The organism is Rahnella sp. ATs2 (assembly GCF_051851855.1).
In the GTDB taxonomy this organism is placed as follows: domain Bacteria; phylum Pseudomonadota; class Gammaproteobacteria; order Enterobacterales; family Enterobacteriaceae; genus Rahnella; species Rahnella variigena.
The window spans coordinates 1-115,343 of the sequence record NZ_JBLYPL010000018.1 but is presented as its reverse complement, the minus strand read 5'-3'; the positions used below and the strand labels follow the sequence as shown (position 1 = coordinate 115,343).

Here is a 115,343-nt window from a genome sequence, read left to right as displayed (position 1 = left end):
AACCGAGAATGTCGGCAAAGACATCATTAGGCAGCGAACCGCCCAGATTTGGCAGCAGTGCCGGTTTTTTGCCGGTTGTCAGCTGCATGATATCCAGCGCCCAGCCGACCAGCGGATCGGTTGGATCAAAACGGGTGGCCGGTGAGCCGCGTACAAATTCCACATCGACCTGAGGGAAACCGTGAGCATCCAGATATGCGCGTACGTGCTGGGCCAGATTCTGCCAGTCGGTGCCGACCACAAACCGCAGCTGACAAACTGCTGTAGCGTTGCCCGGAATCGCGTTCATCGGGCGCTGCGGATTGCCGGTCAGGAACGACAGCACTTCCAGCGTATTCCACGCGTACAAACGCTCGGTTGGCGTCAGACCCGCCTCGCCCCAGTTCGGGTCGATTTGCGGATCGCTGGCACCACCACCCACATCGACATCACTGAGGATCTCACGGATAGCCTCGCTGACCGCCGGTGGTTTCAGAGCCGCAACCTGCAACTGACCGTGCTGATTCACCAGCGACGCCAGCGCATTCGCCAGTTGTGTACCCGGATTAGTCAGTAAACCGCCCCAGTTGCCGGAGTGATAGGCATTGTCGCGTGCGTTAATCGTCAGACGGAAGTTCACCGCGCCCCGTGAGCCGAGGAATAATGTCGGGCGTTCTGCGCTCAGACGCGGACCGTCCGAGGCCAGAAAAATATCGGCGCTCAGTTCTTCACGATAATCACGGCAAAGTTCAGCCAGCCCCGGAGAGCTGATTTCTTCGCCCATTTCAAACAGCAGTTTGCAGTTGAATCCCAGGCGGCCGCTGCGGGCTTTGAAAATCTGCTCCAGCGCGGCAATGTTGACGCTGTGCTGGCCTTTATTGTCGGCGCTGCCGCGTCCGTACCAGCGGTCACCTTCTTCTTTAAGCTCCCAGGGCGATAAATCCTGCCGCCAGTTTTCATCGTCGCCAAACACCACATCACCATGGCCGTAACTCAGTACGGTTGGCAGTTTGCTGTCTTCAATGCGCGTGGCAATCAAAAAAGGACGGTGTGCGGCATGAGGATTTTCCACGCTGAGCAGGCTGAAACCCATCGCGGAAAGTGCCGGTTTAATCTCTTCATCGAGATAGCGCGCCAGTTCTGCGTCGCGCTGATTACTCTGGCTTTCAGTCGCAATAGCGACCCTGCGTGCCAGAGTTCGTTTATATTCACCCTGATCGAACCAGGCCAGCGCCTGTTCAACGATATTTTCCGCTGTCATATGAAACCTGCTTGTAATTGTTTTGAGGATTTATTGTTGGTTTTTTTAGCAGTTTCACTCTAAGCGCTGCGCAAGCGTTGCCACAATAATAATAATTGCAACTTAGCGTTGCTTTTAATGTAATGCTCATCTGCACAGTTATGAGGCAATAAAGTCATGCAAAGTTCGGAGATCCGCTATTTTCTGGCGGTAGCAAATACGGGGTCACTGAGCGGGGCGAGTAAGCAATTATTTGTCGCCGTATCTGCCATCAGCCGCCAGATCCAGCGGCTGGAAGAGCGCATCGGTGCGCCGCTTTTTGAACGTCATGCCCGCGGGATGGTGCTTAATGATGCCGGGCAGATCCTCGAAAACCACGTGCGTAAAAGCATGATGGATATGGAACATGCGATAGCGGAAATTCAGGGGTTGAATGCGGTACGCCGCACGGTGATCCGCATGGCCTGTACCGACGGGCTGGCGTTTGATCTGCTGCCGCAGTTGTTTTCACAGTTCAGACACGATCATCCTGGCGTGATGTTTTACCTCAATGTCGGTACGGCGGTGGAAGTGTCGGAAATGATCCATAAGGGGGAAGTGGACTTCGCCTTGCAGTTCAGTCTGGTGGCCGAGCGCGGCGTGGATATTATGGCCTCTTTTCCCGCACCGGTGAGGATGGTAATGCGACCGGATCATCCGCTGGCTGCAAAGGATGTGCAATTGACGGACTTACATCCGTATCCGCTGACGATGAACGAGCAGGGCAGCACCATCCGTCAGCTGTTTGATTTGTCATGCCGGATGAGCGGCGTTTTTCTCGAACCGGCGGTGAGCTGTAACCGTTTCTCTGTGTTATACGATTTTATGGTGCATACGCCCGGCGCAATTGCGGCATGCAGTCATTTTTCCATTATGTATAAAGCGCGCCGCGACAATCTGCGCGTCAAACCGGTTAACATTGAACAGCTGAATCAGCGGACGTTGCAGTTGCAGTCACCGGCTGGAAAACGGCGTTCCGCTGCGCTGACGCAATTCATCGAGTTTGTCCGCGATGAGATAGCGCGGGAAAGCGAAGCGTTTATCCGTGATTTTGGTCTGTAGGTAAAACATCTTGCTTCAGCAGGCGGTCTGTTGCAGATGTGGATAGCGCGACCAGTGCTGAGAATGCCAGCCCTTTTCGGCCGCGATATTTTGCAGCGCCTCGCCGGGATTAATCACCGTCGACACGTCGGCAAATTCCAGCAAAGGCTGATCGTATAACGTGTGGCTGTAGGCAAATATTTGCTGATAAGCATCGGACTTGCAGGTTTCCAGCCAGAGTTTCAGCCGGTCGAGGCGACCCTGATGAAACATCAGATGGCCTTCCACCACACCGCTGAACCGCTGATTGCTGACGCCCGCCTTTAACCCGATACCCGCCTGTGCGCCAAGACGTCTCGCCACCGGTTTCACCAGATGTTCGCCGGAGGCCGAGACAATCAGGATTTCATCCCCGCGCGCCCGGTGCCACTCCAGCTTTTCACGTGCCTGCGGATACACACGCGGCATGATATCGCGGTGAATAAACCGCTGAACCCAGTTTGCTACGGTCGGGCAACTCAGACCGCTCATCGGGACAAAGGCACGGGCAAGATAATCACTGTAATGGGCGGCAGATTGCGGGGAAAACTGTCCACCGGCGACTGAATTTTGTGCAGGCAGGGCATGCAGACGGTAATGACTGAGTTCATCCGAAGAGGCATAACCCTGAGAAATCAGCCAGTGCAGCCACAGGTTGTGGCTGTCATCACAAATCAGGGTATGGTCGAGCTCAAAAATGGCGAGATCCATGGTGCGGATTCCCTCAGCTGACAGTCTTCATTCAGCGTAGCGCAATTTTGGCGTTTGAGTGTTTTGTGAACGATATTGCCACGTAATCTTAATAAACCGATTTACCCGGCGTGAAAACGAGTCCAAAGGCTGATCAGTGCCCAGGCGGCCAGCGACCAGCAGGCGACGGCGGCAATCAGAGCGTAAGGTAATTTCATCGAACCGATGAAAAAATATAAGGAAAGCAGATACACCATGTACGGGATGACGGCCCACAGGCCGAAAATGATGGTGGTGCGCAGTGCCTCGATATTGCGTTCAGTGCCGACTATATAATGGGCGATCAGAGCGAAAGTCGGGAACAACGGCACCAGCCCGGCAATGTAATAGTTACGTGTTTTAGAGAGTATTCCGATCAGGATCACGACCAGTGCGCCGATCAGCGCTTTAAAGACCAAACCTGCCATTTCTGCCCCTGCCGTCAGTTCATCAACGTTGGCGTCATGTTGTGAATAAGCCGTTTATTGTTATAGATATTTTGTATGTGTTTGTATGCCAAATTGCCGCACATGTTTGAAATGGTCAAGCACTGACTGCTGTTTTTATCGCCAGTTGAATCTGCGCAAGCAGCGGAAAACTCTACTATTCTTAAGATCTTTACACTATTTAGGTTTATTCCCGACCCGGAAAGCAGTAGGTTTTACACCTGACAGAGTTGCACAATCTGATTGAAAGATAAGATAAATTTCAGTTACCCGGACAAAAGCGCTGATACCTATGACAATTTCTTCCCCATTCAAACGGACTTTCATTTACGCGCTGGGCAGTGGAATACTCCTGCTGGCGCTTCCCGCCGCTCAGGCGGATACCGGCCCCGTCGCCCCTCAGATTAATGCCAAATCCTGGGTGTTAATGGATTACAACAGCGGGAAAATCATCACCGAATCTAACCCTGATGCCCGTCTTGACCCGGCCAGCCTGAGTAAAATCATGGTCAGCTATGTGGTCGGACAGGCAATCAAATCTGGCAAAATCAAATCCGATGATCTGGTTTCTGTCGGCAACGATGCCTGGGCAACCGGAAATCCGGTATTACGCGGCTCCTCGCTGATGTTCCTAAAACCTGGCGACCGCGTGCCGGTGTCCGAACTCAATAAAGGCATCGTCATTCAGTCGGGTAACGATGCCAGTATCGCGCTGGCCGATTACGTCGCGGGTAGTCAGGATTCATTCGTCAATCTGATGAACCGTTACGCAGAACAATTGAAACTGCAAAATACGCATTTCAAAACAGTTCACGGGCTTGATGCGGATGGTCAGTACACCTCCGCCACCGATATGGCGCTGCTTTCACAGGCCTTGATCCGCGATACGCCGGATGAATATGCGCTGCACAAAGAGAAAGAATTCACCTTCAACCACATCAAACAGATCAACCGTAACCGCCTGTTGTGGAGCTCAAACCTGAACGTTGACGGGATTAAAACCGGCTACACGTCAGGCGCGGGTTATAACTTAGTCTCCTCGGCCAGCGATTCAACCGGCATGCGCCTGATTGCCGTGGTGATGGGCGCGCCAAGCGACCGTATCCGTTTCAGTGAAAGCGAAAGCCTGCTGACCTGGGGTTTCCGCTTTTACGAAACCCTGACGCCGATAAAAGCCGGTGATGCATTTACCAGTCAGCGCGTCTGGTTTGGAGACGAAAAAATGGTACCGCTGGGTGTCGCTGAAAATGCGTCGCTGACGATGCCGAAAGGGCAGCTGAAGAATCTCAAAGCCAGCTTTAATCTGACCAATAAGCAACTTGAAGCGCCGCTGGCGAAAAATCAGGTGGTGGGTACGGTCGATTTCAGTCTGGACGGCAAAGTGATTGAACAGCGTCCGTTGGTCGCATTGCAGGAAGTGAAGGAAACCGGCTTTATTGGTCGTATCTGGGACTTCGTGATGATGAAAATCAGCGGTCTGTGGGCAAGTATTTTTGGGAAATAAAACCCCGTCATCCTTCAGGCTGCCTCTGCGGTAGCTGCGTTTGTTCACCCCGGTCACTTACTGATGTAAGCTCCGGGGTTTCACACACTTGCCGCCCTGATGCAACTCGAATGATTAAGGGGGGTGTTTCAGTTGTTAGTTCTGTACCCAGCCTTTCTTAATCGGGATGGCAAATCCGAAACGGTAAACCTTGCACATCATCGCGTTAATCTGCTCACCGAACAGGTTCCACACCAGTTGTGCGAACAGGCAGCCGAGCATCCCCACCAGTAAACCGCCGACCATATCCAGCGGCCAGTGAACCCCCAGATAGACGCGTGACCAGGCGATACCCACGGCGGTCACCATCAGTATTGCGCCGGACCACAGGCGGTGCCAGAACAGGAACGACAGGGCGAAGGTGAAGATGGCGGTGCCATGATCGCTAGGGAATGAACTGTCAGGGGCGTGCTGGAGGAAGGTATGTCCGAAACCCTCCACAAAAGGGCGTGCATGAGGGAATAACAGCGATAACGACTTAGCAGTCGCCATCGCAAAAAGAAGGGCAATGGCTGTTTTGCTGACCAGAACGCGTTGCTGGCCAATGTTCTCGCGCTGTCCCCAAAGCCATAGACCAACAATCAGCAGGGGGACAATGATGATCAGGTCATTGGCCAGAAATGAGGCAAACTTGATCAGCATTTCCGGCGAGGCCGGCGTCGCATTAATCCAGAGAAAAACCAGATGGTTCAGCTGTTCCATTAAACTACCCTCGAATAAACAGGCCAAAATAGCCTTCAAAAAATTGCGATCAATCAGTCGCAAAACCTTCATAAACGCCGGATACGTTAATTGGCGTGGTCACAGAGGTAAAGGGGCATCGTCTGAATATCCCCGGTCATTGAGCATCGGTATAGTTTCGCGATGAAATGAAGTGTAAACAGAAGAACTTAAGGAAGCCTTAAGCAGGCGGGAGGACGAGCCTCCCGGCGGTGATGCCTGACTGGATAAATGAAAGAAAAGATTTCAGAAAGAGGGGGGGATCAGGGGGAACGATTAACGCGGTTTTTGCACTGACATCAGGAACAGCATTGGTCGTTCGGCTTCCTCAGCAAGATCCGGATAAGCGGCAATCTGCTCAGCAGAAGGGCCCCATTCATCCAGATGACAGATAACGAATCCTGCTTCAATCAACAAATTGATATAAGTGCCGAGCTTCCGGTGCTGCTTAATAACGCCTTCTGCAAACCAGTCAGTGACGCGCTGGCCTTCACGCTGATAACCTTCCACCGGCCAGGTTTTATGACCTTGCCCGTTGAGCTTCCAGCCCGGCTCTGAAGGCGCGGTATATACCGGATGCTCGGCGGAGAAGACGAAATGGCCCCCTGCCTTCAGCGCCTGAAAAACAGTACGGAACATCGCGGGCAGTGCGTCGATGTAATGCAGAGTCAGGGAACTGTAGGCAAGGTTGAAAGAGGCTTCGGGTAAGGTTAGCGTCTCCAGGTCGCGTCTTTCATAGCGGATAACCGTATCCGGGGTCATGGAACGGGCCTTATCCAGCATTTTTTCTGAGACATCCAGGCCGAGAACGTCACCTGCGCCCATTTCACGTGCAGCCCGGCAAAACCAGCCGTAGCCACAACCCAGATCGACCACGCGCGCGTTTTTCATGTCTGGCAGCAATGCTTTCAGGGAAGGCCATTCCGGTGCGCCGTCCAGCCCGAACTGCGAGCGTCCGAGTTGGGCATAACCATCGAAAAAGGCCTGATCATCGTAAATATTTTGCGTCATGAGAATGACTCCTATAAAAATAGTCTTCACTGCCAATTCATTTTGGCCTGAATAGTGTAGTGAAAAATTTTATAAGAGAGCAATGAAATGGAGATTCGTGAGGCCGTTTTTGCTGATTTAAGTGTATTACAGCGTCTCGGGCGGGAGACCTGACGCCATTATTTTGGTAGTTTGTGGCAAAATAGTGACGGGCTGGATGCATCGGAAGGCTGAGACTGCCTGTGTGACGGCCACACAGACGACTAAACTGTGGAATGAAAAAAGGATATCAATGATTAAAATACGCCTGGGCGGCCTGTTTATTACACTGGAAGCGGGAGAAGATATTCCTTACGCGCCGGAATATTGTGAACATTACACTTACCTTTTTCATCCGGTTGAAGGCGGCTATGAAATTTTGCGTTACGACGCATATTCTGGCTGGCATAAACGTCCGGACCAGTTATTTGAAGACGGACATCAGGCATTTGTATTTGCTTATCAGGCGTACCAAAATGAATGGAATCAGACCGACGGGCGGTTAGGCGGTAAAGATCAACATCTCGAACGTATTATGTAATAAACATGTGTACAAATAGATCCATCAGCCTCCCATCCCGGAGGCTTTTTTGTGGATGAAATTGCAACCCTGCCACCGAAGATATACAAAACATTACATTAGGCTTTTCAATATCCAGATTATGTTTCCATGCCATAGTTCCGCAGTGAAATGATTATTATCATCAGGCATCACTGCAAAGATAATAGTAATTACTGGGTGGGGTAATCGTAGTCAAGATTATGTTTTATATGGTTTTATTATTATGAGTTGATGATTTTTTAAACTTAAACCAATGCCAAACGAAAACAACTTCAAATTTTTTTCGGTTGCAACGGAACTTATCCTCGATTATTTTGACGGCCATCAGTTCCAGACCCTAAAGAAGAAATATAACTTCACGGTGGGCTGAGAATTAACTTGCCGGATGGCAATGTAGATAGCTTCCAAATAATCAAGGATATTGATGATGAAATTACGCGCACTTTCTCTGGTAATTCCTGCTCTGATGATGGCCGGCACCGCTGGCGCTGCCGAAATTTATAATAAAGACGGCAACAAACTTGATCTGTTCGGTAAAGTCGACGGCTTACATTATTTTTCCAGCGATGACAGCACTGACGGCGACCAGTCATATATGCGTTTGGGTTTCCGCGGTGAAACCCAAATTAATAGCGAACTGACCGGTTACGGTGAGTGGGAATATCAGGCAGCTCTGAATTCTCCGGAAAACGCTGATAACAACAACTTTACCCGTGTTGGTTTTGCAGGTCTGAAATTCGGCCAGTGGGGTTCACTGGATTACGGCCGTAACTATGGCGTGATGTACGACGTCGCGGCATGGACCGACGTATTGCCTGAATTCGGCGGCGATACTTACGGCGCAGACAACTTCATGTTCCAGCGTGCTAACGGCGTGCTGACCTACCGTAACAAAGATTTCTTCGGTGTTGTTGATGGCCTGGACGTTGCTGTTCAGTATCAGGGCAAAAACGGCAGCGCGACCGAATCTAACAACGGCCGTGAGGTTCTGGCTCAAAACGGCGACGGCTACGGCATGTCCCTGTCTTATGACCTGGGCGAAGGCTTCAGCGCTGCAGCAGCCATGATGGCTTCAGACCGTACCGCCGAGCAAAATGGCCGTAACAATCCGGCAATCATCGGTAACGGCGACAAAGCGACTGCGTACAGCGGTGGTCTGAAATACGATGCGAACAACATCTATCTGGCTGCGATGTACACCCAGAGCTACAACGCAAACCGCTTCGGTAAAGCAGGCAGCACTGCTTACGGCTACGCGGACAAAGCGCAGAACTTTGAAGCGGTCGCGCAATACCAGTTCGACTTCGGTCTGCGCCCGTCTATCGCGTATGTTCACTCCCACGCACGTAATATCCCGGGTTACAGCAACCAGAACCTGACCAAATATGTTGATGTTGGCGCGTCTTACTTCTTCAACAAAAACATGCTCACTTACGTTGATTACAAAATCAACCTGATGGACAACACCCGTCTGACCCGCGACGCCGGCATCAATACCGATGACGTTGTGGCTGTGGGTCTGGTTTATCAGTTCTGATAAACCGACGCTGCCCTTATTGGTGAGGGCACCTGCGTCTCATGTGTCTGGAGATCCCCTGCCGAAAGGTGGGGGATTTTCGTTTACATTCAACCTTTCTTCACATTGATGGCTCAGGCATGATGGCGTGAACGTTTAACGACATCTTCCGACGACAGAGAGCCGCTATGACCGATTTCGCTACACCTAATCTCCCTTCCCGAAATTTCAGCGCGACACAAGATTTCTATGGCAGTTTTGGCTTCACCACGACCTATGTCGATGACGGCTGGCTGATCATGACCCGCGGAACCCTCACGCTGGAATTCTTCCTGCACACAGATCTTGATCCGCTCACAAGCTGGTTCAGTTGCTGTTTACGCGTCGATGACGCCGATGCCATGTTTGCTGCCTTTAAAGCCGCAGGTATCGGCGAGGAGCCTCATTCACGTCCCTGCGTTCATCTGCCTCAAATCCAGTCAGGGATGAAAATGGGCGTCATGATTGATATCGATGGAACATTGGTGCGGGTGATCGAGAATGACTCACAGCAGAACGGGAGATAGTTAAAGGAGCAAAAGAAATAATTTGTGGCAGGCTGAGATATCACCAGGGAAGAAATGGAAATTTATTGATATCATTACGCACAAATTATTTCTATTTCCTTACAGTTTACCAACAGGATGTTGGCACATGATTTACGATTGCTTTTTGTTTTATGACGAGGATATGTTGTTAGATATCCGTCTGAACACACTCTATCCGCATGTTGACTGGTTTGTCATCGTTGAGTCGCGGTACACATTTACGGGCAAGAAGCGGGAGAAACTCCATTTCGATATCAGCAAATATGAGAAATTCAAAGACAAGATTATTTATGTAATCAATGAAGCTGTCCCCGTCATTCATGATAAATCCTTTAAGTCTAATTGCTCAGTCGTTGAAGCTGGACAATCTGATCCCTGGGAAAATGAGACTGTGGCACGCAATTCCATCATGTTGGGACTTAAAAATGCGCAGGATGATGACATCATCATCGTTTCTGACGTTGATGAAATAATAAACCCGGAAAGTATTTCACAGTTCAGCCATTTCCATCTTTGCACCATCCTGCATCAGAATTTCTACAACTATAAATTTAATATTCAGGTACTGAACAACGACGGATCGGCGCGCAAATGTAAATTGCCGAAGATGGTTAAGTTCAAAGTGCTGAAGAAATTCTTTTTATCCCAACCTGATTTGCTAAGAAATGTGAAGCGAAGGGGATCTGTCATCAGGGAGAGCTGGCTGCGCTGGAACTGGCTGAAGTACAGAACCAAAACGGTGAATAACGGGGGATGGCATTTCTCGTGGGTTATGACCGATGAGCGGATCTCAGAGAAAATGTCTACCATCTCTCACACAGAACATAACACCCCGGAATTCAACAACCCTGATCATATCCGCCGCTGCGTTGAAAATAATCAGGATTTATGGAACCGGCAAAGAGTCATGAAAGTGATCCCGGTGACCAAAGAGTTCTTCCCAGATTATCTGGTAAACAAAAAAGATGAACTGGCAGCGTTTATCCGTCAGGAAGAATCGATCACAGATAATTGATTTGATTTTATAGGGATTCTGAAGCAGAAAAGAAAAAACCCGGCAATCTTGAACCTAACGAGGCGGGATTGACGGGCTCTCCAAATTTGGGGACTTCAAAGAAAAGCAGTGGCACTAATTAAGACTACAGGTAACTTTAAAAGTTCGTTCCATGTGGCAAAAATTTAAAAAAATTATTGATTTTTTTTTGCCACATTACGGTTCAATGAGTTACGTCATGCCCCGGGCCAGATGATGACAATCAATGTCCCGGCGAGTGTCAGCAATACGTTAGCAATCGCGTAGGTTCCTGCATAACCGAGTGCCGGAATGTTACTGCGCGCGGTATCACTGATGATTTCCATCGCAGGGGCGCAGGTACGCGCACCCATGATGGCGCCGAACAACAGCGCGCGGTTCATGCGCAAGACATATGCCCCGAAGATAAAGCAGATCACCACCGGTACCAGGCTGACGATCAGGCCGGAAAGCAACATCTGGCCGCCAACCGCACCAAGCCCGTTATTGATTCCTGCACCGGCACTCAGGCCGACGCCCGCCATAAACACCATCAGGCCAAACTCTTTCACCATATTCAGCGCACCCTGCGGGATATAACCGAAAGTAGGGTGGTTTGCCCGCAGGAAGCCCAGCATGATCCCGGCGAACAGCAGGCCTGCTGCATTGCCGATACCAAAGCTGAAGTTTTTAAACTGGAAGGTGATAAGACCAATCATCAGGCCGACGATAAAGAAGGCGCAGAAGGCCAGCAAATCGGTAAGCTGGCTGTGTACGGAGATAAACCCGATACGCTCTGCCACGCTTTTCACACGTTTCGCATCGCCGCTGACCTGCAAGACATCACCTTTATTCAGTACGATGCTGTCGTCGATCGGCATTTCAATCTGGCTGCGGATCACGCGGTTCAGGAAACACCCCTGATCGGTCAGGTTGAGCTGGCTCAGACGTTTACCGACGGCATGGTTATTTTTGACCACCACTTCCTCGGTCACAATGTGCATGTCGAGCAGGTCGCGGTCGAAGACTTCCTTACCGTTTCGGAAACTCGGATCAAGACGCGAATGCGCATCCGGATAACCCACCAGCGAGATTTCATCGCCGACCTGCAATACCGCATCACCGTCTGGCGTCGCCAGAATGCCATTACGGCGGATACGTTCGATATAGCATCCGGTCTGACGATAAATGCCCAGTTCGCGCAGGTTTTTGCCATCCGCCCAGGCCACCAGTTCCTGTCCGACGCGATAGGCGCGGATCACCGGAAGATAGACTTTGCGTTTGCTGTCGGTATCAAGACCCCGTTCGCGCGCTATTTGCTGGGCGCTGGTCGGTAAATCCTGATGTTGTAGCTTCGGCAGATAACGCGCGCCGAAAATCAGGCTGACCAGTCCGATCAGATAGGTCAGGGCGTAACCTAAACTCAGATTATCCAGCTCAGAACCGAGAAGATTATTGCCGCCCATGGTGTTGCGCAGTGTATCCCCTGCGCCGACCAGAACCGGCGTCGAGGTCATGGAACCGGCGAGCATACCGGCGGTAAGGCCGATATCCCAGCCGAACAATCGCCCGAGCCCGAGAGCCAGCAACATGGCGCTGCCGACCATCACCAGTGCAAGCATGAAATAATTTTTGCCGTCGCGGAAGAAAATCGAAAAAAAGTTCGGTCCGGCTTCGACGCCAACACAGAAAATAAACAGCATAAAGCCGAGGTTCAGGGCTTCGGTATTAATGCTGAAATGCTGCTGACCTAAAAGCAGCGAAACCACTAATACGCCAATAGAATTTCCGAGCTGGACAGAACCCAGACGAATTTTTCCGAGACACAAACCGAGTGCCAGAACCACAAATAATAACAGGATGTAATTCCCGTTTAACAAACTAGCGACGTTTATATTCACAAGGATAACTTATTGTTTACCAACAAATTCTTGATATAGGAGAATGTAAAGGATAAATTCAGAAACGGAAAATTCCTACTCAGCGGGCACTGTCTTAACAGCCCTGTGAAGTGGAAATCGGGTTTCGGGCGTCATTTTAGTCACAGAACGCCAGTTCAGCCAGAGAAATGCCCGTATAAATGTTCCGAAAGCTTTTTTTGTGTTTCGCGGGATTGCGTGACACTTCAGGGAAATGAGCCAGAAGGCTCTGACAGGTAACAACGTACACATTTATGCTGCAGATAACCTGTGAAATCTCGCCAACTTTAAGGAGGAAGTAAAATGGCAATTTGGCGAAAAGTGGTAGCGCCTTTAATTTGTTGCATAATGTTCTTAATTATATTTCTTTTATTAAAGAATGGTTGGATTATTGTTAGAAGCGTTACGCCAGGACCAGAATATGGTCTGCTGTTATTTATCATTCCGGGTGTGATTACGTCCCTGATATCGCGGGATTCGGCGATATCTTCTTCCTTTATCGGTGGTTTCGCTGCTATTCCGGTTTGTTATTTATTGCGTATGGCATTTTATCCGCGCGTCCGGCCGTTAGTTCAGGAACTCGCGTATGCCACCAGCGCAATATTCTGGTGTGTTCTGGGCGCCATGTTGGTTCATTTACTGGTGATTGCGTACCGGCAGTTCCGGCGGGGTTAAACCCAATGCTTGCGGATAAAGTTCTATCCAATAAAAAAGGCGCTCATTGAGCGCCTTTTTGCTGTGTGTATGTCTTTATTTTTTTTTGCGGATCAGTTGCTGAACAGCGCCAGATGCTCTTTGGCATAGGCTTCAAAATCAGTGCAACCGCCGATGTGTTTCTGATCGAGGAAAATCTGTGGAACCGTTTCAACCGGTTTGCCCACGGTTTTTTCCAGGTCGGCTTTAGTGATGCCTTCCGCGTGGATGTCGATGTAACGGAAGTTGAAATCATCACGTTCTTCAGTCAGTTTTTCAGCCAACTCTTTAGCGCGCACGCAATAAGGACAGCCAGGACGCCCGAAAATTACTGCAAACATGGAGACTCCTTTGTTAATACCAGCAAGATAAAATGAAAGGGGAGTGACTATTTTTGTTATCCACATCACCTTTTTGATGTCGCTACTATGCCTGTTGCAAACCATAAAAAAAAGCAGGAATTACCTGTCAGTCCGATACCTTTGACCTATCCAAATGAACCTGCTGCTGTTTTTAGCTGCCACACATTGTTGCACCAATTGATGCCGCAAACCTTGCAAACGGTGCTCACAGCATGAATGATTGATACAGATTTCTCCTTACTTACACCATTCAGGAATTTTTAATGACGCCGACTATCGACCTTTTGCGCTCTCACCGTTCAATTCGCGCCTTCACCGACCAGCCGGTATCCGATGAACAACGCGAAGCCATTATTAGCGCTGCGCAATCAGCATCGACTTCCAGTTTCCTGCAATGTTCTTCTATTATTCGCGTTACCGATCCCGCGTTACGCGAAACGCTTGTGCAGTACACCGGCGGCCAGAAATATGTCGCCAGTGCGGCAGAATTTTGGGTTTTCTGCGCCGATTTCAACCGTAATTTGCAGATCAATCCCGAAGCAGAACTTGGCCTTGCCGAACAGTTGCTGCTGGGTTGCGTGGATACCGCGCTGATGGCGCAAAATGCCATGACGGCGGCAGAATCGCTCGGTCTGGGCGGGGTATTTATCGGCGGGATCCGTAATCAGGTCGAAGATGTTGTCACGCTGCTGAAATTGCCAAAATTTGTCATGCCGTTGTTTGGTTTTTGCATCGGTACGCCAGCACAGGATCATCAGGTGAAACCGCGTATGCCACAGTCCATGCTGGTTCACGAAAACAGCTATCAGCCATTGGATAAAGCGGTACTGGCAGAGTACGACGAACAATTAAGCGAGTATTATCTGCAACGGGACAGCAATGCGCGTCGCGATACCTGGAGCGACCTGATTATGCGCACGCTGAAAAAGGAACAGCGTCCGTTTATGCTGGACGCTTTGCACAAGCAAGGTTGGGCAACACGCTAAAACGGCGACGGAGTGTCGGATGAAAATTGCAATTCTCTCCCGTGACGGGTCCCTGTATTCGTGTAAGCGGCTGAAGGAAGCAGCAGAATCCCGCGGGCATGAGATTGACATTATTGACCCGCTTTCCTGCTATATGAATATCAATCCGGCCGCGCCCAGTGTGCATTACCGCGGACGTCAGCTCGATATTTATCAGGCGGTGATCCCGCGTATCGGTTCTGCCATCACTTTTTATGGCACCGCGGTTTTACGCCAGTTTGAAATGCTGGGCAGTTTTCCGCTCAATGAATCGGTGGCCATTACCCGCGCGCGCGATAAATTGCGCTCTATGCAGATTCTGGCTCGCGAGTGCATCGATTTGCCGATCACCGGTTTTGCCAATGCTCCGGATGATACGTCGGATTTGATTGCACTGGTGGGCGGTGCGCCACTGGTGGTGAAACTGGTGGAAGGCACGCAGGGCATCGGCGTGGTGCTGGCGGAAACCCGTCAGGCGGCGGAAAGCGTGATTGACGCATTTCGTGGCCTGAACGCGCATATTCTGGTGCAGGAATATATTCGTGAAGCGCAGGGGCGTGATATCCGCTGTCTGGTCGTGGGTAAGAAAGTGGTGGCGGCCATTGAGCGTCAGGCCAAACCGGGTGATTTTCGATCCAATCTTCATCGCGGCGGCACGGCGTCTAAGGTCAACATTACGTCACAAGAGAAAGAGATTGCAGTGAAAGCCGCGATGACGTTGGGGCTGGACGTCGCCGGTGTGGATATTCTGCGGGCAAACCGTGGCCCGCTGGTGATGGAAGTCAACGCGTCTCCAGGGCTGGAGGGTATCGAAACGACGACCGGGCTGGATATCGCCGGTATGATGATCGACTACATTGAGCAACGGGCTCGCCCCGGATTTCGTCTGAAATCCGGGGGCTAATTCTTATTTAGCCGCGCTAATGTCCATCAATCCGGTATTGATCGTAGCGCTTACCGGCATAATTCCGTAAGCTATGACCCCTTCGTAATGCCGATAGCGTTACGAAGGGTTTGTTTTTTCCGTTGTGTTGAACTCGTGAGGCATTCTATGGATTCGCTCATCGTCCCTGATTTAGCGCTGCTTCGGCGCTGGCTGGATCAGCTGGGCATCTCTTTTTTCGAGTGTGATTCCTGTCAGGCTCTCCATTTGCCGCATATGCAGAATTTTGATGGCATTTTTGATGCCAAACTCGATATCGTAGATAACGTTATTTTGTTCTCTGCGCTGGCCGAAGTAAAACCGACGGCGCTCATCCCGCTGGTCGCTGACCTGAGCTCAATTAATGCCAGCTCGCTGACCATCAAAGCGTTTGTCGATATTCAGGATGATAATCTGCCGAAACTGATTGTCTGCCAGTCGCTGACTATCGCGGTAGGCGTGACTGAAGAGCAGTTTGCTTTCTTCCTGCAACAGGCAGAGGAGCAGATGTCGATGATTATTCTCGAAGCGCACGCCAATGACTTGCTGTTTTTGGGTGATGAAGAAGAAGGTACGCCGGTCACATCCGTGAATTTACCTTTGCTGCACTGATTTTTGTGTCATCTGCCATTTCCCTGATGGCGGTTATTTCTGTAAAGACCTTTTCCCCTTTGAAGATCCTTTTCTGCGAGCCGTGTTTATTGCGGCTCCGCTGCCTTTATTCGCTTTCGCCATAAGTTATGCTGGTATTGTGCCGTTGTTGCCAGATATTTCACTTTGTTAAAAGGCAAAATGCCAGACGGTATAGACTAAATCTGCATAATTAATCGATAAACGCCGGTTTTGCCTCGGGAGGCTGGTGTGCGGGGGTTGCAGGCGCTATGCTTCTGACTCTGCATCACGCGTGATTACGTCGTAAAACCAAACGGTTAATTCGCAGGCAGCGTATGCGTCAACGTTGAATGCCTATGCACATTCGTGGACGGCAGTTGGCCTTAGTGTGAAAGGTTTTGTATCTGTTCCAGTGATACAAATTCAATTTTATATTCCCCTGTCTTGGAGGTAGTAACGGATGTTCACCCTGCGTAAAAAGTGGTTATCGGGTGTTGTCGCCGGCCTGGTTATGGCTGCGTCCGTCACAGCGTCTGCGGAAGAAAAAACGCTGCATATCTATAACTGGTCTGATTATATCGCGCCAAATACCGTGCCTGATTTCCAGAAGGAAACCGGCATTAAAGTGGTTTACGACGTGTTTGATTCCAACGAAGTACTGGAAGGCAAACTCATGGCAGGCAGCACCGGTTTCGATCTGGTGGTGCCATCGGCCAGTTTCCTTGAGCGTCAGCTGGCGGCAGGCGTCTTCCAGCCACTCGACAAGAGCAAACTGCCTAATTACAAAAATATGGATCCTGATCTGCTGAAGATGGTGGCGCAGCACGATCCGGGGAACAAATACGCAATCCCTTATCTGTGGGCGACCACCGGCATTGGTTACAACGTCGATAAAGTGAAAGCGGTTCTGGGTAAAGATGCGCCGGTCGACAGCTGGGATTTAGTACTCAAGCCTGAAAACCTCGAGAAACTGAAAAGCTGCGGCGTTTCCTTCCTCGACGCGCCTGCGGAAATTTACGCTACCGTGCTTAATTACCTGCATCTGGATCCGAACAGCACCAAAGCCTCTGATTACACCGGTGCGGCCAACGATCTGCTGCTGAAACTGCGTCCGAACATCCGTTATTTCCACTCTTCCCAGTACATCAACGACCTGGCGAATGGTGATATCTGCGTCGCTATCGGCTGGGCAGGGGATGTGATGCAGGCGTCTAACCGCGCGAAAGAAGCGAAAAATGGCGTGAACGTGGCGTACAGCATTCCGAAAGAAGGGGCGCTGGCCTTCTTCGACGTGTTTGCTATTCCTGCAGATGCCAAAAATCTCGATGAAGCCTATCAGTTCCTGAATTACCTGATGGAACCGAAAGTTATCGCGCAAATCAGTAACACGGTTTACTACGCCAGCGGCAACAAAGCCGCGACGCCACTGGTGAACGAAGATGTGCGTAACAACCCGGGCATTTATCCACCGGCAGACGTTCAGGCGAAGTTGTTCACCCTGAAAGTTCAGGATCCGAAAATCGACCGGGTTATCACCCGTTCGTGGACCAAGGTCAAAACCGGCAAGTAATACTCTTCATCCTTCGGGCTGCCTCTGTGTTGGCTGCGTGAACGCGCCCCGGTCACTGACTTGTGTCAGCTCCCGGGGACTTGCTCACTTGCCGGCTTGATGCAACCAGAATGATTTTGAGTATCGTTAACGCGGCTCCGCTTATTGATGGCGGGGCCGCTGACGTTTTGCTTCCGGCTGTATTTTGGGCATACGGATCAGGCACTTTTCCCCCTGACTGTTATGCTTATTTGAATTGCTTCATTTTGATACCGGAGATTTCTCTGAGTGAACGACGCTATCCCCCGCCCGCAGCCTAAGTCCCAGAAGGGTTTCACGCCTTTAATGGAAATCCGCAATCTGACCAAATCTTTTGATGGCCAGGCCGCCGTTGATGACGTGAGCCTGACCATTTATAAAGGCGAGATTTTCGCACTGCTCGGCGCGTCCGGCTGTGGGAAATCGACCCTGTTGCGTATGCTGGCCGGTTTCGAGCAGCCTACGCAGGGCCAAATCGTCCTGGATGGCGTAGATCTTTCGCAGGTGCCGCCGTATCAGCGTCCGATCAACATGATGTTTCAGTCTTACGCCTTGTTCCCGCACATGACGGTCGAACAAAATATCGCGTTCGGCCTTAAGCAGGACAAACTGCCGTCGGCAGAAATCAAAAGCCGCGTAGCGGAAATGCTGACGCTGGTTCACATGCAGGAATTTGCTAAACGTAAGCCGCATCAGCTCTCCGGCGGTCAGCGTCAGCGTGTGGCGTTAGCCCGCAGTCTGGCGAAACGGCCAAAGTTATTGCTGCTCGACGAACCGATGGGCGCACTGGATAAAAAGCTGCGTGACCGCATGCAGCTTGAAGTGGTGGATATTCTTGAGCGCGTCGGCGCGACCTGCGTTATGGTCACGCACGATCAGGAAGAAGCGATGACCATGGCCGGGCGTATCGCCATCATGAACCGCGGTAAGTTCGTGCAAATCGGTGAGCCTGAAGAAATTTACGAGCACCCGACCAGCCGCTTCAGCGCCGAATTTATCGGCTCTGTGAATGTGTTCGAGGGCGTGCTGAAAGAGCGTCTGGATGATGCGCTGGTACTGACGTCGCCGGGGCTTAAACACCCGCTGAAAGTGGATCCGGATGTCTCCGTGGTCGACGGTGTACCGGTGTTTGTCGCACTGCGTCCGGAAAAAATCATGTTGTGCGAGGAAGTGCCGGAAGATGGTTGCAACTTTGCGATCGGTGAAGTGGTAAACATTGCCTATCTCGGCGACCTGTCGATTTACCATGTCCGGCTGCACAGCGGACAGATGATCACCGCGCAATTGCAGAACGGTCATCGTTTCCGCAAAGGCATGCCAACCTGGGGCGACGAAGTGCGCCTGTGCTGGGAAGCCGACAGCTGTGTCGTGCTGACTGTTTAGGGGGGATGAAAATGTCTGTAATCTCCGAAGCGCCGGCCAGTAAACCTCCGGGCGGATTTAAAGCTTTCACGGGTCGTTTGCAACAACGCCATGGCCGCAAACTGGTTATCCTGCTGCCGCTGGTGTGGTTCCTGCTGCTGTTTTTACTGCCTTTCCTGATTGTCTTCAAAATCAGTTTTGCAGAAATGGCGCGGGCTATTCCGCCGTATACCGATCTGGTCTCCTGGTCAGACGGTATGCTGGATATCGCGCTTAACATCGCCAACTACATCGGCCTGACGCAGGATCCGCTGTATATCGATGCCTATCTGCAATCACTGCAAGTGGCGGCCATATCGACGCTGCTTTGTCTGCTGATTGGATATCCGCTGGCGTGGGCGGTGGCGCACAGCCGTACCTCGACCCGCAATATCCTGCTGTTGCTGGTGATTTTACCGTCGTGGACCTCGTTCCTGATCCGCGTCTATGCCTGGATTGGCATTCTCAAAGACAACGGTGTGCTGAATAACTTGCTGCTGTGGCTGCATGTTATCGATCAGCCGCTGGTGATTTTGCATACCAATCTGGCGGTTTACATCGGCATTGTGTATTCGTATCTGCCGTTTATGGTGTTGCCGATTTACACCGCGCTGACCCGCATGGATTACTCGCTGGTGGAAGCGGCGCAGGATCTGGGCGCACGTCCGATGAAAACCTTCTTCAAAGTGATTATGCCGCTGACCAAAGGCGGGATTATTGCCGGTTCGATGCTGGTCTTCATTCCGGCGGTAGGGGAATACGTGATCCCGGAACTGCTCGGCGGGCCGGACAGCAATATGATTGGTCGTGTTCTGTGGCAGGAATTCTTCAACAACCGCGACTGGCCGGTGGCTTCCGCTGTCGCAGTGGTCATGCTGTTGCTGTTGATCATGCCCATCTTGTGGTTCCAGAAATACCAAAACAAAGAGCTGGGAGACAAAGAATGAATCAGTTACCGGTTGTCCGTTCGCCGTGGCGAATTCTTATTCTGGTGCTCGGCTTTACGTTTTTGTATGCCCCGATGCTGATGCTGGTTATTTATTCGTTTAACAGCTCCAAGCTGGTAACGGTCTGGGCGGGCTGGTCTACCCGCTGGTATACTCAGCTTTTCCACGATTCCGCGATGATAAGTGCAGTCGGGACCAGTCTGACCATTGCCACCGCTGCCGCCACAATGGCGGTGATTGTTGGGACGCTGGCCGCGGTGGTGATGGTGCGTTTTCAGCGGTTTCGTGGTTCAACCGGTTTTGCCTTTATGCTGACCGCGCCGCTGGTCATGCCGGATGTCATTACCGGCCTGGCGTTGTTGTTGCTGTTTGTCGCGATGGGCCACGCGTTTGGCTGGCCTGCGGAGCGCGGCATGTTTACCATCTGGCTGGCGCACGTGACGTTTTGTAGCGCGTACGTAGCCGTGGTGGTCTCTGCGCGTTTACGTGAACTGGACCGTTCGATTGAAGAAGCGGCAATGGATTTAGGTGCAGCGCCGCTGAAAGTGTTCTTTATTATCACGCTGCCGATGATTTTACCGGCACTGATTTCCGGCTGGTTGCTGGCGTTTACGTTGTCGCTCGACGATCTGGTTATTGCCAGTTTTGTCGCCGGACCGGGTTCGACCACGTTACCGATGCTGGTCTTTGCCAGCGTGCGTATGGGCGTCAACCCTGAAATAAACGCGCTGGCGACGTTGATCCTGCTGGTGGTTGGGATCATCGGCATGGTTGCCTGGTGGTTTATGGCGCGTGCCGAGAAACAACGGCGTAAAGAAATACAGCGCGCTCAACGAGCTTAAATTTTAAGATAATTTTCAGGGCGGATGTATTCCGCCCTGAACGTAAATGGAGAGCCCAAACGGATTTATGAAACTGGCATTTATCCCTGTTCCCGTGATGATAGGTGCGTCGGCAATTGTCGCGACGCGCTTACTCGAATTCATTTTACTGTTCGATGCCATGGGCTTTTCAGGGCTGATGAGTTTTATCGAAGTCAGTGCAGAGTCCTGGCTGAACTGTTTCATCATGCTGGCCAGCTTGCTGATTGTTCTGGTCGAATGCCGTGCTGCCTATGCCATGATGCGCGGCCGTCGCTGGGGGCGCCGGGCATTTATCGGTTGTCAGGTGATTGTGGTCGGATACATGCTGCTGGCCTCATTTGACTGGTTCGGGCCACGCATCTTTCGCTTTAACGTCGAAACTCAGGGCGAATTTCTCTATGCGCTGCTGATGCAAAAAATCCCCGATATGGTGGTGCTTTTCTTGTTGTATGCGCCTGCCAGCAGCCGCAGATACTTCTCGCGTAAAAAGTCGAACGAAAAAAGCAGCCCGTCACAAATAGCCAAAGCGTAAGTGAGCCTTTCCCGTCGCGCAGTGGTAAACTGCGCGCCAGTTTTTTCCGCATTCTCTGACCGGACTTTTTCATGCATTGCGCACTTTACACCGCAGGAACCTGCCGTTCCTGCCAGTGGCTCGACAAACCTTATTCACAACAGTTAGCCGACAAGCAGCAGGATCTCAGTGATTTGCTGTCAGATTTGCCGGTGGGTGAATGGTGTGAACCGGTCACCGGCGCGGAAAGTGCCTTTCGCAATAAAGCCAAAATGGTGGTCAGCGGCAGCGTGGAGCGTCCTTTACTTGGGATGTTGCACCGCGACGGCACGCCGGTCGATTTGTGTGAATGTCCTCTTTATCCGGCCAGTTTCCCCGCAGTATTTTCAGTCCTGAAAACCTTTATCGCCCGCGCCGGACTGACGCCTTATAACGTGGCGCGAAAACGCGGTGAGCTGAAATTCCTGTTACTGACTGAAAGCCAGAAAGACGGCGGCATGATGCTGCGTTTCGTCTTGCGTTCGGAAACAAAACTGGCGCAACTGCGCGCCGCGCTGCCGTGGTTGCAACAGCAGTTACCGCAGCTCAGGGTGATTTCCGCCAATATACAGCCGGTACATATGGCGATCCTCGAAGGCGATACCGAAATCCCGCTGACGGACGTGCAGCGTCTGGAAGAAGACTTTAACCATGTGCCGCTGTTTATCCGTCCGCAGAGTTTCTTCCAGACCAACCCGGTGGTGGCTGAAAAACTCTACGCTACGGCGCGTGACTGGGTGAGGGCGCGTGGTGATATTCAAAGCATGTGGGATTTGTTCTGCGGCGTCGGCGGTTTTGGTCTGCACTGTGCAACGCCGCAGATGAAACTGACCGGTATCGAAATCAGCGCGGAAGCTATTTCCTGCGCAAAAGAATCGGCGGCGCGTCTGGGGTTGCAAAACGTCGAGTTTCAGGCGCTGGATTCGACCGGTTTCGCGACCGGCAAAGGCGAGGTGCCGGATCTGGTGCTGGTGAATCCGCCACGTCGCGGCATCGGCACAGCGTTGTGTGAGTACCTGGGCCACATGGCGCCCGACACCATTCTCTATTCAAGCTGTAACGCTAAAACCATGGCGCAAGATCTGGCGCTACTGCCGGATTATCACATTCTGCGTGTCCAGCTTTTCGACATGTTCCCGCATACCGCGCATTACGAAGTGATGGCGCTGCTGACACGGCGTTAAGTTACTTAATCCATCGCCAGCTGATTCATGATCAGCACGATCTTATCCAGGATCTCGCTGAACAGATGCTCGCTGAACGGGGCGAGCATCGGCATCATCAGGCCTATCGCCAGAATACCGATGCTGAGCGTCAGCGGGAAACCGATAACGAAAACGGAAAGCTGTGGCGTAACACGGTTTAACAGGCCGAGCGCCATGTTCAGCGTCAGCAGCAATGTCACAATCGGTAATGCCAGCATCATTCCGCCGCTGAACACGATACTGCCCGCTTTGGCGACCGCCATAAACCCTTCGGCATTGACCGGATTATGGCTGATAGGCAGGGTGTGGAAGCTGTCAGCCAGCAGGGAAATCAGCCACAGATGCGCGTTAAACGTCAGGAACAACAGCACCGCCAGCAGGTTTAAAAACTGCGCCAGCAGCGGAGTGTTCAGGCGATTGCTCGGGTCATAAAACGTGGCAAAAGAAATCCCCATCTGCAAACCCATAATCTCACCCGCCATACGAATAGCCGCAAATGCCAGTTGCATGGTGATGCCTAACGCAGTGCCAATCATGATTTGCTGCATCGCCAGCCACAGCGCGGGGGTGGAGAAAATCGGCGTGTCCACCGGTGGCAGAGAGGGGGCAATCAGGAAGGTAATCATCATCCCCAGACCGAGTTTCACCCGGTTAGGGACTGACTTTTCACTGGTGATCGGCGCAGTGCTGATCAGCGCCAGAATTCGCAGCAGAGGCCAGAAATACATGCTCAGCCATCCGGCGAGCTGGGTGCTGTCGAAGGAAACCATAGATTACCCGATGATGTACGGCAGGTTGGAAAACAACGTGCGCATGTAATCAAGCAGCAGATTTAGCATCCACGGACCGGCGATAACGATAGTCGCTACCACGGCCAGGATCTTAGGGATGAATGACAGCGTTTGTTCGTTGATCTGTGTCGCCGCCTGCAACAGGCTGACGATAAGCCCGGTGACCAGCGCGGCCAGCAACAAAGGCGCAGCAACGGCTAATGCCACTTTCATCGCCTCATTGCCTAATGCCATTACCGATTCAGGAGTCATTACTCAATTCTCACAAAAGAAGACGGGCGACTCCCTCCCCTGCGAAGGGGAGGGTTGGGGTGGGGTATGAATAGCAGCTCAGAATTTGAAGTTGCCTGTAAAACCCCCTCCCGGCCTCCCCCTTCGCAGGGGGAGGAGCAAAAAACGCCCATTAAGTTTGGCGTTTTGAATTAACTGTAAAAACTCTGCGCCAGTGATCCCAGTAACAGTTGCCAGCCATCAACCAGGACGAACAGCATCAGCTTGAACGGCAGCGAGATGGTGGCAGGTGGCACCATCATCATCCCGAGGGCCATCAGTACGCTGGCGACCACCAGGTCGATAATCATGAACGGAATGAATACGGTGAAGCCAATCTGGAACGCCGTTTTCAGTTCGCTGGTCACGTAGGCCGGCAGCAAAATACGCATCGGCACCGCTTCCGGGCCCGCCAGCGGAGGGATGTTCGCCAGTCGCGCATACAGCGCAAGGTCGCTTTCACGGGTCTGGCGCAGCATAAACTGGCGCAAAGGCTGAGCGCCTTTGTCCATCGCTTCCTGCATGGTGATTTTGTTTTCTGTAAATGGCTGATAAGCATCGCTGTAAATTTTGTCGAATACCGGCGCCATGACGAAAAAGGTCAGAAACAAACCCAGCCCCAGCAATACCTGGTTTGGCGGCGCAGATGGCGTACCCAGCGCATTTCGCAGCAGGCCGAGCACGATAATGATGCGGGTGAAACTGGTGCACATCAGCAGCATTGCCGGTAACAGCGTCAGCGTGGTGATAAACACCAGCGTCTGGATCGGCAGTGACCAGTTTTGTGCGCCGTTGGACATCTGCTGGCTGATGATCCCCGGCAGTTGCGCGAACGCCGACGGGCTGATTAACAGCAGCAGCGGCAGGCAAAAGGTAAGGGGGGATTTCATTATTTTCTTCACGACGGACAGAGTCATGCCTGCTTTCCCGGACGTTTCAACATTTTCTGCATCAGCTGACGGAAATCAGCGGGCGCGTTATTGGGATGGCCTGAATCCGGCATCTGTTCAACCGGCGGCGCGCTCAGGGTATGCAGCGGGGTGATGTTTTGCGCGGTCACGCCCAGCACCAGCCAGGTGTTATCGACTTCAACAATCACCACTTTCTCACTGCGTCCGACCTGTACGCTGGCAGTCACTTTCAGCAGCTTGTTATTTTTAGACTGCGGAGCGAAACCGGCGCGCTTCACCACCCAGCCGATAAACAAGATCAGCAACAGAATGCCGCCAAGCACGGAACTGACCTGCGTCAGCACCGAACCGGCGGGCATTGCCTGAGGCGTTGCCTGCGTGGTGGCATGGTTTACCGGGCCGGAAATGTACGGAGAATCCGTCGCGGTATTCTGGCTCATCAGCGGCTCAGACGACGCATACGTTCGGATGGCGTGATGATGTCGGTGATGCGTACCCCGTATTTATCGGCGACGACAACCACTTCACCCTGGGCAATCAGATAGCCGTTGATCAGGATATCCAGCGGCTCCCCGGCCAGACCGTCGAGTGCCACCACCGAACCCTGCGAAAGTCGCAGCAGTTCTTTGATGGTCATTTTGGTGCGACCTAATTCCACGGTCAGTTTCACCGGAATATCGAGGATCATGTCGATATCTTGCAAACTGCCGGTTCCGTCCTGGGCACCCAGCGCGGCGAAAACACCGTCAGTTGACGCTTTCGCGCCGCCCGCAGACTGTTGTTCGTTAAACGCATCAGCCCATAAATCGTCAACGTTATCCGATCCGGCGTCAGACGGTTTATTGGTGTCACTCATGGGGCTGTTCCTCATCTAGAGAATTTAAAATTGGGTTGATCAAATGTTCAACGCGCAGGGCGTATTGTTCGTTTAAAGTGCCATATTGGCTGGTCAGCACGGGCACACCATCGACATGGGCAATCAGACGATCCGGTTTTTCAATCGGCAGAACATCGCCCGGTTGAAGCTTGAGGATCTGCGACAGGCGCAGCGGAATTTCGACGAAATTCGCCACCAGTTCCAGCTCGGACTGCTGAACCTGAGTGACCAGATTTTCGCGCCACTGACTTTCTTCATTACGTGAGTTTTCGACCGGCGGATTGGTCAGTAACTCACGCAAAGGTTCGATCATGCTGAACGGAATACAGATGTTGAAATCACCGCTCAGCGCACCGATCTCCACGTGGAACGGCGTGGTCACCACGATATCGTTCGGGGAAGAGGTGATGTTGGTGAATTTGATCTGCAATTCCGCACGGACATATTCCACGCTCAGCTTGTAAACGCCGCTCCAGGCATCTTCGTAGGCATCGAGTGCCAGCGTGAGCATGCGTTTGATGACCCGCTGTTCGGTGTGCGTGAACTCGCGCCCTTCGACTTTGGTCGGAAAACGGCCATCGCCACCGAACAGGTTATCCACCGCGATAAATACCAGGCTTGGCGCAAACACAAACAGAGCGGTGCCACGCAAGGGTTTGAGGTGGATCAGGTTGAGGTTAGTCGGTACCGGCAGGTTGCGTGCAAACTCGTGGTAAGGCTGGATTTTGATCGGCCCTACGGTGATGTCCGGGCTACGGCGTAAAAGGTTAAACAGCCCCATACGGAAATGACGGGCAAATCGCTCGTTAATGATTTCCAGCGCCTGCAACCGCTCACGAACAACGCGGCGTTGCGTCGTGGGGTCAAAAGGTTTTACACCGTCATCAGACGCGGCGGCCTGTGCGGTTGCCGTATTATCGGGTGCGCTGTCACTGTCACCATTGAGCAGCGCGTCGATCTCGGCCTGTGAAAGAATGCTGTCGCCCATAATTTGATTATCGCAGTATGAAAGCAGTGAAAAGCACGTCGTTGATCACCTGAGGGGGCTGACCTTTGACCAGTGGCGCATCCAGAACCTGTTTGATGTCCTGAACCAGCTGTTGTTTACCGGCTTCGCTGACTAAATCAGAGGTTTTCTGACGTGACAGAAGCAACAACAGGCGGCTGCGGACTTCAGGCAGATATTCATTAAGCGTAGCGCGGTTCTTTTCATCCGGCAGACGCAGGGTCAGGCCGATATACAGCACGCGATCCGGGTCGTTATCCGGCGTTTGCAGGTTAACGGTGAAGGTGTCGAGCGCCAGGAAAATAGGGGCCGCAGGCGGTTCATTCTTCTTCGCTTCCGCAGCCTGCGCTGCAGTTACGGGCTGTTTATGCAACATCCACCAGGCGTAACCGGCTGCACCACAGGCTCCGATGGCAATCAGTAACAGCAGAATCATCATTAACGGGCGCTTTTTCTTACGCGACGCCGAGAGAGCAGAGTCAGACATGGATGAGGCGATTTCCTGTAAGTATGAGCAGAGTTGCGAGGGAACCGCGAAGCTGCTGAGTCAATTCTGACAATGATTATCCCGCTTATCCTGTTGTTCAATAGTCAGAATAGGCGGGAAAAATAAGGTCAGCTCTGCCGTTTGAATTAAGGTCACACAGGCAGGGCTGAAACATCAGGTAACGATTATGCGAAGATATCCACGCTATTGTTGCCGCCGATCCGCTGGGCGATAGACGCCGGAACCGGCAGGGCATCGCTGGCAGATGTCGTGCTGCCGCCATTAAATGCTGCCCAGCTGGCCGCATTCCCCTGTTGTGAACCGGACTGACCGCTTTGCTGCTGCGCCTGTTGCCACTGCGAACTGTCGCTGCCGACGCTGCTCTGACCGAGGCTGATGCCGTTGTCGGCCAGTGCTGTTTTCAGATCCGGTAACGCGGCTTCTATGGCAGAGCGCACGCCGCTGTGGCCGGAGACAAAGTGCAGCTGCGCCTGATTGTTTTCAATCTTCATGCTGATTTGTATCGAACCCAAATCTTCAGGATGCAGACGAAGTTCTGCGGTTTGTTGTCCCTGACGGTTAAACATCATCACCTGCTGACCGAGCTGCTGCTGCCATTCAGGCGTACCGAGCTGTGCGTTGAGCAGCGGGGTAGACGGGGCGGTAACCGCGGTGGTGGTGGTCGGCGTGGTGGAAACCGGCGCAGAAGAAACGGCAACCGCCGCGGTGTTCAGCTGATTCAGTGACTGCATGCTGTTATCCAGCGCGCTGCTGTCGTTCTGCTGTAACGCTGCGGCATTGCCGCTGGCGGCGCTCATTGAAGCGAGCGCACTGCTGAAATCAGGTGTATTAGCGGTCGTGGCTTTGCTGGCGGCATGTTGTGATGACGCGGTCGTCGTATTCGCCGCAGTGGCAGCTTTCGGATCGGTATCGGTGACGGCTGTTTTACCGTCGCCGGTCAGTAAAGAAGACGCGGTCAGACCGGAAAGCAGCGAGCTTTTTTTGTCTGCACTGGTGGCGTCATCGCTGGGGGTCTGCGTTACCACCGCACTGGCGGTTTGCACCTGTTGTGCCGGTTGCTGCTGCGCGGCTAACTGCGCGAACAGCGCCTGCAACGGCAAGGTATTGGCATCGTCAGTTTTGCTGTCTTTGTCTTTATCGCTCAGCCCGGCGTTTTTTACCGCCGATGCGTCGCTGCCTTTCAGGCTGCCATTCGGCAATACCTGAATGGCGGCGATCATTTTGCTTAAATCACTTTCATCAAGCATCAGACTGCCGTCGTTTTCGCCGGTGGTCACCGCCTGAGTCAGTGTGGCTTTATCGACGGTTTCGCCTTTGGCTGAAATCTGCTGACCGAGTTTGGCTAACGTGCTGGTCAGTTTAGGGTCGAGTTTCGAGCCGAGCTGGGCTTCCAGCTGGCTGGCGAAATCGGCCGGTGAAGTCGCCGTGCTATCGCTGATCGCTGATGCGTCAGCCGCAGAAGCGGTTGCTGATGATGAACTGCCGGACGCCGCGCTCGCGGTGGTCTTTGCCGTGGTCACGGCAGCAGGCAAAATATTCAGATTCATGATTGTTTCTTCCTGTGTGCGCTGCGCTGGGCGAACTCATCGTTTTGCTTTTGATCGAGCTTGTTTTCCAGAGAACGCTGTTGCTCACTGGCGCGGGATTGCAACGTCTGGTAAGCATTGAGCCGTTGCTGCTTGTCCTGCCACTGGTTTACGGCGGCGTTAAGCCGCTGATCCCACTGTTGTAATTGTTTGCGGTGCTGATCAATCGCCACTTCCAGCGTGCCGATAAACTGCTGGTAGTTCTGCCAGGTATTCGCCGCAATCCCGCCGGTCATGGTGGTATTGAGCTTTTCCCGGTACTCACGCTGATAGTTGAGCAGCATGGTGAGCTGTTCTTCAGCCTGATGATGTGACTGCCTGATTTGCCCCAGATGACTGGTGGCCTGATCCAGCGCTTTTTGCGCCAGAGAACAAAGGGTGATCAATGGTGATGCGTTTTCCATCTGATTTACCTTTATCGGTTAAAATTTAGCCCGGGAACAACATATTCAGTTCCAGACAGGCGTCTTCGTAGGTACTGCGTTCCATGATGTCCTGCTGGAGGAAGTTCTCCATTTGCGGATACAGTTTTATCGCGCGGTCAAGCATCGGATCGCTGCCTGCGGCGTAAGCGCCGACGCTGACCAAATCGCGGTTGCGCTGATAGCTGGACAACAGTTGTTTGAAATTACGCACACGGCCGTACTGGGCGTCATCAATCAGCGATGTCATGGCACGGCTGATAGACGCTTCGATATCAATCGCCGGGTAATGACCCGATTCCGCCAGACGGCGTGATAACACGATGTGCCCGTCAAGAATGGCGCGGGCAGAGTCAGCAATCGGATCCTGCTGGTCGTCGCCCTCGGTCAGTACGGTATAAAATGCGGTGATCGAACCACCGCCGCTGATGCCGTTACCGGCGCGTTCAACCAGCGCAGGCAGTTTGGCAAACACGGAAGGCGGATAGCCTTTGGTGGCCGGAGGTTCACCGATAGCCAGCGCGATTTCACGTTGCGCCATCGCATAACGGGTCAGGGAATCCATGATCAGCAACACGTGCTGACCGCGGTCACGGAAATCTTCGGCGATACGTGTGGCATACGCCGCACCCTGCATACGCAGAAGAGGGGAAACGTCAGCCGGTGCGGCGATAACCACCGAACGGGCGCGACCTTCGTCACCTAAAATGTTTTCGATAAAATCTTTGACTTCACGGCCACGTTCGCCAATCAGCCCGACCACGATCACGTCGGCTTTGGTGTAGCGCGCCATCATGCCGAGCAGCACGGATTTACCGACGCCGGAACCGGCGAACAGACCCATGCGCTGACCGCGACCGACGGTGAGCAGGGCGTTAATGGCGCGGACGCCGACGTCCAGCACATCGGTGATCGGTGTACGTTGCAGCGGGTTAAACGGTGGCGTAATCAGTGCGGCGCGATAACCGGTATCCGGCGGCGGCAAACTATCGAGCGGTTTGGCGCTGCCATCCAGCACGCGGCCCAGCAACTGCGGCCCCAGCGGCAGTTGTTTGCCTGCGCTCTGACCATCCGCGGCGATACGGGCATAAACCCGCGCACCTGGCAAAATCCCTTCGACTTCTTCCAGGGGCATCAGGAACAGACTTTGTCCGTTAAAGCCGACCACTTCACTTTCGACTTCCTGCACCGCTGGCCCGTCGTGGCGCTCAATCAGGCACGTCGCACCCAAAGGTAACTGCAGGCCGGTAGCTTCAAGGACCAGACCCGTTGCCCGCGTCAGACGGCCATAACGGCGAACCGACGGCGTGCGGGCCATGCGTTTTTCCGCGTCATCAAGCGTTTTCAGCAGGCGGCTCAGGCGGGCGGTCATCAGAGATCTCCCGGTGCCGCAAGACGGCACAGTTCATGCCAGCGGGTAGCCAGTGACGCGTCCATGTCGCCATCTTCCGCGCTGACTTTGCAGCCACCGCTGTGGATCTGGCTGTCGGCCAGCAAACGCCAGCCGTTCATGCTCAGGCTGGCACCAAGCTGTTGTTCGACGCGCTCGAAATCGGCCGGATTTACACGCAGCTGCGGTTTGCCTTTAAACATCGGCTCCTGCTGGATCAGCTGTTGAATCTGATTAAGCAGGGCAGAACCGTCACAAATGGGTGCCTGACCAATAATCTGTTTGGCAGCGGTCAGCGCCATCTGCATCAGACGCGAGGCGATCACGCTGTCCAGTGCATCCAGCGTTTGCTGGAAATCCGACACCATATGCTGCCAGTGCTCAGTCAGCACGGCCTGCTGTTGCTGACCTTCCTGCAATCCCTGTTGCTGTCCGGCTTCCTGACCTTGCTGGAAACCGGCGGCATAACCCTGTTTCTGACCGGCTTCCAGACCCTGCTGGAAACCCTGCTGTTCAGCGCGACGTTGCAAATTCAGTAATTCGTTCTGATCGACCTGAAGTTTGGGTTGTCCGTCGTCCGGCTCCTCTTCACTATCAGCCAGCAAAGGTTCATCGGGTTTGGTGAAAACAGGGACTGCGAGGTCGCCCGGTCTCCACGGCTGCCACGGCAAGGCATTAATACGTTCGGCGTTGCGCTCTTCAGCGGTTTTCTTTTCCGGCGCAGGTTTGTCGGACATCGGGTTATCAGACATAGGAGTCCTCGCCGCCGCCAACCATCATTTCGCCGGATTCTGCCAGACGACGCACCGTCTGCAGGATAGCTTTCTGTTCGTTCTCGACCAGAGACATACGCATCGGACCGCGGTTCGCCAGGTCGTCGCGCAGGATATCGGCCGCACGCTGGGACATGTTGCGCAGGAACTTGTCGCGCAGCGGCTGTTCCGCCCCTTTCAGTGCCACCAGTAACGATTCGCCTTCGACTTCCTGCAACAGGCGCTGGATACTGCGGTCGTCCACGTCCACCAGATTTTCGAACAGGAACATCTCGTCGATAATTTTCTGTGCCAGCTCGCCGTCGTAACCACGAACGGCTTCGATAACCGCTTCTTCCTGCTGCGTTTTCATCAGGTTGATGATTTCTGCCGCAGTACGAATACCCCCCATCTTCGAACGTTTGAGGTTCTGGCCGTCGAGCAGGTTGTTCAGCACTTCGGTCAGTTCCGCCAGCGCCGCTGGCTGGACACCGCCGAAAGTGGCGATACGCAGCATGACGTCGTTACGCAGACGCTCGTCGAACAGCGCCAGAATATCTGCCGCCTGACCCCGTTTGAGGTGGACAAGGATGGTGGCGATAATCTGCGGATGCTCGTCGCGGATAAGATCGGCAGCCATCAGCGGTTCCATGAAGTTCAGTGTCTCCATGCCGCTGGTGGTTTCGCGCGATTCCAGAATGTCTTCCAGCAGGCTCGACGCACGTTCCTCGCCGAGCGCTTTGGTCAGAACCGCACGCAGGTATTCGCTGGTGTTCACGCTCAGCGCCGCGTACTGCTCGGACTCGTCTTCAAACTCGTTAAGGACTTCCGCCAGTTGCTTGTTAGAAATCTGATGGATGTTGGCCATCGCGCCACTGATTTGCTGGACTTCGCGAGGGGAGAGGTGCTTGAACACCTCCACCGCGCGGTCTTCGCCCAGGGTTATCATCAAAATGGCGCTTTTTTCGGTTCCGGTCATAGTCATGGTTGTTCGGTACTCATCCATTGGCGGATAACCAGGGCGACGATACGAGGATCCTTATCGGCCAGCTCCTGAACACGTTGAGTCTGCACTTCGACGCTGACGCGTTGCTGTGAACGCTTACGTTTCTCCAGCTCGTCGTTGCTGAGTTTGACCGGTTTGCTGCCTTCAGGCTGCGGCAGGGACGCGGCAAGAGCGGCTGCCGCTGCGGCATCTTTCTCTGCCTGCTGTTTGCGCAGCATCGGACGAACCATCTTGCGCCACAGCAGCCAGGCTACAATCAGCACCAGTAACCAGCGACCGGCATTGAGCAGTTGATCGAAGAACGCCTGTTGTTTCCAGAATGGCAATTCGCCGGTGTCGTCGGCCGCTTCGTTGAACGGTGTGTTCACCACGTTCAGCGTATCGCCGCGCTCCTGAGAGAAGCCCATCGCTTCACGCACCAGATCATCAATTTTCTTCAGCTGATCGTCAGTCAGCGGTTTGGCTTTGCCGTCCGTACCAACCTGATAGTTAACGACGACTGCCGCAGACAGGCGCTGAACGGCACCGGCGCTGTGCTGGGTATGAGTGATGGTGCGATCCACTTCATAGTTGGTGGTTTCATCACGACGACGGTTAGACGGACCGGAAGAACTGGTATTGCTGGCAGTGTTCTGCGCGTTATTACCGGCCTGATTCTGTGCGCCGTTAGCATTGTTAGCCGCTGGCGGATTGGTCACCGGCGCGGTTGCAGCCGGTGCTGGCTGATTGCTCAGCGCGCCCGGCACGCCACCAACAGCAGTTGCGCCAGTCTGATCACTGGTACTTAACTGACGTGAACGCACTGCTGCTTTATCCGGCGAGCCGTTCGGCTGGTAATTTTCATCCGTCTGTTCGCGGCTGGCGTAATCAATCTGAGCGGTGATTTGTGCGTGAACGTTACCGTTACCGACCACCGGTTGCAGGATGGATTCGATACGACGTTGCAGGCGGCCTTCCACTTCGTTGGCGTATTTCAGCTGGGAAGCATTAAGGTCGCGGCCATTGTTATCGGATTGCGTCAGAAGGTGACCGCTCTGGTCTACCACGGTGACGTTAGCCGGAGGCAATCCTGAAACGCTGCTCGACACCATATAAACGATGGCATTGATCTGACCGTCATCCAGCGCGCGACCCGGTTGCAGGTTCAGCGTTACGGAAGCGGAAGGATTTTTTTGTTCGCGGACAAACAGGGAAGGCTTAGGAATAGCTAAATGCACACGGGCGCTGGACACCGGACCGAGAGTTTCGATGGTGCGGGAGAGTTCACCTTCCAGCGCGCGTTGATAATTAATCTGCTCGCTGAACTGACTGATACCAAACTTTTCCTGATCCATCAGTTCAAAACCAACAGCGCCACCTTTCGGCAAACCGGCAGCCGCCAGTTTCAGACGCGTTTCATACACTTTATCAGCAGGAATAAGCAGTGCGCCGCCATTATCAGAAAACTGATAAGGGATATTCATCTGAGTCAGCTGAGTGACGATGGCACCGCCATCCTGGTCACCGAGGTTGCTAAACAACACCTTATAAGTAGGCTGTTTGGCCCACAGCATCATAACAACAACAATAGCCACGGCGGCCGCAGCAGCGATGGCGATAGGAATTTTTGGGTTGGCGCGCAGGCGATTAAGCAACGCAGTAAAACCGCTTCGAGGGGTTTCTGCGCCGGCTATTGCGGAACTCATACAAGATCCCTATTTAGCTGTTGGATGGTGGTGTTCATGTTGTCTCTTAACAAAACAGACTCCCAGGTGGCGCAATCGTTGAAGCGTGACATTTTTCAGTCCTCCGTAAAGGCAGGCCTATTTTCTAGGTGAGCCATTATTTGCCCCTCAAGGCAAAGTTAATGGCCCGATAAGCCATGGTTTTTAGGTTCAATTACCGCGTTTAGGAAAAAACTGATGTGATAGGGTGTGATTCCATGAAATAGGCCATTTGTACCGTGACACCCCGACAGACGGAGAAAACATGTCAATTCAAGGCATTGAGAGCGTTTTACAGCAGATGCAGGCCACTGCCATCCAGGCAGGCGCGGCACCGCAGACCGATACGGCATCAGAAGCGGGTTTCGCCAGCGAATTAAAAGCGGCATTAGGCAAGATCAGCGAAACGCAGAACAACGCGAAACTGGAATCTGAAAAGCTCGAGATGGGCGTTCCCGGCGTAAGCCTGAACGATGTGATGGTCGATCTGCAAAAATCGTCAATTTCACTGCAACTGGGGGTTCAGGTCAGAAACAAACTGGTGGCGGCGTATCAGGATGTGATGAACATGTCGGTGTAAATAAACAGGTTTTCAAATTTCACAATGAAATCAATTAAATTGTACCTGTAATCCGAAGGGGTTAGCGGGGGCAGTTTATTTGTGTTTGGGAATGAAAAGGATTTATTTCCACACAATTTGGTGTTTTTGATTTTAAAAACAAATGTCTGAAAACCGGTATTAGAAATACAAGGCGGTAAAACGATTAATAATCGTCCTCAGCGTCTTTAGCCGCTGATTTCATTACTCTCCATGCCACCAGCGCTGCCAGCAGAATAAAGATAACCAGAGAAATAAGTAAAATTGTCAAAGCCCTTATCCTTCAATGTATTTGGAAGGTTGCCGTGGACTGTCGCCATATACTGAAGCGGATGTTCAAACTATAGCGGCTGTTGAAGCACTGCGGCGAAAATGAACATCATTCAGTGAATACAAGAATTGCGGCTCAATACTATTATCGGCACGAAGTAACCACAACCTGAGGGGCAGAGGAGAATTGTTGCAAATTGTTTAGTTACGTTATTATTGCAATGTAATGGGTTGTAAGCGGATTCAAGAAAAAATGTTACCAATGTCACAAAATTGTCCTTTGCATGTGCAGGTTTATTTGCAAGAATCGCAAAAAAAAATCGCTTCACCTGCATAAAGCACCTGCTCAAAATGATAATCCGTCCTCCCCGTCACTGGTTCTTGCGTTTGTTCGCCTGGCATGGCTCCGTCCTGCCCAGTATTTTGTTCCGTCTGAGTCTCAATCTGCTGATGTCACTGGCTGCCATCCTCAGTCTGCCCTGGTACGAGACGCTGGGGGTTAAGCTCACACTGGCGCCTTTCAGCCTGCTCGGGGTGTCCATCGCAATCTTCCTCGGCTTTCGAAACAGCGTGGCCTATTCACGCTATACAGAAGCCCGGCAACTGTGGGGCGGATTGCTGATTGCATGCCGTACGTTGCAAAGTCAGGTGATGGCGGTGTGTCCGGGTGAGGCGCAGCGTGTGACAGCACTGTTGCTGGCATTTTGTTACAGTCTTAAACATCAGTTGCGGCACAGCGATCCGCGTCCTGATTTGGAGCGTTTGCTGGGTGAGGATGCGGAAGATATTCTGTCGCGCCGCGCACAAACCAACATGGTGCAGCTGCGGCTGTCGCAATGGCTGGCCGAACGTCGCCGGACCGGCGAGCTGTCAGATGTGGTGTATGCACACATGGATACCACGCTTTTACAGCTTTCTCAGGTGGTCGGCGGGTGCGAGCGCATCGTCAGCATGCCGATTCCGTTTGCTTACGGTCTGTTGCTGCACCGCACGGTCTATTTATTCTGTAGTCTTTTGCCATTCGCACTGGTCGTTGATCTGCATTACATGACGTTGCTGGTGTCGGGCTTTATTTCCTACACCTTCCTGTCGCTGGACACGCTGGCGGAAGAGCTGGAAATGCCATTTGCTTATGCCAATAACCACCTGCCGATGGATGCCATGTGTACCAATATCGAGATTAACTTGCGTGAGATGAACAACCAGACGCAGCTGCCGGACACGCCAGTGCCGGACAAACATTTTCGTCTCAGCTAGATGTGACGGATTGCACGGAATGAACATTATTTGTTCGATGAATGGACAAAATTCTTAAGATTCACAAGACTGTCATAATTGCGAAACAAAAGTGAAATAACCTGTTGGAGCAAACACAAATCCAATCTGTTCTCACGAGGTATTTATGTCAGTCATTCAGGCCAAATCATTGCACGAAGCCGAAGACCTGCTTAATTCCGGTATAGTGAAAAAAGTCGAACTGGCTTTTAATATTAACAGTGATGAGTTTTTTAAACTCGCGCTGGAATGCGGTGACCGGGGTGCGAAAATCACTAAGGGAAAAGAACACTTTGTTATCACCTTCAAAAAGTGGGTTATTCCTTCCAATGATCTCACGGCAACGAAAAGCAACGTTTTGATGTAATGGCTTTTCGCGTCTCCATAACACTGTCAGAAGGCAGCGTTATGGAGATATTTGTTTTCCTGCCTGTAACGCTTTATGCCACCGCTTTCATCATATAAACACTGAGCGGATCCGGTGCCTGCTGATAATCCCCAAACGCCTGCGTCCGTGAATAACCCAGTTTCTCGTACAGGGTAATGGCCTTTTCCTGAAACACGCCCGTTTCCAGAAACAGCTCCCGGTGTCCCAGCGCTTTCAGTTTCTTTTCCATTGCGGCGATCAGCAGCGATGCGATACCTTGCCCGCGAAACAAAGGATTTACATAAACCCGTTTCATCTCAGCCAGCCCCTGTCGGGTAATGTACAGGCAGGCGCAACCGGCCCAGTCGTCATCTACCTTCGCCATGAAACAGGTAATTTCACCTTCATCAAGCTCAGTGATGTTAATCCCCTGAAAAGATTCAGGCGGATAAAGCGGGTATTGATACGCGTCCAGCTCTGCAATAAGCCGGGTTAAATGCGGGTGGGTGGCATCGGTTTCAAAAATCTGGGCACTCACAGCGTGGGCTCTCATTGCAACAAAATGGACAAGTATTCTTAACCGGAATTACACCAAAAACAAGGGAGCAAATAAGGGAACTGTGGGCTGAAAGCCGTGCAGATGCAGGAAGAGTGTAAAATTTAATGATGATCTGGAAACGTCTGTCAGAGTTGTCTGATTTTCAACCACTGCGTTCTTTTTATAGGTTATACCTAATTCATTTCAGTAACATTTATCCGACGTGATTAATGTATACAATGAAATAACTCTGTGTGATTAATAGAAGGCGCATGATCACTCAGGGTGCAAAGAAGTAAAATATAAGAAATTGATTCTAAGGATAAAAATATGGCTGTCTATCCTGTTGGCGTTTTTGTCACGCTTACTTTTACACCAGGTTTGTTTGAAGTTGTCGCTGTGCTGGATGAGCTTACGCCAGTGCAATACCAGGTCATGAATGTGGAGACCGGAAATGTGATCCGGGTGAATGAAAACTTCATCCGGGGGATTATAAAACCCTAAACTTCAACGCATTAAGCTTAAGAGATCAGAGGCCGGACAGGCAAACTGTCCGGCCTTTCTTATTCATCAGGAAACACGTTTATCAGGAAATACGTCTATCTTGAAACGAGTTACCAGGAAACACGGACCCGCGATCAGGTTAATCAGGCATCAGGTTGTTAAAATCTTCTTCATACAGGCCACGGCACTCTTGCATAAATTCCGGGTAGCCCAGTTCAGACGTCTGAACTTCGCGGCCCAGACGTTTTTCCAAATCCTCGTGAAACCACTCAAATTCGCCATGCAGAATGCCGGTAAAACCGGTCAGGATGATGCATTGCTCTGGCGTTAATTTTTTCACGGCCAATCCTTATGATGTTTTGAGCACAATAAATGCTGAAAGAGAGAAGTGCTTCACGCCGGTATCCGGTAGGACGCGGTGACATATTCTATCCTTTAATTAATCTCACTGGAAAACAAGGAGTCACATATGGATCAGGATCTGTTTGAACAGGCACCGTTGCCGTTGCTTACACGTTTTCAGGTAGGCGACCGGGTAAAATTACTCACGTTTCCGGTGGGTGTTCATCCGGCCAGTTATCAGCTTGATGTCGTGATCACCAGCATTCAGGACGGCGAATTTGAGGGGGAAATCCTGCGCATCGCCCCCCTCGGGCGGCTGGGACACCATGAAGCGCACTTTACGCTGGGCGGTCACGTCGCTTTCTTTGCCAGGAACATTCAGGGGATGGCGGCGTAAACCATAATGGCCTTTTGCAAAAAATACGTCTGGCGGCCATAAAAGTTCTGGCGGCCATAAAAGCAAAAACCCCGCGAAACGGGCGGGGTTCAATGACTTCATCATAATGTAGTGCGGATTACATCAGGGGCTTAACGTGCTTGGTCAGCGCCTGGTTACTTAATTCATCAGCCTTGATTTTCGAACAATTTCCGCAATAGCCAACGAGATACCAGTTCCCGTCTGCCCCTTTTTCCGGATTCACTTTGTAGCGCTCATTTTGTTTACCGTAAAATTCGCGCTCTGCGTGCTTTGATGCATCTTCCCAGAAGCACAACGAAAACTGATGGCATTTATCGACATGCCGTTGTCCGTTGCGACTTCCTCCAACCAGTAAATAATGATACTCAGACATGCATGCTCCTTTTCCCAATGTGGGCAATTATCCTGACAACAAGTTTCGAACTCGTTTCACCTGGAAAAACCATCTTAAAGACTGCACAAGAAGCACTGCTAAAAGGGGGCGCTCAGGGCTACCCATGACACTTTTTTAAATTCCTTAAAATTATAGAGCACGATGGGGGACTGGCTGGTGAAAGCTAAAAATATGTGATGAAAGTCACTTTTTATTTTTCTCTGAGTGTGACATTCCTCTTACAACAAATTGAGTTGTTGTGCTTCATCGCCGTTATCGGGCTTTTTCTGCTTAGGTTTTCGCGGCTTAGCGACGGGAACAGGGCGCTGCATTTCAGTATTCAGCCAGTGCATGATTATCGTAACGGTATAATCTTGCTGGATTTTTGACATTTCGGTGTGCGCAGGAATGCTATGCCATTTTTCCAGACATCCGCGGCAGCAGGTGGCGGTCGCGTGTTGCGCGATAAATACCGGATGGCCGCGCATAGGTGTCTGTTTCCCATCATTTTGTGGTTCGGATGGCGCAAGACGGCTGGCAATAAAATCTGCAGCGTGGCGGCTGATACCTGCCGCGCCTTTATCCTGACAATAAGAATACTCTTTCGGGCCAAGATGGAAGCGCTGGCGGAAGGGAGAAGCCGCCAGGCGCTGAAAAACAGCTTCAGTGGAAAACATTGTCATTTGTCCGTTTAAAATCTACACGCTGAAATAGCGGGTCAAACCCTATCAGCTCAGCCTTTCGCATTGATGCCCACGTGCTAGGCTGGCCTGACTGATTCACTAAACCCGGCAGGCTCCCGCGATGGCAGAAAAACATGTTATAGATTTGGTCATGACGGTCAACAAACACGCCGAAGAAACTGCCATGCAACAAATGATGTTGCGCAATTTTATCATCGTGATGTGCCGCAGCATGACCGAAGAGCAAAAAAATCAGGTGAGATGGCAGATGCGTCAGATTCATCAGGTCACAGATGCGGAGTACCGTGACGGGGATGTGCAGTTACTGGAAAAAGCCCGCCGTGACGTAGAAATCATGCTCGAACTGATCAATTAGGTTTCATCTGATGTCCGGGGCACATGGCGATGGTCTATCATTAAGTTAATGATAACCAAAGGGAGATAAGTATGGGATTTTGGAGAGTGTTAATCACTATTCTGGTGCCGCCGCTGGGCGTGCTGATAGGTAATGGTTTTGGCGGTGCGTTTCTGCTGAACATCATTCTGACACTGTGTGGTTATCTGCCGGGCTTGATCCACGGCTTCTGGGTTCAGACACGTAAGTAATCGTCAGAACCCTAAAGATACAGCGTTTTGAACATAACCCGGTTTTGACCCTCTCAGGTCAGGCCGGGTTTTCTTTTGGCCAATATCTACAGGCACTATGCATCAGGCACTATGCATCAGAACAGAGAGAACAACATCACCACGGGCAGGCTCATAGGCCAGGTGAAACCGATAATGCCGGAGGTTAACAATCTTATTTTAATCGTGTCACGGCTCACCAGAAGGGTAAACAATACCGCAATACCCAGTCCGCCCCAGTAAATCGTCTTAATAACTTCCCACCAAACGTGCACAACTGACCCCTGAATATGGATAAAAATGACGGCGGGTATGATATTCCGTTAACATCTGGTAATCAATTGTTGTGTGATGTTACTCAAGTTTTTGTTGTGTGGTGCTTTGGTGTGAATTGTTATATTTCTTCGGTTGTGCCTTGCGTCTGCGCCGAAAGAGGGCGCAAATGTCCGCGAATGGCGGTCGGGGCGAAGCCAAAACGTTTACGAAAACGCTCCGCAAAACGTGAAGCACTTTCATAGCCGACCTGATGGGCAATATGCGAAATCGCCAGATCTGTACATTGCAAAAGCCGCAGGGCATGGGTCATGCGTACATCAATCATCAGATTTCTCAGGACACAATCTTCTGCCGCCAGACGTCTTCGCAGCATCACCTCGTTCATCATCAGATTTTCGGCCACTTCTGCCGCCGTAAATGATTTATGCAGATTATTGATCAGCAGTTCGCGCACCTGTTCTGTGACGGTTTCAGGGTGTTGCAGCGAATAACGCACGCCGAGCTGTGATAACCATAAGAGTTGTTCGATCATGCGGTGGCGGGTAATGGCTGCGGGCAGGCCGTGGTGCCAGAGAATGGCGCTGTGCGTGTCGGTAAAACTTTGTTTAAAGGCGGTGGGAATATGCGGAATAACCTGTAAGTTTTCGACAGAGATAAGCGGCGGACTAAAGCCGGTGGCATGCAGCCCGGCATCGGTGAGTAACTGATGATCCCACGCCATAATGGCGCTGCTGAACGGGCCGTTATCGGAAAGATGGTGTGTCAGGCTCAGGGTTTGTCCGCTGTTAAGAACCAGCATTTCGCCGGATTGCAGCGTAACCTGTTGTTCCTGATAGTTTATTGAAAGACTGCCATTCTGAACAAGGATCAACTGTGGCTTATTAATATAAACATCATGAATAAAAAGTTCACTGTGCTGAATAAGCAGTGAAATAGTTCCTATCCCTGGTGTCACTTTTATTTTACGAACCATGTTGATGATGCCCGAAAAAAGACGACCGCAATTTGTTGCTTGCTGCCTGATATAAAGTCCCGCTCATGCTGATACAACAAACAGGCTGCCGGATGGTACGGGTTTCACAAGAGAAGACCAGAGAGTGCCAGCCCTGGCAGCCAGGCGCTCTCTGCCTCTGAAAACTTTTTGTACAAGAAATATTGAAAAGTAAAACCAACTTAACTTTAAATTTTTCAGGGATCAATAATTACTGGCGATCGCCAAATGCGATCGAACGGAGATCAATCTTTCCGTAAGTCATATTTACTTGTTGTTGTTTTGACGACTGCCCGATCAGCTCGGTGAGTTTTTTCATCCGCGCTTGTAATAACGTTTTAACCGTATTTTCATTATCCAGAATGATACGCAAATAACGGCGGATATCATTCTGAACCATGATCGATGTCTGTTCTGACATCGGTAACTTCGTCGTTGCTTCTACTGCTTTCACGTAACCGACTTCGAGCTCGACCAGCTCATCCCATTTCTCTTCATTCGCCAGCCGCAACATCTGCTCGCTTAAAGACAGGATCAGTTGATATTCATTAACCAGATACTGATGTTGATCCATTATATTGGTCCTGCGACGGGTGGTAGTTTGGGCCGATTTGCCGCCAGGCATCGGCGATGTTTTCAAGCAAGGCCAGCACTTCCGTAATGGCCTCTTGATCGTTGTGTAAATTGGCATGTAATAAACGACGGACCATATAGGAATAAAGCGCTTCCAGGTTATCCACTAATTCAGGATCTCCTTTCTCACGACTTAATCCGGCTTTCAGTCCGCTGTCGATAATATTAATAGCCATAGACAGCGATTTGCCTTTTTCGGCAATGCTGCCTTGCTGGATAAAAATACGAGCACGGATCAGGGCGCTGCGCGCCCCGTCAAATAACATGGTGACCAGCTGATATGGCGTGGCGCTCATGACGCCACTTTCGAGGCCTACCTGTGCGTAGGCCTGAGTTCCTTTAGCGTTATACATAATCTGTTTCCTTACTAGCTTGAACTTGATGAGGACATGGCTTCGAACTGCTGCGTCAGATAAGTCGCGGTGCTGTTGAGCTTCTGAATCGAGACATCAAGTGCCGTGAATTGCGTTTTGTAACGGGCGATGGTGTCGTTAATGCTGGTGTTCACCTTGTTGTACTGCTCGGTGAGGCTTTTCAGCGTGGTGTTCACGGCTGTCTGAGCGTTAGCAATCGTACCGGTGCTGGTGTTCAGGAACCCGCTGTTCAGGTTGCTGATGTTGGTCATCACACCAGTCGTCTTACCATCACCGATCATCATGGTCTGCACGGCGTTCGGGTTGTCGGTCAGCGCGGTGCTCAGTTTAGTGCTGTCAATTTCCAGTTTACCGGTGTCCGGATCAGTGGTGATCCCGATACTTTGCAATGAGCTGACCGTGCCAGAACCTGAAACGCCGGTGATGGCTGTTTTCAGACGTGTCTGGATAGTGCGCAGCGCGCTGTCACCGAGTAATGCACCGTTGGTGCTGTCAGCGGTATCAGCATTCGTCGCGGTTGCCGTAAACTTGGTCAGGCTGGTGAACGTATCCTGTAATGAGTTATAGGCATCAACGAATGTCTTAATTGCTGATGTTGCAGTGCTGGTGTTTTTAACAACCGTTAAGGTTGCAGCAGTTGATGTCGTGTCGGTGAGATTTAAAGTAATCCCGTCCTGCGCATCACTAATAGTGTTGCTCTGGCGTTCCAGATCGATGCCATTAAAGGTCAGTTTGGCATTGGCGGCAGTCGCGTTTTGAGTCATCGCACCGGTGCCGGTAGATGAGTCATAACCAATAATATTATTCAGCTGGTCATCACCGGTGACGCTCACGGTCATTTCTGAATCAGTACCGGTATTGTTGGCGCTCAGCACCAGCTTATAGCTGCTGTCGTCCACTTTCACGATACTGGCCGTGACACCGCCACCGGCTTTATTGATCGCATCACGAACGCCGGTCAGTGATGTTTGATCATCAGTTAACTTGATACTTAATGGTTTACTGCCGTCACCCTGGCTGATAGTGAGGGTACGGGTGTTATCAGTGGTCGTCGCACCCAGCGCGGTTTTATTACTTGATTGCGTCGCTGAAACTAAAGATTGCGCAGAGGCCAGCTGTGTGATGGAAACGGAATATTTGCCCGCCGCAGCGCCGGTGCTGGTGGTCACACTAAATGCTGACGTGTTGCTCGACGTGGCACTGGTCGCACCGTAAGTATCGGTGGACGACAATGCGGACGCTGCGTCGGAAAAGGTCTGCAATGCACTTTGCAGCGTGCCGTAGGCCGTCAGTTTTGCGCTATAGCTGGTCTGTGCCGTGGTGATTGGCGTCAGACGCGCCTTTTCTGCGGTGGTCAGGTTATCCAGCAGGGTAGTGAGGTCTAAACCTGAACCGATACCTAATGAAGAGATAGTGGCCATATGTATCCTTGTACGGGTTGTATAAGAGTCTTTAAGCCCTATCGGCACGACGGAGAAAAAGTTTAATGGAATGCAACAAAAAGTAATGGCGTGAATAGGCGGTATAAGGAAGGGTAATTCTCAAAGTAAGAAATCGATCTTTTTTGAGAAATAGTTCTAAAGGTTACGTGTGTAGCGCCGATACAAGTTTGGACGGTGATGAACGCCGTGGGCAATAAGCCCGAACCCTTAACCAGATTTGAAGGAATACACTCATGGCTCAAGTTATCAATACCAATACGCTGTCTCTGATGACTCAGAACAACCTGAACAAATCCCAGTCCGCACTGGGCACCGCTATCGAGCGTCTGTCCTCCGGTCTGCGTATCAACAGCGCAAAAGACGATGCTGCTGGTCAGGCGATTGCTAACCGCTTCACTTCTAACATCAACGGTCTGACTCAGGCTTCACGTAACGCCAACGACGGTATCTCCGTTGCGCAGACCACTGAAGGTTCACTGAGCGAAATCAACAACAACTTACAGCGTATCCGTGAGCTGTCAGTTCAGGCTGCCAATGGCACCAACTCATCTTCTGACCTGACCTCAATCCAGGACGAAATCACTTCCCGTCTGTCTGAAATCGACCGCGTATCGGGTCAGACTCAGTTCAACGGCGTGAACGTGCTGGCTTCTAACCAAACGATGAAAATTCAGGTTGGCGCTAACGATGGCCAGACTATCTCTATCGACCTGCAGAAGATTGACTCTTCTACTCTGGGTCTGTCAGGTTTCTCCGTATCTGGCAACGCACTGAAAACCAGCGATGCCATCACTCAGGTTGGCGATACTTCTGCAACGCCTTCTGCTGTTAACCTGTCTGCAGCTGCGAGTTCACTGACAACGTCCACTGGTTCAACTGTTGCTGCTTCCAGCCTGTCTTTGGTTAACATTCAGGACAGCACCGGTGCTGCAACTAATACCTACGCTGTTAAATACGGCAGTGACTACTACGCAGCATCTGTTAACAAAGCTACCGGTGATGTGACCTTGAACACCTCTAACGTTGCTTACAGTGATTCTGCAAACGGTGTGACCGCTGCAAGCAAAACTGGCGCATTGGTAAAGGTTGGGACTGATGCAACAGGTGATGCTGCTGGCTTCGTGACTATTCAGGGTAAAAACTTCCAGGCTGGCACCAACGGTACTGATGTTCTGAAAAACAGCGCTGGCGCAACTGCAACAACTGTTGCCACCGCTACCTTTGATATCGCGACTGCTACTCAGTTCACTGGCGCATCAAGCAACGATCCGCTGGCTGCAATCGACGCCGCTATCGCGAAAGTCGACACCTTCCGATCTTCACTGGGTGCGGTTCAGAACCGTTTCGATTCTGCGATCACTAACCTGAGCAACACCACTACCAACTTGTCTTCTGCACAGAGCCGTATTCAGGATGCTGACTACGCAACTGAGGTTTCTGCCATGTCTCGTGCGCAGATCCTGCAACAGGCGGGTACTTCAGTACTGTCTAAAGCTAACCAGGTTCCACAGTCTGTGCTGTCCCTGCTGCAATAATTACTGCTCAGCTTTTATCCTCACAAAAGGCGGCCATTTGGCCGCCTTTTTGCTCAATGGGGTTATAGACTTTTTATTTAAACTGGGTATTACCTTTCTAATTTTTCGGAATCGAACATGAAAGAAATTCTGGTCAGTGAACCTTCCTATGTGACCCATTTCAATTGCATAGGTGCTGCATGCCGCGATCATTGCTGTAAACGCTGGAATATCACTGTCGATAAAGCAACGTATAAAAAATACTTAAAGAGTGAAATTCCCAACATACGTAAGGTTGCCCAGGAAGAAATGTTACTGACAAAGAAAAACGTTGACCAGTGGGCACTGATTAAATTCAATGAGGAAGGGAACTGTTCGTTCTTCACAGAAGATAGCCTCTGCTATATACATAAAGTCGCAGGGCCGAAATCACTCAGTCATACTTGTTCCTCCTATCCGCGAACGCAGACTACCTATAAGAATTAAGAATTAAAAAGTCTGAATCTGTCTTGCCCGGAATCAGTCAGGCACATTTTGTTCAACGAACAAGCCATGAATCTTGAAACCACGTCAATGCTGAAAAGTAACTTCAATCAGTCTTCTCCTGTCGATATGGAGGGGCGTCTGATCAATCTTTTTTGTGCGAACTTGATGATGCAGCCGCAAAATCGTGTTGAAGAGAACCTTTATGCGATTATCTACTTCATTATTTTTTATCAGAAAATCACAGGCAGTCTCGATGAAAAAATTGGCCAAATGGAAAATGCATACGAAAGCATTGTCACCCAGATGGCATCCGGAGCTCTCACAGAAGCGATGGGTAATGTAAAAGAGTTGCAAACCCTAGAGCTGCAATTGTTACTTGGGTTGCAGAAGCATATGTTAGAAACGGAAGGATTACGTGGGCAAGATAGGTTACTTGACTACATGATCCGTCTGAATAATTTTTTCGGCTCTGATAAGACGGAAGAGCAACTTAGCTCAGGCTTATCACAATTGAAAAAGGGCTGGGATTGCATTGCACTCCATTGGTTAAACCAACGCCCCTACATTATGCGTAATTATTTCCAGTATCGTTTGTATCATGACCAGTTTGGTATGACACGGCAGCAACCTCTGCTGAAAGAAATTTATCTGATCGTGGTTGATTATTTTTTCATTAAATCACTTCTTTCTGCTGCCGCACTGGAAAAGGGATATCTGACCGACGACGACTTAATCGATGTCATGTATAGCTATTCCACGGTTCGCCAGCATGACAGAAAAGTTAATGACAAATTTTCACAGGAGATCGATCGTTTTAAACGCAACGATGACCTCAGCGTTCTCAATCTTCTCGTATAGTTCTCATATAAACCCCGCTTCGGCGGGGTTTTTTTTAACCAAAATTTACGATTCAGTGGGTTAAATGAAAACCATTCGCTGGTATAATTTAGGATAATCTTTATGTTGTGATTGTTTTTTATACCATCGTTCGCGCGTCGTGATGGGCAGTCAGAAACAGAATGTGCGAGACATAATCAAAATAACCGCGCTTTTCTGGCCTTATTCAGCCGATTGAACAGCAAATAGCACTGGCACAATGATACTGACCCTCAATTTGCCAGGTTACGACAGTGAGCGATCTGTATACCGCCGACGGCGTGATAGACAAAAATTCTTTGTGGCAGCGCTATGTTCCGCTCGTGCGCCATGAAGCCCTGCGTTTGCAGGTGCGGCTTCCCGCCAGTGTAGAGCTTGATGATCTACTGCAAGCGGGAGGGATCGGCCTGTTAAATGCGGTTGAGCGTTTTGATGCGATGCAGGGAACGGCGTTTACTACGTATGCCGTCCAGCGTATCCGCGGTGCAATGCTTGATGAGTTGCGCAGCCGCGACTGGGTACCGCGCAGCGTCAGACGTAACGCGCGCGAAGTGTCTCAGGCGATGCATAGCGCAGAACAAAAATTAGGGCGACCACCGAGTGAAGGAGAGGTGGCGCAGGCGCTGGATATTCCCATTGAGGAATACCGGCAGATATTAATGGATACGAACAGCAGCCAGTTGTTTTCATATGACGAGTGGCGTGAAGAGCACGGCGATACTGCCGAGGCATTGATGGAAGGGCACGAAGAGGCCAACCCGTTACATCATCTGTTGGAGGGCAATTTGCGCCACCGGGTGATGGAAGCTATCGATGCGTTACCAGAACGGGAAAAGATGGTACTTACGCTTTACTACCAGGAAGAGTTGAATTTAAAAGAGATCGGGGCGGTGCTGGATGTCGGGGAATCCCGGGTAAGCCAGCTCCACAGTCAGGCGATTAAGCGCTTGCGCACACGTCTGGCAAACGACCACTGATCCGCTTTTTCCTGGCCGGTTATACATTTTATATCCCTTATCAGGAATAAATTTATGCCAGCGGGAATCAAAACAAGGCCTTTAAGCCGTTATCTTAAAGATTTTAAACACAGTCAGACTCACTGCTCACAGTGTGCAAAAGAACTCGACAGGATGGCCTTGGTGTTTCGCGGGCAAATCATCAATAAAGAGGCCATCGCCAAGATGGATCAGCCTATTGATGATGACGTGTGGCACAACCTGTCGCAGGAACTGACCGCACTGTGTCGTTTTTGCAGTGAGATAAGCTGTAACAGCCATTCGTCTTATTTCGACATTATGGCGTTTAAGCAATATCTGTTCGAACAGACTGAGATGAATCACAGCACGGTGCGCGAGTACGTTGTCCGCCTCCGCCGTCTGGATGAAATCCTCTCTGCCAATAACTATCCTCTGGATAAACTTTCCGGGGACAGTATCCACCAGCGGATCATCAGTGATTTGCCAGTGGCGGGACACGATAACTACCGTATTGCCCTGCGCAAATACGACCAGTATCTGGCCTGGCAGAAATCTGCATAACGCACCACACAAACAGGCTCCTGCGGGGGCCTGTTTTTTTGTCTTGCATCCCGCTCTGCGCAAAGTATAAATTCTTCATATACTGACTTTATTACCATTCTCCAGACTCTACCCAACTTCGACTATAACGACTTCGCACGGCGACACGTCTGTGCGTCAGGGGAACATTGTGCCTGCTAAAATTTCTTTGCTTAAAACCCGGCTGGAAGCCTTTGACCGTCTCGAACTCTTAAGCAGCCCGACGCCGCTGGAGAAACTTCATCGTCTCTCGGAATTCACCGGACGCGACATTTACATTAAGCGCGACGACATCACGCCGCTGGCGCTGGGCGGCAACAAGCTGCGTAAGCTGGAATATCTGGCCGCCGCTGCGCTGGCAGAAGGCGCGGATACGCTGGTGACCGCCGGGGCTATTCAGTCTAACCATGTGCGTCAGACGGCGGCTGTGGCAGCCAAGCTGGGTCTGAAATGCGTGGCGCTGCTGGAAAACCCCATCGGCACCACCGAAGCCAATTATCTGACTAACGGTAACCGTCTTCTGCTCGATTTATTTAATGTGGAAGTGGTGATGTGTGACGCGCTGCATGATCCGATGGCGCAGCTGGCAGAACAGGCTGAACGTCTGGAAGCGCAGGGGTTCCGTCCGTACGTTGTGCCGGTCGGCGGCTCGAATGCGCTCGGTGCGCTGGGCTATGTGCAATGCGCACTGGAAATCGCCGAGCAGTCTTCGGCCAATTTTGTTGATTTCAGCGCCGTCGTGGTGGCTTCCGGCAGTGCGGGAACGCACGCCGGGCTGGCGGTCGCACTGCATCATTTAATGCCTGACACGCAACTGATTGGCGTGACAGTGTCACGCAGTGCGCAGGATCAGCGTCCAAAAGTGGAAGCCATTGCCCGTGAAGTGGCAATATCGCTTCAGTTTGATGACAACGCGCCGCCGGTTATTTTGTGGGATGAGTATTTTGCTCCGCGCTACGGTGAGCCGAACGAAGCCGGAATGGCAGCAGTAAAACTGCTGGCAGAGCAGGAAGCCATGCTGCTGGATCCGGTATATACCGGCAAAGCGATGGCCGGTTTGCTCGACGGCATCGAGCGTGGTTTGTTCCCGGATGAAGGCCCGATCCTGTTCATTCACACGGGTGGCGCACCGGCACTGTTTGCGTATCATCCGCAAGTTTGATCGCCTAAAATGCGCTTATGCTTTTTTGAGCTAAGATTATAGAATTATATTCCTGATAACTGATGCGACCGGTGCTACTGTGCGCAAATCAGTAAGGCATATAACTTTTTATAATGAACAATAATTGAGGTGAATATGGGTTTTTCAGCGTTACGTCGTCGTTTAGTCCTCGGGGCAGTGGCCGTGACATTATCCACCGGGCTTATCAGCAACAGCTTTGCGGATGAAGGTTTACTGAAGAAAGTTAAAGATCGCGGCACATTGATTGTCGGTCTTGAAGGTACGTATCCTCCGTTCAGTTTCCAGGGTGAAGACGGCAAACTGACCGGTTTTGAAGTGGATTTCGCTGATGCGCTGGCACAGCACATGGGCGTGAAAGCTAAACTGCAACCGACCAAATGGGACGGTATGCTGGCTTCACTGGAATCCAAGCGTATTGATGTGGTTATCAACCAGGTGACCATTTCTCCTGAGCGCCAGAAAAAATACGATTTCTCTACGCCATACACCGTGTCCGGTATTCAGGCGCTGGTGAAGAAGGGCGCAGAAAGCTCGATTACCAAACCTGAAGATCTGAAAGGCAAAAAAGTCGGCGTGGGTCTGGGTACTAACTACGAACAATGGCTGCGTGCAAACGTGCCAGGTGTTGATGTCCGTACTTATGATGATGACCCGACCAAATATCAGGATCTGCGCGTAGGCCGTATCAATGCGATTCTGGTTGACCGTCTGGCGGCACTGGATCTGGTGAAGAAAACCGGTGATACCCTGGCTGTTGCAGGCGCACCGTTCTCCCGTCAGGAATCCGGCGTAGCAATCCGTAAGGACAACCCTGAACTGCTGGCGGCGATCAACACCGCGATTGCTGAAATGCAGAAAGACGGTTCACTCGCGAAGATCTCTGAAAAGTGGTTTGGTGCTGACGTGACGAAGTAATATCCGTAAAACCGGAGCGTCAGACTGGCGTTCCGGCTCATTACGAACTGATCCATAAGGTTCTTACCTGATGCAAGAAAGTATTCAACTGGTGCTGGATTCAGCACCATTTTTATTGAAAGGTACCCTGTTTACCCTTCAGCTCAGTCTGGGCGGAATGGTCTTCGGGTTAATTCTGGGCTTCATCCTGGCGCTGATGCGCCTTTCGCATTTCTGGCCGCTGTCGTGGATATCGCGTTTTTACGTGTCCGTATTCCGTGGCACGCCGCTGATTGCTCAGCTGTTCATGATCTATTACGGCCTGCCGCAGTTCGGCATCGAGCTGGATCCTATTCCGGCGGCGATGATTGGCCTGTCTTTAAACACCGCGGCTTACACTTCTGAAACCCTGCGTGCGGCGATTTCGTCCATTGAAAAAGGGCAGTGGGAAGCGGCGGCAAGTATTGGTATGAGTCCGTGGCAGACGCTGCGCCGCGTGATTTTACCGCAGGCCGCGCGCACGGCACTTCCGCCGCTCGGCAACAGCTTTATCGGTCTGGTGAAAGATACTTCGCTTGCCGCCACCATTCAGGTACCGGAACTGTTCCGTCAAGCGCAGCTGGTTACTTCGCGCACGCTGGAAGTGTTCACCATGTATCTGGCCGCATCCGTTATCTACTGGGTGCTGGCGACCGTTTTATCCTTCCTGCAAAACCGTCTGGAAGACCGCGTTAATCGTCAGGATCAGGAGCCTTCATGAGTACTATCGACGTAAAGCAACTGACTAAAAAGTTCAACAAGCAGACGGTGTTACAGGGTATTGATTTGCAGGTGAATGCCGGAGAAGTCGTGGCGATTATCGGGCCGAGCGGTTCCGGTAAAACCACGTTACTGCGCAGTATTAATCTGCTGGAAGAGCCGGATGGCGGCACCATCAAAGTCGGCAATATCGAAATTGATGCCAGTAAGCCGATCAGCAAGCAAAAAGATAAAGTGCGCGAACTGCGCAAACAGGTCGGTTTTGTCTTCCAGAACTTCAATCTGTTCCCGCACCGCTCTGTGCTGGAAAACATTATTGAAGGGCCGGTGATTGTGAAGGGCGAGCCGAAAGAAAAGGCCATCGCCACCGCGCGTCAGTTACTGGAAAAGGTCGGATTAAACGGCAAAGAAAACGCCTATCCGCGGCGCCTTTCCGGCGGTCAGCAGCAGCGTGTGGCGATCGCCCGCGCACTGGCGATGAACCCGGAAGTGATTTTGTTCGATGAACCGACCTCAGCGCTGGATCCGGAGCTGGTCGGCGAAGTGCTGAACACCATCCGCGCGCTGGCGCTCGAGCACCGCACCATGGTGATCGTGACCCATGAAATGAGCTTCGCCCGCGATGTCGCGGACCGGGCGATCTTTATGGATCAGGGCCGGATCGTGGAGCAGGGACCCGCGAAAGAGCTGTTCTCTAATCCGCAACACGCCCGCACAAAACAGTTCCTCGAGAAGTTTTTGGCTCACTAAAAAGCCTGGTCTGCTCCTTCCCCTGCGTAGGGGAGGAGTACGGCAAACCTAAAAGAGTTATTCGTTCCCCTTGTTCTCACGATGAGATCTTATGACGCTGAAAGCCCTAAATCCTGAATACCTGCAAAAGAGCGATCTGATAAATCTGCTGATTGCCATTCCTGCCGGGATTGTCGCCGCGCTGGTGACGATTGCATTTCGCGGGGCCATTTCAGGTGTCAACGGCCTGATGTTCACGGACGGCAGTGACATCACAAAAGCTTTCAACGAATACCCGAAACTCATCTGGCCGCTGATCACCACCGCCGGTGGCGTGATTGCCGGTTTCATCCTGATCCTGGCGCTGCGTTACGAAAACAAACACGGCAAGATGCCCGATTATCTGGATGTGATTGATCAGCGTTTGCCGGGCATTCCGGTAGTCAGCACCGTATTGCGCGGGTTGTCGTCACTGGCCAGTATTGCCAGCGGCGGTTCTATCGGACGGGAAGGGGCGATGGTGCAGCTTTCGGCGCTGAGCGGCAGTCTGCTCGGGCGTTTTTCGCGTTTTAAAGGCGTCCATCAGTCGGATATTATCGCGATGGCCGCTGCGGGCGGTCTGGCGGCGGTGTATCATGCCCCGTTTGCCGGTGCGCTGTTTGTGGCAGAAATCGCCTTCGGCGTGACCGCCGTGCAGCGGCTGATCCCGCTGTTCATTTCGGCCTCGGTCGCAGTGCTTACCGTGCGTTCCCTGACGGATTATGCGCCGCTTTATCTTTATTCCTCGGTCTCTTTCAGTCCGTCTCCCGGCGCGATTTTAACCGTGCTGATTATCGGCGTGGCGACGGGGATCCTCGGGCCGTTGTTTATCTCGTCTATTGATAAAGTCCGTCAGTGGATGAAACCCATTTCTCATCCCGCGCTGCGTCTCGGGCTGGGGGGACTGGGTGTCGGGCTGGTGGCGATGATTTCGCCGCTGGTGCTCGGTAACGGTTTTGAAGTCATCGATTTAATTCTCAACAATGGCGATTTACAGACGTCGTTGCTGGTGCTGCTGATCCTGAAAATTGTCGCGACGGCGATCACCATCGGTTCCGGTGCGGTGGGCGGATTGTTTACGCCATCGTTACTGATTGGTGCGGCGGGCGGGGCGCTGGTCTGTACTTTCCTGCAATGGCTGGGATTTGATCCCGGTCCGGTCGGACTTTACGCCGCCATTGGCATGAGTGCGCTGCTGGCGGCGACCAGTCACGCGCCGCTGATGTCGATCATGATGGCGTTCGAGATGACCCTCAACAGTTCGCTGCTGTTCCCGCTGATGCTGGCGACGGCGATCTCTTATGTGGTTGCCTCACGTCTTAAAGTCGGCGGAACCTATCCGGTGCTGACACGGCATAATGCGCGGTTTGCGGCGAAAAATGCCTTTGAATACAGCACGGTGGCCTCGCTGATTTCACCGTGTTCGAAAATGTACGTTGATGCCTCGCTGTCTGAAGTGGTCAGCGAAGGGCTGAAACAGCGCACGCGTTATGTGTACGTGGTGGATCGGGAAGAGCGTTTTCTCGGCGTGGTGCCGACTAACGTGGTGGCGGCTGGTCTTATTGATGGCAGCGTGAAATCCGACAGCCCGATGGACTCTTTTATCGAGCAGGAGTTCACCACAATTTTCCAGCAGGCCAGCTACGAGCAGGCGTGGGCGATGTTCAGCAACTCGCCGCTCGAACGTCTTCCGGTGCTGGAAGATGCCGAATCACGGCGGTTACTGGGCGTGATCACTAAAGCCTCACTGCTGAATAAAGCCAAAGATTTCCTCTGATTAATAGCCGGTTTGCTCAATGGAAACCGGCTGCTTTCTGAAATACCCCTCATTTTCCATATCCTTTCTCCCTGCGTTAAACGCCTTACCCGTTTTAAAATTAAATATTGTAAATCAATAAGATGGCGACTCCATTGCTAATACCTCTTTGGGGGTATTTATCGTTATGTAAAAAAATACACGACGCGAAGGGGTTGATCGCAATCAAGTAGGCAGCTCCCGCGCGTGCATACCCTGAGGCCAATTTCCCCTTTGTACTTGAAATAGCAGCAGCGTTAGCAGCACTCAGTCACCCGAATCACTGACTTGTGTCAGCTCATCGGGATCCCTTCGTTTGCTGCCTTGCTGCAATTCCAATTACTTCGGGCACGAGCAATGAAGTTGTATTCCCCGCCATTCACATAATGACAAAGCGCAAATAAGCCTTTGCACAGGAGAGTTCCGGATGAGCAAGTTTCTTGACCGGTTTCGCTATTTCAAACAGCTAGCTGAACCTTTTGCTGACGGCCACGGCCAGACGCTGGATACCAATCGTGACTGGGAAGACGGCTACCGCAGCCGCTGGCAGCACGACAAAGTGGTGCGATCCACACACGGTGTGAACTGCACCGGTTCATGCAGCTGGAAGATTTACGTTAAAAACGGTCTGGTCACCTGGGAAACCCAGCAGACCGACTATCCGCGCACCCGTCCGGACCTGCCGAATCACGAGCCGCGTGGCTGCCCGCGTGGTGCCAGCTATTCCTGGTATCTCTACAGCGCCAACCGCCTGAAATATCCGCTGATGCGCAAAAAGCTGATCCAGTTGTGGCGTGAAGCCAAGCTGAAACACAGCGATCCGGTGGATGCATGGGGCTCGATCATTAATCAGCCGGAAAAAGCCAAAGAATATAAAGCCGCACGCGGACGCGGTGGTTTTGTGCGTTCAAGCTGGCAGGAAGTGAATGAGCTGATTGCCGCGTCCAACGTGTATACCGCCAAGACTTTCGGCCCGGACCGCATTATCGGTTTCTCGCCAATTCCGGCGATGTCGATGGTGTCTTACGCATCCGGCGCTCGTTATCTGTCGCTGATCGGCGGCGTGTGTCTGAGCTTCTACGACTGGTACTGCGATTTGCCACCGGCTTCTCCGCAAACCTGGGGCGAGCAGACCGACGTGCCGGAATCGGCTGACTGGTACAACTCCTCTTATATTATCGCCTGGGGTTCTAACGTTCCGCAGACCCGTACGCCGGATGCTCACTTCTTTACCGAAGTGCGTTACAAAGGCACCAAAACGGTGGCCATTACGCCGGATTACGCCGAAATCGCTAAGATTTGCGACCAGTGGCTGGCACCGAAACAAGGCACAGACAGCGCGCTGGCGCTGGCAATGGGTCATGTGATCCTTAAATCCTTCCATATTGATAATCCAAGTCAGTACTTCACTGATTACGTGCGTCGCTATACCGACATGCCGATGCTGGTGATGCTGGAACCACGCGAAGACGGTTCCTATGCCGCAGGCCGTATGCTGCGTGCGTCTGATCTGGTGGACAATCTCGGTCAGGAAAATAACCCGCAGTGGAAAACCATCGCCTTCGACGAAAACACCGGCGAGCTGGTTTCACCGTTAGGTTCTATCGGTTACCGCTGGGGTGAAAAAGGCCAGTGGAACCTGGAATCCCGCGAAGGGAAAGAACATAAAGACGTCAGCCTGAAGCTGAGCCTGCTCGACGATCACGACGAAGTGGTCAGCGTGGGTTATCCGTACTTCGGCGGCGCGGTCAGCGAGCATTTCAACAGCGTCGCGCTGGATGAAATCCTGATGCACAAACTGCCGGTCAAACGCCTGCAACTGGCAGACGGCAGCACCGGTCTGGTCGCCAGCGTGTACGACCTGACGCTGGCGAACTACGGCATTGAACGCGGCCTGAACGATGAAAACTGCGCGCAAAGCTATGACGAAATCAAAGCCTACACGCCAGCCTGGGCCGAGAAAATTACCGGTGTTTCTCAGCAGAACATCGAGCGCATCGCGCACGAATTTGCCGATAACGCCAACAAAACCCACGGTCGTTCGATGATCATCGTCGGTGCCGGGATGAACCACTGGTATCACCTCGACATGAACTACCGCGGTTTGATCAACATGCTGATCTTCTGCGGTTGTGTTGGTCAGAGCGGTGGCGGCTGGGCACACTACGTCGGACAGGAAAAACTGCGTCCGCAAACCGGCTGGCAGCCGCTGGCGTTTGGCCTCGACTGGCAGCGTCCGCCACGCCAGATGAACAGCACGTCGTTCTTCTATAACCATTCCAGCCAGTGGCGTTACGAAACCGTCGCGCCGCAGGAACTGTTGTCCCCGCTGGCAGATAAATCCAAATTTACCGGCAGCATGATCGACTATAACGTGCGCGCCGAGCGTATGGGCTGGTTGCCGTCTGCGCCACAGCTGAGCGTTAACCCGCTGCGCATCGCGGAACAGGCGAAAGCCGCCGGTTTATCGCCGGCTGATTTCACCGTGGCAGCGCTGAAAGAAGGCAGCGTGCGCTTTGCTTCTGAACAGCCGGACAATCCGCAGAACTTCCCGCGCAACCTGTTCGTCTGGCGCTCCAACCTGCTGGGTTCTTCCGGTAAAGGCCACGAGTACATGCTGAAATATCTGCTGGGTACTGAACACGGTATTCAGGGTGATGATTTAGGCATTCAGGGCGGTGTGATGCCGGAAGAAGTCGAATGGCAGGCGCAGGGCGGCGAAGGCAAACTGGACCTGGTGGTGACGCTTGATTTCCGTATGTCCAGCACTTGCCTGTATTCAGACATCGTTCTGCCAACCGCGACCTGGTATGAAAAAGACGACATGAATACGTCGGATATGCATCCGTTTATTCATCCGCTGTCAGCGGCTGTGGATCCTGCCTGGGATTCGAAAAGCGACTGGGAAATCTACAAAGGCATCGCCAAAGAATTCTCCCGCGTCTGCGTCGGCCATCTGGGTGTGGAAACCGATGTGGTGACGTTGCCTATCCAGCACGATTCCGCTGCTGAACTGGCGCAGCCGTTTGGCGTGGAAGACTGGAAAAAAGGGGAATGTGACCTGATCCCGGGGCGTACCGCACCGCATCTGATGGCCGTTGAACGCGATTATCCGAATACTTACGAGCGCTTCACGTCGGTCGGTCCGTTGCTGGAAAAACTCGGTAACGGCGGTAAAGGCATCAGCTGGAATACCGACAGCGAAGTCGATTTACTGAAAAAACTGAATTACACCAAAGCGGATGGCACCGCCAAAGGCCAGCCGATGATTAACACCGCGATTGATGCGGCAGAAGTCATCCTGACGCTGGCACCGGAAACCAACGGTCAGGTGGCAGTGAAAGCCTGGGCGGCGCTGAGCGAAAATACCGGCCGCGACCATACGCATCTGGCGCTGAATAAAGAAGACGAGAAAATCCGTTTCCGCGATATTCAGGCGCAGCCGCGCAAAATCATCTCGAGTCCGACGTGGTCGGGTCTGGAAGATGAACACGTTTCTTACAACGCCTGTTACACCAACGTGCATGAGCTGATCCCATGGCGCACGCTGTCCGGCCGTCAGCAGATTTATCAGGATCACGCGTGGATGCGTGCGTTCGGTGAAAGCCTGCTGGTGTACCGTCCGCCAATCGACACCCGCGCGGCGCAGCCGTTGCTGAATGCGAAACCGAACGGTAATCCGGAAATGGCGCTGAACTTCCTGACGCCGCACCAGAAATGGGGCATTCACTCCACCTACAGCGACAACCTGCTGATGCTGACCCTAGGTCGCGGCGGCCCGATTGTCTGGCTGAGTGAAGACGATGCGACAAAACTGGGTATCGAAGATAACGACTGGATCGAAGCGTTCAACGCCAATGGTTCACTGAGCGCCCGTGCGGTGGTCAGCCAGCGCGTACCGGCGGGGATGACCATGATGTATCACGCGCAGGAACGCATCGTGAATATTCCGGGCTCTGAAATCAGCCAGCAGCGCGGCGGTATTCACAACTCCGTTACCCGCGTTTGCCCGAAACCGACTCACATGATCGGCGGCTATGCGCAGCTGGCATACGGTTTCAACTACTACGGCACGGTCGGTTCTAACCGCGATGAATTCGTGATTGTGCGCAAAATGAACCGCATCGACTGGTTAGACGATGAAGGCAATGACTACGTGCAGGACGCCGTGCAACAGGAGAAAGCCAAATGAAAATTCGTTCACAAGTCGGCATGGTGCTGAATCTCGACAAATGCATTGGCTGCCACACCTGTTCCGTGACCTGTAAAAACGTCTGGACCAGCCGCGAAGGGATGGAATACGCGTGGTTCAATAACGTGGAAACCAAACCGGGTCTGGGTTATCCGCACGACTGGGAAAACCAGGAAAAATGGAAGGGCGGCTGGATCCGCAAAATCAACGGCAAACTGCAGCCGCGTATGGGCAACAAAGCCAACCTGCTGCATAAAATCTTCGCCAACCCGCATATGCCGGAAATCGATGATTATTACGAGCCGTTTGATTTTGATTATCAGCATCTGCACACCGCAAAAGACAGTAAACATCAGCCGGTAGCCCGTCCGCGTTCGCTGCTGACCGGCAAACGCATGAAGAAAATTACCGGCGGCCCGAACTGGGAAGACGATCTGGGCACCGAGTTCAGCAAACGTTCTGCCGATCAGAACTTCGCCAATATGCAGAAAGAAATGTACGGCGAGTTCGAAAATACCTTTATGGCTTACCTGCCGCGTCTGTGCGAACACTGCCTGAACCCGGCGTGTGTGGCGACCTGTCCGAGCGGTGCGATTTATAAGCGCGGCGAAGACGGCATCGTGCTGATCGACCAGGACAAATGCCGCGGCTGGCGCATGTGCCTGACCGGCTGTCCGTACAAAAAAATCTACTTCAACTGGAAAAGCGGCAAATCAGAAAAATGTATTTTCTGTTATCCGCGCATCGAAGCGGGCCAGCCAACGGTCTGTTCCGAAACCTGCGTCGGCCGTATCCGCTATCTCGGCGTGGTGTTGTATGACGCCGACCGTATTGCCGAAGCCGCGTCAGTTGAGAACGATAAAGATCTCTACGAAAGCCAGATGAGCATCTTCCTCGATCCGAACGATCCTGAAGTGATCGCTCAGGCTGAAAAAGACGGCATTCCGCTTTCCGTGATGGACGCTGCGCGCCAGTCGCCGGTCTATAAAATGGCGATTGAATGGAAGCTGGCACTGCCGCTGCATCCGGAATACCGCACATTGCCGATGGTCTGGTACGTGCCGCCGCTGTCTCCGATCCAGTCCGCTGCCGACGCCGGTGCTTTACCGCACAGCGGCGTGCTGCCGGACGTCGAAAGTCTGCGTATTCCTGTGCAATATCTGGCGAACCTGCTGACGGCGGGCGACACCGCACCGGTGCTGCGTGCGCTGAAACGTATGCTGGCGATGCGTCACTTCAAACGTGCTGAAACGGTTGACGGCATCACGGATACCAGCGCGCTGGAGCAGGTCGGATTGTCTGCGGCGCAGGCGGAAGAGATGTACCGCTATCTGGCGATTGCCAACTACGAAGACCGTTTCGTGGTGCCATCCAGCCATCGTGAACAGGCGCGGGAAGCCTTCCCGGAAGCCAAGGGTTGTGGTTTCAGCTTCGGTGACGGTTGTCACGGCAGCGACAGCAAATTCAATCTGTTCAACAGCAAACGCATTGATGCCATCGACATCGGCGCGAAAACAGAAAGGAAGGGCTAATGAACAGTTTACGCATCATCGGCCTGCTGCTGGATTATCCGTCCGAAGACTTGTGGGAACACAAGATGGAGCTTCTCGAGGCGGTGACTCAGTCTGCTGAACTGAACGCAGAACAGCGTCTGGATCTGGCGCTGTACATCACGGATTTCTGTAAAAGGGATCTGCTGGATGCGCAGTCGGCGTATACCGGTTTGTTCGATCGCGGCCGCGCCACATCGTTACTGTTGTTTGAGCACGTGCATGGCGAATCCCGTGACCGCGGTCAGGCAATGGTTGATCTGATGGCGCAATATCGCGAAGCCGGGCTGGAAATTGACAGCCGTGAGCTGCCCGATTATCTGCCGCTTTACCTGGAATATCTCACCACGCGTGACGAACAACAGGCCCGCGACGGCCTGCGCGATATCGCGCCAATCCTGGCCTTGCTGAGTGCCCGTTTGCAGGAGCGTGACAGCCATTACGCCGAACTGTTTGATTTACTGCTGGCGATGTCCGGCAGTGATATCGCCACCGCAACGGTGCGTGAAGGGATTAAACAGGAAGCCCGTGATGACACGCCTGCCGCGCTGGATGCGGTATGGGAAGAGGAACAAATCAAGTTCCTCGGTGAGCAAAGTTGTGCGTCGGGTGAAGAAGCCGCGCACCAGAAACGCTTTGCCGGTGCGGTCGCACCACAGTATCTGAACCTTGATGAAATGCCTGCGGGGGAACCACGCAAATGACCGACTTCCTCAACAACTTCTTTTTCAATATCTATCCGTATCTGTGCGGCACGGTATTTCTGGTCGGCAGCTGGCTGCGTTATGACTACGGTCAGTACAGCTGGCGTGCGGGCTCCAGCCAGTTGCTGGAGAAGAAAACGCTGCGCATTGCCTCGCCGTTGTTCCACGTCGGTATTCTCGGCATTATCGCCGGTCATGCCTTCGGGATGCTGACGCCGCACTGGATGTATGAATCCTTCCTGCCGGTGCCGGTGAAACAGCAAATGGCGATGTGGGCGGGTGGCGCGTGTGGTGTGATGACCCTGATCGGCGGCGGTATGCTGGTGTGGCGTCGTCTGAGCAACGAGCGTGTGCGTGCGACGTCCAGCTTTGGTGACATCATGATCATCATTCTGCTGGTGGTGCAATGTGCGTTGGGTCTGAGCACCATTCCGTTCTCTGCACAGCATATGGACGGCAGCGAAATGATGAAACTGGTCGGCTGGGCGCAGTCGGTCGTGACATTCCGTGGCGGTGCGGCAGCGCATCTGGACGGCGTAGCATTTATCTTCCGCGTGCATCTGGTGCTGGGTATGACCTTATTCCTGCTGTTCCCGTTCTGCCGTCTGGTGCATATCTGGAGCGCGCCGGTGGAATATCTGACCCGTCGTTATCAGCTGGTACGTAATCGTCGCTGATTGACCTTCACGAATTGTGAAATGACGGTTTTGACATAAAAACGAAGGGCGCTATGATGCGCCCTTATCTTTTTTTTATTGCTCAAGGACGCATCTGATGGCCACCCCAAGACAACCCATGACCGTAGCCCGCCGTTTACTTCGCAACAGCCTGATTCTGCTGGTGATCGGCATTGTTGCCACTATCCACGGTTTAGTGGTCGGCAGCCCTGAAACCCCGCCGGGAGAAATGGCACCCCAACTGATGCTGGGCATCTGGTTTATCTTTATCGGCTGCGTGATGGCGTTGATTAGCTGGCTGGTGATCAGGAACAAGAAGAAAAAAGGGGAGATCTGAGGGCGAGGTTGAGGTTGAGGTTGATTAACCTTAAATTCAACTTCAAGACCGTCGGCTTTTCCCCGACGCTTCCGCTAGACCCAAAGTTTCATAAACCGCAGTGACAACCACAAAACTCCCTCCCCTGCGAAGGGGAGGGTTGGGGTGGGGTATTAAATCCAGATCAAAGCGTTAAGGTTTACTCAGAACCGTGTTAGCCCTTAAAACCCCCTCCCGACCTCCCCCTTCGCAGGGGGAGGAGCAAAGATAAATCCATTTCGTTTTTGAATTTAAGATCGTGCGGGCGATTCAGAAATCTTGCTGAATGAGAGGTTGCAGACCCAAGGCTGCAATCCCGAAATGAAGGAACCGCGCAGCGGCAAGATTTCCAGCCTGTCGCTGCGATACCTGAAACATAGCCAGCGAGCGGAGCGCGCAGTGAAAGAGCCGGAGATTCCTAAGAGGCGCGGCGACAGGCGCCTCTTAGGGCCAGTTTGGGTGGCAACCCAAGGTGTTGAACTTGACCTTGACCAAAGTCGGTGTGGGCCGACGCCCACGACCTTGACCTTGACCTTGAGGCCAGTTTGGGTGGCAACCCAAGGTCTTGTTGTTACAGCATTATCAGCATCATATACGCACAGAACAACGCCAGGTGCGCAGTACCATTAAGCACATTGGTACGCCCGGTCGAGAACGATATCTGGCACAGGATCATAACCGCCAGCATCACCACAATGTTGGCTGGCGCCAGGCTGAAAATCAGTTCCTGACCGGTCAGGGTGGCAATCACGGTGACCGCAGGAACGGTCAGTGAGATCGTTGCCAGCACGGATCCGAAGAATAAATTCATGGCACGCTGTACCTGATTCTTCAGTACCGCTTTCAGGGCACCCAGACCTTCAGGAGAAAGAATAAGCAACGCGACCAGGAAGCCGGTGAACTGCGCAGGGGCGTTCAGTTCGGTCAGCAGACTTTCCAGCGGGTTAGCATTGAATTTGGTAACAGCAATGACCAGCACCAGATGGACAATCAGCCACAGTGTGTGCGTCAGATTACTCTTTGAAGACGGTTTTCCGTGTCCATCTTCTTCGCCTTCATCTTCATGCTCGTAAATAAACAGACTCTGGTGAGTTTTGGTCTGAATAAGCAGAAATACGCCGTACATCGCCGCTGAAATTACCGCAACGAACAACGCCTGTGGCGTGGAGAAGTTGCCAGCGGGCAGGGCGGCAGGCAGAACGAGAACGATCACCGCCAGCGGGAAAATCGCCATCAGATACTGTTTGATACCACCGAGATTGACATACTGGGTGGCAAATTTACGACCACCAAGCAGCAGGGCAACGCCGACCAGACCGGCAGTAACAATCATGATGATCGAGAATAAGGTGTCACGCATCAGCGCCGGAGCGGCATCGCCTGTCGCCATCAGGGCCGAAATCAGACTGACTTCGAGGATGACCACTGAAAGGCTGAGGATGAGTGAGCCGTAAGGTTCGCCCAGACGGTGTGCCAGGACATCGGCGTGACGTACTACGCTGAAGGCGCTGGCGAGAATACCGATCAGCGCGATTAAATTGATGCCGACGACTGAGGCAAAGTTACTGCTGTTGCCCCAGAAGACGAGAACGATAAGGGCAGCAATAGGGAAAATCAGGGAGTATTCCTGATGGCGGGTTTTTACTTTTGGATGTTCCTGTGAAGACACCATGATGATTATTCTCCTTATAAACACTCACGAATTTACAACCGCCTGTCTGTCGGTTGTAAGCAAAATGCATAGCAGCATAAAATTGTAACCCGTTAAGTATAGTAGATAAATTAATCTGTTAACAGTTTATTATCATGACTCATCTATAAAAACTGTTATGACAGCTATTTTTTGTTGCATGAATCAAATAAATGTCAGTTTAATCTCAACTTAATTTTCATTGTTAATTATTTAAACATAATAAAAACAATGGCTTGATTTTTAATAATGGGTTTATGCGGGTAATGCGTCAATTTTTGTAAATAATCCCTATACCCACATGAAAAATCGGAGAAATCTGGCGTTTTTTAGCCCGCAGGCTGAGATTTGGAATAATCTGGCTGAGTCACCTGAGGTTAGCAGCTAGACTTACCCCTGTGTGCCTGAACCGCACACATTAAATGTAACGATCATGAACGCCATGAAAAAGGAGCAAGTTATGCCTTATCAGAACCGCTCAGCGTTGCCTGACTCTGTTCGTCATGTTCTTCCGGCACATGCGCAAGACATCTATAAAGAAGCCTTTAACAGCGCGTGGGATGAGTATGCAAAGCCAAAAGATCGTCAGGGTGATGATTCCCGGGAAGAGACCGCGCACAAAGTCGCGTGGGCCGCGGTAAAACACAGTTATAAAAAAGGCGATGACGACAAATGGCATCCTAAAAAATCCTGATGTCCGGCGGAGGGTCGGGGAATGCCTGACCCGTTATCTCTCACATTCCCGCCTGTATCCTGCCTGTTTTGCTGTCATTTCCCTCTTAAATGTCAACCTTCTTACAATGTTCACAAAATAATCATTTTATTTTCGTTTTGTGATCGCTCTCAATCTTGATTGCAACGAAAGAAACGAATAAGGTTTCATCAGACAGGGTGATAATAAAATTCCGAATCAACCCTGTCAGCGCCTCAAGTTAAGGCGAAAACTTTCCGATAACCTGATCAGTCCACAACCACGATAGCGGAGAACACAGCGTCAACAGCATGGCATGTTCAAAAGTAAGTCGTACCAAAGGGGGAATGAATGTTAACTCGAGATTTCCTGCGTAACGCAGATTGTAAAACAGCATTCGGCAGCATTGACGAATCGATGCTCCTGACCCCTGAACAACGTGCCGCCTCACTGAGCTGCACACTGGCGCGTCGCCCCGGTAACAGCCCCGTCTGGATTTTTGGCTACGGTTCGCTGATGTGGAATCCGGTTTTCGATTCCGAAGAGGCGCGGCCTGCGATTTTGCGCGGCTATCACCGTGCCTTCTGCTTACGTCTGACTTCAGGGCGCGGAACCCATGCGCAACCGGGCCGCATGCTGGCGCTGCGTGATGGCGGGCAGACCACCGGGCTGGCATTCCGTCTGCCGGAAGACAAACTGCACGAAGAACTCGAATTGCTGTGGAAGCGTGAAATGCTGACCGGTTGCTATCGTCCGACCTGGTGCGAGTTAGAACTCGATGATGGTCGCACGGTGACAGCGCTGGTGTTTATCATGGACTCCTCACACCCTCAGTACGAAGCGGATACCGATTATCAGGTTATCGCGCCCCTGATTGCGCAGGCCAGTGGTCCGCTTGGCACCAACGCACAGTATTTGTTTGCCCTGGAAAAAGAGCTCAACAATTACGGCATGCGTGATGACTGCATGAGCGAACTGGTAAAACAGGTGCGGATGCTGCTGTCGGTCACGCCCGGCTTTGATGTGCCCGGCCTGAGTTAAAGCCTTTCCCCCTTCAAACTGCGCGGGCTCTCCGCGCAATCATATATCCCCCCAGCAATTTTGCTGCCTGACGTTTTTTTCTGTGAAGAAGCGCAAGGCATCTGCAACGACTGAAACTTCAAAAATCCTTCTGGAAGCAGTATCCCGTCTCTGGCTATTGGTAGTTAGCAGCCATTAAGCATTCCGCTATTGTTGCGCCTGTTGTCACTCAACGTCTTCAACTGTCCTTTACATGGGGACAGTTATGGCACAGTATAGGGAAGCTCAGGGGCATGGATGAAAGCTATATTTGTTGAATTACCCGCTTTTGAAGCAAACCGTTCGGCGTATATGTCCGACGATGAATATCGGATCCTGCAAAATGCGTTATTGCTTTTCCCCACTTGCGGGGATGTGATTATGCATACCGGGGGATTACGCAAACTTCGGTTTCTTGATCGTCAGAGGAATAAAGGCCAGCGGGGTGGTACGAGGATTATTTATTACTGGTGGGTCGCAAAATCGCATTTTCTTCTCATTACGGTGTATGGAAAAAGCGAAGTGAATGACCTGACATTCGCGCAAAAAAAGATGTTAGGACTGCTGTTGAAACAGCATAAGGCGAAACAAGAATGACAATGAAACGGGATCTGTTTGCTGAGATTGCGGATGGCCTGAATGCATGGGGTGAAGCCGGTCAGGGTAAGCGTACGCTTAAAACGGTGGAAAGAACTGTCGATCGTGAAGTGAGACTGAGCGCGGTGGAATTAAAAGAGATTCGGGAGAACCTGAATATTTCGCAGGCGGTATTTGCCTATTACCTGCAAACCGCGCTGACAACCTATCAGAACTGGGAACAGGGCAGAGCGAAACCTAACCGTCAGGCCATTTTGCTGATAAAGCTGGTCGAAAAAGACCCGGCGACATTAGAGCAGCTGGCGGGTTTGGTATAAATTTCGTGGAAATGAATTGGCGAACGGGAGACGTGCTGAGGGGAAAGCGTTTCCCCCCGTCTGGCTCTACACAGAGATCTTGCGTACGGTTTGCCCCGACACGGTTTCCTGCCCGTTCGGTCCGTAGAATTTCTGCGTCTGGCTGGCATTGAGAATAGCCAGCGCCTCGGTGTTATAGGCAATTTGTTTGCCCAGTAACATGCCGTTATGGCGATTGATCTGACTCAGTTTAGTGGTCAGTTGCACGACTTCTTCCCACATTGCCGTGATTTCCGGCTGACGCTGCCCTTGTGGATCTAAGTAGGGGGCATTTTGTTTCAGGCGCTCGTCATGCTGACGACGCTGCTTATCAAGATAGTCTACCGTAGCTAACAGTGAGCTTTTCTGCTCGGTGATATGTTGCAGGGCAGCACCATTAACGCGGCCCGAGCAAAGTATCGTTTGTTCGTGATTAATCACTTGATCCAGAGCTTGCAACGTTTCAACCAAGGTAGTCATGGTCTTGATAAAGTTCTTCATCGGGCCTTAATACCTTCCAACTATCGTCTTTAATCCTGAAGCCTCAGTTTAAAGACCTTTGAGATAATCCTGCGTGTCCTGCAACAAAGCATCGGCAATTTTGCCGGTATCCATGGTCAGTTTGCCATCACGGATAGCTTGTTTCAGTTCGTCGACACGTGCCGTGTTGATGTCCTGAGCACTGGACTGAGTCAGAGACGCTTGCGCTGAACTCAGGGTCACCGCCGTACCGCTGGTGGTGGTGCCAGAAACGGTGCCTTCTTTGCGCGCAGTCTGAACAGAAGCTTCAGAAGGATCGCGCTGCTGGATCGAAGTTAAAGGTGAAACACCTTGCGTGCGATCGATAGCCATAATCTTTTCTCCGGTTAGGGTATTCAGGGCTGTTAATTAACACAAAAACCCTAAAAATGCCGTCGTGAGACGACTCTGATACGTTTGTTATCGACATGTGGCGAAATAACTTTAGCCTTTATTGCAACTTTTTGTCCAAAAGTGGTTGCAATACAGGGTTAAATCTCCACTGTCACAGAGCCGTCCGGGCCGACCATCCCGTTCACAATCACGCCTGACGGCATTCTGATCCGCACCGAGTCATTCGCTGCTGCATTATTCATCGCCTTTCCGGCACTCGACACATTGAATCCACTGCCTGTTGCCTGAACCTGCACTTCCTGTCCTGCATGCACCATCCACGGACGTCGTAACATCGAAAGCGTTAACGGCTGACCAATGCTGATATTGCGCAGCGTAATGCCGTTAATCGCCTGTTTGCTGTCGAGAATGGCCTTCGGTGGCAATAAATCCAAACGGCCTGTTTTTTGCTGCAAATCCGTTTCTGCCAGATGCGCGCCCGACGGCACATTTTTCGCCGCGACCCAGTAGGTGCCGCTGACCTGTACCTTGGTCTGCACATAACTCTTTTGCCCGTTACAGTTCACCGCCACTGACACATTGCCCCAGGTACGGCTGTTGGGCGAAAGCATAAATTGTGGTGACAAACACTGGGGCTGACGCGCCGCAGGTGTGGTGACCAGCACCGTCACCTGCATTCCGCTTTGCGAATATTGCTGGCGGAAGAACTGCTGGATTTGCGAGGACAGCAGTGTATCGCTGTTCGCCGAAGCTGGCACGCTTGTGACCTGCTCGTTTTTCACGGGCACAGACTGTGCATAACTCGCCGCACCGGATGTCGCACCCAAAAAGATGCAGCCCAGTGTGATACCGAAACGACGGATTCTCTGCCTGTTCATACGCAATTCACCTTTGTGCCAACTTACTACTGGTGACAAGTCTACGCGCACTTTTCAATTCCTAAAGGAACAAATAGCGGACGATTTTGCGCTTATTCAGACGATAGGCAGTTGACACTCGCATTTATGCTGTCGACTCCAAAATCTCACTTTGCGGAGGGCGCATGCTCGACAAATTGAACGCCGCACTACAGTTCCAACAGGAAGCGCTCAACCTGCGTGCCCAGCGGCAAGAAATACTTTCAGCCAATATTGCCAACGCCGACACCCCAGGGTATCAGGCGCGCGATATCGATTTCGCCAGTCAGTTGCAGAAGGTGATGGAGCAGGGGCGCGCGAGTGGCAGCGGTATGTCTTTAGCGTTGACATCCGATCGCCATATTCCGGCGTCGAACGTCCAGCCTGCAGATATGGATCTGATGTATCGGATCCCTGACCAGCCGTCAGCCGACGGTAACACGGTCGATATGGATCGTGAACGTACTAATTTCGCGGATAACAGCGTGCGCTATCAGACCGATTTGACCGTCCTCGGCGGCCAGATCAAAGGGATGATGTCGGTGCTGCAAGGATAATAACCCATGTCAATGCTCGGTATTTTTGATATCGCCGGTTCTGCGCTTGCCGCGCAGTCTCAGCGCCTTAACGTCAGCGCCAGTAACATGGCCAACGCCGACAGTGTGACCGGCCCTGATGGCCAGCCGTACAAAGCGAAGCAGGTTGTTTTTCAGGTGGATGCGGCACCGGGGCAGGAAACGGGCGGCGTGAAAGTGGCGCAGGTCGTTGATGATCCGTCTCCGGACCGCCTGGTCTTCCAGCCGGGCAATCCGATGGCGGATGCCAAGGGCTATGTGAAGATGCCAAACGTAGATGTGGTCAGCGAAATGGTGAACACCATCTCCGCTTCCCGCAGTTATCAGGCCAACGTCGAAGTGCTTAACACCACCAAGTCGTTGATGATGAAAACCCTCACTCTGGGGCAATAGCGGAGCGAAACATGGCCATTACCACGTCGATTAATGACACCACAGACAACACCACGATCACCAGCACCAGTTCTGGCGGTTCGTCCACTACGGGCGCCAGTTCTGCCGATGATTTATCCAGCAGTTTTCTGACGCTGTTAGTCGCACAGCTGAAAAACCAGGATCCGACCAACCCGATGGATAACAGTCAGCTGACCAGTCAGCTGGCACAGATCAGCACCGTGAGCGGGATTGAAAAACTCAACACCACACTCGGCAGCATTTCGGGACAAATCACCAGCGGTTCTTCCGTACAGGCCAGCTCCCTGATTGGTCACGGCGTCATGGTATCCGGCAGCGCCATTCTGGTCGGCAGTGACACTGACGGCACCGTCAGCACCACGCCATTCGGTTTTGAGCTGGAAACAGCGTCCGATACCACCACGGCCACCGTCAGCGATTCCACCGGCAAAGTGGTGAAAACCATCTCGCTGGGAGGCCAGACCGCCGGTGTTCACAGTTATACCTGGGATGGCACGCAGGACGATGGCACCAAAGCACCGGATGGCGGCTACACCTTCAGCATCAATGCCCTGAACAACGGACAGCAAATGGTCGCGACACCGCTTAACTATGCGCTGGTCAATGGTGTCACCACCAGTTCATCAGGCACCACGGCGCTGGATCTCGGGGTGCGGGGAACCGCTTCCGTCGATTCAGTTCGCCAGATTTTATAAGCCGTTGGCTCACTTCCTTTGCAGGAAGAAGAGCTGAAATCCTTAACTTCATGCAGCAACTACACACAGAAAAATGGAGCTAACATGAGCTTTTCCCAAGCAGTCAGCGGCCTGAGCGCGGCATCCACCGACCTGGACGTGATCGGTAACAACATCGCCAACTCCGCCACCGTGGGGTTCAAAACGGCGACCGCTTCTTTCGCCGATATGTTTGCCGGTTCTCAGGCAGGCATGGGCGTTAAAGTCGCGGCTGTTACGCAAAACTTTAACGATGGCACCACGACCAACACTTCACGTGGCCTGGACGTGGCGCTGAGCGGCAACGGTTTCTTCCGTCTGGCCGACAGCAGCGGCACGGTTTATTACTCGCGTAACGGCCAGTTCTCCCTTGATGCTAACCGCAATCTGGTGAACTCGCAGGGTCTGAGCGTGACAGGCTATCCGGCAACGGGTACGCCACCGACCATCGCCGCCGGTGCGCAGCCTACCGCGCTGAGCGTTCCGACCACCATGATGAGTGCGAAAGCCACTACCGCAGCCACCATGGTCGCTAACCTGAACTCTACTGACACGGCTATTCCGGCAGCGAAGACGTTCAATGCTAACGACGACACCACGTACAACTACGTCAACAGCATCACCACCTATGACTCTCAGGGTAACGCGCACGATAACAACGTGTACTTCGTGAAAACCGCGTCTAACAACTGGGATTTGTACTCACTCGACAGCAGTGTGGCCGGTTCTGCCGCCACCAAAATGGGTACGCTGCAATTTGATACCAGCGGCGCACTCGCCAGCGCAACCCAGGCTGACGGCACTGTCAATGCTGACGGTTCCCTGCCGATCGTGATGAATACCTCCACCAACGGCACCGTGACGCCGCAGTCTGTTGGCCTGAACTTCACCGGCAGTATCCAGCAGAGCACCGGCAGCGACAGCATCGGTTCCCTGACGCAGGACGGTTACGCCGCGGGTCAGATGACCGGCTACACCATCAATGATGACGGCACCATCACCGGGACTTACTCCAACCAGAAAACGCAGCTGCTGGGACAGATTGTCCTGAGCTCATTCTCTAACCCGGAAGGCCTGCAATCTGAAGGGAACAACGTGTGGACGGCAACGTCTTCTTCCGGTCAGGCCGTTAACGGTGTGGCAGGCGCGGGTGGTTTTGCCAGCATGACCAGTGGGGCGCTGGAATCTTCCAACGTCGATCTGAGTGCTGAACTGGTGAACATGATCGTTGCTCAGCGTAACTATCAGTCGAACGCGCAAACCATCAAAACTCAGGACTCCATCCTGAACACGCTGGTTAACCTGCGTTAAGACGCTCTATTTTACTTTGAGAACAGGGCAGCACTATGGATCACGCTATCTACACCGCGAGCGGCGCAGCGAGCCAGACACTGGTTCAGCAGTCGGTCACGTCAAGCAACCTTGCTAACGCCAATACACCCGGCTTTCGCTCGCAACTTTTAGCCATGCGCGCGGTGCCGGTGGAAGGTCAAAGCCTGCCGACCCGTACGCTGGTCACGGCGTCCACGCCGGGCGCAGACATGACGCAAGGCAAACTTAACTACACCGGCCGTCCGCTGGATGTGGCTTTACAGCAGGACGGTTTCCTTGCGGTGCAGATGCCTGATGGCACTGAAGCTTATACCCGTAACGGCGACATGCAGGTGTCACCGACTAACCAGCTGACCGTACAAGGTCATCCGGTGATGGGGGATAACGGCCCGATCGAGGTTCCGCCGAATTCACAGCTGACGATTTCTGCGGACGGCACTATCGCCGTGCTCGAAGCCGGCGCTGACCCGAACACCATGGGGCAGCTCGGTAAGCTCAAGCTGGTGAAAGCCGCAAACAGCGAAGTGACCCGTGGCGACGACGGCATGTTCCGTCCGACCCCGGCCACGGCGCTGGCGCGGGGTGCCGCTCTACAGGCCGACCCGACGATTCACGTGATGCCGGGAACACTTGAAGGCAGCAACGCGGATCCGGTCTCGACCATGGTCGACATGATTGCCAACGCCCGCCGCTTTGAGATGCAAATGAAAGTCATCCACAGCGTCGATGAAAATGAACAGAGTGCCAACAATCTGCTGTCAATGAGCTGATGATGGCAGAGGAGTAATGACATGATCCCATCGCTGTATATTGCGAAAACCGGTCTGGATGCCCAGCAGACCAACATGGACGTCATCGCCAACAACCTGGCGAACGTCAGCACCAACGGCTTTAAACGCCAGCGTGCGGTATTTGAAGACCTGCTTTATCAGACAGTCCGCCAGCCAGGTGCGCAGTCTTCTGAGCAGACCAACCTGCCATCGGGTTTGCAGATTGGTACCGGTGTGCGTCCGGTTTCTACTGAACGTCTGTTCTCACAGGGCAACCTGTCGCAGACCAGCAACAGTAAAGACATCGCCATCAAAGGCGAAGGTTTCTTCCAGGTGCAGCTGCCGGACGGTACCACCGCGTATACCCGCGACGGTTCTTTCCAGGTGGATCAGAACGGTCAGCTGGTGACGTCGAGCGGCTATCAGGTGATCCCGGCCATCACTATTCCGACCAATGCGCTGAGCATGACGGTCGGTCGTGACGGTATCGTCAGCGTGACCCAGCAGGGGCAGACGGCGGCACAACAAGTCGGCCAGCTGACGCTGAGCACCTTCATCAACAACAGCGGTCTGGAATCCATGGGTGAAAACCTTTATCAGGAAACCCAGAGCTCCGGCGCGCCAACCGAAAGTACTCCGGGACTTAACGGTGCCGGCCTGTTGTATCAGGGTTATGTCGAAACCTCGAACGTCAACGTGGCGGAAGAGCTGGTCAACATGATCCAGACGCAGCGCGCTTACGAAATCAACAGTAAAGCCGTGTCGACCTCGGATGAAATGCTGCAGAAACTTTCGCAGCTGTAAGTTTTCAATTCGTCATAACTTTTAGTACGTAACAACTTTTTGTACGTCATTACTTTTAGTACGTAACAACAAAGTGAAAGTGGCTGTCGCGGGTTCGGGCAGCCACAAAAAACAAGAGGACTGGGGCCTGACGGCATCAGTCCTGAACCGGTTCAGATCCCTACCAGGTCGATTTTTTTAAGGCGAAACTGTGGTGAGCAAAAAAATAACGTCGGTAATGACTTCTTATACAGACCGACCAGGCAAGCTGGTGCTGCCGCTGTTAATCACGTTACTGGCGAACGGCTGCGCGTATATGCCGCATACCCCGCTGGTACCCGGAACCACCACAGCGACCCCTGCGCCCGCCGCACCGCCGGTGCCTAACGGTTCGATTTTCCAGTCCGTTCAGCCGATGAACTACGGTTATCAGCCTCTGTTTGAAGACCGCCGTCCACGTAACATCGGGGATACTCTGACTATCGTCTTGCAGGAAAACGTCAGTGCGAGCAAAAGCTCCTCGGCGAACGCCAGCCGCAACGGGTCAACCACCTTTGGCGCCGCCACTACGCCGCGCTACCTGGAAGGGCTGTTCGGCAATGCCCGCGCCGATCTGGATATGTCCGGTGCCAATACCTTCGCCGGTAAAGGCGGCGCAGCAGCCAATAACACCTTCAGCGGCACCCTGACCGTGACGGTCGCGGAAGTGCTGGCTAACGGCAACCTGAAAGTTGTCGGTGAAAAACAAATCGAAATTAATCAGGGAACCGAATTCATCCGGTTCTCCGGTGTGGTCAACCCGCGCACCATCAGTGGTGCAAACGCCGTTATCTCCACGCAGGTGGCAGATGCGCGCATCGAATACGTGGGTAACGGCTACATCAATGAAGCGCAGAACATGGGCTGGTTGCAGCGGTTCTTCCTAAACTTATCGCCGTTATAACGAGGCAATCATGCGAAAACTACTTTCCGGTGTTATCTGTCTGGCGATGTCCGCCCTGGTGGCACTGCCTGCATCCGCCGACCGTATTCGTGATCTGACGACGGTACAAGGCGTGCGTGATAACGCCCTGATCGGCTACGGGCTGGTCGTCGGCCTCGACGGAACCGGTGACCAGACCACGCAAACCCCGTTCACCACCCAGACGCTGACCAACATGTTGTCTCAGTTAGGGATAACCGTTCCGGCCGGCACCAACATGCAGTTGAAAAACGTGGCCGCCGTGATGGTGACTGCCAAAATGCCAGCGTTCTCGCGTGCCGGACAGGCGATTGACGTCGTAGTTTCCTCTATGGGTAACGCCAAAAGTATTCGCGGCGGCACCTTGCTGATGACGCCGATGAAAGGCGTGGATAACCAGGTTTACGCGCTGGCACAGGGTAATGTGCTGGTTGGCGGAGCGGGCGCTTCTGCCGGTGGCAGCAGCGTAACGGTTAACCAGGTGTCCGGCGGCCGAATTACCGGCGGTGCAACCATCGAACGTGAATTGCCAAGCACCTTCGGCACCGAAGGCGTGATCAACCTGCAACTTAACGATGAAGATTTCAATCTGGCGCAGCAGGTCAGCGACGCCATTAACCGTCAGGGGATGGGCACCGCGTCGGCGCTGGATTCCCGCAATATTCAGGTTATCGTGCCGCGCGGCAATACGTCGCAGGTGCGCATTCTGGCGCAGATTCAGAATATCGAAGTGAATGTCGGGCCGATGGACGCGAAAGTGATTATCAACTCCCGTACCGGTTCGGTGGTGATGAACCGCGATGTGACGCTGGATAACTGTGCGGTTGCGCAGGGGAATCTTTCTGTGGTGGTCGATCGTCAGAACGATGTCAGCCAGCCAAACACGCCGTTCGGCGGCGGTCAGACCGTGGTGACGCCAAACACCAATATTTCCGTGCGTCAGTCCGGCGGCTCTATTCAGCAGGTGCGATCCAGCGCCAGCCTGAACAACGTGGTCCGTACCCTGAACGCGTTAGGCGCGACGCCTATCGACCTGATGTCCATTTTGCAGGCCATGAAAACAGCCGGCTGCCTGCGTGCTGATTTGGAAATTATCTGATGAGCGATCTGATGTCGATGTCCGGTGCTTTCGACCCGCAAGGGGCGGCGTACGATGCGAATTCCCTCAACAAACTGAAGCGGGATGTGGGACAAAATCCGCAGGCGCATCTCAAAGAAGTGGCGAAACAGTTTGAAGGCGTCTTTGTCCAGATGATGCTGAAAAGTATGCGTCAGGCATTGCCGCAGGGGGGCATTCTCGATAACCAGTCCACCAAACTTTATACATCGATGTACGATCAGCAAATTGCGCAGGACATGTCCGACAAAGGGTTGGGCATGGCCGATATGATGGTGGAACAGCTGACCGGCGGCTCTAAACAGCCTTCGGAACTGTCCGGTACGGTGCCAATGGCGCTTGACGGTGAAGTGCTGAAAAGTATGCCGGTGCAAGCGATGGAACAGTATCTGCGTAAAGTCATTCCGACCGCCCCGGACCGCACCACCGGTGGCGCGCCGCTGCCGGCTGACAGCGGACAGTTTGTGTCCAGCCTGAGCATTCCGGCGCAGGTGGCGAGTAAAGACAGCGGGATTTCGCATCAGTTGATCATGGCGCAGGCCGCGCTGGAATCCGGCTGGGGACAACGCGAAATTCCGACCGCCGATGGCAAACGCAGCTTCAACCTGTTTGGTATCAAAGCGGGCAGCAGCTGGGATGGCCCGACCACCAATATCACGACTACCGAATACACCAACGGCGTGGCGAAAAAAGTCCAGGCCAGTTTCCGCGTTTACGGCTCTTACGTGGAAGCCATCAGCGATTACATCAAACTGCTGACCAGCAACCCGCGTTACGCCCAGGTCGCCTCCGCCAATACCCCTGAACAAGCCGCGCATGAACTGCAACGTGCAGGCTATGCCACCGACCCGAATTATGCCGACAAACTGGTCAGCGTTATTCAGAAAATCAAAGGGGCAGGCGAGCAGGCGGTTAAGGCTTATGGCCATGATTTAAAAGATATCTTTTAGATCCCCAAATCCTCGTTTTTTTTCTCAAGTTTTGGCGGTGCAGGCCGATAACCAGATCAGAATGGGAAAAGGGGAAAGCCCCGATTCAGTTCCCTTAATTACACGGTGGTAAAAAAGGTCACCGGCAGACAAAAGGTCACTCATGTCCAGTAGCTTAATTAATACCGCAATGAGCGGACTGAACGCAGCGCAGGCCGCGCTCAGTACCACCGGGAACAACATCGCTAACGTCAGTGTGGCCGGTTATAACCGTCAGACGGCGATCATCACCCAGAGCAACGGCAACTCCACCTCCGCCGGTTACATCGGTAACGGTGTGACCGTGACCGGCGTGAACCGTGAATACAATTCCTTTGTAGTGACCCAGTTGCTTGGCGCCAGCGCCACCGGCAGCGCGCTCTCAACGCAGCTGGATCAGGCAAGCTCAATTGATGACCTGCTGGGCGACAGCTCAACCGGCATCGACGCCACCATGTCCACCTTCTTCAAAGGCCTGCAAACCCTGACCAGCAATGCCAGCGACAGCTCGGCACGTCAGGCGGTACTGGGCGAAGCGCAGGGCTTAACCGCGCAGTTCAACAGTTCAGCGAAATACCTGAACGACATGAACACCGCGGTGAATCAGCAGATCACGCAGAACGTTGACCAGATCAACACCTATGCGGCGCAGATTGCCAAACTGAACACGCAGATCACGGCAACCCGTGGCAGCACCGGTCAGGAACCTAACGCACTGCTCGATCAGCGTGACCAGCTGGTCAGCCAGCTGAACGACATTACCGGTGTGACCGTGACACAGCAGGACGGCGATACTTATAACGTCTCCTTTGCTAACGGCACGCCACTGGTGAGCGGCGGCAACTCTAAAACGGTGGTGGCGGTGGCTTCCAGCGCGGATCCGTCCAAACTGACCGTCGGTATGACTCAGCCGGACGGCACCGTTTCTGAAATTCAGGAAAGTCGTCTGACCACCGGATCTCTCGGCGGCACACTGGCGTTTCGTAAAGACAACCTCGAGCCGGCCATTAATCAGCTCGGGCAGCTGGCGCTGACCTTCTCTGACGCGTTCAACAGCACCAACAAAGCCGGTTTTGATCTCAACGGTGACGCAGGGACAGATTTCTTCTCTTACACCGGCGCAACGACCGTAGGTAACACCAAAAACACCGGCACCGCCGATGTCAGCGTGGCGTACAAAGATACCACCGCGGTGAAAGCCAGTGATTACACTATGGCCTATAACGGCACCAGCTGGGATGTGACCCGCGTTTCCGATGGCGCAAAAATCACGCCAACGGCAGGCACCGACAGCAGCGGCAATCCGACCATGGAATTCGACGGATTATCGGTTTCTGTTTCCGGCACGCCATCGACCAATGACAGCTTCACCATCAAAACCGTCAGCAACGTGGCGGGAAGTATGGGTGTGGCGATCACCGATTCTTCACTGATTGCCGCTGCCAGCGCAGCCGACAGCGGTGTGAGTGATAACACCAACGCGCAAAAATTACTGAACTTGCAGACCGCCAAACTGGTGGAAGGCAAGTCTACGCTGTCCGGTGCTTACGCCAGCCTGGTGAGTAACGTCGGGAACCAGGTGGCGACACTGACCACCACCAGCACCGCGCAAAGCAATATCGTGACGCAGCTGACGACGCAACAGCAGTCTATTTCCGGGGTTAACCTCGATGAGGAATACGGCGATCTGCAACGTTATCAGCAATATTATCTGGCTAACGCGCAGGTGGTGCAGACCGCATCCACCATATTCGACGCCATTATAAATCTCCGCTGATCCCAGAACTGATAAGGAACTGATGCCATGCGCCTTAGTACCAATATAATTTACCAACAAAACATGGATGCGGTGCTGGATGGGCAGAACCGTTTCCAGGCGACCGGTTTACAGCTGTCTACCGGCTCGAAAGTCAGTAAGCCTTCTGACGATCCGCTGGCGGCTTCACAGGCCGTGCTGGTGCGTCAGGCGCAGTCTGAAAACAGCCAGTTCTCTGTTGCGCGTACTTTTGCTAACCAAAGCATGAGTCAGGAAGAATCGATTCTGTCGAGCGTGACGTCCACCATTCAGGATGCGCAGACGCTGATCGTGCAGGCCGGTGATGGCTCGCTGAGTGACGATGACCGTTCTTCTCTGGCCACCAAGCTGGAAAGTCTGAAATCGCAGTTAGTGAATATGGCGAACAGTACCGACGGTAACGGGCGCTATATTTTCGCCGGTTACAAAAGTGATACCGCGCCTTACACACAGGATCCGACCACCGGTGCGGTGACGTATTCCGGCGGCGATACGGCGATCACCCAGCAGGTTGATGCCAGCCGTACCATGACCATCAACCATACGGGTAATCAGATTTTCAACTCCCTGACCGGTGATGCGAAGAAAGAGCCAGACGGCACGACCGGCGAATCCGATATCTTCAAGACGATCGACGGCGCACTGACCGCACTGAAAACGCCTTCAGCGGATTACACCTCGGATACTGAATATTCCGACGCGATCGATAAAGCCAACCGTGGCCTGAGCAACTCCCTCAACAACGTGTTGTCCGTGCGTTCCGAGCTCGGTACACAAATGAGTGAGCTCGACAGCCTCGATACGCTCGGTGATAACCGCGACGTGACCAACTCCACCAAGCTCAGCAATCTGGTTGATACCGAGTGGACCTCAGCGATTTCCACCTACACGCTGCAACAGGTTGCCCTTCAGGCGTCGTACAAGACCTACAGCTCCATGCAAGGTATGTCGCTGTTCCAGATGAACTCGTAATCCCTCCGGCGCGCCAGCACCGTGCGCCCGTTTTATCCTCTTCATAATCTGCTGCCAGTCCGCAAAATGCGGGCCGGCAGGCATTTTTCTGACTGTACTTAAACCGGGTACTTTCAGCTTTGTATGTCGTCTTTCTAAGGTTTGGCGACATACATCTTTTTCCTCGTCCTGCTTCGAATCGTCTCAGCGTTGGCTGCGTCTGCTCCCCCGAATCACTGACTTATTGTCAGCTCATCGGGACTCACAGACTTGCCGCCTTGATCCAATCCGAACTATTTTGAGGGGCGTAGAGTGAGGTGATTATTCGTTAATGACCAAACATGGCGAGTAATACGGGGAACAGGAACGGGGCGAGGAGGGAGGTGATGATCCCGCAGATGACCAGCGCCAGGGAGCTGAAGGCGCCTTCCTGATAATCCATTTCTGCGCAACGGGCGGTGCCGAGGGCGTGTGAGGCGGTGCCCATTGCCAGTCCGCGTGACGCTTTGGTGGTGATTTTTAATATGTTCAGGATCGTATGACCAAATACGGCGCCAAGGATCCCGACGAAAATCACACAGACCGCGCTGATGGCCGGAATGCCGTTAATGGACTGTGCCGTCGCCATCGCAATCGGTGTGGTGACGGATTTCGGTAACACCGAGGCAGCAATCTGTGGTGTTGCCCCCATCCATAATGCAATGGCGGTGCCGGTGGTCATCGCCACGACGCTGCCGATAAAGCAGATGCTGATGATGGATTTCCAGCGGGCGCGGATCTGATGCAGCTGTTCGTACAGCGGAAACGCCAGTGCCACTACAGCCGGTTGCAGCAAATCATTGAGAATTTTACTGCCGGCGAAATAGCGGGCGTAAGGAATATGGGTCACCAGCAGTAACGGGATAATCACCACCATCGACATCAGTAAGGGATTCAGCAGCGGCATTTTAAGTTTGATAGCCAGTTTGCGGGTGGCGAAAAAGACCAGCAGGGTCAGCGGCAGCGACCACAAAATATCAATCATTTTCTTTCTCCGCTTTGTCTGTCACCACGCCGCGTTCACCGTGGATATAGTGGGAACAATACGCGACAACCAGTAACACGATAATCGTACTGACCAGACACGACACCACCAGCGGGCCGAACTGCGTGCGCAGCTGCTCGTAATAGTTCATCACACCGACGCCGATGGGCACAAACAGCAGCGCCATATAGCGGATCAGAATGTTGCAGCCGGGTTTGACCCATTTAAACGGCAGAATTTGTGTGGAAAGCAGAGCGAATAAGATCAGCATACCGATAATGCTGCCCGGAATCGTCAGCGGCAGAAGAGATGAAATGGCATTCCCGGCGAATAAACACAGATAAATCAGAATAAATGCCCGGATATATTGGAATGCCAGAGAAGTTGCAGTGCTCATGGTGTTTCACCCAGTTGAATGATGCATTCATCATACAATTAAGATGTGATCTGCGCCACATAACTCAGTATGAAATTTAGGAATGAAGTGTATGCCAAAACCGCAGGGTTTGGCTGCTGAAATTACTCAGATCCCTCGTATAATCAGGCGCTGATGGCCCCTGTATCAGGGGCAGCTGCTTTGCCTGAACTCGTCCCCGTTTGTACAGTAACAATGCCCCGCCAGAGCCCGTCCTGCGGCTTTAATAACCAATCAGATAACGTTATTCAAAATTAGCATAACGATAGTATTTATCAGACTTTCTGGCACCCATAAGAAACTTTACACTCAACAAAACTTTAGCAATTTCGCTACTTTGGAGAGTCTGACCTGATGAAAGCTTTATTACCGTCCGTCCTGTTTACGGCTATTGCGGCTACTTTCGCGGTTCAGGCCGCCACACCGCCGGACACGCTGGTCATCGCCCAGTCCATTGATGACACTTCCAGCTTTGACCCGGCGCAGGGCTTTGAGCTGACCACGGTTCAGGCTTTCAACAACATTTATCAGCGTCTGGTACAGTCAGATCCTAATAACCCGATTGATCTGAAACCCACGCTGGCGAGTTCCTGGGAAGCGGGCAAAGATAACCGCAGCCTGACGTTTACCCTGTCGCCGAAAGCCGTGTTTGCCAGCGGTAATCCGCTGACCGCCGATGACGTGATTTTCTCGCTGTCGCGCGTGGTGAAACTTAATCTCGAACCTTCTTTCATTCTGACTCAGCTGGGCTGGACTGATAAAAACGTCGATACCTTCCTGACGAAGGTGGATGATCAGCATGTGAAAGTCAGCTGGACTGCTGATGTCAGCCCGTCTTTCGTGCTGAGCCTGCTGTCTGCGCCGGTATCCTCGATTGTCGACAGCAAACTGGTGAAAGCTAACGCGACGGCTGACGACCTCGGTCATCAGTGGCTGAGCAACCATTCTGCCGGTTCCGGTCCGTATCAGATCCGTAACTATATTCCGCATGAAGTGGTGATCCTCTCCGCCAACCCGACGTCTCCTGAAGGCGCGCCGAAGCTGAAAACTATCCTGATTAAAAACGTACCGGATCCGGCTGCTCGCCGTCTGCTGATTGAGCAGGGCGATGCGGATATGGCACGTAACCTCGGTTCGGATCAGATGGCGGCGCTCGAAGGCAAAAAAGGCGTAAAACCGCTGGCCGTGCCATATGCGTCACTGTACTTCATGCAGTTCAACGCCAAAGCGTCTCCGGCGCTGGGCAATCCGGCCTTCTGGGAAGCGGCGCGTTACCTGTTCGACTACAACCACATCGCGCATGACCTGATGAAAAACCAGTTCCAGGTGCATCAGGCCTTCCTGCCGGAAGGTTATCTGGGGGCGCTGAACGATACGCCATACACTTACGATCCGGCCAAAGCCAAAGCGATTCTGGCGAAAGCCGGGCTGACAAATGTCAGCTTCACACTGTCTACCGCCAACCAGCCGCCGTATCTGGACATCGCTCAGGCGCTACAGGCCAGCTTCGCGCAGGGCGGCGTGACCGTTAAACTCGATCCGGGTTTAAGCTCGCAGATTTCCACTAAAGTGAAAGCGCATGAATACGACGCTTATATGTCTTCATGGGGCCCGGACTATTTTGACCCGAACACCAATGCTTCCGCGTTTGCTTTCAATCCGGAAGATGGCAGCAAAACGCTGGCATGGCGCGCCAACTGGTCGATTCCTGCGCTCAATAAACTGACGCTGGCGGCGATTGCCGAGCCGGATCAGGCTAAACGCGTGGCGGATTATCGTCAGCTGCAACTGGAAGTGCAGAAAAACTCACCGTTTGTCATCGGTTTACAGGCTAAAAGCCTGATTGCCGTGCGTGACAACATTAAGGGCTACGTGCAGGGCATCAACCCTGACATGGTCTTCTACAGCAAGGTCACCAAGTAATGACAGACAGTTCAACACCCGCCGGATTCGTCCGGCAGGGTTGGCGCTGGTCAGGCCGTCTGCTGACCGGCGTGATTTCGCTGGCGCTGACGTTGCTCGGCCTGCTGGCGTTCACCTTTACGCTTTCCCATCTTGCCCCGATTGACCCGACACTTCAGGTGGCGGGCGATCACGCCAGTGAAGCGACCTATGCGCAGGTGCGTCGTGATTTAGGTCTCGACCAGTCGGTACCGGTGCAGTTCGCCCGTTATCTGGATCATCTGGCGCACGGCGATATGGGGATTTCCCGCATTACCGCGCAGCCGGTCGCCAGCGATTTGATGCGCACTTTCCCGGCGACCGTCGAACTGGCCTCCTGCGCCATTCTGCTTGGCGGGTCGCTCGGCATTTTGCTGGCGCTGCTGGCGGTCTGGAAACCTGGCAGCTGGCTGGATAACGCCGCCAGAATGGTGTCGCTGCTCGGGTATTCCGTGCCGATATTCTGGCTGAGCCTGCTCGGCCTGTTGCTGTTCTACGCCGTGCTGCACTGGGCGGGCGGGCCGGGGCGGCTCGACGACTTATATATGTACACCATGACGCCGCGCACCGGATTTGTGCTGATTGATACCTGGCTTTCCGGCGACCGCGACATGTTCTACAACGCCATCAGCCATTTGTGGCTGCCGGTAACCGTGCTGGCGATGTTGTCGATGGCGGGCATTACCCGTCTTCTGCGCGCCTCGATGCTCGGTGAAATGAACAAAGAATACGTGATTCTGGCGCGTTCCAAAGGCGCGGGCAGGGCGAGGGTTTTACTCTGCCACGTCTTCCCGAATGTGCTCGGAACACTGATCACCGTGCTTTCGCTTTCCTACGCCAGCCTGCTCGAAGGCGCAGTACTGACCGAAACCGTATTCGCCTGGCCGGGCGTCGGACGTTATCTGACTACCGCGCTGTTCGCGGCAGATACCCCAGCTATCCTTGGCTCGACGCTGCTGATCGGTACCTGTTTCGTGCTGCTGAACGCACTGGCTGACGCCCTTACTTATTTGCTCGATCCGCGGACCCGGTAGTTTTCGCTTATGACACAACAAATGATCCCTGAACAGCCTGCGCAGGTCGAAGTCGAGACTAACGTCTGGAAGCCTGCGCGACGCATTACCACGCTGAGCGTCGGTCTGCTGCTGGTCGCCATTCTGGTGCTTACCGCGCTGCTCGCACCTTTACTGGCACCGTTTGATCCGAACATTCAGCACATCGAACTGCGCTTACTGCCGCCTTCACATCAGCACTGGCTGGGCACCGACGGTTTTGGCCGCGACCTGCTGTCCCGTGTGATCTACGGCGCGCGTCCGACGCTGCTGCTGGTGTCACTGATCCTGGTGCTGACCATTCCGGTCGGCCTGCTGATCGGCATCAGCGCCGGTTATATCGGTGGCTGGTTCGAGCGCATTCTGATGCGTCTGACCGACATCGTGATGTCATTGCCAAGTCTGGTGATGGCGCTGGCACTGGTGGCTATTCTCGGTCCAGGCCTGATGAACGGGGCGCTGGCGCTGGCCTTTACCAGCTGGCCGCCGTTTGCCCGTCAGGCAAGGGCGGAAACCCTGGCACTGCGCCGCAGCGATTATCTGGCCGCCGCGCGTATGCAGGGCATCGGCGGATTGCGCCTGATGTTTGGCCACATCCTCCCGCTGTGTTTACCGAGCGCCGTGGTGCGGGCCGCACTCAGCCTCGGCGGCATTATTCTGGCATCCGCCGGTCTGGGCTTTCTGGGCATGGGTATTCAGCCGCCGACAGCGGAATGGGGCTCGATGGTTGCTGAAGGCAGTAAAGTAATTTTCGACCAGTGGTGGGTCGCCGCTGCACCGGGCGGGGCGATTCTGTTTGCCAGCCTGGCTTTCAACCTGCTGGGCGATGGCCTGCGTGACAAAATGGATCCACGACATGGCAACTGATTCCTTAAATACCGACAAACTTGTCGCGAAAGATCTCACCATTTATCTGCCGGGCGAACGTCCGCTGGAACTGGTGAAATCCCTTTCACTCAGCGTCGGGCAGGAACGCGTGGCGCTGGTTGGCGAATCCGGTTCCGGTAAATCCCTGACCGCCCGTGCGCTGATGGGGCTGCTGCCGCATCCGTGTCAGCTGCGTGCTTCGCAACTGACGCTGGGCGATAACGACCTGACGACGTTAAAGGAACGCGAATGGAACAAACTTCGCGGCAACCGTGTTTCGATGGTGATGCAGGATCCGAAACATGCGCTGAATCCGACGCAAAAAATCGGCAAACAGGTCGAAGAACCGCTGCGTTTGCATACGCGTCTCGGGCGTAAAGAGCGTCAGGAAAAAGTAGCCGACATGTTGAATGCCGTCGGTTTGCCCAATCCGGCTTTTCTGCAACAGCAATATCCGCATCAGCTTTCCGGCGGGATGGGCCAGCGCGTGATGCTGGCGATTGCGCTGATCAACGATCCGCAGTGGCTGATTGCCGATGAACCTACGTCAGCGCTGGATTTTGACATGCGCGAACAGGTGCTGGGCTTAATCCAGCGTCTGGTCGAACAGCGCAACATGGGGCTGATCCTGATCAGCCACGACCTGCAACAGGTGGCGCACTACTGCGAGCGCGTGCTGGTAATGTACAAAGGCGAACTGCTCGATGAATTGCCTGCAGATCAGCTGGCACATGCCACGCATCCGTATACCCACACGTTATGGTCGTGCAGACCGAGCAAATTTACCCACGGCGAACGCCTGCCGGTGCTGGATCGCGCGCTGCTGGCCTCTTTAAAACAGGAGCCGAATCATGAGTGAGGCAATTGCTGAACTGCATCAGTTGAGCGTGTCCCACCGTCAGGGCGTTGAAGTCCGCACCGTGGTACATAACGTCAACCTGACGATTAATAAAGGTGAGTGCTTCGGGCTGGTCGGGCCGTCCGGTTGCGGTAAATCTTCTCTTTTGTGGGTACTGGCGGGGCTTAACGGTTACTGGGACGGCGGTCTGACGCTGCTCGATCATAAAGTAAAACCCGGCAAGCCGTTCACCGGCAGTCTGCGCCGTGACGTACAGATGGTGTTTCAGGATCCGTACGCCTCGCTGCACCCGAAACACAAGTTGCTGCGCACGCTGGCTGAGCCATTAAAAATTCTCAAAGAGCAGGATATCGAACAAAAGATTGCTGAAGGATTCCGTCAGGTCGGGCTGGATACGGCGCTGATGCACCGTTATCCGCATCAGCTTTCCGGTGGCCAGCGCCAGCGCGTGGCGATTGTGCGCGCGCTGTTGCTTAAGCCTAAGCTGTTATTGCTCGATGAACCCACGTCTGCGCTCGATATGTCAGTGCAGGCGGAAATCCTTAACCTGCTCAACGATCTTAAAGCCAGCAGTGACCTGACCATGATTCTGGTGAGCCACGATGCGGACGTGATTGACCATATGTGCGACAGAGCCGTACATATGGCAAAGGGACTTGTTCTGAGTTAATTCGCTGAGGAGCCAGCCGAGCTGCTCACTGTCAAAATTCACCCCCAAACTGGCCTGCTGAGGCCAGCTTTGGCAGCAAAAAAATTCCACCCGGTTTAATTTCAATAAGAACATTCCTAGTTACCATTCTATTGCTATCTTGTTTAAACTTTGTTTAGTAAGGATTCTGGCAGATTTTTATCCTGAAATAATACAAACATCTGACATTATTTGGGATATTGCCCACGCTCGCTGGTTTTTTCGAAATTATTAACCTAATCTTAAAATTTATTCCCAGATCAAAATTCCAAAAGTGGCTTGATAAAATAAAGCGAGGATTTAATCAAAGTAAGGAATAATTAATGGCGTGGAAAAGAAGAGAGAAAGTGGCAATTATGGAACCACTTTCGATGGTCAGTGATGTAATGTCGCAGATCCTGAGAGAAGAGAGTGACATTATTATTGAAGGCACACTTTCTAATTTCATATCCCTCAAGTCTTTGCTGGAATTACGAAAATTGGATGTGGTTTTCAGTGAGGTTTATGATGTCAATACGTCTATTATTGAAGGCCTGGATTTCTTAAGAAAACTTAAAGCACAATTCCCCGCCATTGATATGATTATTCATACTGAAATAGAAATTCCTGCTTTACTGATTCAGAGTAATGCAGATGCTATCTATATGAAACAATTAGGCGTTGAGGGCTGCCGTGCTTCCGCAGCGCAAATCCTTAATGCAACGAGCATGGTGAGCGTACTCTTTTACGAAGACAGGAAACTTCGTTACGATTTCGAAATGCTAAGCGATTATGAATGGGAAGTGCTGATTATGTTCAGCCAGCAAATGAGCATTACTGAAATTGCGACGAAAATGAAAACCCAATATCGACGCATCAGCCGGGTGAAGCACATCATTATGGATAAACTTAAAGTGAGTAATAATGTGGCATTCAGTCAGTTCATGGCACTTGCCGGAAGCAAGTTTGGCGAGTATCCGCCGGTTTCTTTAAAATAATATTGCATCAATACTTTCATTTCAGGCACACCATGAAAACCGCAAAATCTGTTGGCCGGCCTTTATTATTTCTGTCAGGTACCTTGCTGGTAGCCACATTTATCCTGATTGTCACACATCTCGTCATCGCGACGTATGATCGCGACTATCTGGCTTCCTATGCCCGACACATCATGACGCGCGGACTGGAAGTTGCTGATGAGTCCGGTAAAATCGTCAGTAAAGTGAATGCCATACGCGATGAAACATGCAGTGATAAATTTCTCGATGAAATTCGTTATCTCTCATTTACCTCGGTATTTATCTCAGACATTGGCTACATCCGTGATCACCAGCTGAAATGTACGGCGATGCGCGGCCGTTTACCGGAGCCGGTGACGATGTCGGTGCCCGATGCCATCACCCGTTATGGTCAGCGCATATGGACATCCTTCAGCGGCATTGTCGACCCGCGGATCACCGCCGATATGATGGAATCGAAGAACGTTCTGCTTTTCCCGACACCGGCTGCATTTCGTGACATTTATGTTCCATACAACGGCTTCGGTGCCGTGCTGATCAACCACCGGCACGACCATGTCTTCAGGCTGTTTGGCGACACCGCCGGACTGGTGCGGGATGTTAACGAAATCCAGGGTTTTGCGTGGTGGTACAAAGCCCGGTTCACGGAATGCAGTAATCGATATGATATTTGCGTGATGGCCAGAAATACTCAGATCGGACTTTTCTCTCTTTCAGCCACGGCGACTGTCTTTATTATTCTGGCAGCATTAGCAGCCGGTGGAATGTTTACCTTCGCACTCCTGCAATACATCAGTAATACCCGTTCATTACAGAATAAACTCAGGATGGCGATCAGCCGGGATGACATTTATATCAACTATCAACCCTTTGTGGATATTGATACCGGCAGGGTGATTGGGTACGAAGCGCTGGCCCGCTGGAAAGAGGTAAACGGCGACAATATACCACCGGATGTATTTATCAAACTGGCTGAGTCGACACATCAGATTAAGGCGCTCACCCGGTCTGTCGTCAAGCGGACGCTGACAGAAATCGCACCACTCTTGCGGGAGAATAACGCTCTATTTGTGAGTATTAACATCACTACCGCGGATGTGACTGAGGCGGATTTCAGGGTGTTTCTCGAAGAAGAGGTCGATAAAAGCAGGCTTCATCGGAAGCAAATCGTCTTAGAAATCACGGAACGTTCGACGGCAGACCATCGGCTGCTCAAAGAGTCATTAGCCCGGCTGAGAGATTACGGCTACCGCATTGCGCTGGATGATTTCGGTACCGGTTATTCAAATCTGGATTATCTGAGCAAGTTATCGTTTGATTTTATTAAGATTGACAAGATCTTCACCGATTCTGTTGGCAGTCAGTCAGTCAGTTTCAAAATGCTGAAAATGATGCTGGAAATGCTCGCCCAGACCGGTGCGACCATTATTGTGGAAGGAATAGAAGAACAGCATCAGGCGGACTTTTTCCTGAAAGAATATCCACGCATTGTCGGACAGGGCTGGTTTTACGGCAGGCCGGTGGATATTGATAAAATCACTTCCTGAGCGTGTCAGACAGGGGCCTTGTGCCCCTTTTTCTTTGTACCTCCATCATCGGGTCAATCCGCTTTATTTTCATCTCTCATGATTTCCATCTTCTATCTCGCATCTGCTTGTCTAAAGCACATCAATATCGCCATGGTTTTCCCATTTGAGCGTTTTTAGTGATTCTTGAGCGACATCAATATTTACGCAGTCCTGACATAAATATCATTCTGAAAATATTCAATCTGGTTGTAATTGATATTTCCGGTTAAATAACACGCCGAATGATTATTTTGCGATCTGTTAATCATCTTAATGGCGCAGTTTATAGGCGGGCGTTTAATTATATTTAGAATATTCCTAGTTAAGAAATCGTAAGGCTGGAATATGTTTTTGAGATGTTAATGAAAATTGCAGATTATTTCTCTGGCAGGAAAACGGATCTACATCAATTTAGTGGATTAGTGTATGAAATAACTCATACCAGAAGAATAATTCACTAATTTATGCGTTTTTGACGAGATTGATTGCCGAAAAAGGTCGTGACTTTATAGTGACTAGCACTGGCAGCGTACCCGGCGAAGGGACCTGCCAGAAGGAAATTAATCTAACGGAGAAAAGACGTGAATAAGAAAATTTTAGTGGCTTGTGGTTTACTGGTAGCGGGTTATTCAATGACGGCATCTGCCGTATCTGATAACACTATTTCGTTTCAGGGCGAAGTCACTGATGAAACCTGTTCATTGACCGTAAATGGTAATGACACTGCGCCAATTATTTTATTACCTACTGTCTCAACGTCTGATTTATCTGCGTCAGGTGACGTAGCGGGCGCGACGACGTTCGAAATGGGTGTGAGTGGTTGCACAGGTAGTACTGACTCAACAGCTATTAGCACGGTATTTGTCGGCAATTTGGTTGAAACGACCAATGGCACTTTAGGTAATACTGGTACAGCAGAAAACGTAACAGTTCAAATTCTGGATACAAAAGGCACTGAGATTGACTTAAGTTCAACCTATACGGCCGAAGGCGATCTGACTTTAGCTGCAGGTGACACGGCTTCGACCGCGACATATACCGCTCAATATTATGCGACTGATGTTGCTACAGCAGGTACTGTTGCGGCTTCACTGCAATATGCAGTGACTTATCAGTAAGCGTTAAATAATCGCAAGATGGCAGAACGCTGCCATCTTATTTTATATCATGCGGCGTGCCACTGATATCCGATAAAATTATAAGTTTAATGTTCATATGTTTAATAATCGCAATCTGATTAAAAAAACAACTGGTTTATTTCTGTTGTTGATATTATCACTATTCTCTGTAATGGCATCTGCCAGTGTCACTATGATTGGCAACCGGATTATTTACCCCTCAGATAACGCTTCAGTAGACGTTGAATTTCGTAATAAAGATATCATTCCTTATGCCGTGCAAACATGGCTGGATGATGGAGATACTGAGTCAACACCCACAACAGGTAAGGCTCCGTTTTTTGCTTCGCCGGCACTCTTTCGAATTGCAGCAAACGGCGGACAGGTGCTCCGTATTGCCTTTAATGGCAGCGTGAATTTGCCGCAGGACCGGGAATCTGTTTTTTACTTTAATTTTCTGCAAATACCCCCGGTGAATGCGGGTGAAGTAAGTGCTCAACAAAAGAATAAAATGCTAATCATGTTAAAAAACCGTGTGAAGGTTTTTTACAGACCCGTTGCCATTGCCTCCGGAAGTAAAACATTTTTTGATGAAATTAATGTCACTTCTCAATTAAAAAATGGCGGGACAGTCATCAATATTGAAAATCACTCTCCATTTTATGCATCAGTGATTGATGTGAGAATTAAACATGGAAAACAGGTTTACAAACAAAAAACGGAAATGATTGCGCCGTTTTCCAAAGGAAGCGTTCTGTTCAAAAAAATCCAGGATATTAAAGGTGCGACAGTAATTGTTGATTATCTCAATGATCAGGGTGCAAGGATGAGCCACGAATATGAAATTAGTCACTAATCATAAAATACTGACGCCATCGCTATTAACTTTATGTATTCTCTCTAATTACAGTCCCGTGGCGTTAGCTGAAGATTTCTATTTTGATCCCAGCTTGCTGCAGGGTTCTGGCGTATCAGTGAATCTGGATAAACTTAACGAAAAGGTTGTCTCGGCGGATGCGGGAACCTATCGCGTAGATCTCTATGTCAATAATAAGCTTGTTAAAGAAAATACTGAGATCACCTTTAGCCGTAAATCTGAGGGTGATAATGTCGCTGTTCAGCCTTGCCTGAATGCTGAAGCTATAAAACTGATCCAGCTAAAAGTGGATGCAGTCAGCTTAATACCTGTTGGTAAACAATGTATGTGGTTTTCCGATCTTTCAAAAGCCTCATCATGGGAACTGGAACAGTCAACGCAGAAACTGAAACTGCTGATCCCGCAGAGCTTACTTTACCGTCAGCCACGGGGTTATATTCCTGTCTCTCAGTGGGACAGCGGCGGCCTGGGGTTATTTGTTAAGCACAACACGAATTATTATGAGACCAGCAACACCGGTGGTTATAAAACTAAAAATCTGTGGAGCGGACTGAACAGCGGCACCAATATTGGTCTTTGGCAATTAAGAAATCAGTCAAATCTGCGCTATACCGATAATAACGGTCGCACCAGTCATAAATGGACCAGCGTGCGCACCAATGCACAGCGACCTCTGCCATCAATTAATTCCCTGGTGACGCTGGGTGACAGTTATACCAACAGCAGCCTGTTTGGCAGCCTGTCTTTCAATGGCGTCAAACTCGCCAGTGATACCCGAATGATGCCTCAGGGTAAACGCGGCTATGCGCCAGAAGTTCGCGGCGTTGCCAGTACCACTGCGCGCGTTGTGGTCAGCCAGCTCGGAAAAACCATTTATGAAACCGTGGTTTCGCCAGGTCCCTTTGTAATCGACGATTTGTCTAATACCAAAGGCCAGGGCGATCTTCAGGTCACGGTCATTGAAGCTAACGGGCAGACATCCTCTTTTACCGTTCCCTATTCTGCGGTGCCAGATTCTATTCGCCCTGGCTCATGGAACTATGAACTTGCCCTTGGGAAAGTGCGGCAGTATTACAGTGTGGATAATGAATTTGTAGAAGGTGTCCTGCAACGGGGGATAAGCAATCGTTTCACGGGTAATGCCGGTATTCGTCTGGCGAAAGACTACGAGGCTTATTTGCTGGGTGGCGTCATGGCAACACAATTTGGGGCTATTGGACTCAATACCACTTATTCACATGCCGTCGCTGAAAATAATAAAACCCAGTCAGGCTGGCGTGCGGAAGCCAGTTACAGCAAGACTTTTACTACCGGCACTAATCTGACGCTGGCGGCATACCGCTACTCGACTAAAGGTTTCCGGGATTTGCAGGATGTGCTGGGTGTAAGGCGAGCCGCTGAAAATACCACCACTTACTATTCGGATACGTTGAATCAGAAAAATCAGTTCAGCGCGACCATCGCCCAAAGTTTTAATACGTTCGGGTCACTTTCGCTGAATGCCAGTACTTCAGATTATTACAGTAATAATTCACGTATTACTCAGATGCAGCTGGGCTACAGCAATAGCTATAAAAAGATCAGCTATAACATCAACGTTGGCAGACAGCGCACCAGTTACAGTACCCGCAGCAACTACTACAGCGACGCGGATAATAGTGATAATCGTCAGAAATATACAGAGAACACCATTTCAATCGGCTTCTCAATGCCGCTGGACTGGGGGGATTCACGGTCGAATGTGGCATTCAACGTGGCGAAAAATAAAAGCTCTGAGTCCGCGACCACCAGTGTATCGGGCAGCTTCGGTGAGAAGAGTAATTCTTCTTATTCTGTATACAGCGGTGTAGAAAATTACCAGGAAAACGGTAATAAAATGACCTGGGGTGGTTCACTGCAACAAAATACCTCTAAAGGAACGTTCCGTGGATCTTATTCGCAGGGCACGGGTTATAAACAGTATGGATTGGGCACATCGGGTACGCTGCTTATTCATCCGGGGGGAGTGACCTACGGACCTTATGTCAGTGATACGTTTGCGCTGGTGAAAGCCAAAGGCGCCAAAGGGGCAGAGATTAAAAACGGGCAGGGCGCGAAAATAGATAGCTTCGGGTATGCTATTATGCCTTCGTTATCGCCTTATCAATATAATACCGTCAGCATTGACCCCAGAGGGCTAAATTCCAGTGTGGATATTCAGGGTGGGAGTCAGCAGGTCGTGCCTTATTCCGGTGCCATTGTTCAGATTAATTTTGAAACGGTCTCCGGTAAACAAGTATTAATTAACACTACGCTCGATGGCGGTCAGATGATCCCGATGGGCGCGGACGTAACCAATAAAGACGGAAATAATATAGGCATGGTCGGTCAGGCCGGGCAGATTTACGCACGTATTAATGATCGTTCCGGCGTGCTGTTTGTTTCATGGGGTAAGGAAAAGTCAGAGCAGTGCCGGATTAATTATCTGTTACCTGCGAGTGATGATAATGAATTTTTACAGCTGACGCTGCCATGTGAATTCGAGTTTGTGGGGAAATAATGATTAAACTACGTAGTCTTATTACCGGCGTATTACTGTTAGCTCCGTTAATAACGCATGCGGATTGCACAAGGGTCACCAGCACATCTCTTCTGTCAAGTGAGGTGATTGCTGCAGGATATACCGCGACTACCTGGGCCGGTGGTGGTAATTTTTTGAATGGTCCCAGCGGATTGCCATCTGTTATTTCATTGAGTACAAGCAGCGATTTCATGCCGGGAGGAACTTTACTTGCCACGTCAACAGCAAGTTTCCTGACAGCTTCAAACTCTAAGGCATACACCTCTAATCAGATATTATATCGCTGTGCACTAGCAGATGCAGGTTCTTTAGAAGAATTGTATGTCACTCAATCATATTATCTTTATGCAGGCAGGACGTTAACTACCGATATTGAGAGTGCGTATCATACCTATGTTAATGGGGTTGCTGTCAGGTTAACAAATATGAAAACGGGTAAATATTACGAGAGTGGGTGGCAGGCAAGAACACTTACTTCGGATGAGTGGGTTCAGGATGATACTTATATTTACATTCCGGCCAGTGCATTTTCTGACACTTTCGTGGAAGTTTTTAAAACTGATTCAACGGCCTATACGGCAGGGAATTCAAGCGCAATATATAGCTATGGTTCAGTAGCATCAGGGTTTATCGCCTTTCGCGCCCCTGGTTTAAACACCGCTTCCTTAGTTGATGGCGCATTAGAGACTGTCATCACGGGATATTATAATAACTGGCCTGGACAGATTTCAATGTACCAAAATGTCACCTTTGTGCGTGGCGCTATGTGTTTGGTAAAAGATTACCCTTCAGTCGTATTATTACCGACGATGAGTATTTCATCTTTAAATAGTGGGGAAACCAGCCAGAGTTCATTTTCAATTAGCCTGAAATGTGAAGATGCTGCTGTCTCCAGTGTTGGTACAACTGCAGCATCAACCGCTGTTGCAATGGGTTTTCTGGTCAACCAACCCACGGCTGTCACAGCAGCAACTAATCTCGGGCTGACGACCAGTTCCGGAGGGCTTACACATTTGCTGGATACTAATTACGGGAGCAGCGGCTCGGCATCTGGCGTAGGGATCAAAATCTATAATGAAAGCGGCACAGCCCTTAGTTTACTGCCCAGCAGAACAACCAGAACAGGCAATTTGGGCGGCTGGTACGCCTATAAAGATCTGACTACCAGTCAGGGCGACTCTACGGATGGTGTAACAACCTACACCGGAAATTTTACGGCGTCTTTGGAGGCAATCAGTGGCGAAACAGTGACAGCGGGGAGCGTCAATGCGCAGTTACAAGTGGTGGTCAGTTTTCAATAAAGTCACCGTTGCGGCGGGGATTATGCTCTGTTGCACGGCGTTTCACGCCAGCGCGGTGGTTAATGCGGAAAAGACCCGCGTGGTGTTCAACTCGGGAAGTATCGCCGAATCACTGTCATTAGTGAATTCCGAGAAAGAACCGGTAGTGGTACAGGTCTGGACGGATAACGGTGACCCGACGGTGAGCTCGGATAAGGTCCACACGCCTGTTGTGATCAATCCGCCGGTATTTAAAATGAAACCGGGGGAAATGCGCAATATCCGGCTGTTGATGGTTTCAGCCGGAAGTCTGCCACAGGATCGCGAAAGTCTATACTGGCTGAATATTTATCAAATTCCGCCAAATACCGAAGCGCAGCATAAAGGTGAAAAACGCGTCGTGCTGCCGTTAAAAATCCGCATGAAGGTGTTTGTCAGGCCGGAAAAAGTGGGGGAGCTTAAGGAAAGTGATGCACAGAAATTGCAGTTCAGCATCGACCGTGAGGCGGGCAGTAAAACACTGTTGATACAAAATCCGACGCCGTGGCACCTGACGCTTTCTTCACTTCGCTCGGGAGAGACGGAGTTATCCGGTGTGATGGTGGCGCCTTTCACTTCAGAGCGGGTGGAAATTCCGGCAGGGAAAAACCTGTCAGATAAAGTGGAATACGACGTTATCAATGATAATGGTACGCGATGGCAAGCCAGCCAGAAATTAAAATAATCATCCACAGGTTTTTTATTTTAATGATAAAAATGACTTTAGCATTTGATTGGAAATGATTAACTGACCGGTTGCGCCGGTCTTCTCTTGTGACTAATTTTTGATGGCGAGGACAATGGAATAATGTCCACCTTCGGAATCAGTCACAGGAGAGGCATTTTGAAATCAATAATGAAAGCCGGGATCGCGATTTTTATTGTCGTAATGACGATGGCCGGTTGTTCCACGCACCAGTATGACCCTGCTTTAGATAAACAAATTACTGACTTCCAGAGCAAAGCCGACCGTCAATTTGTGGCCTGGACTGCGCAGGCAATGACTGACAATACGCAACCCGCCTCGCCGGTTGTCGCCTGCCATGCGGCGTCCGTGGTCGCAGGGCAACCGCTTTTGCTGATTTCCCCCCTTTCTGAACCCGACAGTGCGTTCTTTAATTCCGCTGAAACGGATTTAGCACTGATTGAATCCCGCACCAAAATCTTAAATAACAATCCTGCAATTGAACAGCAGATGTTTGGCCTGAGAAATATCTTCTATCAGATTAAATATAAAAGGCAGCATTGTTCGCAACAGGATTCTCCGGCGTATATCACTCTTCAGCGTAAACAGGTTGCTGTGATTATGCAGTCGATGCTGACCTATGAGCTGGTATTAAAAAATGGTACAGAAGCAGTCAATAAATAATAAAGGTGAATACGATGAGTGATATTTTTGATGTTAAAGACAGGGCTATTGCGGCGGCAAAAGCTTCACTGGGGACAAACTGGAATACGGTGGCAAACAGTGCCGTCCCGCAGATTGAAGCCTTACTTCAGCTGACCTGGGAGATTGAAAAAGGTAAAGGCAGTTTCCGGTCGGGAGAATATGAATCTTTGCTGGCGACACAGAAATCCACCTTTGTGGCGGTGCTGGCGACCTATGAAGCGATCACCGAGGAGATTGCCTGGCAGGCACTGAATGCGGCCTTTGCCGTGATTTTAAACGGTGTACGCAAACTTCTGTGAAAACGGTCTTCTGGCGGGGCGGGTCTAAAATTATCTTTATCGATAACCATTTTCATTTAGACTGACGGACTTGCCCGCCTTCGGGTCGTTTCTATGAGGATGCCTGATGCTCCGCCGTTTCTTCTCTTATTACGTTCCTTATAAAAAGCTGTTCTTCCTGGATTTCGGATGCGCCATTCTGGCCGGGTTACTGGAACTGGGTTTCCCGATGGCGATCAAAACCTTTATTGATAAGTTGCTGCCCGCACACGACTGGGTGCTGATCATTGGCGCGACCGTCGGTTTGCTGCTGATTTATGTGATCAACACCTTACTGATGGCGATTGTGAACTACTGGGGACACGCGCTGGGCGTCGGGATTGAAACTGACATGCGTGCTCAGGCGTTCAGCCATTTACAGAAACTGTCTTTCCGTTATTACGACAACACCAAAACCGGTCACATCATTACCCACGTCACCAAAGATCTGGAAGAAGTGGGGGAGATTGCGCATCACGGTCCGGAAGATGTGTTCATTGCAGTGATGACCTTTATCGGTGCGTTTATCCTGATGGCGACGGTACATGTCCAGCTGGCGCTGATGACCATCATTATTGTTCCGGCAATGACCTGGATGGTCAGCCGTTATGGTGCGCAGATGACCGACACCTGGCGACGCCTGTTCGGGATGGTGGGTAATTTCAACGCACGTATAGAAGAAAGCATCGGTGGTATTCGCGTGGTGAAAGCCTTTGCCAACGAAGATCATGAGCAAAAGCTGTTTGCGTCGGATAACAATAACTACCGCATCACTAAGCTGAAAGCCTACAAGATCATGACCGCAAGTCTGACGCTGAGTTACCTCAGTACCCGTCTGGTGCAGATCATCGTGATGATCGCCGGAACCTGGTATGTGATTAATGACCAGCTGACCTACGGCGGATTTGTCGGTTTCCTGTTGCTGGTGGAAGTGTTTTTCCGACCAGTGGCGAAAATCAGCTCGGTACTGGAAAGCTATCCGAAAGGGATTGCCGGTTTTAAACGCTTCACGCAGCTTATCGACACCTCGCCGGATATCACTGACCGGCCGGGCGCACAGGTGGTCAGTCACTTACGCGGTGACATTCATTACGACAATGTCGTCTTCGGCTACACGCCGGTGAGCAAAATTCTCAACGGCATCACGCTTTCTATTAATGCCGGAGAAACGCTGGCGTTCGTCGGGCCTTCCGGTGCGGGGAAAACCACCTTGTGTTCGCTGCTGCCCCGTTTTTATGAGCTGGACAGCGGCAGCATTTCCATCGATGGCATTGATATCCGCGACATGACCCAGACGTCGCTGCGTCATAACATCGGCATCGTGCAGCAGGATGTTTTCCTGTTTGGCGGGACAATCCGCGAGAACATTGCTTATGGTAAGCTCGATGCCAGCGAAGCGGAAATTCGCCTGGCCGCCAGTCGCGCACGCCTTGATGACGTGATTGACGCGTTGCCGCTGGGTATGGATACCGTAATTGGTGAGCGGGGCGTGAAGCTTTCCGGCGGTCAGAAACAGCGTTTGTCGATCGCGCGAATTTTCCTCAAAAACCCGCCGATCCTGATCCTCGACGAAGCAACGTCCGCACTGGATACAGCGACCGAACAGGCCATTCAGCAGTCACTGGCAGAACTTTCTGAAGGGCGCACCACGCTGGTGATTGCTCATCGTCTGGCAACTATTCAGAATGCCGACCGCATTATCGTGGTCGATAAAGAAGGTATTGTTGAGCAGGGCACGCATGAATCTCTGCTTGCTCAACAGGGTCGTTACGCACAACTTCACGCCGCGCAGTTCCGCTAATCTTCAGCATCCTCCCTGGTAACGGGGAGGACCTTCTTACGGTTTTCTCGCCACTCAACAGCAAATTATTCCCCGAAAATTTCCTGATCCGCTTAAGACATGTTCTTTCTTTTAATATGCCCGTCGTGAACAAAAGCCCGTTTTGAATAAAAATAACCCAATATGGGCAATGGGAAATATTCAACTTCGTTCAATTTAATCACTCAGGTAATTATCGCCTCTCTGAGTTTGGCTTTATTTTGTTCAGTATCCTTATTAAAAATCCTAATCGGAAAAAAATTGCGTAGTACAAAAATCTTATGGCTGCTTTTTCTATTAATTAGATAATGAAGTTCACATCAAAATGATTACCATGCTATGCACTATTTAAATGCAACGCCTTTTCAGATAGCACTAATTCCTTAACGATTGTTAACAGAAAAAAACCTTTTGATAAAGGTGATCCCGCTTGCAACTACTTTACAAATTTACAAACTATTTGCACATTAATGGTGCGATGCACTGTGATGGTGCAAATTGTTATGCGAAAACCGCATATAATCAGGGGTTTAGCGCCTTATGGTAGAAACATAATGTTACAACTCTTTACTCAAAAAAGACTTATCGAGGCGAACTTTTCCATTTTAACTTTTCGTGCTCAGTGTTAAGGTTCAAATCGTTTTACAGACAGACGTATTTTAAAACATGTACAAATACTCACAGCCCAATATTTCAGTCCTATAAAAGAACGGGCATGAGAAATCCTTTATAAAAAAATCAAGGAAACTTAAATAATGATGAAGCGCAGTGTGTTGGCCTTAGCGGTCTCTTTAATTGCAGTGGGTTCTACCGCGAATGCAGCTGAGATTTATAATAAAGACGGTAACAAACTGGACCTCTACGGTCGCGTAACCGCTAAGCATTATTTCTCCGATGACAAAAGTTCTGACGGCGACATGACTTATGCGCGTCTGGGCTTTAAAGGCGAAACTCAAATTAACGACACACTGACCGGTTATGGCCAGTGGGAATATAATATTCAGGCTAACCATGCAGAATCTCAGGGCGACCTGGGTAACAAAACCCGTCTGGGCTTTGCTGGCCTGAAAGTGAAAGATTTCGGTTCTTTCGACTACGGCCGTAACTACGGTGTGGTTTACGACGCACTGGGCTTCACCGATATGCTGCCAGAGTTTGGTGGTGATACCGCTAACTCCGATAACTACATGGTAGGTCGTTCAGGCGGCCTGGCCACTTACCGTAACCAGGACTTCTTCGGTCTGGTCACTGGCCTGAACATTGCCCTGCAATACCAGGGTAAAAACGAAGGCGACGGTCGTGCATCTACTAAAGCGAACGGCGACGGTTACGGCGCATCCATCGATTATGAAGATATCGCAGGTTCCGGCATCGGTGCTGTTATCGCAGGTTCTTCATCTGACCGTACTAACGCACAAAGTGACTCCGCTATCGGCGGCGGTGATAAAGCGTCTGCATGGGCAACGGCTCTGAAATACGATGCTAACCAGATTTATCTGTCTGCAATGTATAACGAAACCCGTAACCTGGCACCCATCCCAGGCGGCTACGCGAACAAAACTCAGGGTTATGAGTTAGTGGCACAGTACCAGTTCGAAAACGGTCTGCGTCCGTCAATCGGTTACGTGCAGTCTAAAGCGAAAGATGTTGAAAACGGTATCGGCGATGTAGACCTGGTTAAATACTTCGAAATCGGTGCGACTTACTACTTCAACAAAAACATGTACACCTATGTTGACTACATGATCAACCAGATCGATGACAACAACAAACTGGGCGTAAGCTCTGATGACATCGTTGCTGTAGCACTGACTTACCGCTTCTAAGTTAGTGAACTAAATTATTACCCCATTCTGTGTCTGAAAAAGGTAATCGCAAAGGCAGAGTTTCATTGGCTCTGCCTTTTTTTGTGCCTGTCATTTCTCCCTCCCTGACCGCGTTCCTCATTTTCAAATAACCATAATAAATTCATGTAGCTAAACCTATAGCCGCAGGTTATACCCCAAAGCCAAACAAGTATTCGTCAGCAGCTTTCTCCCGTGGAATATTGACCGGGTCTTATTAAAACCCATTAAAAAAAGAATCCCGGAGAAACTGACATGCAGCAAATTCCAAAGCCGTATCTTTTATTCCTTGGCGATGTGATGGATCCGCTGGCCGCGAAAACCGCGCGCGGCATTCACGTCTGGCGTCCTGAAGCCTGCGTCGGGCAAATTCGTCTGGCGACGGATTCGGTGTCACTGGGATTGCCCGAACTCGACATCGAAACGGCCAAAGCGCAGGGCGCGAAAACCATGGTGCTGGGCACCGCGAACTCCGGCGGTAAATTACCGACACACTGGCTGGATTCGATCAAAGCGGCGATCCGCGCCGGGCTTAACGTCGCCAACGGCCTGCATCAGGGGCTGAACGACATTCCTGAACTGGTCGAGCTGGCTAAAGAGCATCACGTAGCGCTGTTTGACGTGCGTCACATGCAACCGGAACTCGATACCGGCACCGGCAAAAAACGCAGCGGTAAACGTATTCTCACCGTCGGTACCGATTGTTCGGTCGGCAAAATGTACACCTCGCTGGCGCTGGAAGCGGCCATGCGTGAACTGGATTTAAAAGCCGATTTCCGCGCAACCGGTCAGACCGGTGTGCTGGTGGCGGGGGCTGGCATTGCGATTGATGCGGTGATTGCCGATTTTATTTCCGGCGCGGTTGAAGCGCTGTCTCCGGCCAATGACGACGATCACTGGGACATCATCGAAGGTCAGGGCTCGCTGTATCACCCGTCTTTTGCCGGTGTCAGCATGGGGCTTATCCACGGCGCGCAGGCGCATTTATTGGTGATGTGTCATGAGCTTGGTCGCCCGCATATGCGTCATCTGCCACACCAGTTCATGCCAACGCTGCGTCAGTGCCTTGATACCAATCTGGCGGCTGCCAGCCTCACCAGCCCGGATGTCAAAATCGCCGGTTTCTCGCTGAATACGTCGGCGGTCAGTGAAGAAGAAGCGAAAATCGCGCTGGCTGAAATCAGCGAAGAATTCGGCGTGCCTGCCACTGACCCGGTGCGTTTCGGCATCAAAAATATCGCGCAATGGATTAAGGACAACGGCTGATGACTCAGATGACTTTCCAGTCCGTCGAACTGCCGCTGGCAAAGCCGTTTGCGATTTCCCGTGGTACACGCACCGCTGTCACGGTGGTGCGCGTTTCCCTGACCGACGGCGAATTTACCGCCGTCGGAGAATGCACGCCGACCACCCGTTATCAGGAATCGCCACAAAGCGTGTGCGAACAACTTGAGCTTATCCGCCCGCAGGTGGAACAGGGGCTGAGCCGCGACGCATTACAGCAGGCGTTGCCAATGGGATCGGCGCGTAATGCCCTCGATTGTGCAATGTGGCGTCTTGATGCGGCAAAATAGGGCAAAGACCTGTGGCAACTGCTTGATATGCCGAAGCCTGTTTCCGTGATTACCGCGGAAACACTGAGCCTGGATTCACTGGGAAATATGGCGAAAGCGGCAGAAGTGGCCGTTGCCGGTGGCGCGCAGTTGCTGAAAATTAAACTCGACCGCGAGCAGATAATAGAGAAAGTGGCGGCAATCCGCGCCGCTGCGCCACACGCCACGCTGGTGGTAGACGCGAATGAGGCCTGGTCGGGTTTAGATCTCGGCAGTGTGTTTGAGGCGCTGCATGAATTGAACGTAGCGATGATCGAACAGCCACTTCCTGCCGGTAATGACCACGATCTGGTGCGTTGTTTGCATCCCATTCCTGTCTGCGCCGATGAAAGCTGTCATGAGTGTGCCGATATTGAAGGCCTGCGCGACCGTTACGAGATGATCAACATCAAGCTCGACAAATGCGGTGGCCTGACAGAAGCGCTGGCGATGACCGGCGTGGCGCGGCAGTTCGGTTTACGGATTATGGTCGGTTGCATGCTCGGTTCTTCCATCGCCATGGAAGCCGCGTTGCCGGTGGCGGTGCAGGCGGAACGTGTCGATCTCGACGGGCCCATCTGGCTGTCGCAGGACGCCGAACCGGCATTACGTTATGAAAACGGTGAAGTCTGGCTTTAACAGTTCAGCCTATAAAGGAGGCGTTTATTGATGACAGTGCCCATTTTGCAGATTAACGATTTGTCGGTGACGTTCTCCGGCCGGCAAGGCAAAACGCAGGCGCTGAAAGGCGTTTCCTTCTCGGTGAATAAAGGTGAAGTGGTGGCGGTGGTCGGTGAAAGCGGATCTGGTAAGTCCGTCACCTCACTAAGCGTCATGGGGCTGCTGCCGGATTCGGCGCACATTGACGCGGGCAGTATCGAATTTTTTGGCCGTAACGGCACGCGTCATGCGCTGACGTCGATGTCCGCAGAATCACGCCGGAAGCTACGCGGCCAGGAAATGTCGATGATCTTCCAGGAGCCGATGACCTCGCTCAATCCGGTGCTGCGCGTTGGCGATCAGCTGACCGAAGGGCTGCTGGATCATGGCATCGCCAGTAAAGCCACGGCGCTGAATAAAGCCCGTGAATTGCTGAAACAGGTTCGTATTCCTGACGTCGAACGCATCCTCAGATGTTATCCGCATGAACTCTCCGGCGGCATGCGTCAGCGGGTGATGATTGCGCAGGCGCTGGCCTGTGATCCGGCATTGCTGATTGCCGACGAACCAACAACCGCGCTGGATGTCACGGTGCAGGCGCGCATTCTGCAAATTTTGCGTGACCTGCAACAGGGCACCGAGATGTCGGTTCTGTTCATTACGCATGACATGGGCGTGGTGGCGGAAATCGCTGACCGTGTGGTGGTGATGTATCAGGGCAAAGTCGTGGAGCAGGGCAGCGTGACCGAGATTTTCGCCAACGCCCAGCATCCTTATACCCGCGCTTTACTGGCTGCCGTGCCGAAACTGGGTGATATGCAGGGGCTTAAATGGCCACGCCGCTTCCCGCTGTTAGCCGCCAAAACCGGTCAAAATATTTCGCCCGAAAAGCAATCGGTTGCAGGTGATCTGCCTCACATTCCGCCAGCGGAAGACGACCAGAAAACCGCTAATTACGCTGCGCTACCGCTGCTCGACGTGCGCGGGTTGCGCGTCTGCTATCCGATCCGTTCCGGCGTATTGTCACGCGTGACCAAAGAAGTCCATGCCGTTGAGCAAATTGATTTCTCCATCTGGCCGGGCGAAACGCTGGCGCTGGTGGGCGAGAGTGGCTGCGGTAAATCCACCACAGGCCGCGCAATCCTGCGGCTGGTGGGCAGTGAATCCGAAAGTATTCATCTCGAAGGCAAAGAAATTACCCTGATGCGCGACACGCCGTTTCAGGCGGTGCGCCGTCAGATCCAGATGGTGTTTCAGGATCCCTACGCTTCGCTCAATCCGCGTCTGACTGTCGGTTTTTCCATTGCCGAACCCTTGTTACTGCACGGCCTGAAAAAATCACTGGCTGATGCCACGCCGGTAGTGAATCAGTTGCTGAAAAGCGTCGGTCTTGAATCTTCCCATGCGCGGCGTTATCCGCACGAATTCTCCGGCGGACAGCGTCAGCGTATCGCCATTGCCCGCGCGATGGCGTTGCAGCCGCAGGTGATTATTGCTGACGAAGCGGTGTCGGCGCTGGATGTGTCGATTCAGGCGCAGGTAGTCAACCTGATGATGGATTTACAGCGCGATACCGGCGTGGCGTGGTTGTTTATTTCGCACGACATGGCCGTCGTGGAGCGTATCGCTAACCGCGTAGCGGTGATGTACAGCGGACAGATTGTGGAGATTGGTCCCCGCGACTCCGTGTTTAGCAATCCTCAGCATCCCTATACCCGACGCCTGCTCAGTTCGGTGCCGGTGGCGGATCCGACGCAGCGTGCGTTGCGTCAGTTCGATGATGTGGAAGTGAAATCGCCGGTGCATCCGGCGGGTGTACAGATAGAAAAACTCAAATATTCCCGCGTCAGTGAACATCACTGGGTCGCACAGGGATAACTCAACTTTCTTTTTTGGGACACACAGGAGAACACCATGCATTCGACTTTACTGCGTAAGAGCCTGCTTGCCGCCGGACTGGCGCTTTGCTTTGCGGCGTCTGCTCAGGCCAAAGATTTGCGTATTTCCATGTATGCGGACGTGACCGGTTTTGACCCGCACGACACCACCGATACGCTGAGTTATTCCATTCAGAGCGGCATCTTTGAACGCCTGTTCCAGTTCGACAGCAAGATGGCCGTCGTGCCGGTGCTGGCGACCGATTACACCAGTAACAGCGATGCCACCGAATTTACCATCAATCTGCGCCACGACGTGACCTTCCAGGACGGTACGCCGTTCAACGCCGACGCGGTCAAAGCTAACCTTGATCGTCTGGCTAATCCGGCCAGTCACCTGAAACGTAACTCGCTGTTCAGCATGATTAAATCCGTCGAAGCCGTCAGCCCGTACCAGGTGAAAATCACCCTCAACAAACCGTTCGGCGCGATGATCAACACCCTCGCGCATCCTTCAGCGGCCATGCACAGCCCGGCATCCCTGAAACAATATCCGAATGAGCAGGATCTGAGTGTGCATCCGGTCGGCACCGGCCCGTTCAAGTTTGTGGAATGGCAGCAGGGTAAAGACGTCAAGCTGGTGAAATATGACAACTACTGGCAGAAAGGCTGGCCGAAAGTGGATTCCGTCACGCTGTATCCGACGCCGGAAGATTCCACACAGGTGGCAAAACTGAAATCTGGCGGCGTGGATGCGGTCTATCCGTTGCCATCGGATCTGGTGGAAACCGTGAAAAGCGATCCGAAGCTGGATATCGCGCAGGATCCGGGCATCTATCTGTATTACATCGCCTTTAATACGCAGAAAAAAGAGTTCTCGGATGTGCGCGTCCGTCAGGCGATTAACTACGCCATCGACCGCAATCTGTGGCTGAAAGTCGGTTTCGCCGGTCTGGGATCGCCGTCCACTTCGCCGCTGCCGAAAAATGTCCAGTTCTATCAGAAACAAACCACGCCGGATTACAGCTATAACATTGCCAAAGCCAAAGCGCTGATGAAAGAAGCCGGATATGAAAAGGGCTTTGACGTTGAAATGTGGAGCTCGAACAAGACCGACCGTATCCGCAGCGCGCAGTTCCTGAAACAACAGCTTTCCCTGATCGGTGTGCGCGTGAAACTGGTGCCGATGGATTCCGGTACGCTGACGCAGCGTCTGTGGAGCACGCCGAAACCGGCAGATGCGAAAGTAGAAATGTATTACGGCGCCTGGTCGGCCTCGACGGGTGATGCAGACTGGGCGTTGCGTCCGCTGTTCGCCACCGAATCCTGGATCCCGTCGGCGTATAACGTCTCTTATTACAGCAACAAAAAGGTGGATGCGGCGATCACTGCCGGTCTGCAAACCGCTGACGTCGAAAAACGCAAAGCGGCGTATGCCGATGCGCAGAAATTGTTGTGGGCGGATGCACCGGTGGCCTATCTCGGCGTACCGGACAATCTGGTCGGTAAAAGCAAAGACCTTTCCGGCGTCTATATGCTGGCCGACGGCTCGCTGATTTTTAATCAGGCACAGTTTAAATAATTTTTTGCTCCCGGAGCTTAAGCAGATTTTGGTCAACTCCCTCCCCTGCGAAGGGGAGGGCTGGGGTGGGGTATTAAGGTCAAAAACTGATGTTAAGGTTTGTTTAAACAGGGTGTTAGCCTTTAAAACCCCCTCCCAACCTCCCCCTTCGCAGGGGGAGGAGCAAAGGGCAAAGCCAATGCATGTTCCGGTCTGCTTCCCCCTTCGCAGGGGGAGGAGCAAAGGGCAAAGCCAATGCATGTTCCGGTCTGCTTCCCCCTTCGCAGGGGGAGGAGCAAAGGGCAAAACCAATGCGTGTTCCGGTCTGCTTCCCTCTTAGCAGGGGGAAGAGCACACCACCATCAATATTCAGGTTCAGGGAAACACTTTTATGCTGACCTATTTTATCCGCCGGATACTGGAAATGATCCCCGTTTTACTGGTGGTGTCGTTGCTGGTTTTCGGCTTTATCAAGCTGCTGCCGGGTGACCCTGCGCGTATTTACGCCGGTCAGGATGCGCCGATTGAGGCGGTTGAGTCAGCACGGCAACTGCTTGGCCTTAACGATCCGCTGCCCGCGCAGTACTGGCACTGGCTGAACGGTATGGTTCACGGCGATCTGGGCACGACGTATCGCACGCGTCAGCCGGTGTTAAGTGTGATTGAAAGTGGTTTTATGCCAACGCTGTTACTGGCGCTGGCGGGCTTCGCGTGGTCGGTGGTGCTCGGGCTGGTGATTGGCGTGGTGTCAGCGCTCAAACGCGGAAAATGGCAGGACTGGACACTGATGAGCATGGCGGTCGGTGGAATTTCCATGCCGCCGTTCTGGCTCGGTTTGTTGCTGATCCAGTTTGTCGCCATGCCGTTCGGGATATTCGCCGTCAGCGGCTTTAATTCGCCCGCTGACATTATCTTACCGGCGATCACCCTCGGTTCCTCGGTGGCGGCAGTGATGGCGCGCTTCACCCGCTCGGCGTTTCTCGACGTGGCGCAGGAAGATTACGTGCGCACCGCCAACGCCAAAGGATTACGTGCGCGGCTGGTGACGTGGAAACACATCATGCGCAATGCGCTGATCCCGATTATCACCATGCTCGGCTTGCAGTTTGGTTTTTTGCTCGGCGGCTCAATTATTGTCGAAAGCGTGTTTAGCTGGCCGGGGCTCGGCTGGTTACTGATTGAATCCATCAAGACGCAGGATCAGCCGGTCATTCAGGCGCTGGTGATGCTGTTCGTGTTTGAATTTATTCTGATAAATCTGCTGGTTGACCTGCTTTATGCGGTGGTCAATCCGGCAATCCGTCTGCGTTAGGAGCTGCTCATGACCGATCCTGTCTCTGTGCTGGAAGAAACCACACCGGCTGCGGTAGCCTCGCAAAACGATGATATCCGTTCGCCGTGGTACGACTTTTTCCACACGTTTCTTCGCCATCCGATGGCGCTGGTGTCCGGCGGATTTATCCTGCTGCTGGTACTTGTGGCGATATTCGCGCCGTGGCTGGCACCTTTTGACCCGATGACGCCGGACTGGATGGCGCTGGGTGTCGGCCCCACGCCGGAGCACTGGTTTGGCACCGACGATTTGGGACGAGATGTTCTCAGCCGCATCATCTATGGCGCGCGCATATCCCTTTATGTTGGCATTTTCTCCGTGACGCTCGGCATGATCGCCGGTGTATTGCTGGGATTGCTGGCCGGATATTATGGCCGCTGGCTCGACATGCTGATCATGCGCGGTTCCGACGTCTTGTTCGCTTTTCCGGGCATGTTGCTGGCCATTGCCGTCGTGGCTATTCTTGGTCCGGGGCTGAACAACGTGATCATCGCGGTTGCGGTATTCAGCGTGCCGGTATTTGCCCGCATCGTGCGCGCCGCCACGTTATCGATTAAACAAAGTGCTTATGTCGAAGCGGTTCGCTGCGCCGGCGCGCCGGACAGGGTGGTGATTTTACGCCATATCCTGCCGGGTACGCTGTCGAACGTGATCGTCTATTTCACCATGCGTATCGGTACCAGTATTCTGACGGCCGCCAGCCTGAGTTTTATCGGTCTGGGGCCGGAACCGGACGTGCCGGAGTGGGGCAATATTCTGGCGATGAGTCGCAATATGATGATGGCGGGCAAATGGAACGTCAGCGTGTTCCCGGGGCTGGCGATATTCCTCACGGTTCTGGCATTTAATCTGCTCGGCGACGCGCTGCGCGACACGCTGGATCCTAAACTGAAAAAGTAATAGCCACTGAACAGCTGAAACGGAAAACTGATGCCTCCGCAACAACATGACGATGAATTTCAGCAGCAGGCGCTGTCTGCTTTGCTGCAACGCTGGCGCACGTCGCGCCAGATTTTTCGCCCGCGCTTCCCTTGTGGTGCCACCAATTCACTGACTGATGTGACCGGCGTGACTGTCGGACACAGCACGCTGGCCGCCGGAGATGTGCAGACCGGCGTCACCGCCATCGTGCCGCCGGGCGATAATCTGTATGAAAAACCGCTGCCGTGCGGCGTGGCGGTGTTAAACGGTTTCGGTAAACCGATGGGGCTGATTCAGGTGATGGAACTGGGCGAACTGCAAACGCCGGTGCTGCTCAGCAATACCTTCGCCACTGGCACATTATTCAACGCGATGGTGAAACGCAGCTGCCAGCAATTCCCGCAAATTGGCCGCCCGGACTCCACCATCAATCCGGTTATCCTTGAGTGCAACGATTTCTATTTAAACGATATTCAGGCGATGGCAGTCAGTGAAGACGATGCGCTGACCGCACTCGACGGCGCGACAAAAACATTCGCCCGTGGCAGCGTGGGTGCCGGACGGGGCATGAGTTGTTTCGGGTTAAAAGGTGGCATCGGTACAGCCTCACGCTGGTGCGAAACGTTAAACGCGACATTAGGCGTACTGGTGCTGGCGAACTTTGGCAAACTCTCTGAACTGACCCTCGACGGCGTACGTGCCGGAGATGCCATCGCCCAAATCCAGACGCAACTGGCCCCGCAGGTCGATGCGGGTTCGATCATTATTGTGATGGCCTGCGACCGTTATCTCGACAGCCGCCAGCTCGGACGCATCGCTAAACGCGCCGGCGCCGGGTTAGGCCGTCTCGGCAGTTACTGGGGCCACGGTTCAGGGGATATCGCATTGGCGTTTTCCACGCAACGTGACGGTGTCACATTACCGGATGCCGAACTTGAGCCTTTGCTGGCGCTGGCGGCAGATGCCACAGAACACGCTATTATTGATGCCTTACTGAGTGCAGAAACCGTCTGCGGATTCGACGGACATTACCGGCTGGGGTTGAGTGAAGTATTAGATAATCTGGCGAACTAGCCTGGCTCCTTCCCCTCTCACGAGGGGAAGGCTGGGATGGGGTGTGGGTTTTGCCTCCGTCTGGTAACCAAACCAAGAAGGGAACGACTAATGAAAGTGTTTATCTCTGCGGATATTGAAGGTATTGCAGGCGTAATGCGCCCGGAACAATGCAGTCCGGGTAATGCGGATTACGACGCTGCCCGTGCGCTGATGGAAGGGGAAGTCAACGCCGCCATCGACGGCGCATTTGCCGGTGGCGCGATGGAAGTCACCGTTGCCGACAGCCACGCGATGATGCAAAACCTGCGTGCCGATAAAATCGACCCGCGTGCCCGTCTGGTACAGGGCAAACCGCGCGGTTTGTCGATGGTCGAAGGGCTGCAACAGCAGCAATACGACGGCCTGATGTTTGTCGGCTATCACACTGCCGCGGGCGAAAACGGCGTACTGGCGCATACCATCAATGGCCGCGCCTTTTACCGCGTTAAACTCAACGGCAACGTGGTCGGCGAAAGTGACTTATACGCCGCTGCCGGTGCGGAACTGAATGTGCCGTTATGGCTGGTGACCGGCGACGATCACCTCGAAACCTGGATCCGCCGTTATTACCCTGAATCGCAATATGTCTGCGTCAAACGGGCGATTTCCGCCAATGCGGCCGAGTCCGACAGCCCGTCTATCGCCTGTGCCAAAATCCGCAAACAGGCGACGATTGCGGTCAGCAAACCTGCACCGCTCACCGCTGCAAGATTCAGCGCGCCTTATCATCTTGAGCTGATGACCGCCAAACCGGTACTGGCAGATTTATTCTGTCTGATCCCGGGCGTTGAGCGTCTTGATGCGGTCACTGTCGGTTATCACAGCCCGACCGTCGCCAACATTATCAGCCTGTTAAGTGCCTTCTCGTACTTAGCGACCACGCAGAAATAGGGCAGGAATGCGTTTACGCCACATCGAAGTGTTTCAGGCGGTCTTACAGGCGGGCAGCGTCAGCGGCGCGGCGCGTTTGCTCAACGTGTCGCAACCCAACGTCAGCCGCGTACTGAATCACGCTGAGCAGCAACTGGGTTTTACCTTGTTCGACCGAACGCCGCAGGGATTAATCGTGACGCCGGAAGGTCGGCGGTTAATGCCGGAAGTTGAGGCGCTGTTCAGCCATATCCAGGCCATCGGCGAGCTGGCAGAACAGTTGCGACAAGGCGAAGGCCAGCATGTACGCATCGGTTCTGCGCACGCGCTGGGGCACAGCGTGATGGCACCGGTGCTGGTGGATTTCCGCCGTCAGACGCCCGGCGGCAGCGTCGAACTGGTGACCGGACATTTCAACACTCTGAGTCAGGACCTGCTGCAATACAAAATGGATTTCGCGCTGGCGTTCGGCGAGCAGGCCACACAGGAACTGGTCGCCGAGTCGATTTATCAGGGCAATATGGTGGCGCTGCTGCCAAAAGATTCGGACGTCGAAGGGCCGGTATCGCTCGCCTGGCTGTGTGACAACGATCTGCTGATGTTGCAGCAGCAGGATCCGCTGGGTCAGGTGCTCAACCGCGTCCTGCGCGAAAACGGTCTGATGCCGCATTCTGCGCTGTTCATCAAAACCTACTCAGTGATCGCTGACATGGTGCTGGCTGGCGGCGGTGTCGGCGTGGTCGATACCTTTACCGCCCGGCGGTATGTCGATCAGCTGAAGATTGTGCCGGTGGTGGAACCGCTGCCGTTTGAGGTGATTCTGCTGAGCAGGCGGGACCAGCCGGCATCGCAGGCATCGCTGAGGCTGAGGCAGCTGATAAAACAAAAAGTGGGGGAGTTGAAAGGAGTGCCTTTGAATCCCGTTTAGTTTTTTAATTTCAAATTCAAATTCAAGACCGTGGGCGTCGGCCCACACCGACAAGACCTTGGGTTGCCACCCAAACTGGCCTCAAGAGGCGCCTATCGCCGCGCCTCTTAAGAATCTCCGGCTCTTTTACTGTGCGCTCCGCTCGCTGGCTATGTTTCAGTCGCCTTAGCGACAGGCTGGAAATCTTGCCGCTGCGCGGTTCCTTCATTTCGGGATTGCAGCCTTTGGTCTGCAACCTCTCATTCAGCAAGTTTTCTGAATCGCCCGCACGATCTTAAATTCAAAGACAGATTGTTTTCATCTTTTAGAAAAGTTGACTGGCGTGCTCAAAATTCAGCTGAACGGAGCGGCTTCAAGACCTATGGCTTGAAGACCGAGAGAAGGCAGTGCGAAGCACCTGGATTTGCGCCACCCACCAATGCACCAGAACATGTCCGTCATACCCGCGACAGCGCGCAGTAAAAAAAGCGCGGAGTCCAGAGGCCCGCGCGTTACCGGGTCTCTGGTCGGTGTGGGCCGACGCCCACGACCTTGACCTTAATGCCAGTTTGCACAGCATGTGCAAAAAACTAATCAATTTTTGCCCCGAGCACCTCAACCCTCTCAATCCCCCTCCTGACATCTTCAAATGTAATATCGCCTGGCATGTTCGCCATATCAGGCGTGCTCAGGCTCCGGTCGATAATCACCGCCAGATCCTGCTCAGTCAGCCCTGTCGCGATATGAGCTAACTGCGTCGGAACGGCGCTGGCGCGGGCGAGGGCGATAGCGGTCAGCAACTCCTCGTCGCTGCGGTTTTCCAGTGCCAGCAGGCACAGATTGCCGTAACCCACCAGCAGGCCATGGGCGATGTGACGGGTTTTCGGGCAGGCGGTGAAACCTTCATATAATGCGTGGGAAGCGCCAGTGTGTGCGCCGTTGCTCATGATGGAAGTCAGTCCGGCGTAGAGGAAAATGGCGTCGAGCACCTGTTCGAGAGCGTTGTTGGCTTTGCCGTCTTGTACGGCGAAACAGGCGTCAGCGGCGAAGTGTTCGATAAGCGTATAGCAGAGTTCACTGTTGGTGCGGGCGACACCCGCCAGGCCGGTAAGCTGACTGAGGTCGCTGATGGCGCGGTATTCATACCATTTTGCCAGCGTATCGCCGATCCCCGCCGACAGCCATTGCAGCGGGGCAGTCGCCAGCAAATCAGCGTCGATGACCGCTGCGGCGGGGCCGCAGGGTAATGGCATCATGTCGCGGAACTCACCGTCCTGGTGATACCGGAACGCCAGCGACGTCACCGCTGAACAGGTACCCGCAATGCTCGGTAAGGTTACTACTGGAATATTACAGGCCACGCCAGCCGCTTTGGCGGTGTCCAGTGCTTTGCCGCCGCCGGTGGCGATAATCACTTCCACGCCCTGCGTGCGGAACACGTCGGCCAGCCGGTTGATTTCCTCCTGACAACAGACGCCGCCGAAGATTTCACTGCCCAGATAACTGACCATCTGCTGCTCGAGCTGATCGGCGACTTTCGCCTCGACGCTGGCAATTGCGCGTTGGCCGCCCACTAACATTGCCCGCTGGCCTAAACGTCCGCACATCGCGCCCAGATGTTTAATGGCGCCGCGTCCGCGCAGGACGCTGGCAGGAAATACCAAACGATGGGTGAACATGCATGCCCTCATAAACCGGAGTGTTTTATGAAGTATAGAAGGCGCGCCGTGTAACGGAGGAATATCAGCGGCGGTGCTGTTGTACCGCCTCGTGAGTTTTGCGCAATGCCTCACGTGCGCCCGGCAGACGCTGCGCCACGCCGATATACAGGCAGTCGATAATCAGCAACTGGCTGGTGCGGCTGGCCATAGCAGCGGCACGAAAACCCATTTCGCGATTGCTGGTTCTCAACACAACATCCGCTTTGCGGGCGACGGCGGCGCGGCCATTGGCGGTGATCGCCAGTGTCGTTGCGCCGGCGGCTTTAGCCTGCGAAAGGGCTTCCACCACTCCGGCGGTCTTACCGGAGTGAGAAATTGCCAGCGCGACATCGCCAGCGGCAAGCTGACAGGCGCTCACCAGACTTTCGTCGGTGCTGCCGTAAGTCTGGGCGACAACGCCGATACGCCGCAGTTTCTGGCAGAAATCCTGCGCGACCAGCGCCGACGCACCGGCACCGTAAATATCAATCCGCCGGGCCTGCGAAAGAAACGCCACTGCTTGTTCGAGCGTCGCCGCGCTCAGTAATTGCGTGGTTTCATTCGCCCCTTTAACTTCAAATTCCAGCAGCTTTTGCAGGATTTGCTTAGGCGAATCGTTCTCGCCGATATTCGCGGCCAGCGGCATATCGACAGGCATCGGGCTGGAGGACTCTGCCGCTAACGCCAGCCGCAGCGCCGGATAGCCACTGAAACCGAGCCGTTTGCTGGTGCGTACCACCGTGGCGGTGCTGGTTTGCGCGGACTTTGCCAGCTCCGTCACACCCATATTGGCGACGCCCGGCGGATCGAGCCGGATCATCGTGATGATGCGCGTTTCCGCCGGAGAAAAGCTGCCCTGTAATGCGTTCAGTCGCGCCTGCAAATGGGTGTCACTCATGGCTATTCGTCCAGATCGCGTAAATGGTCGTCTTTGCGCAACGACATCAGCGCAAACAGGCTGACCACGCAGGTGGCGACCACGTAATACGCCGGAATATCGAGATTGCCGGTTTCTTTAATCAGGCCGGTGATGATCAGTCCCGCACAGCCGGAGAACACAGCGTTCGACAATGAATAGGATAATCCCAGACCGGTATAACGCACGCGGGTCGGAAACATTTCCGCCAGCATCGCCGGACCCGGACCGGCAATCATCCCGATCGTCGCACCGGCAATCAGCACCGCAATGCCTTTCGCCAGCAGGCTGCTTTCAGGATTTTGCAGCAGATGCAGCAGCGGGAAACTCAGCACAATCACCGCGAATACGGCAATCATCATCACTTTCTTGCGACCGATTTTATCGCTCAGCCAGCCGGAGGGCAGAATAGCCAGCGCGAAACCGACGTTTGCCAGCACGGTGGCCACCAGCGCCTGTAAAAAAGTGGCGTGCAGCGAGGTTTGCAGATAAGAGGGCATGACCACCAGGAAAGTATAACCGCCTGCTGACCAGCCCATCATGCGGCCAATCCCCAGCGCGATGGCCTTCGCGGTGGCAATGGCAGAGGCTTTTTCCGCCGCCGTTTTCTGCACTTTCGGCTCTGCTTTTTTACTGGCGACAAAGTTTGGCGTTTCATCGAGTTTCAGGCGCAGATACAGCGCCACCAGCCCCATCGGCAGCGCCAGCAGGAACGGAACACGCCATCCCCAGTCTTTCATCTGCGCCTCAGGCAATGTCTGAACCAGCAACGCCACCAGCGCCACGCCGGTCAGCAAGCCCAGCGACACGGTAAATGACTGCCACGCGCCGTAAATTCCGCGTTTACCTTTCGGTGCAAATTCGGTCATCAGTGATACCGCACCGCCAAATTCACCGCCCGCAAACAAGCCCTGGAACATGCGCATCAGCGTCAGCAACAGCGGGGCGGCAACGCCAATCTGTGCGTACGTTGGCAGCAAACCAATGATCGCCGTGGCGAGTGTCATTAACAGCACGACGGCGATCAGTGTCGGCTTGCGGCCAATACGGTCACCGATGCGGCCAAAAATGATCGCGCCAACCGGACGGCAGAAAAATGCCAGCGCGAACGACGCATACGTCAGGAGTAAACCGGTCATGCCGGTCTGGCCTTCGAGCGTAAAAAAGTTACCGGCGATGATCGTCGCCAGATAGCCGTAGACACCGAATTCATACCATTCAATAAAGTTGCCGACCGAACCGGCGACGAGTGCGCGACGTGACTGGCTGGCGCTGGCGACTGCGGGAGAAACCTGGCGGGTCATCATAAACCTCACAAGAAAAAGAAAAGGGCGGGCGAATTAAGATGTAAATAATTTTCTAAATTTCGGTGATTATTATGTCAATAATTTTCATGTATTGAACAAAATAAAAGCGGGAAGTGTGGGGTCAGGCAGGTTTTTTGGCATAAAAAAAGGCTGCGCCTCGAAAGGAGCAGCCTGTTTAACGTGGTGCGATTACAGCGTGTGGATGTCGATGCCGTCACCGATATTGCTTTTCTGGTAGTAAGCCCGCGGGACTTCTACCTGGTACTGTTTGTCAGCGTAAGCGACTTCCAGAATAAAACGTTCGTTCTCATAGGATTCCACCGGAATAAATCCGAAGAATCCTTCCGTGACGCTGATCGTCCGGGAAGACGGAATCGCGTAACGATGAACAATCCTTGCTCTGAGCGGTTCTTGCTTGCCGGTTAACGTATTCCATACGCGGTTAACGGGTTGCGCCAGAGAATCAATCACCTCTGAGGCCAGCGAGTTAAGAGCGGAGGGCCAGCTCTTCGGTGTTTTCATAGTCATGATAAATACCTCGTTGGTCTATATAACCCAATTCTTATAATTATCCGCTGCTAAGATCCAATCATTTTTTACGCTAAGTTTATTCAGGTTTTGTAAGTGGCTGGCAGATCTGCAAATTACTCCGCGAGAGTTTTACGTCTTTTGCCAGATTTTCGCTCTGCTAGCAATAACGGGCAGGAAGGACACATGGCGTGGTCGGCCAGATCGTAGCGCAGACAACATTGCTTGCGGTATTGCGGGCTGTCAGGGTCGGAGGGATCTTCCGCACGCAGCGGCTGGAATAACGGATTTTTGCCGCCATAACGCAGCTCCCGCGACGCCATCAGTTGCATACCGTCAGAGATATCGGCATTGACCAGCTCCGCCTGTTTGACGCCCCAGCCGACGCGTATTGCGGCATTGCTCCAGTAAATGCCCGGTTTCAGACCGGAGAATTCGGCCAGCGCTTCGCATACAGGGCGTAATTGCTGCTCGATCATCACATCGAAACGCGCCATAGGCTCGGCGGACGTCAGCGCTTCGCCTTCGCCATCCAGATAAATCTGCGCCGGTAAGCCTTCTTCCTGCATACACAGATAGACATTTTCAGCGGCGATTGGCAGCTGCCAGCCATGGCGCAAGGAGACGATCACCCAGCTTGGCAGCAGCGTGGCGAAATACCATTGTGACCACATCGAGATCCGCGCCCGGCGTGTATCGCACTTCGCGGCATCGGCCGCATTGGCGTCCAGATAGCGTTTGAGCACGCTGGCACAACCTTCCGCCGTCGTAAGATGCGACATCGGCACGGCGTTAGTCACCAGCGGCGACATCGGTTTGAAAGTATCTGCGACCCAGCTCACAGGCGTTTCGCGGAAACTGTCGAGGAGTGTTTGCATCATTGCGTTATGAAGTCATTCGGCTTGGTAAATCATGGGAATAGAGTAACGAATATTAAAGCGGAATAGTAATGATTTCGATTTAGATTGAGGGTTTTTGCCTCCCGCAGTTCAGGGGAGGCCGGGAGGCGGGTTAGCAGTCGACGCTGACGCCAGCTTGTTTCAAAATCTCACGCACAATTTTCTGTTTGTCATTGCTCAGCGGCAGCGCCGGTTTGAGTGAATGCACCGGCATTCCACTGATGACCTGTGAAATGGCGTATTTAATGACGTTGTAAATTGGCGTATCCAGCGTGTAAAGCGGCGGCAGAAATGACAACCGTTGTTGCAGTGCGACGGCGGTGGCGAAATCTTTCTCTTTAAAGGCGCGGTAAATTCCACAGGTCAGCTGCGGGGCGAAATTGGCGCTGGCGGGGATTGCCCCATCGCCGCCGAGGATCAGCGTACCGAACAGATATTCATCGTACCCGGAGAACACCGCGAAATCAGGGCGCTCAGGTTTCACGGCCTGTATCGTTTCGCGGATGTGGTTCAGGCTGTCCACGGTGTCTTTCAGGCCGACAATGTTCGGGCATTCCAGTGCCAGACGTTTGATCAGACTGACGGACAACGGCTGCCCGGTCAGCCCCGGATAGTTGTACATAATCACCGGTAAACCCGCGTTGTCAGCAATCGTGCGGTAATGCAGATACAGCGCTTCTTCAGTCACCGGATTGTAATAAGGATTCACCACCACCACGCCATCCGCACCGACGCTTTTCGCATGCTGCGCGAACGCCAGTGTTTCTGCTGTGCCAGGATGCGCTGCGCCAATCAGGACGGGAACGCGTCCGGCAACGTGCTGAGTACAGAACTCCGCCACTTCGTGACGCAGCGCCTGCGACATATGCGCAAATTCCCCGGCACTGCCGAGAAAAAACAGGCCGTTTACGCCGCCTGCAATCGTAAAATCAATCAGACGCGCCATCCCCTGACGGTCAAGCTGCTCGTTCTCATTCAGGATTGTCGCGACAGGTGGGATCACGCCATGAAACAGTGGACTGGTCATACATTCGTTCTCCATATGAAAGTGCAAAGTACTCAACACTCCATTTATAGAACGCCGTTTCAAATTTTTATAGCGATGGGATCGAATTACAGTGATTTAGCGAATATTTGGAAGGGAAGTCACAAAGGCGGGGGTAACTCCCTCCCCTGCGAAGGGGAGGGTTAGGGTGGGGTATTAAGGTCAAAAA

The 115,343-nt window shown here is 52.5% G+C and carries 116 protein-coding genes and 2 pseudogenes (1 of these 118 running past the window's edge); 77 read left to right on the top strand and 41 right to left on the bottom strand.

The genetic code is table 11. The features are described 5' to 3' along the window. A protein-coding gene (locus ACJY2G_RS19085) for a M20 family metallopeptidase (protein WP_430320093.1) crosses the window boundary here: on the bottom strand, positions 1-1,240 show its 5' portion. 182 nt of this gene lie to the left of the window's left edge; only the first 1,240 of its 1,422 coding nucleotides appear in the window; the start codon lies at positions 1,238-1,240; its stop codon lies beyond the left edge, outside the window. A gap of 156 nt (positions 1,241-1,396) precedes the next feature. Here ACJY2G_RS19085 and ACJY2G_RS19080 point away from each other — a divergent pair, with 156 nt between their 5' ends. Next, positions 1,397-2,320: a LysR family transcriptional regulator gene (locus tag ACJY2G_RS19080; RefSeq protein ID WP_430320094.1), complete on the top strand. Its 924-nt coding sequence runs from the start codon at positions 1,397-1,399 to the stop codon at positions 2,318-2,320. A gap of 15 nt (positions 2,321-2,335) precedes the next feature. On the opposite strand, the gene ACJY2G_RS19075 is transcribed toward ACJY2G_RS19080, so the two are convergent. Next, positions 2,336-3,049: an HAD family hydrolase gene (locus ACJY2G_RS19075; RefSeq protein ID WP_430320095.1), complete on the bottom strand. Its 714-nt coding sequence runs from the start codon at positions 3,047-3,049 to the stop codon at positions 2,336-2,338. Positions 3,050-3,150: 101 nt separating this feature from the next. Beyond that, complete coding sequence (locus tag ACJY2G_RS19070; RefSeq protein ID WP_112289388.1) at positions 3,151-3,495, bottom strand: GlpM family protein; 345 nt, start codon at positions 3,493-3,495, stop codon at positions 3,151-3,153. 310 nt (positions 3,496-3,805) lie between these two features. On the opposite strand from ACJY2G_RS19070, the gene ACJY2G_RS19065 reads away from it, so the two are divergent. Beyond that, positions 3,806-5,017: a serine hydrolase gene (locus ACJY2G_RS19065; protein ID WP_120163053.1), complete on the top strand. Its 1,212-nt coding sequence runs from the start codon at positions 3,806-3,808 to the stop codon at positions 5,015-5,017. A 135-nt stretch (positions 5,018-5,152) separates the two neighbouring features. Here ACJY2G_RS19065 and ybjG read toward each other — a convergent pair whose 3' ends face one another. Beyond that, positions 5,153-5,758, bottom strand: coding sequence for an undecaprenyl-diphosphate phosphatase (gene ybjG / locus ACJY2G_RS19060; protein ID WP_120163052.1), 606 nt, complete (start codon positions 5,756-5,758; stop codon positions 5,153-5,155). 294 nt (positions 5,759-6,052) lie between these two features. Then, positions 6,053-6,787, bottom strand: a complete 735-nt coding sequence (locus ACJY2G_RS19055) for a class I SAM-dependent methyltransferase (protein WP_430320096.1) — start codon at positions 6,785-6,787, stop codon at positions 6,053-6,055. Between the two features lie 271 nt (positions 6,788-7,058). On the opposite strand from ACJY2G_RS19055, the gene ACJY2G_RS19050 reads away from it, so the two are divergent. The 4 genes from ACJY2G_RS19050 (at position 7,059) to ACJY2G_RS19035 (ending at position 10,485) form a co-directional block, all read left to right on the top strand. Beyond that, the gene (locus tag ACJY2G_RS19050; protein ID WP_112289384.1) at positions 7,059-7,346 is read left to right on the top strand and encodes a hypothetical protein; all 288 of its coding nucleotides are present in this window, start codon (positions 7,059-7,061) and stop codon (positions 7,344-7,346) included. Positions 7,347-7,794: 448 nt separating this feature from the next. Then, a complete protein-coding gene (gene ompC, locus ACJY2G_RS19045) occupies positions 7,795-8,904 on the top strand; it encodes a porin OmpC (RefSeq protein ID WP_430320240.1) in 1,110 nt (369 codons plus the stop codon). Positions 8,905-9,071: 167 nt separating this feature from the next. Then, on the top strand, positions 9,072-9,449 hold the full coding sequence (locus ACJY2G_RS19040; protein ID WP_120163049.1) for a bleomycin resistance protein: 378 nt from the start codon (positions 9,072-9,074) through the stop codon (positions 9,447-9,449). Between the two features lie 22 nt (positions 9,450-9,471). Beyond that, the gene (locus ACJY2G_RS19035) at positions 9,472-10,485 is read left to right on the top strand and encodes a benzoate transporter (protein ID WP_439291996.1); all 1,014 of its coding nucleotides are present in this window, start codon (positions 9,472-9,474) and stop codon (positions 10,483-10,485) included. A gap of 215 nt (positions 10,486-10,700) precedes the next feature. Here ACJY2G_RS19035 and ACJY2G_RS19030 read toward each other — a convergent pair whose 3' ends face one another. After that, positions 10,701-12,383, bottom strand: coding sequence for an aspartate:alanine antiporter (locus ACJY2G_RS19030; protein WP_439291995.1), 1,683 nt, complete (start codon positions 12,381-12,383; stop codon positions 10,701-10,703). A 321-nt stretch (positions 12,384-12,704) separates the two neighbouring features. On the opposite strand from ACJY2G_RS19030, the gene ybjM reads away from it, so the two are divergent. Continuing rightward, a complete protein-coding gene (ybjM, locus tag ACJY2G_RS19025) occupies positions 12,705-13,076 on the top strand; it encodes an inner membrane protein YbjM (protein WP_120163047.1) in 372 nt (123 codons plus the stop codon). 92 nt (positions 13,077-13,168) lie between these two features. Here the strand turns inward: ybjM and ACJY2G_RS19020 are convergent, their stop codons facing one another. Continuing rightward, complete coding sequence (locus tag ACJY2G_RS19020; RefSeq protein ID WP_013575818.1) at positions 13,169-13,435, bottom strand: GrxA family glutaredoxin; 267 nt, start codon at positions 13,433-13,435, stop codon at positions 13,169-13,171. Between the two features lie 284 nt (positions 13,436-13,719). Here ACJY2G_RS19020 and nfsA point away from each other — a divergent pair, with 284 nt between their 5' ends. From nfsA to rlmC, 9 genes are all read left to right on the top strand, one after another. Next, positions 13,720-14,442, top strand: coding sequence for an oxygen-insensitive NADPH nitroreductase (gene nfsA, locus ACJY2G_RS19015; RefSeq protein WP_430320097.1), 723 nt, complete (start codon positions 13,720-13,722; stop codon positions 14,440-14,442). A gap of 19 nt (positions 14,443-14,461) precedes the next feature. Beyond that, a complete protein-coding gene (gene rimK / locus ACJY2G_RS19010; protein WP_430320098.1) occupies positions 14,462-15,364 on the top strand; it encodes a 30S ribosomal protein S6--L-glutamate ligase in 903 nt (300 codons plus the stop codon). Positions 15,365-15,511: 147 nt separating this feature from the next. Continuing rightward, positions 15,512-15,994 carry a YbjN domain-containing protein gene (locus ACJY2G_RS19005; RefSeq protein WP_112289376.1) on the top strand — a complete coding sequence of 161 codons (483 nt, stop codon included), beginning with the start codon at positions 15,512-15,514 and terminating at the stop codon, positions 15,992-15,994. Positions 15,995-16,454: 460 nt separating this feature from the next. Then, positions 16,455-17,564, top strand: coding sequence for a spermidine/putrescine ABC transporter substrate-binding protein PotF (gene potF, locus ACJY2G_RS19000; protein ID WP_112289375.1), 1,110 nt, complete (start codon positions 16,455-16,457; stop codon positions 17,562-17,564). Between the two features lie 267 nt (positions 17,565-17,831). Then, a complete protein-coding gene (gene potG / locus ACJY2G_RS18995; protein WP_439291993.1) occupies positions 17,832-18,965 on the top strand; it encodes a putrescine ABC transporter ATP-binding subunit PotG in 1,134 nt (377 codons plus the stop codon). Positions 18,966-18,976: 11 nt separating this feature from the next. Beyond that, complete coding sequence (gene potH, locus ACJY2G_RS18990; protein WP_430320100.1) at positions 18,977-19,930, top strand: putrescine ABC transporter permease PotH; 954 nt, start codon at positions 18,977-18,979, stop codon at positions 19,928-19,930. After that, the gene (gene potI, locus ACJY2G_RS18985) at positions 19,927-20,772 is read left to right on the top strand and encodes a putrescine ABC transporter permease PotI (RefSeq protein WP_120163043.1); all 846 of its coding nucleotides are present in this window, start codon (positions 19,927-19,929) and stop codon (positions 20,770-20,772) included. The genes potH and potI overlap by 4 nt, the downstream gene beginning before the upstream one ends. Before the next feature lie 46 nt (positions 20,773-20,818). Next, positions 20,819-21,325, top strand: coding sequence for a YbjO family protein (locus tag ACJY2G_RS18980; RefSeq protein ID WP_232829912.1), 507 nt, complete (start codon positions 20,819-20,821; stop codon positions 21,323-21,325). A gap of 71 nt (positions 21,326-21,396) precedes the next feature. Further along, complete coding sequence (gene rlmC, locus ACJY2G_RS18975) at positions 21,397-22,527, top strand: 23S rRNA (uracil(747)-C(5))-methyltransferase RlmC (protein WP_430320101.1); 1,131 nt, start codon at positions 21,397-21,399, stop codon at positions 22,525-22,527. Between the two features lie 5 nt (positions 22,528-22,532). Here rlmC and fliR read toward each other — a convergent pair whose 3' ends face one another. From fliR to fliF, 13 genes are all read right to left on the bottom strand, one after another. Next, positions 22,533-23,318 carry a flagellar biosynthetic protein FliR gene (gene fliR, locus ACJY2G_RS18970; RefSeq protein ID WP_120163041.1) on the bottom strand — a complete coding sequence of 262 codons (786 nt, stop codon included), beginning with the start codon at positions 23,316-23,318 and terminating at the stop codon, positions 22,533-22,535. Positions 23,319-23,321: 3 nt separating this feature from the next. After that, positions 23,322-23,591, bottom strand: coding sequence for a flagellar biosynthesis protein FliQ (fliQ, locus tag ACJY2G_RS18965; RefSeq protein ID WP_104922231.1), 270 nt, complete (start codon positions 23,589-23,591; stop codon positions 23,322-23,324). 170 nt (positions 23,592-23,761) lie between these two features. Further along, positions 23,762-24,499, bottom strand: coding sequence for a flagellar type III secretion system pore protein FliP (gene fliP / locus ACJY2G_RS18960; RefSeq protein ID WP_120163065.1), 738 nt, complete (start codon positions 24,497-24,499; stop codon positions 23,762-23,764). A 23-nt stretch (positions 24,500-24,522) separates the two neighbouring features. Next, positions 24,523-24,879, bottom strand: a complete 357-nt coding sequence (fliO, locus tag ACJY2G_RS18955) for a flagellar biosynthetic protein FliO (protein ID WP_430320241.1) — start codon at positions 24,877-24,879, stop codon at positions 24,523-24,525. 80 nt (positions 24,880-24,959) lie between these two features. Next, positions 24,960-25,376: a flagellar motor switch protein FliN gene (fliN, locus tag ACJY2G_RS18950; RefSeq protein WP_112291796.1), complete on the bottom strand. Its 417-nt coding sequence runs from the start codon at positions 25,374-25,376 to the stop codon at positions 24,960-24,962. Continuing rightward, positions 25,369-26,385 carry a flagellar motor switch protein FliM gene (fliM, locus tag ACJY2G_RS18945; RefSeq protein ID WP_120163039.1) on the bottom strand — a complete coding sequence of 339 codons (1,017 nt, stop codon included), beginning with the start codon at positions 26,383-26,385 and terminating at the stop codon, positions 25,369-25,371. Before fliM ends, fliN begins: the two co-directional genes overlap by 8 nt. 7 nt (positions 26,386-26,392) lie before the next feature. After that, a complete protein-coding gene (gene fliL / locus ACJY2G_RS18940) occupies positions 26,393-26,890 on the bottom strand; it encodes a flagellar basal body-associated protein FliL (protein ID WP_120163038.1) in 498 nt (165 codons plus the stop codon). A gap of 185 nt (positions 26,891-27,075) precedes the next feature. Then, complete coding sequence (locus tag ACJY2G_RS18935) at positions 27,076-28,458, bottom strand: flagellar hook-length control protein FliK (protein ID WP_430320102.1); 1,383 nt, start codon at positions 28,456-28,458, stop codon at positions 27,076-27,078. Beyond that, positions 28,455-28,901, bottom strand: coding sequence for a flagellar export protein FliJ (gene fliJ, locus ACJY2G_RS18930; protein WP_112291790.1), 447 nt, complete (start codon positions 28,899-28,901; stop codon positions 28,455-28,457). Before fliJ ends, ACJY2G_RS18935 begins: the two co-directional genes overlap by 4 nt. A 25-nt stretch (positions 28,902-28,926) precedes the next feature. Beyond that, complete coding sequence (gene fliI, locus ACJY2G_RS18925) at positions 28,927-30,291, bottom strand: flagellar protein export ATPase FliI (RefSeq protein WP_112291788.1); 1,365 nt, start codon at positions 30,289-30,291, stop codon at positions 28,927-28,929. After that, positions 30,291-31,046, bottom strand: coding sequence for a flagellar assembly protein FliH (gene fliH / locus ACJY2G_RS18920; RefSeq protein WP_198659766.1), 756 nt, complete (start codon positions 31,044-31,046; stop codon positions 30,291-30,293). The genes fliI and fliH overlap by 1 nt, the downstream gene beginning before the upstream one ends. 7 nt (positions 31,047-31,053) lie before the next feature. Then, positions 31,054-32,046, bottom strand: a complete 993-nt coding sequence (gene fliG, locus ACJY2G_RS18915) for a flagellar motor switch protein FliG (RefSeq protein ID WP_112291784.1) — start codon at positions 32,044-32,046, stop codon at positions 31,054-31,056. Further along, positions 32,043-33,752: a flagellar basal-body MS-ring/collar protein FliF gene (gene fliF, locus ACJY2G_RS18910; protein ID WP_112291782.1), complete on the bottom strand. Its 1,710-nt coding sequence runs from the start codon at positions 33,750-33,752 to the stop codon at positions 32,043-32,045. Before fliF ends, fliG begins: the two co-directional genes overlap by 4 nt. Before the next feature lie 283 nt (positions 33,753-34,035). On the opposite strand from fliF, the gene fliE reads away from it, so the two are divergent. The 3 genes from fliE (at position 34,036) to ACJY2G_RS18895 (ending at position 36,280) form a co-directional block, all read left to right on the top strand. Beyond that, positions 34,036-34,350: a flagellar hook-basal body complex protein FliE gene (fliE, locus tag ACJY2G_RS18905; protein ID WP_120163032.1), complete on the top strand. Its 315-nt coding sequence runs from the start codon at positions 34,036-34,038 to the stop codon at positions 34,348-34,350. A 639-nt stretch (positions 34,351-34,989) separates the two neighbouring features. Continuing rightward, positions 34,990-35,895, top strand: coding sequence for a bestrophin family protein (locus tag ACJY2G_RS18900; RefSeq protein WP_112291802.1), 906 nt, complete (start codon positions 34,990-34,992; stop codon positions 35,893-35,895). A 145-nt stretch (positions 35,896-36,040) separates the two neighbouring features. Further along, complete coding sequence (locus ACJY2G_RS18895; protein WP_112291778.1) at positions 36,041-36,280, top strand: hypothetical protein; 240 nt, start codon at positions 36,041-36,043, stop codon at positions 36,278-36,280. A 73-nt stretch (positions 36,281-36,353) separates the two neighbouring features. Here ACJY2G_RS18895 and ACJY2G_RS18890 read toward each other — a convergent pair whose 3' ends face one another. Beyond that, a complete protein-coding gene (locus ACJY2G_RS18890; RefSeq protein ID WP_112291776.1) occupies positions 36,354-36,818 on the bottom strand; it encodes a GNAT family N-acetyltransferase in 465 nt (154 codons plus the stop codon). 330 nt (positions 36,819-37,148) lie between these two features. Between ACJY2G_RS18890 and ACJY2G_RS18885 the strand changes: the two genes are divergently transcribed. Then, a complete protein-coding gene (locus ACJY2G_RS18885; RefSeq protein ID WP_165353196.1) occupies positions 37,149-37,322 on the top strand; it encodes a hypothetical protein in 174 nt (57 codons plus the stop codon). A 139-nt stretch (positions 37,323-37,461) separates the two neighbouring features. Here ACJY2G_RS18885 and ACJY2G_RS18880 read toward each other — a convergent pair whose 3' ends face one another. Continuing rightward, complete coding sequence (locus ACJY2G_RS18880; RefSeq protein WP_120163030.1) at positions 37,462-37,662, bottom strand: DUF7736 domain-containing protein; 201 nt, start codon at positions 37,660-37,662, stop codon at positions 37,462-37,464. Positions 37,663-37,791: 129 nt separating this feature from the next. On the opposite strand from ACJY2G_RS18880, the gene ACJY2G_RS18875 reads away from it, so the two are divergent. Then, entirely contained in the window at positions 37,792-38,061 is a 270-nt protein-coding gene (locus ACJY2G_RS18875; RefSeq protein ID WP_112291772.1) for a hypothetical protein, read from the top strand. Between the two features lie 118 nt (positions 38,062-38,179). Here ACJY2G_RS18875 and ACJY2G_RS18870 read toward each other — a convergent pair whose 3' ends face one another. Together ACJY2G_RS18870 and ACJY2G_RS18865 are read right to left on the bottom strand one after the other, a co-directional pair. Next, a complete protein-coding gene (locus tag ACJY2G_RS18870) occupies positions 38,180-38,455 on the bottom strand; it encodes a hypothetical protein (protein ID WP_112291770.1) in 276 nt (91 codons plus the stop codon). A 239-nt stretch (positions 38,456-38,694) separates the two neighbouring features. Continuing rightward, positions 38,695-39,132, bottom strand: a complete 438-nt coding sequence (locus tag ACJY2G_RS18865; RefSeq protein WP_430320103.1) for a DUF4186 domain-containing protein — start codon at positions 39,130-39,132, stop codon at positions 38,695-38,697. A 127-nt stretch (positions 39,133-39,259) separates the two neighbouring features. Between ACJY2G_RS18865 and ACJY2G_RS18860 the strand changes: the two genes are divergently transcribed. After that, positions 39,260-39,514 carry a hypothetical protein gene (locus ACJY2G_RS18860; RefSeq protein ID WP_112291766.1) on the top strand — a complete coding sequence of 85 codons (255 nt, stop codon included), beginning with the start codon at positions 39,260-39,262 and terminating at the stop codon, positions 39,512-39,514. 71 nt (positions 39,515-39,585) lie between these two features. After that, entirely contained in the window at positions 39,586-39,744 is a 159-nt protein-coding gene (locus tag ACJY2G_RS18855; protein WP_015690040.1) for a YqaE/Pmp3 family membrane protein, read from the top strand. Between the two features lie 116 nt (positions 39,745-39,860). Here the strand turns inward: ACJY2G_RS18855 and ACJY2G_RS18850 are convergent, their stop codons facing one another. The 5 genes from ACJY2G_RS18850 to fliD form a co-directional block, all read right to left on the bottom strand. After that, positions 39,861-40,037 (bottom strand): GhoT/OrtT family toxin, encoded by a 177-nt coding sequence (locus ACJY2G_RS18850; RefSeq protein WP_112291764.1) that lies wholly within the window; start codon positions 40,035-40,037, stop codon positions 39,861-39,863. A gap of 119 nt (positions 40,038-40,156) precedes the next feature. Further along, positions 40,157-41,011, bottom strand: coding sequence for a helix-turn-helix transcriptional regulator (locus tag ACJY2G_RS18845; protein ID WP_129639887.1), 855 nt, complete (start codon positions 41,009-41,011; stop codon positions 40,157-40,159). A 229-nt stretch (positions 41,012-41,240) separates the two neighbouring features. Beyond that, entirely contained in the window at positions 41,241-41,603 is a 363-nt protein-coding gene (gene fliT, locus ACJY2G_RS18840) for a flagella biosynthesis regulatory protein FliT (RefSeq protein WP_112291762.1), read from the bottom strand. Beyond that, the gene (gene fliS / locus ACJY2G_RS18835) at positions 41,578-42,015 is read right to left on the bottom strand and encodes a flagellar export chaperone FliS (protein ID WP_159281084.1); all 438 of its coding nucleotides are present in this window, start codon (positions 42,013-42,015) and stop codon (positions 41,578-41,580) included. The genes fliT and fliS overlap by 26 nt, the downstream gene beginning before the upstream one ends. 14 nt (positions 42,016-42,029) lie before the next feature. Beyond that, positions 42,030-43,457, bottom strand: coding sequence for a flagellar filament capping protein FliD (fliD, locus tag ACJY2G_RS18830; protein WP_430320104.1), 1,428 nt, complete (start codon positions 43,455-43,457; stop codon positions 42,030-42,032). Between the two features lie 254 nt (positions 43,458-43,711). Here fliD and ACJY2G_RS18825 point away from each other — a divergent pair, with 254 nt between their 5' ends. From ACJY2G_RS18825 to ACJY2G_RS18760, 14 genes and pseudogenes are all read left to right on the top strand, one after another. Beyond that, positions 43,712-45,013: a FliC/FljB family flagellin gene (locus tag ACJY2G_RS18825; RefSeq protein WP_430320105.1), complete on the top strand. Its 1,302-nt coding sequence runs from the start codon at positions 43,712-43,714 to the stop codon at positions 45,011-45,013. 117 nt (positions 45,014-45,130) lie between these two features. Beyond that, positions 45,131-46,336: pseudogene (gene fliB, locus ACJY2G_RS18820) on the top strand (flagellin lysine-N-methylase). A 272-nt stretch (positions 46,337-46,608) separates the two neighbouring features. Next, entirely contained in the window at positions 46,609-47,331 is a 723-nt protein-coding gene (locus ACJY2G_RS18815; protein WP_430320107.1) for an RNA polymerase sigma factor FliA, read from the top strand. 54 nt (positions 47,332-47,385) lie between these two features. Then, a complete protein-coding gene (gene fliZ, locus ACJY2G_RS18810; RefSeq protein WP_095922218.1) occupies positions 47,386-47,892 on the top strand; it encodes a flagella biosynthesis regulatory protein FliZ in 507 nt (168 codons plus the stop codon). 169 nt (positions 47,893-48,061) lie between these two features. Beyond that, positions 48,062-49,072, top strand: coding sequence for a D-cysteine desulfhydrase (locus ACJY2G_RS18805; protein WP_430320108.1), 1,011 nt, complete (start codon positions 48,062-48,064; stop codon positions 49,070-49,072). A gap of 135 nt (positions 49,073-49,207) precedes the next feature. After that, positions 49,208-50,008 (top strand): cystine ABC transporter substrate-binding protein, encoded by an 801-nt coding sequence (gene tcyJ / locus ACJY2G_RS18800; RefSeq protein WP_120163023.1) that lies wholly within the window; start codon positions 49,208-49,210, stop codon positions 50,006-50,008. Between the two features lie 70 nt (positions 50,009-50,078). Continuing rightward, the gene (gene tcyL / locus ACJY2G_RS18795; protein ID WP_112291747.1) at positions 50,079-50,747 is read left to right on the top strand and encodes a cystine ABC transporter permease; all 669 of its coding nucleotides are present in this window, start codon (positions 50,079-50,081) and stop codon (positions 50,745-50,747) included. Continuing rightward, positions 50,744-51,496, top strand: a complete 753-nt coding sequence (gene tcyN, locus ACJY2G_RS18790) for an L-cystine ABC transporter ATP-binding protein TcyN (protein ID WP_430320109.1) — start codon at positions 50,744-50,746, stop codon at positions 51,494-51,496. Before tcyL ends, tcyN begins: the two co-directional genes overlap by 4 nt. Before the next feature lie 91 nt (positions 51,497-51,587). Further along, positions 51,588-53,291: a chloride channel protein gene (locus ACJY2G_RS18785; RefSeq protein WP_129639892.1), complete on the top strand. Its 1,704-nt coding sequence runs from the start codon at positions 51,588-51,590 to the stop codon at positions 53,289-53,291. Between the two features lie 445 nt (positions 53,292-53,736). After that, the gene (locus ACJY2G_RS18780; RefSeq protein ID WP_439291991.1) at positions 53,737-57,501 is read left to right on the top strand and encodes a nitrate reductase subunit alpha; all 3,765 of its coding nucleotides are present in this window, start codon (positions 53,737-53,739) and stop codon (positions 57,499-57,501) included. Then, entirely contained in the window at positions 57,498-59,033 is a 1,536-nt protein-coding gene (gene narH / locus ACJY2G_RS18775; RefSeq protein WP_430320111.1) for a nitrate reductase subunit beta, read from the top strand. The genes ACJY2G_RS18780 and narH overlap by 4 nt, the downstream gene beginning before the upstream one ends. Then, entirely contained in the window at positions 59,033-59,755 is a 723-nt protein-coding gene (gene narJ / locus ACJY2G_RS18770) for a nitrate reductase molybdenum cofactor assembly chaperone (protein ID WP_430320112.1), read from the top strand. The genes narH and narJ overlap by 1 nt, the downstream gene beginning before the upstream one ends. Then, complete coding sequence (gene narI, locus ACJY2G_RS18765; RefSeq protein WP_095922190.1) at positions 59,752-60,432, top strand: respiratory nitrate reductase subunit gamma; 681 nt, start codon at positions 59,752-59,754, stop codon at positions 60,430-60,432. Before narJ ends, narI begins: the two co-directional genes overlap by 4 nt. Positions 60,433-60,529: 97 nt before the next feature. Further along, positions 60,530-60,769: a hypothetical protein gene (locus ACJY2G_RS18760; protein ID WP_112291735.1), complete on the top strand. Its 240-nt coding sequence runs from the start codon at positions 60,530-60,532 to the stop codon at positions 60,767-60,769. Between the two features lie 589 nt (positions 60,770-61,358). Here ACJY2G_RS18760 and chaA read toward each other — a convergent pair. Continuing rightward, a complete protein-coding gene (gene chaA, locus ACJY2G_RS18755) occupies positions 61,359-62,459 on the bottom strand; it encodes a sodium-potassium/proton antiporter ChaA (RefSeq protein WP_120163017.1) in 1,101 nt (366 codons plus the stop codon). Between the two features lie 478 nt (positions 62,460-62,937). Between chaA and chaB the strand changes: the two genes are divergently transcribed. From chaB to ACJY2G_RS18735, 4 genes are all read left to right on the top strand, one after another. Beyond that, complete coding sequence (gene chaB / locus ACJY2G_RS18750) at positions 62,938-63,171, top strand: putative cation transport regulator ChaB (protein WP_112289791.1); 234 nt, start codon at positions 62,938-62,940, stop codon at positions 63,169-63,171. Between the two features lie 348 nt (positions 63,172-63,519). Further along, positions 63,520-64,209 carry a gamma-glutamylcyclotransferase gene (locus tag ACJY2G_RS18745; RefSeq protein WP_430320113.1) on the top strand — a complete coding sequence of 230 codons (690 nt, stop codon included), beginning with the start codon at positions 63,520-63,522 and terminating at the stop codon, positions 64,207-64,209. Between the two features lie 276 nt (positions 64,210-64,485). Beyond that, the gene (locus ACJY2G_RS18740) at positions 64,486-64,824 is read left to right on the top strand and encodes a toxin (protein ID WP_120163016.1); all 339 of its coding nucleotides are present in this window, start codon (positions 64,486-64,488) and stop codon (positions 64,822-64,824) included. 2 nt (positions 64,825-64,826) lie between these two features. After that, positions 64,827-65,141 carry a helix-turn-helix domain-containing protein gene (locus ACJY2G_RS18735; protein WP_425272813.1) on the top strand — a complete coding sequence of 105 codons (315 nt, stop codon included), beginning with the start codon at positions 64,827-64,829 and terminating at the stop codon, positions 65,139-65,141. A gap of 66 nt (positions 65,142-65,207) precedes the next feature. On the opposite strand, the gene ACJY2G_RS18730 is transcribed toward ACJY2G_RS18735, so the two are convergent. The 3 genes from ACJY2G_RS18730 to flgA form a co-directional block, all read right to left on the bottom strand. Further along, complete coding sequence (locus ACJY2G_RS18730) at positions 65,208-65,660, bottom strand: flagella synthesis protein FlgN (RefSeq protein ID WP_112289795.1); 453 nt, start codon at positions 65,658-65,660, stop codon at positions 65,208-65,210. A gap of 48 nt (positions 65,661-65,708) precedes the next feature. Further along, the gene (gene flgM / locus ACJY2G_RS18725) at positions 65,709-66,011 is read right to left on the bottom strand and encodes a flagellar biosynthesis anti-sigma factor FlgM (protein WP_112289796.1); all 303 of its coding nucleotides are present in this window, start codon (positions 66,009-66,011) and stop codon (positions 65,709-65,711) included. Positions 66,012-66,169: 158 nt separating this feature from the next. Next, positions 66,170-66,910: a flagellar basal body P-ring formation chaperone FlgA gene (gene flgA, locus ACJY2G_RS18720; RefSeq protein WP_165929041.1), complete on the bottom strand. Its 741-nt coding sequence runs from the start codon at positions 66,908-66,910 to the stop codon at positions 66,170-66,172. Between the two features lie 164 nt (positions 66,911-67,074). Here flgA and flgB point away from each other — a divergent pair, with 164 nt between their 5' ends. The 11 genes from flgB to flgL all read left to right on the top strand — a co-directional run bounded on the left by flgB (position 67,075) and on the right by flgL (position 77,328). After that, positions 67,075-67,485, top strand: a complete 411-nt coding sequence (gene flgB / locus ACJY2G_RS18715) for a flagellar basal body rod protein FlgB (RefSeq protein ID WP_112289799.1) — start codon at positions 67,075-67,077, stop codon at positions 67,483-67,485. 6 nt (positions 67,486-67,491) lie between these two features. Continuing rightward, the gene (flgC, locus tag ACJY2G_RS18710) at positions 67,492-67,896 is read left to right on the top strand and encodes a flagellar basal body rod protein FlgC (protein WP_112289801.1); all 405 of its coding nucleotides are present in this window, start codon (positions 67,492-67,494) and stop codon (positions 67,894-67,896) included. Between the two features lie 11 nt (positions 67,897-67,907). Then, entirely contained in the window at positions 67,908-68,612 is a 705-nt protein-coding gene (gene flgD, locus ACJY2G_RS18705) for a flagellar hook assembly protein FlgD (RefSeq protein ID WP_112289802.1), read from the top strand. An 84-nt stretch (positions 68,613-68,696) separates the two neighbouring features. Then, on the top strand, positions 68,697-69,941 hold the full coding sequence (flgE, locus tag ACJY2G_RS18700; protein ID WP_112289804.1) for a flagellar hook protein FlgE: 1,245 nt from the start codon (positions 68,697-68,699) through the stop codon (positions 69,939-69,941). A gap of 35 nt (positions 69,942-69,976) precedes the next feature. After that, positions 69,977-70,732, top strand: coding sequence for a flagellar basal body rod protein FlgF (locus tag ACJY2G_RS18695; protein ID WP_112289805.1), 756 nt, complete (start codon positions 69,977-69,979; stop codon positions 70,730-70,732). Between the two features lie 21 nt (positions 70,733-70,753). Beyond that, positions 70,754-71,536 (top strand): flagellar basal-body rod protein FlgG, encoded by a 783-nt coding sequence (gene flgG / locus ACJY2G_RS18690; RefSeq protein ID WP_120163011.1) that lies wholly within the window; start codon positions 70,754-70,756, stop codon positions 71,534-71,536. A 217-nt stretch (positions 71,537-71,753) separates the two neighbouring features. Continuing rightward, positions 71,754-72,458 carry a flagellar basal body L-ring protein FlgH gene (locus ACJY2G_RS18685; protein ID WP_120163010.1) on the top strand — a complete coding sequence of 235 codons (705 nt, stop codon included), beginning with the start codon at positions 71,754-71,756 and terminating at the stop codon, positions 72,456-72,458. A 10-nt stretch (positions 72,459-72,468) separates the two neighbouring features. Then, positions 72,469-73,575, top strand: a complete 1,107-nt coding sequence (locus ACJY2G_RS18680; protein ID WP_120163009.1) for a flagellar basal body P-ring protein FlgI — start codon at positions 72,469-72,471, stop codon at positions 73,573-73,575. After that, entirely contained in the window at positions 73,575-74,543 is a 969-nt protein-coding gene (flgJ, locus tag ACJY2G_RS18675) for a flagellar assembly peptidoglycan hydrolase FlgJ (RefSeq protein WP_120163008.1), read from the top strand. Before ACJY2G_RS18680 ends, flgJ begins: the two co-directional genes overlap by 1 nt. A gap of 142 nt (positions 74,544-74,685) precedes the next feature. Beyond that, positions 74,686-76,338 (top strand): flagellar hook-associated protein FlgK, encoded by a 1,653-nt coding sequence (gene flgK, locus ACJY2G_RS18670; RefSeq protein ID WP_129639904.1) that lies wholly within the window; start codon positions 74,686-74,688, stop codon positions 76,336-76,338. A gap of 27 nt (positions 76,339-76,365) precedes the next feature. Then, a complete protein-coding gene (gene flgL / locus ACJY2G_RS18665) occupies positions 76,366-77,328 on the top strand; it encodes a flagellar hook-associated protein FlgL (RefSeq protein WP_120163006.1) in 963 nt (320 codons plus the stop codon). Positions 77,329-77,635: 307 nt separating this feature from the next. On the opposite strand, the gene ACJY2G_RS18660 is transcribed toward flgL, so the two are convergent. Further along, a complete protein-coding gene (locus ACJY2G_RS18660; protein WP_112289818.1) occupies positions 77,636-78,331 on the bottom strand; it encodes a CidB/LrgB family autolysis modulator in 696 nt (231 codons plus the stop codon). Then, complete coding sequence (locus ACJY2G_RS18655) at positions 78,324-78,728, bottom strand: CidA/LrgA family protein (protein ID WP_430320114.1); 405 nt, start codon at positions 78,726-78,728, stop codon at positions 78,324-78,326. The genes ACJY2G_RS18660 and ACJY2G_RS18655 overlap by 8 nt, the downstream gene beginning before the upstream one ends. Before the next feature lie 372 nt (positions 78,729-79,100). On the opposite strand from ACJY2G_RS18655, the gene ACJY2G_RS18650 reads away from it, so the two are divergent. From ACJY2G_RS18650 to ACJY2G_RS18530, 25 genes and pseudogenes are all read left to right on the top strand, one after another. Further along, the gene (locus ACJY2G_RS18650) at positions 79,101-80,669 is read left to right on the top strand and encodes an ABC transporter substrate-binding protein (RefSeq protein WP_430320115.1); all 1,569 of its coding nucleotides are present in this window, start codon (positions 79,101-79,103) and stop codon (positions 80,667-80,669) included. Continuing rightward, positions 80,669-81,721, top strand: coding sequence for an ABC transporter permease (locus ACJY2G_RS18645; RefSeq protein ID WP_430320116.1), 1,053 nt, complete (start codon positions 80,669-80,671; stop codon positions 81,719-81,721). The genes ACJY2G_RS18650 and ACJY2G_RS18645 overlap by 1 nt, the downstream gene beginning before the upstream one ends. 21 nt (positions 81,722-81,742) lie before the next feature. Then, positions 81,743-82,606, top strand: coding sequence for an ABC transporter permease (locus tag ACJY2G_RS18640; protein WP_430320242.1), 864 nt, complete (start codon positions 81,743-81,745; stop codon positions 82,604-82,606). Next, on the top strand, positions 82,596-83,465 hold the full coding sequence (locus ACJY2G_RS18635; RefSeq protein ID WP_430320117.1) for an ABC transporter ATP-binding protein: 870 nt from the start codon (positions 82,596-82,598) through the stop codon (positions 83,463-83,465). Before ACJY2G_RS18640 ends, ACJY2G_RS18635 begins: the two co-directional genes overlap by 11 nt. Next, positions 83,458-84,135 carry an ABC transporter ATP-binding protein gene (locus ACJY2G_RS18630; protein WP_430320118.1) on the top strand — a complete coding sequence of 226 codons (678 nt, stop codon included), beginning with the start codon at positions 83,458-83,460 and terminating at the stop codon, positions 84,133-84,135. Before ACJY2G_RS18635 ends, ACJY2G_RS18630 begins: the two co-directional genes overlap by 8 nt. Positions 84,136-84,476: 341 nt before the next feature. Next, positions 84,477-85,130, top strand: a complete 654-nt coding sequence (locus ACJY2G_RS18625; RefSeq protein WP_112289827.1) for a response regulator transcription factor — start codon at positions 84,477-84,479, stop codon at positions 85,128-85,130. A gap of 32 nt (positions 85,131-85,162) precedes the next feature. Beyond that, the gene (locus ACJY2G_RS18620) at positions 85,163-86,698 is read left to right on the top strand and encodes an EAL domain-containing protein (protein ID WP_430320119.1); all 1,536 of its coding nucleotides are present in this window, start codon (positions 85,163-85,165) and stop codon (positions 86,696-86,698) included. Positions 86,699-87,351: 653 nt separating this feature from the next. Then, positions 87,352-87,837 carry a fimbrial protein gene (locus tag ACJY2G_RS18615; protein WP_112289852.1) on the top strand — a complete coding sequence of 162 codons (486 nt, stop codon included), beginning with the start codon at positions 87,352-87,354 and terminating at the stop codon, positions 87,835-87,837. Between the two features lie 97 nt (positions 87,838-87,934). Next, a complete protein-coding gene (locus ACJY2G_RS18610; protein ID WP_430320120.1) occupies positions 87,935-88,693 on the top strand; it encodes a fimbria/pilus periplasmic chaperone in 759 nt (252 codons plus the stop codon). 10 nt (positions 88,694-88,703) lie between these two features. Further along, a complete protein-coding gene (locus ACJY2G_RS18605; RefSeq protein WP_430320243.1) occupies positions 88,704-91,253 on the top strand; it encodes a fimbrial outer membrane usher protein in 2,550 nt (849 codons plus the stop codon). Further along, the gene (gene stbD / locus ACJY2G_RS18600) at positions 91,250-92,575 is read left to right on the top strand and encodes a fimbrial usher protein StbD (RefSeq protein ID WP_430320244.1); all 1,326 of its coding nucleotides are present in this window, start codon (positions 91,250-91,252) and stop codon (positions 92,573-92,575) included. The genes ACJY2G_RS18605 and stbD overlap by 4 nt, the downstream gene beginning before the upstream one ends. Continuing rightward, positions 92,541-93,278 carry a fimbria/pilus periplasmic chaperone gene (locus tag ACJY2G_RS18595; protein ID WP_430320121.1) on the top strand — a complete coding sequence of 246 codons (738 nt, stop codon included), beginning with the start codon at positions 92,541-92,543 and terminating at the stop codon, positions 93,276-93,278. Before stbD ends, ACJY2G_RS18595 begins: the two co-directional genes overlap by 35 nt. 159 nt (positions 93,279-93,437) lie before the next feature. Further along, on the top strand, positions 93,438-93,962 hold the full coding sequence (locus ACJY2G_RS18590; RefSeq protein WP_430320122.1) for a hypothetical protein: 525 nt from the start codon (positions 93,438-93,440) through the stop codon (positions 93,960-93,962). Between the two features lie 14 nt (positions 93,963-93,976). Next, entirely contained in the window at positions 93,977-94,282 is a 306-nt protein-coding gene (locus ACJY2G_RS18585; protein ID WP_112289838.1) for a hypothetical protein, read from the top strand. 106 nt (positions 94,283-94,388) lie between these two features. Further along, positions 94,389-96,101 carry an ABC transporter ATP-binding protein gene (locus ACJY2G_RS18580; protein WP_120162994.1) on the top strand — a complete coding sequence of 571 codons (1,713 nt, stop codon included), beginning with the start codon at positions 94,389-94,391 and terminating at the stop codon, positions 96,099-96,101. A 773-nt stretch (positions 96,102-96,874) separates the two neighbouring features. Continuing rightward, positions 96,875-97,945 (top strand): porin, encoded by a 1,071-nt coding sequence (locus ACJY2G_RS18575; RefSeq protein ID WP_120162993.1) that lies wholly within the window; start codon positions 96,875-96,877, stop codon positions 97,943-97,945. 273 nt (positions 97,946-98,218) lie between these two features. Further along, complete coding sequence (gene dgcN, locus ACJY2G_RS18570) at positions 98,219-99,229, top strand: N-acetyltransferase DgcN (RefSeq protein WP_129639915.1); 1,011 nt, start codon at positions 98,219-98,221, stop codon at positions 99,227-99,229. Then, positions 99,229-100,194: pseudogene (dgcA, locus tag ACJY2G_RS18565) on the top strand (N-acetyl-D-Glu racemase DgcA). Before dgcN ends, dgcA begins: the two are co-directional and overlap by 1 nt. Positions 100,195-100,224: 30 nt before the next feature. Next, positions 100,225-102,093: an ABC transporter ATP-binding protein gene (locus tag ACJY2G_RS18560; protein WP_430320124.1), complete on the top strand. Its 1,869-nt coding sequence runs from the start codon at positions 100,225-100,227 to the stop codon at positions 102,091-102,093. Between the two features lie 36 nt (positions 102,094-102,129). After that, the gene (locus ACJY2G_RS18555; RefSeq protein ID WP_430320125.1) at positions 102,130-103,674 is read left to right on the top strand and encodes a glutathione ABC transporter substrate-binding protein; all 1,545 of its coding nucleotides are present in this window, start codon (positions 102,130-102,132) and stop codon (positions 103,672-103,674) included. Between the two features lie 370 nt (positions 103,675-104,044). Beyond that, positions 104,045-104,965 carry an ABC transporter permease subunit gene (locus tag ACJY2G_RS18550; RefSeq protein ID WP_112292023.1) on the top strand — a complete coding sequence of 307 codons (921 nt, stop codon included), beginning with the start codon at positions 104,045-104,047 and terminating at the stop codon, positions 104,963-104,965. Between the two features lie 9 nt (positions 104,966-104,974). Further along, complete coding sequence (locus ACJY2G_RS18545; protein ID WP_430320126.1) at positions 104,975-105,886, top strand: ABC transporter permease subunit; 912 nt, start codon at positions 104,975-104,977, stop codon at positions 105,884-105,886. Positions 105,887-105,916: 30 nt separating this feature from the next. Then, complete coding sequence (locus ACJY2G_RS18540) at positions 105,917-106,981, top strand: P1 family peptidase (RefSeq protein WP_430320127.1); 1,065 nt, start codon at positions 105,917-105,919, stop codon at positions 106,979-106,981. Positions 106,982-107,071: 90 nt separating this feature from the next. Beyond that, positions 107,072-107,893, top strand: coding sequence for a M55 family metallopeptidase (locus ACJY2G_RS18535; RefSeq protein ID WP_120162987.1), 822 nt, complete (start codon positions 107,072-107,074; stop codon positions 107,891-107,893). A gap of 7 nt (positions 107,894-107,900) precedes the next feature. Further along, positions 107,901-108,800, top strand: coding sequence for a LysR family transcriptional regulator (locus ACJY2G_RS18530; protein WP_129640101.1), 900 nt, complete (start codon positions 107,901-107,903; stop codon positions 108,798-108,800). A 569-nt stretch (positions 108,801-109,369) separates the two neighbouring features. Here the strand turns inward: ACJY2G_RS18530 and ACJY2G_RS18525 are convergent. From ACJY2G_RS18525 to ACJY2G_RS18500, 6 genes are all read right to left on the bottom strand, one after another. Further along, the gene (locus ACJY2G_RS18525) at positions 109,370-110,458 is read right to left on the bottom strand and encodes an iron-containing alcohol dehydrogenase family protein (RefSeq protein ID WP_430320129.1); all 1,089 of its coding nucleotides are present in this window, start codon (positions 110,456-110,458) and stop codon (positions 109,370-109,372) included. 64 nt (positions 110,459-110,522) lie between these two features. Further along, positions 110,523-111,377, bottom strand: coding sequence for a MurR/RpiR family transcriptional regulator (locus ACJY2G_RS18520; protein WP_430320130.1), 855 nt, complete (start codon positions 111,375-111,377; stop codon positions 110,523-110,525). A gap of 2 nt (positions 111,378-111,379) precedes the next feature. Then, complete coding sequence (locus ACJY2G_RS18515) at positions 111,380-112,699, bottom strand: MFS transporter (RefSeq protein ID WP_112291667.1); 1,320 nt, start codon at positions 112,697-112,699, stop codon at positions 111,380-111,382. Between the two features lie 192 nt (positions 112,700-112,891). Further along, positions 112,892-113,230, bottom strand: a complete 339-nt coding sequence (locus ACJY2G_RS18510; protein ID WP_013575718.1) for a hypothetical protein — start codon at positions 113,228-113,230, stop codon at positions 112,892-112,894. 116 nt (positions 113,231-113,346) lie between these two features. Beyond that, the gene (gene fhuF / locus ACJY2G_RS18505) at positions 113,347-114,111 is read right to left on the bottom strand and encodes a siderophore-iron reductase FhuF (RefSeq protein WP_112291665.1); all 765 of its coding nucleotides are present in this window, start codon (positions 114,109-114,111) and stop codon (positions 113,347-113,349) included. Between the two features lie 130 nt (positions 114,112-114,241). Continuing rightward, positions 114,242-115,156 carry a dihydrodipicolinate synthase family protein gene (locus ACJY2G_RS18500; protein WP_430320131.1) on the bottom strand — a complete coding sequence of 305 codons (915 nt, stop codon included), beginning with the start codon at positions 115,154-115,156 and terminating at the stop codon, positions 114,242-114,244. Between the last annotated feature and the right edge of the window lie 187 nt (positions 115,157-115,343).

Coding starts and splice junctions, on each gene's coding strand:
- ACJY2G_RS19080 (WP_430320094.1), top strand. CDS start 1,397: ATGCAAAGTTCGGAGATCCGCTATTTTCTGGCGGTAGCAAATACGGGG.
- ACJY2G_RS19075 (WP_430320095.1), bottom strand. CDS start 3,049: ATGGATCTCGCCATTTTTGAGCTCGACCATACCCTGATTTGTGATGAC.
- ACJY2G_RS19070 (WP_112289388.1), bottom strand. CDS start 3,495: ATGGCAGGTTTGGTCTTTAAAGCGCTGATCGGCGCACTGGTCGTGATC.
- ACJY2G_RS19065 (WP_120163053.1), top strand. CDS start 3,806: ATGACAATTTCTTCCCCATTCAAACGGACTTTCATTTACGCGCTGGGC.
- ybjG (WP_120163052.1), bottom strand. CDS start 5,758: ATGGAACAGCTGAACCATCTGGTTTTTCTCTGGATTAATGCGACGCCG.
- ACJY2G_RS19055 (WP_430320096.1), bottom strand. CDS start 6,787: ATGACGCAAAATATTTACGATGATCAGGCCTTTTTCGATGGTTATGCC.
- ACJY2G_RS19050 (WP_112289384.1), top strand. CDS start 7,059: ATGATTAAAATACGCCTGGGCGGCCTGTTTATTACACTGGAAGCGGGA.
- ompC (WP_430320240.1), top strand. CDS start 7,795: ATGAAATTACGCGCACTTTCTCTGGTAATTCCTGCTCTGATGATGGCC.
- ACJY2G_RS19040 (WP_120163049.1), top strand. CDS start 9,072: ATGACCGATTTCGCTACACCTAATCTCCCTTCCCGAAATTTCAGCGCG.
- ybjM (WP_120163047.1), top strand. CDS start 12,705: ATGGCAATTTGGCGAAAAGTGGTAGCGCCTTTAATTTGTTGCATAATG.
- ACJY2G_RS19020 (WP_013575818.1), bottom strand. CDS start 13,435: ATGTTTGCAGTAATTTTCGGGCGTCCTGGCTGTCCTTATTGCGTGCGC.
- nfsA (WP_430320097.1), top strand. CDS start 13,720: ATGACGCCGACTATCGACCTTTTGCGCTCTCACCGTTCAATTCGCGCC.
- rimK (WP_430320098.1), top strand. CDS start 14,462: ATGAAAATTGCAATTCTCTCCCGTGACGGGTCCCTGTATTCGTGTAAG.
- ACJY2G_RS19005 (WP_112289376.1), top strand. CDS start 15,512: ATGGATTCGCTCATCGTCCCTGATTTAGCGCTGCTTCGGCGCTGGCTG.
- potF (WP_112289375.1), top strand. CDS start 16,455: ATGTTCACCCTGCGTAAAAAGTGGTTATCGGGTGTTGTCGCCGGCCTG.
- potH (WP_430320100.1), top strand. CDS start 18,977: ATGTCTGTAATCTCCGAAGCGCCGGCCAGTAAACCTCCGGGCGGATTT.
- potI (WP_120163043.1), top strand. CDS start 19,927: ATGAATCAGTTACCGGTTGTCCGTTCGCCGTGGCGAATTCTTATTCTG.
- ACJY2G_RS18980 (WP_232829912.1), top strand. CDS start 20,819: ATGGAGAGCCCAAACGGATTTATGAAACTGGCATTTATCCCTGTTCCC.
- rlmC (WP_430320101.1), top strand. CDS start 21,397: ATGCATTGCGCACTTTACACCGCAGGAACCTGCCGTTCCTGCCAGTGG.
- fliR (WP_120163041.1), bottom strand. CDS start 23,318: ATGGTTTCCTTCGACAGCACCCAGCTCGCCGGATGGCTGAGCATGTAT.
- fliQ (WP_104922231.1), bottom strand. CDS start 23,591: ATGACTCCTGAATCGGTAATGGCATTAGGCAATGAGGCGATGAAAGTG.
- fliP (WP_120163065.1), bottom strand. CDS start 24,499: ATGAAATCCCCCCTTACCTTTTGCCTGCCGCTGCTGCTGTTAATCAGC.
- fliO (WP_430320241.1), bottom strand. CDS start 24,879: ATGCCCGCCGGTTCGGTGCTGACGCAGGTCAGTTCCGTGCTTGGCGGC.
- fliN (WP_112291796.1), bottom strand. CDS start 25,376: ATGAGTGACACCAATAAACCGTCTGACGCCGGATCGGATAACGTTGAC.
- fliM (WP_120163039.1), bottom strand. CDS start 26,385: ATGGGCGACAGCATTCTTTCACAGGCCGAGATCGACGCGCTGCTCAAT.
- fliL (WP_120163038.1), bottom strand. CDS start 26,890: ATGTCTGACTCTGCTCTCTCGGCGTCGCGTAAGAAAAAGCGCCCGTTA.
- ACJY2G_RS18935 (WP_430320102.1), bottom strand. CDS start 28,458: ATGAATCTGAATATTTTGCCTGCTGCCGTGACCACGGCAAAGACCACC.
- fliJ (WP_112291790.1), bottom strand. CDS start 28,901: ATGGAAAACGCATCACCATTGATCACCCTTTGTTCTCTGGCGCAAAAA.
- fliI (WP_112291788.1), bottom strand. CDS start 30,291: ATGACCGCCCGCCTGAGCCGCCTGCTGAAAACGCTTGATGACGCGGAA.
- fliH (WP_198659766.1), bottom strand. CDS start 31,046: ATGTCCGACAAACCTGCGCCGGAAAAGAAAACCGCTGAAGAGCGCAAC.
- fliG (WP_112291784.1), bottom strand. CDS start 32,046: ATGACTATGACCGGAACCGAAAAAAGCGCCATTTTGATGATAACCCTG.
- fliF (WP_112291782.1), bottom strand. CDS start 33,752: ATGAGTTCCGCAATAGCCGGCGCAGAAACCCCTCGAAGCGGTTTTACT.
- fliE (WP_120163032.1), top strand. CDS start 34,036: ATGTCAATTCAAGGCATTGAGAGCGTTTTACAGCAGATGCAGGCCACT.
- ACJY2G_RS18900 (WP_112291802.1), top strand. CDS start 34,990: ATGATAATCCGTCCTCCCCGTCACTGGTTCTTGCGTTTGTTCGCCTGG.
- ACJY2G_RS18895 (WP_112291778.1), top strand. CDS start 36,041: ATGTCAGTCATTCAGGCCAAATCATTGCACGAAGCCGAAGACCTGCTT.
- ACJY2G_RS18885 (WP_165353196.1), top strand. CDS start 37,149: ATGGCTGTCTATCCTGTTGGCGTTTTTGTCACGCTTACTTTTACACCA.
- ACJY2G_RS18875 (WP_112291772.1), top strand. CDS start 37,792: ATGGATCAGGATCTGTTTGAACAGGCACCGTTGCCGTTGCTTACACGT.
- ACJY2G_RS18870 (WP_112291770.1), bottom strand. CDS start 38,455: ATGTCTGAGTATCATTATTTACTGGTTGGAGGAAGTCGCAACGGACAA.
- ACJY2G_RS18865 (WP_430320103.1), bottom strand. CDS start 39,132: ATGTTTTCCACTGAAGCTGTTTTTCAGCGCCTGGCGGCTTCTCCCTTC.
- ACJY2G_RS18860 (WP_112291766.1), top strand. CDS start 39,260: ATGGCAGAAAAACATGTTATAGATTTGGTCATGACGGTCAACAAACAC.
- ACJY2G_RS18855 (WP_015690040.1), top strand. CDS start 39,586: ATGGGATTTTGGAGAGTGTTAATCACTATTCTGGTGCCGCCGCTGGGC.
- ACJY2G_RS18845 (WP_129639887.1), bottom strand. CDS start 41,011: ATGGTTCGTAAAATAAAAGTGACACCAGGGATAGGAACTATTTCACTG.
- fliT (WP_112291762.1), bottom strand. CDS start 41,603: ATGGATCAACATCAGTATCTGGTTAATGAATATCAACTGATCCTGTCT.
- fliS (WP_159281084.1), bottom strand. CDS start 42,015: ATGTATAACGCTAAAGGAACTCAGGCCTACGCACAGGTAGGCCTCGAA.
- fliD (WP_430320104.1), bottom strand. CDS start 43,457: ATGGCCACTATCTCTTCATTAGGTATCGGTTCAGGTTTAGACCTCACT.
- ACJY2G_RS18825 (WP_430320105.1), top strand. CDS start 43,712: ATGGCTCAAGTTATCAATACCAATACGCTGTCTCTGATGACTCAGAAC.
- fliZ (WP_095922218.1), top strand. CDS start 47,386: ATGCCAGCGGGAATCAAAACAAGGCCTTTAAGCCGTTATCTTAAAGAT.
- tcyJ (WP_120163023.1), top strand. CDS start 49,208: ATGGGTTTTTCAGCGTTACGTCGTCGTTTAGTCCTCGGGGCAGTGGCC.
- tcyL (WP_112291747.1), top strand. CDS start 50,079: ATGCAAGAAAGTATTCAACTGGTGCTGGATTCAGCACCATTTTTATTG.
- tcyN (WP_430320109.1), top strand. CDS start 50,744: ATGAGTACTATCGACGTAAAGCAACTGACTAAAAAGTTCAACAAGCAG.
- ACJY2G_RS18785 (WP_129639892.1), top strand. CDS start 51,588: ATGACGCTGAAAGCCCTAAATCCTGAATACCTGCAAAAGAGCGATCTG.
- ACJY2G_RS18780 (WP_439291991.1), top strand. CDS start 53,737: ATGAGCAAGTTTCTTGACCGGTTTCGCTATTTCAAACAGCTAGCTGAA.
- narH (WP_430320111.1), top strand. CDS start 57,498: ATGAAAATTCGTTCACAAGTCGGCATGGTGCTGAATCTCGACAAATGC.
- narJ (WP_430320112.1), top strand. CDS start 59,033: ATGAACAGTTTACGCATCATCGGCCTGCTGCTGGATTATCCGTCCGAA.
- narI (WP_095922190.1), top strand. CDS start 59,752: ATGACCGACTTCCTCAACAACTTCTTTTTCAATATCTATCCGTATCTG.
- ACJY2G_RS18760 (WP_112291735.1), top strand. CDS start 60,530: ATGGCCACCCCAAGACAACCCATGACCGTAGCCCGCCGTTTACTTCGC.
- chaA (WP_120163017.1), bottom strand. CDS start 62,459: ATGGTGTCTTCACAGGAACATCCAAAAGTAAAAACCCGCCATCAGGAA.
- chaB (WP_112289791.1), top strand. CDS start 62,938: ATGCCTTATCAGAACCGCTCAGCGTTGCCTGACTCTGTTCGTCATGTT.
- ACJY2G_RS18745 (WP_430320113.1), top strand. CDS start 63,520: ATGTTAACTCGAGATTTCCTGCGTAACGCAGATTGTAAAACAGCATTC.
- ACJY2G_RS18740 (WP_120163016.1), top strand. CDS start 64,486: ATGAAAGCTATATTTGTTGAATTACCCGCTTTTGAAGCAAACCGTTCG.
- ACJY2G_RS18735 (WP_425272813.1), top strand. CDS start 64,827: ATGAAACGGGATCTGTTTGCTGAGATTGCGGATGGCCTGAATGCATGG.
- ACJY2G_RS18730 (WP_112289795.1), bottom strand. CDS start 65,660: ATGAAGAACTTTATCAAGACCATGACTACCTTGGTTGAAACGTTGCAA.
- flgM (WP_112289796.1), bottom strand. CDS start 66,011: ATGGCTATCGATCGCACGCAAGGTGTTTCACCTTTAACTTCGATCCAG.
- flgA (WP_165929041.1), bottom strand. CDS start 66,910: ATGAACAGGCAGAGAATCCGTCGTTTCGGTATCACACTGGGCTGCATC.
- flgB (WP_112289799.1), top strand. CDS start 67,075: ATGCTCGACAAATTGAACGCCGCACTACAGTTCCAACAGGAAGCGCTC.
- flgC (WP_112289801.1), top strand. CDS start 67,492: ATGTCAATGCTCGGTATTTTTGATATCGCCGGTTCTGCGCTTGCCGCG.
- flgD (WP_112289802.1), top strand. CDS start 67,908: ATGGCCATTACCACGTCGATTAATGACACCACAGACAACACCACGATC.
- flgE (WP_112289804.1), top strand. CDS start 68,697: ATGAGCTTTTCCCAAGCAGTCAGCGGCCTGAGCGCGGCATCCACCGAC.
- ACJY2G_RS18695 (WP_112289805.1), top strand. CDS start 69,977: ATGGATCACGCTATCTACACCGCGAGCGGCGCAGCGAGCCAGACACTG.
- flgG (WP_120163011.1), top strand. CDS start 70,754: ATGATCCCATCGCTGTATATTGCGAAAACCGGTCTGGATGCCCAGCAG.
- ACJY2G_RS18685 (WP_120163010.1), top strand. CDS start 71,754: ATGACTTCTTATACAGACCGACCAGGCAAGCTGGTGCTGCCGCTGTTA.
- ACJY2G_RS18680 (WP_120163009.1), top strand. CDS start 72,469: ATGCGAAAACTACTTTCCGGTGTTATCTGTCTGGCGATGTCCGCCCTG.
- flgJ (WP_120163008.1), top strand. CDS start 73,575: ATGAGCGATCTGATGTCGATGTCCGGTGCTTTCGACCCGCAAGGGGCG.
- flgK (WP_129639904.1), top strand. CDS start 74,686: ATGTCCAGTAGCTTAATTAATACCGCAATGAGCGGACTGAACGCAGCG.
- flgL (WP_120163006.1), top strand. CDS start 76,366: ATGCGCCTTAGTACCAATATAATTTACCAACAAAACATGGATGCGGTG.
- ACJY2G_RS18660 (WP_112289818.1), bottom strand. CDS start 78,331: ATGATTGATATTTTGTGGTCGCTGCCGCTGACCCTGCTGGTCTTTTTC.
- ACJY2G_RS18655 (WP_430320114.1), bottom strand. CDS start 78,728: ATGAGCACTGCAACTTCTCTGGCATTCCAATATATCCGGGCATTTATT.
- ACJY2G_RS18650 (WP_430320115.1), top strand. CDS start 79,101: ATGAAAGCTTTATTACCGTCCGTCCTGTTTACGGCTATTGCGGCTACT.
- ACJY2G_RS18645 (WP_430320116.1), top strand. CDS start 80,669: ATGACAGACAGTTCAACACCCGCCGGATTCGTCCGGCAGGGTTGGCGC.
- ACJY2G_RS18640 (WP_430320242.1), top strand. CDS start 81,743: ATGATCCCTGAACAGCCTGCGCAGGTCGAAGTCGAGACTAACGTCTGG.
- ACJY2G_RS18635 (WP_430320117.1), top strand. CDS start 82,596: ATGGCAACTGATTCCTTAAATACCGACAAACTTGTCGCGAAAGATCTC.
- ACJY2G_RS18630 (WP_430320118.1), top strand. CDS start 83,458: ATGAGTGAGGCAATTGCTGAACTGCATCAGTTGAGCGTGTCCCACCGT.
- ACJY2G_RS18625 (WP_112289827.1), top strand. CDS start 84,477: ATGGCGTGGAAAAGAAGAGAGAAAGTGGCAATTATGGAACCACTTTCG.
- ACJY2G_RS18620 (WP_430320119.1), top strand. CDS start 85,163: ATGAAAACCGCAAAATCTGTTGGCCGGCCTTTATTATTTCTGTCAGGT.
- ACJY2G_RS18615 (WP_112289852.1), top strand. CDS start 87,352: ATGACGGCATCTGCCGTATCTGATAACACTATTTCGTTTCAGGGCGAA.
- ACJY2G_RS18610 (WP_430320120.1), top strand. CDS start 87,935: ATGTTTAATAATCGCAATCTGATTAAAAAAACAACTGGTTTATTTCTG.
- ACJY2G_RS18595 (WP_430320121.1), top strand. CDS start 92,541: ATGCGCAGTTACAAGTGGTGGTCAGTTTTCAATAAAGTCACCGTTGCG.
- ACJY2G_RS18585 (WP_112289838.1), top strand. CDS start 93,977: ATGAGTGATATTTTTGATGTTAAAGACAGGGCTATTGCGGCGGCAAAA.
- ACJY2G_RS18580 (WP_120162994.1), top strand. CDS start 94,389: ATGCTCCGCCGTTTCTTCTCTTATTACGTTCCTTATAAAAAGCTGTTC.
- ACJY2G_RS18575 (WP_120162993.1), top strand. CDS start 96,875: ATGATGAAGCGCAGTGTGTTGGCCTTAGCGGTCTCTTTAATTGCAGTG.
- dgcN (WP_129639915.1), top strand. CDS start 98,219: ATGCAGCAAATTCCAAAGCCGTATCTTTTATTCCTTGGCGATGTGATG.
- ACJY2G_RS18560 (WP_430320124.1), top strand. CDS start 100,225: ATGACAGTGCCCATTTTGCAGATTAACGATTTGTCGGTGACGTTCTCC.
- ACJY2G_RS18555 (WP_430320125.1), top strand. CDS start 102,130: ATGCATTCGACTTTACTGCGTAAGAGCCTGCTTGCCGCCGGACTGGCG.
- ACJY2G_RS18550 (WP_112292023.1), top strand. CDS start 104,045: ATGCTGACCTATTTTATCCGCCGGATACTGGAAATGATCCCCGTTTTA.
- ACJY2G_RS18545 (WP_430320126.1), top strand. CDS start 104,975: ATGACCGATCCTGTCTCTGTGCTGGAAGAAACCACACCGGCTGCGGTA.
- ACJY2G_RS18540 (WP_430320127.1), top strand. CDS start 105,917: ATGCCTCCGCAACAACATGACGATGAATTTCAGCAGCAGGCGCTGTCT.
- ACJY2G_RS18535 (WP_120162987.1), top strand. CDS start 107,072: ATGAAAGTGTTTATCTCTGCGGATATTGAAGGTATTGCAGGCGTAATG.
- ACJY2G_RS18530 (WP_129640101.1), top strand. CDS start 107,901: ATGCGTTTACGCCACATCGAAGTGTTTCAGGCGGTCTTACAGGCGGGC.
- ACJY2G_RS18525 (WP_430320129.1), bottom strand. CDS start 110,458: ATGTTCACCCATCGTTTGGTATTTCCTGCCAGCGTCCTGCGCGGACGC.
- ACJY2G_RS18520 (WP_430320130.1), bottom strand. CDS start 111,377: ATGAGTGACACCCATTTGCAGGCGCGACTGAACGCATTACAGGGCAGC.
- ACJY2G_RS18515 (WP_112291667.1), bottom strand. CDS start 112,699: ATGACCCGCCAGGTTTCTCCCGCAGTCGCCAGCGCCAGCCAGTCACGT.
- ACJY2G_RS18510 (WP_013575718.1), bottom strand. CDS start 113,230: ATGACTATGAAAACACCGAAGAGCTGGCCCTCCGCTCTTAACTCGCTG.
- fhuF (WP_112291665.1), bottom strand. CDS start 114,111: ATGATGCAAACACTCCTCGACAGTTTCCGCGAAACGCCTGTGAGCTGG.
- ACJY2G_RS18500 (WP_430320131.1), bottom strand. CDS start 115,156: ATGACCAGTCCACTGTTTCATGGCGTGATCCCACCTGTCGCGACAATC.